The organism is Saccharomonospora xinjiangensis XJ-54 (genome assembly GCF_000258175.1).
GTDB lineage: Bacteria > Actinomycetota > Actinomycetes > Mycobacteriales > Pseudonocardiaceae > Saccharomonospora > Saccharomonospora xinjiangensis.
In genome coordinates this window covers 1,175,186-1,289,238 of sequence record NZ_JH636049.1, presented here as the reverse complement: position 1 = coordinate 1,289,238, position 114,053 = coordinate 1,175,186, and the positions used below count along the sequence as shown (strand labels likewise).

Below are 114,053 nucleotides of genomic sequence, written 5' to 3'. Positions count from 1 at the left end.
CGAGCATGTCGGTCCAGTCGGCGCAGCCACTGACACCGGGCTTGTCCTTCCAGGTCCAGGCAGGCACCGACAGTTCCTCGCCTGCCTGGACCCGGTACACGGCGTCGTGCTCCTTCGCCTGGTCGGTGACCCACAGCCGCGAGCCGTCCGCCGTCGAGCACAGGCCGCCGGGCGCGTGCAACCCGTGTGCGTAGACGGCCGAGTCCGTCGTGGGATTGCCCTTCGCCGGTTGCCCGGAGACGTCGATGCGCAGCACCTTGCCCGCGAGCGAACGCGGGTCTGCCGCAGCGTCCTGCCTTCCCGCGTCACCGGTGGCGACCAGGAGTGCCCCGTCGGCGCCGGGCAGGAGCGCGCCCCGGTTGTTCGACGCGCCCTTCGGGATGCCGGTGAGCACGGGTTTGGGTGCCTGCCCCTGCGCGAAGCGCACCACCCGGTTGTCCGAGTCGGTGGTGACGTAGGCGAAGACGAGGCCGTCCTCGGCGTATGTGGGTGACAGCGCGAGCCCCGTCAGACCCCCGTCACCGGCGGCGGTGGTGTCCAGCTTCGCGAACTCCTGCTTCTCACCGTCGGTGCCGACGAGGAAGACCCGCCCGCTGCGACGCTCACCGGCGAGGGCGGTGACCGCGGACCCGTCGGAGGGCAGTGGCGCGAGCGCCGACACCGTGTCGAGACAGGTGGCGATGACGGCATTGTCGTAGTCGGTGCAGCCCTCGGGCGGAGGAACGGGGGTTTCCGAGCTGGAGGGCCCTTGCGGAGTGGGCGAGTCCTCGATCTCGGGAAGCTGCGGTTGCGGCGCGGATTCGGCGCTCAGCTCGGGCGCGGCACGCCAGTCGGTGGCCGCGGTCGAGTCGTCGAACTCCGCACATCCCGCGGCCACCACGGCGACGGCGGCCAGCACCACTGCCGGCCACGAGCGTCTCGGACCCCTGCGCACAGTGGTCCAGCCTAGGCGGCGCCGGGTGAACCTCGGGTAAGCGGGTGGGGGCGCATCGGCCACGATGGTGGGGTGACCATCACCGTTCTGGTTCCCCACGACGACGGCGTGACGGCACTGTCTGCGGTGCCGGGTGTGCGGGCCGTCAGGTACGACGTCGAGGACCTCGCCGAGGGCGTGCCCGGCGCGGCGGCCGAGGCCGAGGTGCTGATACCGGGTGCGAAGCCTGCCGCGTTGCTGCCACTGCTCGGCGTGATGCCGAGGTTGCGTTTGATCCAGCTGCTGTCCGCCGGCGCCGAGGACTGGGCCGACGAGGTGCCGGACGGGGTGCTGCTGTCCACGTGCCGCGGTGCCCACGGTGGGAGTACGGCGGAGTGGGTCGTGGCGGTGCTGCTGTCCGCCTACCGGGGTCTTCCGGTGTTCGCCGAGGCACAGCGGGAGCGCGTGTGGCGGCCCGGTACGACGGGCACGTTGCAGGGCAGCAGGGTGCTGGTGGTGGGTGCGGGCGACGTCGGCAACCAGGTGCGGCGCAGACTCCTCCCTTTCGACGCGTGGGTGACGATGGTGGGCTTCACTCCGCGCGACGGTGTCCACGGCGCCGAGGAGCTGCCGCGACTCCTGCCCGGCGCGGACGCGGTGGTGCTGGTGACGCCGCTGACCTCCCGTACGCGGGGGATGGTGGACGCCGAGTTCCTTGCCGCGTTGCCGGACGGCGCGTTGCTCGTGAACGCGTCGAGAGGTCCGGTCGTGGACACCGGCGCGCTGCTGGCCGAACTCACCTCGGGCCGGTTGAGCGCGGCGCTGGACGTCACCGACCCGGAGCCGCTGCCGCCCGGCCACCCGTTGTGGACGGCACCGAATGTCGTCATCACTCCGCACGTCGCCGGCGCGGTACGGGGCGCGCGGCGCCGTTCGTACCGCGTGGCGGCGGCCGAGATCGAGCGCTACGTGCGAGGGGAGCTGCCCGACAACCTGGTGCAGGGGGAGTACTGAGCTTGGCAGGTCGAGTCATACCCGCATGTCGAGTACCTCTCGGCGATGACCATGTCGGTGGTCTTCGCTGGACCACCTCCGCGACGCCGGCCACTGTGGTCAGGGCCGAACCAGGCCACGGTGGCGAATGGGAGTGGATGGTTCAGCGGTCGTGCGCCGACGTCACGACGACCCAGTGTTCGTACTCCTCTTCGGACACCGCGACGACCGGGTGGCCAGCCGGTGAGACGGCGACGAACTCGACCGTTCCGGTTCGTTCCCGGATGATGGGAAGGAAGCATGCTCGCTCGGGGAGGCGGGCGTGAATCCAGGGCAGAGTCGAGGCACCGGGCCCGGTGATGCAGAGGTAACACGCCCCATGCTCGTCGAAAAGGCAGGCGTCGCGAGCCGTCTCCCGCCATGCGCGTTCGGTCCGCTCCACGTCGTCGTCGCCGAGTTCGATGCGGACACGGGGAACGACGCTCGCGCAGGCTGCGGCTCGGATCGCCGCCAACGGCGTCACTCCGGATGCGTCCTCGGCCTCGCCGAGGATTGTGAACCCCGCAGCCTCCAGGAGGGCGGTGCGGTCGGTCCGGGTCACCGTGCCAGCCACGCTGTCGCTCCCTGTCCGGTCAGAGACGGCGGTGTGACGCCGTGGACCGCGTGGTGGTTTCCGGCAAAGAATGTGACGCGCTGACCCTCGGTGACGGGCGAGGCGGCCTTACTCTACGCTGCGCGCGCATGACGGTTCACGAAAACGACGGATCCGACGCCCCGACCACGGCATTTCGCACCGATACCTTCGACAGCAGCGGCTTCTCGACGCCGGACCCCGACGACGGTGTCTCCTTCGACGACAGCGCTGACGACCCTGCCGACCGTCCTGCCGACCGGCTGCACGCGGGCATCGACTTCGGGCTGCTCGTCATCCGGCTCGCTGTCGGCGGCCTCGTGATCGCCCACGGTCTCCAGAAATTCGGACTGCTGGGCGGCCCTGGCATCGACGGCTTCGCGAAGGCGCTCACGGCGATGGGGTTCACCAGCCAGACGACGTTGCTGGCGTGGGTGACCGCACTGGCCGAGGTGGGCGGCGGCACACTGCTCGTGCTCGGCCTTTTCACGCCGCTGGGTGCCGCCGCCGTGCTCGGCGTGCTGGCCAATGCGGTCTACAGCAAGCTGGCTGCCGGGTTCTTCGCCTCGAACGGCGGTTTCGAGTTCGACCTGCTCATCGCACTCGTCGCCTTCGCGTTGCTGTTCACGGGCGCGGGACGCGCGTCGATCGACAAGAACACGCCGTGGCGGCGGAAGCCGTGGCCGCTCGGTCTCGTCTCGCTGGTACTGGCTGCCGGGCTGTCCGTTGCCGTGATCATGCTGTTCCGGTGAAGCACGATGGGGCGGGCGCGGCGGGTCTTCCGCGCTACCGCCCCACCGTCGCGGTCACTTCTCGGGATCGCGAACGGCGCCGGTGTCGGCCGAGGTGGCCATCCGCGCGTACGCGCGCAACGCGGCGGTGACCGGCCGCTGCCGGTTCACCGGCTGCCACGGCCGCTCCGATGCCTCCATCTTGGCCCTGCGCTCGGCGAGCACCCCGGCGTCCACGAGGAGTTCGAGTGTGCGCTCGTGCACGTCGATGAGAATCTCGTCGCCGTTCTCGACGAGGCCGATGGTTCCGCCTGCGGCGGCCTCCGGCGAGATGTGGCCCACCGAGATTCCCGACGAGCCTCCCGAGAAACGGCCGTCGGTGATCAGCGCGCACACCTTGCCGAGGCCCGCGCCCTTGAGGAATGCCGTCGGGTGCAGCATTTCCTGCATCCCGGGCCCGCCGGCGGGACCCTCGTAGCGGACCACGATCACCTCGCCCGGCTGGACCTCCTTGTTCAGGATCGCCGAGACAGCCTCCTCCTGGCTCTCCACAACACGCGCCGGGCCACGGAAACGCCACAGGTCCTCGTCGATGCCTGCCGACTTGATCACGGCGCCGTTCTCGGCGAGGTTGCCGCGCAGCACGGTGAGCCCGCCACTGGCGGTGTAGGCGTGTTCGACGTCGCGGATGCAGCCACCCTCGGCGTCGGTGTCGAGCGACGACCACCGGTTGGACGTCGAGAACGCCTCCGTGGTGCGCACGCCGCCAGGAGCGGCGTGGAAGAGTTCGAGCGCGCGTTCCGAGGGAGAGCCACCCCGGATGTCCCATGCGGACAGCCATTCCTCAAGGGTGGCGGCGTGCACGGCGTGGACGCCGGTGTTGAGGAATCCGCCCCGGTGCAACTCGCCGAGGATGGCGGGAATGCCGCCAGCCCTGTGCACGTCCTCCATGTGATAGTCGGAGTTCGGCGACACTTTGGACAGACAAGGAACCTCACGGCCGATGCGGTCGATGTCGTCGAGCGTGAAGTCGATCTCGCCTTCCCTCGCGGCGGCGAGGATGTGCAGCACGGTGTTGGTGGACCCGCCCATAGCCATGTCGAGTGCCATGGCGTTCTCGAACGCCTCCTTGGTGGCGATGGAGCGGGGCAGCGCCGACTCGTCGTCCTCGCCGTACCAGCGCAGGGCCAACTCCACGACAGTCCTGCCTGCCTCGGTGAACAGCTGCCTGCGGGCCGTGTGGGTGGCCAGTGTGGACCCGTTGCCGGGAAGTGAGAGCCCGAGAGCCTCGGTGAGGCAGTTCATGGAGTTGGCCGTGAACATGCCCGAGCACGATCCGCACGTCGGGCACGCGGACTGCTCCACGACGGAGAGACCGGCCTCGTCAACCGCCGAATTGGCCGATGCTGCGATGGCGGTGATGAGATCGGTCGGCGCGTGCGCCACGCCATCGACGACGACCGCCTTGCCTGCCTCCATGGGCCCGCCGGAGACGAACACCGTGGGGATATTCAGTCGCATGGCGGCGTTGAGCATGCCTGGCGTGATCTTGTCGCAGTTGGAGATGCACACCAGCGCGTCGGCCTGGTGTGCGTTGACCATGTACTCGACGGAGTCGGCGATGATCTCGCGTGAGGGCAGCGAGTACAGCATGCCGCTGTGGCCCATGGCGATGCCGTCGTCCACCGCGATGGTGTGGAACTCGCGGGGCACGCCACCTGCCTCGCGCACGGCCTCGGCGACGACCTCGCCGAGATCCTTGAGGTGTACGTGTCCCGGCACGAACTGGGTGTAGGAGTTGGCGATCGCGACGATCGGCTTGCCGAAGTCGGAGTCGGTCATGCCGGTCGCGCGCCACAGGGAGCGAGCTCCCGCGGCGTTACGGCCGTGGGTCGTGGTTCGGGAACGCAGAGCGGGCATGGAAAAAACTGTACGCCCGGACGCGTTGATCGGGGCGGCCGGTCGGCGACCGCTACCGGCCGCCCGCGTCCTTCGACCGTGCCTCGGAGTTCTCCGCACTGCCCGCCGCCTCGTCGGCCGCCGGGTTCTTCGCCTCGGACTCGTCGCTCTCGCCATCGGAGCCGGGGGGTCCTTCGGCCGGTTCGGCGAGCAGCCCGGAAGGATCGGGCACCCTTCCCTCACTCACCAGGGACAGCACGGGCAGGTGCCGGGTGCGCACGGAGGGCAGCGGCACGGCGGTGTCGTCGGTGAGCACGGCGGCGACGGTGGCCTTCGGGGAGATGCTGAAGCCCTTGATCGCGTCCCACGGCAGTTCCCTTGTACCCAGCATGGTGCGCACGGTGAGGCCGTCGCGCGTCGCCACGGTGCGGGTCCGCACGATCCACACCGCGACGGCGATGGGAACGACGAGGAGCACCAGCAGGTACGGCAGTGTCGCCGCGAACGGGAACGTGCACATGAACAGCATCAGCACACCGATCAGCGCGGTTCCGGGGACGCGGAACACGGCCCTGCTGCCCTTCCCCTGGGTGCCCTCCGCCGTGCCTGCGTCGTCGGTGTCGCGCTTGCGGGTCACCGTCATGGTCGTGTCCTGCTCTCGATCCGCCACTCCACGATGGTGCACCGCAGGTCGGATGCGGTGCCACCCGGGGGCGTCCGACGATCGGAGGGTCCAGTATCCGGGATCACCATCCCGCAGAGTTGACACTGCTGACCGTGGCCGATTAACGTCGTCGCCGTGACACCGCAGCTTGTTCTCGTAATTCCCTCGCGCGTCGGCGCGTAGGGATCCTCTCTGCGTCCGACGCGCGACCCTCGTGCGACCACTCACTGGTCGGCGGGGGTTTTTTATTGCGCGGACGACGTGGCGGATCTCTGCCGGCGAGCGGACCGACAACCCCGACCGAAGCCCGACCGAAACACCGGACAACCCCACGAGGCGAGAACCGATGACTAGCGCCACCTCGCGATCGGACGCGACCGCCGGGCCGACACCGAACCCGGCGTCGCCCGGCCACTCCGCACCCCGTCCCAAGCCGACCCCGCCCGCAGGAACGCCCGTTCGAGTGACTGGCGCGCAGTCGCTCGTGCGGTCCCTCGAAGCGGTCGGCGTCGAGGTGGTCTTCGGTATTCCCGGTGGCACGATTCTTCCCGCCTACGATCCGCTCCTCGATTCCACCAAGGTGCGCCACGTCCTCGTGCGCCACGAGCAGGGCGCGGGGCACGCGGCAACCGGTTACGCGCAGGCGACGGGCAAGGTGGGCGTGTGCATGGCCACGTCAGGCCCCGGCGCGACCAACCTGGTGACGCCGCTGGCCGACGCGCACATGGATTCCGTTCCCGTTGTCGCGATCACCGGTCAGCAGACCCGGGCGCTCATCGGCACCGACGCCTTCCAGGAAGCCGACATCTGCGGCATCACGATGCCGATCACCAAACACAACTTCCTCGTCACGGAGCCGTCCGACATCCCGAGGGTGATCGCCGAGGCGTTCCACCTCGCGAGCACGGGGCGTCCCGGTCCCGTGCTGGTGGACATCCCCAAGGACGTGCTGCAGGAGACGACGTCGTTCGCGTGGCCGCCCGAGATGCGTCTCCCCGGCTACCGGCCCACGCTGCGGCCTCACGGCAAGCAGGTCAGGGAGGCCGCACGGCTCATCGCGAGGGCGAAGCGGCCCGTGCTGTACGTCGGGGGTGGCGTGCTGAAGGCCGGGGCTTCCGAGCAGTTGCGCGAACTGGCGGAGCTCACCGGCATTCCCGTGGCGACGACCCTCATGGCCAGGGGAGCGTTCCCCGACTCGCACCGCCAGCACCTCGGTATGCCCGGCATGCACGGCTCGGTGGCCGCGGTCGCGGCCATGCAGCGCGCCGACCTGCTCGTGGCGCTCGGCGCTCGGTTCGACGACAGGGTGACGGGCAGGCTGGAGTCGTTCGCTCCCGACGCCACCGTCGTGCACGCCGACATCGACCCCGCCGAGATCTCCAAGAATCGCAAGGCCGACGTCCCCATCGTCGGTGACTGCGCCGAGATCATCACCGAGCTGATCGCCGCGGTGAAGGCGGAGACGGCGAACGACGGTCTGGCGGATCTGTCCGCCTGGTGGTTGCAGCTCGACTCGTGGCGCGACACGTTCCCCTCGGGATACGAGTGGCCCTCCGACGGGACGCTGGCCCCGCAGTACGTCATCGAGCGCATCGGCGAACTTGTCGGACCCGACGCCGTCTACGTGGCAGGGGTCGGCCAGCACCAGATGTGGGCGGCGCAGTTCATCTCCTACGAGCAGCCGAGGACGTGGATCAACTCGGGCGGGCTCGGCACGATGGGTTTCGCCGTCCCCGCCGCCATGGGCGCCAGCTTCGGGCGGCCGGACAAGCAGGTGTGGGCCATCGACGGCGACGGCTGCTTCCAGATGACCAACCAGGAACTCGCCACGTGTGCCATCGAGGGCGCCCCCATCAAGGTCGCCGTCATCAACAACGGCAACCTCGGCATGGTGCGGCAGTGGCAGAACCTCTTCTACTCCGAGCGGTACTCCAACACCGATCTCGGAACGCACAAACACCGTATCCCCGACTTCGCGTTGCTCGCCGAGGCGCTCGGCTGCGCGGGACTGCGCTGCGAGACGAAGGACGGTGTTGACGACACCATCCGGAGAGCCATGGAGATCAACGACCGGCCCGTCGTGATCGACTTCGTGGTCGGCAAGGACGCGCAGGTCTGGCCGATGGTCGCGGCCGGTACGAGCAACGACGAGATCATGGCGGCGCGGGGAATCCGGCCGCTGTTCGACGAGGACGAGGTGTCGCAGTGAGCTTGCCGCGGACCGAGCAGCGAAAGGAGCGGAAACGCTCATGAGCAACCACACACTGAGCGTTCTCGTCGAGAACGTGCCCGGCGCGCTCGCCAGGGTGTCCGGACTCTTCTCCCGCCGCGGTTTCAACATCGAATCTCTCGCAGTCGGGCCCACGGAGAACCCCGAGGTGTCCCGGATGACGATCGTGGTCGCCGTCGAGGAACAGCCACTCGAACAGGTGACCAAGCAGCTCAACAAGCTCGTCAACGTCATCAAGATCGTGGAACTCGACCCCGCCCACTCGGTGCAGCGCGAACTGCTGCTCGTGAAGGTCAGGGCCGATGCCACGGTGCGCAGTCAGGTGCTGGAGACCGTGCAACTGTTCCGCGCCAAGGTCGTCGATGTGTCGCCGGAGGCATTGACGATCGAGGCGACCGGCACCCACGACAAGATCAACGCGCTGCTGCGCATGCTGGAGCCCTACGGCGTGCGTGAGCTGGTGCAGTCGGGCATGGTCGCCGTGGGCAGGGGTGCCCGCTCGATCACGGCGACGGCGACCCGCTGACGCCCCCGACCGCCCTATCGAATCGAAAGGAAGTACCACCCCTCATGTCAGTCGAAATCTTCTACGACGCCGACGCCGACCTCGGCATCATCCAGGGGCGCAAGGTCGCTGTGATCGGCTACGGCAGCCAGGGCCACGCGCACGCGCTGAGCCTGCGCGACTCCGGCGTTGACGTCCGCATCGGGCTTGCCGAGGGGTCGAAGTCGTGGGCCAAGGCCGAGGACGAGGGCCTGAGGGTCGTCACGACGGCCGAGGCCGCCGCCGAAGCCGACCTGATCATGATCCTCACGCCGGACACGAAGCAGCGCGCGATCTACGAGCAGGACATCGCGCCGAACCTGAAGGACGGCGACGCGCTGTTCTTCGGCCATGGCTTCAACATCCGTTACGGTCTCGTCAAGCCGCCGTCCAATGTGGATGTCGCGATGGTGGCGCCGAAGGGACCGGGTCACCTGGTGCGCAGGCAGTTCGTTGACGGCAAGGGCGTGCCGTGCCTCATCGCGGTCGAGCAGGACGCGAGCGGCAACGCGCAGGCGCTCGCGCTGTCCTACGCTGCGGCCATCGGCGGTGCGAGGGCCGGTGTCATCAAGACGACGTTCACCGAGGAGACCGAGACCGATCTCTTCGGCGAGCAGGCCGTGCTGTGCGGTGGCGCGTCGGCTCTCGTGCAGACCGGTTTCGAGGTGCTCACCGAGGCGGGCTACGCGCCGGAGATCGCCTACTTCGAGGTGCTGCACGAGCTCAAGCTGATCGTGGACCTCATGTACGAGGGTGGTATCGCGCGGATGCGGTACTCGATCTCGGACACGGCCGAGTACGGCGATCTGACCCGGGGCCCCCGGGTGATCACGCCCGAGGTCAAGGAGAACATGAAGGCAATTCTTCGTGAAATCCAGGACGGCACGTTCGCCAGGGAATGGGTCGCCGAGGACGAGCGGGGCAGGGCCAACTTCGCCGCGTTGCAGAAGGCCGGTGAGGAACACCCGATCGAGGAAACCGGGCGCAAGCTGCGCGGTTTGATGTCGTGGGTGGACCGGCCGATCACCGAAACCGCCTGATCGCCACCGGTGCCGGGTCCGCAGGTCCCGGCACCGTTTCGGCTGTCCGAGGGGTGGCCGATGTCCTACTCTGGCCCCCCATGAAGAACGATTCTTCCGTTGTCGATGACAAGTTCCACGTTCGCGACGAACTGGACCTCTCCACCGCGCTGTGGCGGCGCCTCGGCGACGACCCTGAAGGAGCGAGCGGCACCGTGGAGTACGCATTCGTCGCTCACCGCGACGCGGCGACGTACGTGGTGCTGCGCGAAGCGGCCGATCCGGACGGCACCGTTCTCGTTTTCACGCCGTCCGAATGGGACGCCTTCCTCCTCGGCGCACGAGCAGGCGAGTTCGACCGTCCGCACTGACACCCCGCACCGTGTCCGCGGTCTGTGCACGCATGTTCGCGTCGGGCGACGTCGGCACAGGTGCCTGAACCGCGGACACACGCGATGCCGGGGCGATTCGTGTCGGCTACCGCATCGTGCTTCTCGGGAGGCGTTGCGGGACTACACTTCGGGCGTCGAGGACACAGTGTCGTGGCCCTGTCAGTGAGCGTCTGCGAACGGCCCCACACCTTTGAGACGAAAGGCGCATCGTGACCAATTCCAGCCAGCCCGTCGTTCTCCTCGCCGAGAAACTCGCCCCTTCCACCGTCGCGGTGTTCGGTGACGAGGTCGAGGTCCGCCACGTGGACGGCACCGACCGCCCGGCGCTGTTGCAGGCGGTGAGGGACGCCGACGCGCTTCTGGTGCGATCCGCCACCAAGGTGGACAAGGAGGTCCTCGGCGCCGCCCCGAAGCTGAAGGTCGTGGCGAGGGCAGGCGTCGGTCTCGACAACGTCGATGTACCCACGGCCACCGAGCGCGGTGTGCTCGTGGTGAACGCGCCGACGTCGAACATCGTGTCGGCGGCCGAGCACGCGGTCGCGTTGCTGCTGGCCGTGGCCCGCCGGGTTCCGGCCGCTGACCAGAGCCTGCGGGGCGGCGAGTGGAAGCGCAGCGCCTACTCGGGCGTGGAGGTCTCCGGCAAGACCGTCGGCGTCGTGGGGTTCGGCAAGATCGGACAGCTCGTGGCGGCCCGGCTCGCCGCGTTCGACACGAAGCTTCTCGCCTACGACCCCTATGTCTCGGCCGCGAGGGCGGCACAGCTCGGGGTCGAACTGGTATCCCTCGACGAATTGCTCGAGCGTGCCGACATCATCTCCATCCACCTTCCCAGGACCCCGGAGACCAAGGGCCTCATCGGCGCTACCGCGCTCGCGAAGGCCAAGCCCGGTGTGCTGATCGTCAACGCCGCCCGCGGCGGGCTCATCGACGAGAGCGCGCTCGCTGAGGCCCTGCGCGAGGGCCGGGTCGGTGGCGCGGGCATCGACGTGTTCGCCGAGGAACCCACCACGTCGAGCCCGCTGTTCGAGCTGCCGAACGTCGTCGTGACCCCCCACCTCGGTGCGTCCACACGGGAGGCGCAGGACCGCGCGGGTACCGACGTGGCGCGTTCGGTTTTGCTGGCGCTGCGCGGCGACTTCGTGCCGGATGCCGTCAACGTGGCGAGCGGAACGGTGGGCGAGGAGGTCCGGCCGTACCTGTCGCTGACCCAGAAACTCGGCACCGTGCTCTCGGCGTTCAGCACGAAGGCCCCCGCCTCGGTGTCCGTGACGGCGGCCGGTGAACTCGCCAGCGAGGACGTGAGCGTGCTTCAGCTCGCGGCGCTGCGCGGAGTGTTCTCCGGCGTCGTGGAGGACCAGGTGACGTTCGTGAACGCGCCGCGTCTCGCCGAGGAACTCGGCGTGCAGGTGAGCGTGTCCACCGAACCGGAGAGCCAGAACTACCGCAGCCAGGTCACCGTTCGCGTCGTGCACACCGACGGCAGTGCGCACTCCGTGTCCGGTGCGGTGACGGGCAAGGACGACGTCCCGAAGCTCATCGAGGTCAACGGCAGGCACTTCGACATTCGCGCCGAGGGGCACATGCTGCTGCTGGAATACCCCGACCGGCCAGGGATCATGGGCAGGGTGGGCACGCTGCTCGGCGAGGCCGGCATCAACATCGAGGCCGCGCAGATCAGCCAGACCACCGACCGATCCGATGCTGTCATGCTGCTCCGGGTTGACCGCGCCGTTGACAGCCACATGCTGGAGCCGATCGGTGCCACCGTTGACGCCAGGCTGATCCGGGCGTTGAACTTCGACTGACACCCCGACCCCTTCCGCCCCTCTGCGGAACCAGTTGCGCAGGTCACACGTCCTAGTACTGTCCGCGTGGGCGCGGGACCGGACCGACCGCGTCCACGGATTCCGACGAGACGCTGGGGGTCGGCACATGGGATTCGAGGTGGTCACCGCGTCCTTGCGGGAAGCCGCGGGCGCGGCGGAGGACGCCGCCGACCAGCTCCGCTCTGTGGATCTCTCCGTGGTGGGGGATCTGGCGAAGGCGCTGCCTGGGACCCGCGCATCGGGCAGCGCCACCAAGGTGGCGGAGCAGTGGGGCGACGAGACCTCGGGCTGGGCGAAGGCGATGGACGGCTATGCGAAGAAGCTGACGTCCGCCGCCGACGCCTACGACACCAATGACCGGGACGCCGGTGACACGGTCGGTGGAGGCAACTGATGGTCTCCTGGAACGACGCCGAGCAGTGGAACGCCGACGGTGTCGCCGCGGTCGGTGACGCTCTCGTGAAGGCCCGCAACGCGATCGTCGCGCTCGAGGACGAACTCACCGAGTCCGTCTCTCCCAAGGAATGGAGCGGCCCCAGCGCGGAGTCCGCGCGGCGGGACCTGGCCAAGCACCGGCAGGATCTGGAGACCCTCGCGGCCGAGGTGGCCTCGATGGCGACCACGGTCGATACCGTCGAGGACGCGGTCCGCGGGCTCCGGCGGGAGATCGACGAGGCGAAGAGCCTGGCGTCGAGCCACGGTCTCCGGATCGACAACGGCACCGTCGTCGCGCCGGAGGGCGTCACGACGCTGCCGGCGGAGCTGGCCAGGTCCGCGGTCGCCGAGCGGGTGAAGGCCATTCTCGACAAGGCCGCCGCTGTGGACACCGACCTCGCCGCCATGCTGGACAGGGTGCTCGCGAACAAGATCAGTGACGCCGGTGCCACCACGCTCGCCGAGGCTGCCGCAGCGGGGGAGGAGCGCGTCCGGCTCGATCAGATCCTCAAGAACTACCAGGTGAGCCCCGACCCTGACGGGACAGTGAACTTCTTCGGCCAAACGGTCACGAAGTCCGAGGCCGACCTGCTCGACGATCTCGGTCTGCTCGGGATCAAAGACATGTACGACATCCGCAACAAGGCGTTCGGGACGGCGGACGACCGCTTCCCCGGACAGGATGGCAACGACAGCCACAGGGACGCCTTCCGGCACGCGTACTGGAACGCGCTCATGACGCAGAAGTTCGGCGAGGAGTGGGCGCAGAAGTACGGAACGGCCCACGAGCGGCTTCCGGGCAACCCCGCCGACAGGGAGGCCATGGACCTCTACAACAACGAGGTCGGGCGCAAGATCGCCGCGGCGAACCCCGACGCGAGCCCCGAGGAGCTGGCGAACCTCGTGGAGAAGGCGGTGGAGGACGGCCGCACGGTGGTGATCGACAAGAACGGCGAACTCGCCTACAGCAACGACGTCGCCGGTGGACAGACAGGCCACGCCGACGATCCGGCTCCGGAGAAGGAGGGCGGTGAGCGAGGCAGTTCGCACACCAGCGGGGGCTCCGGCGACGGAAGTGGCGATTACGACTGGGGTAGCTGAGCACGATGCGCAAACTGGCGGTGTTGTTCGTTCTCGTCCTGGCGGTGTGCGCCGGGTGTGGCTGGGGAGGAGTGCGAGTGGAGCACGACGAGCGGTTGCAGGACAGGCTGAGGGAGCTGAGTGCGGCACGGGGCTCGGCTGCGCTGGCTGAGGTGGAGGGCGGCGAGTGGGACACCGTGTACGTGTTCGGCGAGGGAACCTCCGCGGAGCGGGTCGAGCGTGAGGTCGGCAGCGCGGTGCTGAGCGAGGAGTACTACTACGACGCGGGGAACCTTCTCGTTTTCGTCCTGGACGGCGAGGTAACGCGCGCCGTCACGGTGCTTCCCGACCTGCTGGCCACGGGCGGGAGGGCGAAATGGAGCCGCGACGTCCGGTTGGAGCCGCAGGGTCAGCGCGCGCCTGCGGTGCTGCGGTTGGTCGAGCCCGCTCGGTAGCGGCCTTCTACTGTGGATCGACTTGGCGCGGCGCGGTGCGGGCGTGGCCAACCGCACCGCGTTCGGATGCCCTTTTGGCCGATCCATATGACACGATTGAGTGACGAGTATCTGCTCGGCTGCGGCGGATGGGTGGTCGTGCTTCGACCGATCGGCGACCAACGGTAACCTGCCGTCGCTGGAGTTCGATCGCGGATGGGCTTCCGGGGCGCCGGGTGCCTGACTGACGGAGGTGTGTGGATGCGGCTTGCTGTGATCCCCGGCGACGGGATCGGCCCTGAGGTCGTGACCGAGGCGCTGAAGGTACTCGCCGAGGTCGTCCCGAGTGCCGAGATCACCAAGTACGACCTCGGAGCGTCCCGCTGGCACGCCACGGGCGAGCTGCTTCCCGAGTCGGTGTTGAGCGAGCTGCGCCAGCACGACGCCATTCTGCTCGGCGCCGTCGGCGACCCGAGCGTGCCGAGCGGCATCCTCGAACGCGGACTCCTGCTGCGCCTTCGGTTCGAACTCGACCACCACGTCAACCTCAGGCCGGGACGGCTCTACCCGGGTGTGCGGGGCCCGCTCGCCGATTCCGGCGAGATCGACCTGCTCGTGGTGCGGGAAGGCACAGAGGGGCCTTACGCGGGCAACGGCGGGCTGCTCCGCAAGGACACCGAGCAGGAGATCGCCACCGAGGTCAGCGTCAACACGGCCTTCGGCATCCGCAGGGTGGTGGCCGACGCTTTCGCCCGCGCCGAGCAGCGTCCACGCAAGCACCTCACGCTCGTCCACAAGACCAACGTCCTCGAACACGCCGGTTCGCTGTGGTCCCGGATCGTGGAGGAGGAGTCGCTCGCGCACCCCGACGTCACCGTGGCGTACTCGCACGTGGACGCCGCCACGATCCACCTCGTCACGGACCCCGGCCGGTTCGACGTGATCGTCACCGACAACCTGTTCGGCGACATCATCACCGACCTCGTCGCGGCGGTCACGGGCGGAATCGGGCTCGCGGCGAGCGGCAACCTCGACATCACGCGCCGCAACCCCAGCATGTTCGAACCCGTTCACGGCAGCGCGCCCGACATCGCGGGTCAGAACCTCGCCGACCCCACCGCGGCGGTGCTGTCCGTGGCGTTGCTGCTCGACCACCTCGGTGAACGGGAGTCCGCCCGCCGTATCGAGGCGTCCGTGGCGTTCGACCTCGCGACCCGCGACCAGAACTCACCCGGCAGCACCCAGGCCATCGGAGACCGCCTCGCCGCGCTCGTCTCCTCCAATGCCCGCAAGGCGAGCTGAGGCCGCCGTTTCCGTGCCGGGCGCCCGGGTATCCGGCGTCCATGCTCACCTGGTTCAAGAACCTGCTGGGACGTCGGCAACCGGCGTCCTCCAGTGCGTCCGAGGCCGACACCGCCGACGACCCCGCCACGTCGCGGGCGCGGCCGACGGGCGGCAGGAGTGGTGACAGGGGCGACGATCGCTCGACCACCGGCCCCGGGCACAGTGGCACGTTCGTCGGCCGGATCGAGGGTGACGACCTCGGTTACGCCGGGGAGACAGGAGCCGAACGGCGCAGCGACGACCGGTGAAGGGCGGGCGCGCGTGCGTCCACAGTCCGGACTCACCATCGTGCCCGCCCGGGTCTGTGGCAGTATGGGCGGCATGACCACCTCACACGTGATCATTATCGGCAGGCGCGCCGGGTAACGCTGAATTCTCAGCATCCGGCGCGCGGACCTCTCGCATCCTTGGCGGGGGGTCTTTTTTGTTGGCCGCTCATCGTCCCAAGGAGATCCCGTGAGCCGCACGGAGCCACAAGGCACCCCGCTCTCAGACCAGTTCCACCTGTACGACACGACATTGCGCGACGGAGCCCAGCGCGAGGGCATTTCCTATTCCATCGCGGACAAGCTGGCTGTGGCGAGATTGCTCGATGACCTCGGCGTCGGGTTCATCGAGGGAGGTTGGCCGGGAGCGCTGCCGAAGGACACGGAGTTCTTCGCGAGGGCGGCAGCGGGGGAACTCCCGTTGCGGCACGCGGTACTCGTCGCGTTCGGTTCCACCCGGAAAGCGGGGGTCGCCGTGGCCGACGATCCTCAGGTGCGTGCGCTGCTCGACTCTCAGGCGCCCGTCGTGACGCTCGTGGCCAAGTCGGACGTCCGCCACATCGAGCGGGCGTTGCGGGTGGACGTCGAAGAGGCGTGCGCGATGGTGCGTGACACCGTGTCGTTCCTTGTCGGTGAGGGGCGGCGGGTCTTCGTGGACGCCGAACACTTCTTCGACGGCTACGCGCACGACGCCGACACAGCGCTGCGGGTGCTCGACGCCGCGGGCCAGGCAGGCGCGGACGTCGTGGTGCTGTGCGACACCAACGGCGGGCAACTCCCGCTGGGAATCGCCGAGACGGTGAGTGAGGTCGCCGACCGCACGGGCTTGCGGCTGGGCATCCACTGCCAGGACGACACGGCGTGCGCCGTGGCCAACACCATCGCCGCGGTGCAGGCGGGGGCCACCCACGTGCAGTGCACCGCCAACGGCTACGGAGAGCGTGCGGGTAACGCGGACCTGTTCGCCGTGGTGGGCAATCTCGTGACGAAGCTGGGCATGCCGGTGCTGCCTCCGTCCCGGATGCCGGAGCTGACGCGAACGGCGCACGCGCTGGCTGAACTGGCCAACCTCGCTCCCGAGGAGCATCAGGCGTACGTGGGCTCGTCGGCGTTCGCGCACAAGGCGGGATTGCACGCGAGCGCCATCAAGGTCGATCCGTTGCTCTACAACCACATCGACCCGGCCGATGTGGGCAACGACATGCGTGTGCTCGTGACGGAAATGGCGGGAAGGGCGAGTCTCGAACTCAAGGGGCGGCAACTCGGTGTGGACCTGGCGGAGAAGCCGGAGGCACTCGCGGGCGCGTTGAAGAAGGTCAAGGCGCTGGAGGCCGAGGGCTGGTCCTTCGAGGCGGCCGACGCCTCACTGGAGTTGTTGCTGAGGGAGGAAGCCGAGGGCGCGCCGGCGCAGCCGCCGTTCCGGCTGGAGTCCTACCGTGTCGTGCTCGACCACCACGTCGGCGGTGACGTGGGCGCGGAGGCCACGGTCAAGATCCACGTCGGTGGTGAGCGGGTCATCGCGACAGCGGAGGGCAATGGGCCGGTGCACGCGCTCGACGCCGCGTTGCGCAAGGCATTGCGGGGGCACCTGTCCTGGTTGGACAGCGTGGAGTTGTCCGACTACAAGGTGCGCATCCTCGTCGGCAAGACCGGAACGGACGCCGTGACCCGCGTGCTGGTGGAATCGAGCGACGGCGACCGAACGTGGACGACCGTCGGCGTGCACGCGAACATCGTCGAGGCGAGCTGGCTCGCTCTGTGCGACGCGCTGGTGCACAAGGCGCTGGCGGTGTCCGGTGCCGCCGGGGAAATGCGTCCGTGAGGTGCCGACACCCGGAATCGTGTCCGCACCTCACGCACGCGAGTTTGCACCTCATGCACGCGAGTGTGCGTCGCAGGGCGCAAGCACACGTGCGGGAAGTGCAAACACACATGCGGGAGTGCGGGAAGTGCCGACACCCGTGCGTGAGGTGCCGACACGCGTACGGGAAGTGCAAGCATGCGTACGAGAGGTGCGGACACGGTGATTCCGGGCTGTGGACATGGCGGAGGGGTGGCTCGCGTTAGGATGGTGCCGTGCGTTTGGCTCGGATCGCTCATCCTGATGGCGTCGCGTTCGCTTCCATCGAGTCCGACGGTGGTGACGACGCCTCGGCTCAGGTCCTCGAGATCGCTGAACATCCGTTCGGGCAGCCGAACTTCACCGGAAGGCGATGGCCGCTCGCGGATGTGCGGTTGCTGGCTCCCATCCTGCCGACCAAGGTCATCGCGGTGGGCCGCAACTACGCCAAGCACGCCGAGGAGTTCGGCAACGAGGTTCCGGCCGATCCCATGATCTTCTTGAAGCCCTCGACAAGCGTCATCGGCCCCAACGCGGCCATCAAGCTGCCGCCCGCCTCGTCGCGGGTCGATTTCGAGGGAGAGCTTGCCGTGGTCATCGGCAGGCCGGTCAAGAACATCACGGCCGAGCAGGCTCCTGCGGCCATCCTCGGCTACACCGTCGCCAACGACGTGAGTGCGCGCGACCTCCAGGCGTCCGACGGCCAGTGGGGAAGGGCCAAGGGCTTCGACACGTTCTGTCCCGTCGGGCCGTGGATCGAGACGGCGATCGACCCGTCGGATCTGCGGATCACCTCCGAGATCGACGGCACCGTGAAGCAGGACGCGCGCACGTCGGCGATGGTGCACAAGGTGGCGGATATCGTGGCGTTCGTGTCGTCGGTGATGACGTTGCTGCCGGGCGACATGATCCTCACCGGCACACCGGAGGGCGTCGGCCGCATCGAGGACGGCCAGACAGTGTCGATCACCATCGAAGGCATCGGAACCCTGAGCAACCCGGTGCAGTCCACCTGACTCATCGTCGCCGCGCGAACGTCGGCGCACGCTCGGGCCGTGGCCCGACTCCGATGAGGAAGGCGGGCACGGCCGAAAGCCACGGGGCCGTTCGCAGGGTCTTCGTCAACGGCTTCGGTGGTCCGGAGCGCCTGCCCTCCATGACGGGGGCGACAATGACACGGTGCAGCAGTCGTTGCAGCCCCTGCACGACGATCGTCGGCATGGTGCGCCTTCGCTGAACCGCCGCGAGTGTCCGCTCGTCCACCTTGCCCCTGCGCAGCGGACGTGCCAGCAGGCGTGCGGCGGCGACCGCGTCCTGCACTGCGAGATTGATGCCCACACCGCCGATCGGCGACATCGCGTGGGCCGCGTCGCCGAGACACAGCAGGCCGTCCCTGTGCCACCGGTCGAGCCGGTTCAGCCGGACGTCGAGGTGTTTGATCTGCTCCATCGTAGTCAGTTCGCCGACCCGATCGGCAAGCTCCGGAACCAACTCGGCGATGTCGCGCCGGAAGGCGTCGATACCGCGTGCGCGTAACTCCGCGTCGAGGCCCTTCCGCGCGATGTAGGCCATCTGGTAGTAGCCGTGGCGCGGAACGGTGATGCACATCTTCGAGCCGCGCAGGTACGGCCTGAGCTGGTCAGGCCCCTCGCCGGGTTCGCGTTCCAGCCGGAACCACCACACGTCGATCGGCACGGACGATTCCTTGGGCCGCAGGCCCGCCTGCTCGCGTGCCAGTGACCAGCGGCCGTCGCAGGCCACCGTGAGGTCGGCGAGCAGGGTGTGCGTCGTCCCGTCCTCGGTGCGGTAGCGCACACCGTTCACTCGGCCCCGCTCCCTGATGAGTTCGGTGACCTGCGAGCGCATGCGCAGTGAGAACGTCGGCTCCTCTGAGGCTGCGTCGGCGAGCAGCGTCAGGAAGTCCCATTGCGGAGTGATGGCGATGTACGGGTACGGGTGGCCGAATCGGCGCAGGTGGTCGAGGTTCCCGACGACGGTCTGCCGTCCTTGCTCGTCGGGGAAGGCGATCTCGGTGATCTTCGTCTGGGGAAGCTCGGCGAACCTGGTGCCGAGGCCGAGGTCGTCGAGCAGCCGCAACGTTGACGGATGCACGGTGTCGCCACGGAAGTCGCGCAGGAAGTCTTTGTGCTTCTCCAGCACGGTGACCTCGACACCCGCCCTGGCCAGGAGAAGGCCGAGGACCATTCCGGCGGGGCCGCCGCCGATGACGGCACACGTCGTCCTCTCACTCATCGCCGCTCCCTTATTTCAATGTGTGTTGAATAAATTCACCATGCACGACGTCGCGGCCTCCGTCAAGGGCGTTACTCTGACAGGGCTATGAGTGAGACGAAGGCCGTACGTGCCCGCTTCTGTCCTTCGCCGACCGGAACCCCGCACGTGGGACTGATCCGGACGGCGCTGTTCAACTGGGCTTTCGCCCGCCACCACGGCGGCTCCCTCGTGTTCCGCATCGAGGACACCGACGCCGCGCGTGACAGCGAAGAGTCCTACGAGGCTCTGCTCGACGCGTTGCGCTGGCTCGGTCTTGACTGGGACGAAGGCCCCGAGGTCGGCGGCGACTACGGCCCCTACCGGCAGAGCCAGCGCGGTGACATCTACGCCGACGTCGCGCGGAAACTGCTCGACGCGGGCGAGCTGTACGAGTCGTTCTCCACAGGTGAGGAAGTCGAGCAGCGCCGTCGCGACGCGGGCCAGGACCCCAAACTCGGCTACGACAACTTCGACCGCGACCTCACCGGCGAACAGAAGCAGCGCTACCGCGACGAGGGCCGCGCCCCCGTGCTCCGCCTTCGCATGCCGGACGAGGACCTCGGCTGGAACGACCTCGTGCGCGGCGAGATCACGTTCAAGGCCGGAACCATTCCCGACCCCGTGCTCGTGCGGGCCAACGGGCAGCCCCTCTACACGCTGACCAACCCGGTCGATGACGCGCTGATGCGCATCACCCACGTGCTGCGCGGCGAGGACCTTCTGCCGTCAACGCCGCGGCAGATCGCCCTGTACTCCGCACTGCGGCGCATCGGGGTCACCGACTTCACGCCCGAGTTCGGACACCTGCCCTACGTCATGGGCGAGGGCAACAAGAAACTGTCCAAACGCGACCCCAAGTCGAACCTGTTCAACTACCGTGACCAGGGTTTCATCCCCGAGGGCCTGCTGAACTACCTCGCGCTGCTCGGCTGGTCGATCGCCGACGACAGGGATGTGTTCACCGTCGAGGAACTGGTCGCCGCCTTCCAGATCACGAAGGTCAGCGCCAACCCGGCCCGCTTCGATCCCAAGAAGGCCGAAGCCATCAACGGAACCCACGTGCGGGCGCTGCCCACCGAGGAATTCGTCCGGCGCACCGTGCCGTACCTCGTGGCGGCGGGCGTACTGCCCGAGCAGCCGACGGACGAGCAGAAGGAGAAGCTCCGCACCATCGGTCCACTCGTGCAGGAACGCGTCACCGTCCTGTCCGACGCCGTGAACCTCGTGCGCTTCCTCTTCGTCCCCGAGGACACCTTCGCACCAGAGGAAGCCGCGGCCACCAAGAATCTCGGCGCCGACGCCGAACCCGTACTCCGTGCCTCCGTTGAGGCACTGGAGAAACTCGAGGACTGGCGCACCGACGCCATCGAGGCCGCGCTGAAGAACGCCCTCGTTGACGGACTGGGTCTCAAACCCAGGAAAGCGTTCGCTCCCGTCCGCGTCGCTGTGACCGGGCGCACGGTGTCACCACCGCTGTACGAGTCCATGGAACTACTCGGCCGCGAGAATTCACTCGGGCGGTTGCGTCGCGCCATCCCGGGCCACTGAGCGTAGAGAACCTGGACCGAAACAGAGGTGGCTTCATCACCTACTCGGCAGAGTTGGTGGCACGGAATCTGCCCTAGCCTCGCGGGGTGGCTTCCCTGCTTGGCTCACCATCGGCATCGCACACTGCCTCCGAACTCGACGGTGCTCCTCCCTGGACTCCGCCCGAACTACGGTTGGTGTGCCTGGACATCGACGACACGCTGATCGACTTCACGGCGGCAGGCAGGAGCTCGCTCGAGCTCTTGATCGGCAGGACCGACATGTGGCCACTGTGGGAGCACATCACCGACGACCACGTCGCCCGGGTCGTGGCAGGCGAGCTGGCATACGCCGACATGCACGCCACCAGGACCCGGGCCTTCCTCGCCGAACTCGGCGTCGCCGTTGACACCGCACAGGCCAGGGAATTCGAACTGCGCCGCAAAGCATTCCTGCGGCACTCCTGGCGGTTGTTCGACGACGTCTTGCCCTGCCTGGAATGGCTCAAAGCCGCAGGCGTGAAACTCGCCGCTGTGACGAACGCATCAGGCGCCCACCAACGAGACAAACTCGCCGGACTCGGCCTCGGAACCTTTTTCGACCACATCGCCATCGCAGGCGAAATGGGAGTGGCCAAACCCGACCCTGTGATGTTCCACAAAGTCTGCTCCGCCATCGGCTGCGAGCCCACACATGCCGTCCACGTCGGCGACAAACTGATCACCGACGCCATCGGCGCCCGCGACGCGGGACTCGGCGGCGTATGGCTCGACCGGCACAGGCTCGACGTCGAGATACCCGACGGCGTCCACGTCCTCAACACCCTCGCAGACCTGCCTGAACTGCTCGTTTCCGAGTTCGCGCGGCTCGGCGTCCCCACACCACGTTGATGTTGGGACCCCCCGTGGCAGCCCGCTCCGCGGCATGCACTAGTATTTCTTCCCAGCGGAGCCGATCCGGAGAGATCCGGTGAAGAACCGCGATGGGGTATGGTGTAATTGGCAGCACGACTGATTCTGGTTCAGTTAGTCTAGGTTCGAGTCCTGGTACCCCAGCGCGAAGCGAAGAAAACCGATCTGGTAGACTTCACCTCGCACACAGCGACAAGCCCCCGTCGTCTAGCGGCCTAGGACGCCGGCCTCTCACGCCGGTAGCGTGGGTTCGAATCCCATCGGGGGTACGGAAAGAGCGGGAGAGCCCTCTCTGCGGAAAGCGCAGAGGGGGCTCTTTCTTATGTGTTTTGTGGGGGCCGAGCCCCCACACCCCAGCCGGGGGCAAGCCCCCGGACCCCCGGCCGGTCACCTTGATCACACAGGCTTGTGTGGGTGCTGTCCCGGCTTGGCCGCCGCCTTGCTGTCCGCTTCGCTTCGCTCGCTGCTATCGATCGTGTCCTCACTTGCTGTACGGGTGTTGGTACTTCTTGCGCGCGTGTCCGCGCTTCTTGCACGCGTGTCCTCACTTCCTGTACTTGGGTTCGCGGTTGTCGTACGCGGGTTCGTTGGTGGGTGGGGATTTTCGGGGGCGTGTGGTGACGGGCCATTGGCTTCGCTTCGCTCGCCTCGGCTCTTGGGGGCTTCGCTTCGCTCGGCCGGCTTTGGGGTTGCGTTGTTCGTGTTGGGTTGGGTCGCGGCGCCTGTGCTTGTGGTCGCTTGCCGTTGTGGTGCTTCGGCCCTTGGTTTTAGAGGCGTTCTTGCAGGGCTTCCGCGGCTTTCAAAAGATCGCTCGCCCACCTCGCGCCAGGACGACGGCCTATGCGGTCCACAGGACCCGACACCGAGACCGCGGCCACCACATTGCCCGACGCGTCACGCACCGGCGCCGACACACTCGCCACGCCCGGTTCCCGCTCAGCGACACTCTGCGCCCAGCCACGGCGCCGCACCTCCAGCAGCGTGCGCTCACCGAACACCGCATCCGCCAGCACCGCCTGGCGCGTGTGCGCATCCGCCCACGCCGCCAGCACCTTCGCCCCCGACCCCGCCGTCATCGGCAGCCTCGCACCCACCGGCACCGTGTCCCGCAAGCCACTCGGCGGCTCCGCCACCGCCACACACACCCTCACGACGCCGTCCCTGCGATACAACTGCACGCTCTCGCCCGTCAAATCACGCAACTTCGGCAGCACAACACCTGCCGCATCGAGCAGCGGATCCACCGAGCCGCCAGCCAGCTCCGCCAGCGCAGGCCCGGGCCGCCACCGGCCGTCAGGGCCGCGCCGCACCAAACGGTGAACCTCAAGGCCCACAGCGAGCCGGTGCGCCGTCGCACGAGGCAAGCCCGTCCGCGCGCACAACTCCGCCAGCCCGCACGGCTGCGCCGACACGGCGTGCAAGACGGAAACGGCCTTGTCCAGAACGCCGATCCCGCTCTGCTGGACCTGCTCGGAATCAGTGTTGCTAACATCGGGTTGTCCCACGAAGCGATACTATAATCTCGCGATGTGGGAAGTCCATCGTTGGTGAAGTGAGTCAGCTCGCTTTCCGACCGACCCACGCTCAATGGAGGAGCCCTGATGACCGAACGGCGGGGCCGCACACTGGCGGAAAAGGTGTGGGACGCACACACGGTGCGTCGAGGCGACGGTGCCGAACCGGACCTGCTCTACATCGATCTTCACCTCGTCCACGAGGTCACCAGCCCGCAGGCGTTCGACGGGCTCCGCCTCGCGGGCAGGACGGTGCGGCAGCCCGACCTCACGATCGCCACCGAGGACCACAACGTCCCCACTGTCGGCATCGATCTCCCCATCGCCGACCCGGTTTCGCGCACCCAGGTCGAGACGCTCCGGCGCAACTGCGAGGAGTTCGGCATCCGGCTGCATCCGATGGGCGACGTCGAGCAGGGCATCGTCCACGTCATCGGCCCGCAGCTCGGCCTCACACAACCGGGGATGACCGTCGTCTGCGGCGACAGCCACACCTCCACCCACGGTGCCTTCGGTGCGATGGCCTTCGGCATCGGCACGTCGGAGGTGGAACACGTGCTGGCCACGCAGACCCTGCCGTTGCGGCCCTTCAAGACCATGGCGATCAACGTCGAGGGGACGCTGCGGCCCGGCGTCACCGCCAAGGACATCATCCTCGCCGTCATCGCGAAGATCGGCACGGGCGGCGGCCAAGGTTACGTCCTCGAATACCGGGGCAGCGCCGTCGAAGCCCTCTCGATGGAAGCGCGCATGACCATCTGCAACATGTCCATCGAGGCGGGCGCCAGGGCAGGCATGATCGCTCCCGACGAGACGACCTTCGCCTACCTGAAGGACCGTCCGCACGCCCCGAAGGGCGCCGACTGGGACGCCGCCGTCGCCGAGTGGCGCGAGCTGCGCACCGACGACGACGCCGTCTTCGACGCCGAGGTGTACCTCGACGCCTCGGCGCTGACACCGTTCGTCACCTGGGGCACCAACCCCGGGCAGGGGCTGCCGCTGTCGGAGTCGGTGCCCGACCCCGAGCGGATCGCCGACGAGCACGAGCGCCTCGCCGCCGAGAAGGCCCTGTCCTATATGGATCTGAAGCCGGGAACGCCACTGAGGGAGATCTCCGTGGACACGGTCTTCCTCGGCTCGTGCACCAACGGCCGTCTCGAAGACCTGCGATCCGCTGCCGAGGTGCTGCGGGGCCGCAAGGTCGCCGACGGCGTGAGGATGCTCGTGGTGCCCGGTTCGATGCGCGTACGGAACGCCGCCGAGGCCGAGGGGCTGCACGAGGTCTTCACGGAGGCCGGCGCCGAATGGCGGGCCGCCGGGTGTTCGATGTGCCTCGGCATGAACCCCGACCAGCTGAAGCCGGGGGAGCGCAGCGCCTCGACCTCCAACCGCAACTTCGAGGGAAGGCAGGGCAAGGGCGGCAGGACCCACCTCGTCTCGCCGCTCGTGGCCGCCGCGACCGCCGTGCGGGGCACCCTGTCCTCGCCAGAGGACCTCGACTGACGTCACTGCCGAACCACCGACGAGGAGTTCACCGTCATGGAACCCTTCACAACCCACACCGGCGTCGGGGTGCCCCTTCGCAGGTCTAACGTGGACACTGACCAGATCATCCCGGCCGTCTACCTCAAGCGGGTGTCACGCACCGGCTTCGCGGACGGTCTTTTCGCGAGCTGGCGCTCCGACGAGGAGTTCGTCCTCAACCGGGAGCCCTGCAACCGGGGCTCCGTGCTCGTGGCAGGGCCCGACTTCGGCACAGGGTCCTCGCGCGAGCACGCGGTGTGGGCGCTGATGGACTACGGATTCCGGGTCGTCGTCTCGTCCCGTTTCGCCGACATCTTCAGGGGCAACGCCGGCAAGCAGGGTCTCGTCACGGCCCAGTGCGAGCAGGCCGACATCGAGCAGTTGTGGAAGCTGCTGGAGAACGAGCCCGGCACCGAGGTGTCGGTCGATCTGCGCGAGAAGACCGTGCGCGCAAAGGACTTCGTCGCTCGCTTCGACATCGACGACTACACCCGCTGGCGTCTGCTCGAAGGGCTCGACGACATCGCGCTGACTCTGCGGCACGCGGACGCCATCTCCGACTTCGAGAAGGGTCGTCCTCCCCACAAACCCGTCACCACCGTGAGGTAGCAAGGAGAACGACGGCCCCGCGAATCCTTCGTCGCCGCAAAGGGAATCCGGGGCCTCTACCCGGCCGCGGGATCACGGTCACACACCACACCGAACGGCACGCGAAACGAAGCCCTTGAGGGCTTGCGCCAGGCGTAACCGCGCACACGATAAGGAAAAAATCCGCGTGCCGTTTGGAATTTGTGCTGCGTTGGTAATACCGTGTGCGCATGTCGGCCGGTGTGGCCGGGTAACACGTAGTTCTTCTTGGAGGACTGGAATGGCCAACAAGGCCCAACTCATCGAAGCGCTCTCGGAGCGCTTGGGCGACAAGAAGGTCGCGGCGCAGGCTGTAGACAACTTGGTCGATATCATCATCCGGACGGTCAACAAGGGCGAGAAGGTCAACATCACCGGTTTCGGTGTCTTCGAGAAGCGTGCCCGCGCCGCCCGTACCGCAAGGAACCCGCGCACCGGTGAGACCGTGCGGGTGAAGAAGACCAACGTTCCCGCATTCCGTGCCGGCACAACGTTCAAGGACGTGGTGAGCGGAGCCAAGAAGCTGCCGAAAGCCACTCCCGCGAAGCGCACCGCGACGGCCACCTCGCGTGCGGCCGCCGGTACGTCGAAGGCGGCGGCGACCCGTCCGACCTCGACGCGCACCACCACCAGCCGCACCCGCGGGACCACGGGGACGACGACCCGCGCCACCTCCGCCCGTACGACGAAGACGACGGCGGCCAAGAGCACGGCGAGCAAGGCCGCCGCTCCGAAGACCACCGCTCCGAAGACTGCGGCGAAGGCGACGGCGAGGACCACGAAGGCGACCGCGGCCAAGGCCGCCCCGAAGACGGCGAAGTCCACCACGAAGGCGGCTTCCACCCGGTCCACCGCGAAGGCGAGCACGGCCAAGGCCACCACCAAGTCGGCGACACCGAAGACGAGCACCACGAAGGCGACCGCGACCAAGGCCGCCCCGAAGACCGCGACCAAGGCCGCGCCGAAGACCGCCGCCAAGTCGGCGACGACGCGGACGTCCACCCGCTCGACGGCGAAGAAGGCTCCGGCCAAGACCACGAAGGCTACCGCGAAGACGACCTCCAGGGCCACGGCGAGGGCCACGTCCCCGGTGAAGAAGACCACCGCGAAGAAGACGGCGAAGTAACACCGACCGCCGCGCCAGAAGCGGCGTTCGGTCTCTCGGCAGGGCTCCCGTGCACCACGTACGGGAGCCCTGCCGTGTCAGAAGGCCGTGTCGAAGGGCCGTGTCAGAGGTGGGCGGGCGCGGGCAGCGCGCTGGGCAGGTAGTGAGCTGCGACGAGCCTTGTCTCGGCCGCGCCGGTGTCGAAGGACAGCACCCACACGGAGCCCTTCTTGCTCGGCACCTCTCCCGTGAGTTTCCGGGTCAGGGTGATGCCGTCCCTGCTCGCCAGTGTGTCCAGCAGATCCGGGATGACACCGCCCTGGCTGCACACGACCGAGGTGGTGTGGGCGCGGGCCGTGGCCAGCAGCGCACGCGTCCCGGCCTCGGGGTCGTTCCAGTACGTCTCCTCCGACATCAGCGGTTCGAGGTGCACCTCGCGACGGATGTCGGACGCGAGTTCCCGCACCGTCTGCACACACCGCAGGCGGGGCGCCGAATACACGGCTTGCGGGCGGAACGCGCGCAGCATCGGCCGCAGCGCCGAAGCCTGTCGGCGTCCCGCGTCGGAAAGGGGACGCAGGTCGTCGTCGCCTTCCCAGTCCTGCCTGTTGCCCGCCTTCGCGTGGCGGACGAGGAGCACGGTCGCCGTATCGACAGGCAACTCCTCGGCGCGCGAACACACGTCGCGGTCGCCTTCGTAGGTCAGCAGCGACCGCGCCTCGTCCATCGGGAGCCAGCGGAGTTCATCGACTTCCTCATTGGGGGTGAACTCCCCGGCAACCGGCCGCGCGGTGAAGTAGTCCACCGTTTTGGCCGACCCGTTCACGCTGTATTCGACGGTGGTGAGAAAGCGTCCGAGAACGGCGTCGTAGCCGGTTTCCTCCGTCAGCTCCCTCACCGCGGCGACGGGGGAGGTCTCGCCGGGGTCGAGCTTGCCTTTCGGCAGCGACCAGTCGTCGTAGTGCGGCCGGTGTACGACCGCGATCTCGTTGCCCGCGGAGCCGGTGCGCCACAGCACCGCCCCCGCCGCTTTCACGAGCTTGCTCACCCTGTGGCTCCGTGCCTGCGCAGCATTTCCATCTGATGGTCGCGGACCTGGCCGCTCTCCGCGGGAGAGGGTACCCATTCCCCGCTGGGGCGCAGAATCCAGCACCGGGTCATCGGGTCGAGCGCGGAGTCCAGCATGTCGTCGAGCGAAGCCGTGAGACGCGGGTCGGACACGCGTACCAGCGCCTCGATCCTGCGGTCGAGGTTGCGGTGCATGATGTCGGCACTGCCGATCCAGTGGGTGTTCGCGCCTTTGAAGTGGAAAACCCTTGAGTGTTCGAGGAAGCGCCCGAGGATGGAGCGCACGTGGATGTTCTCGCTGAGCCCCGCGACGCCGGGCTTGAGCGAACAGATACCCCGCACCACCACGTCAACGGGAACTCCTGCCTGTGACGCGCGGTAGAGCCCGTCGATGACCTGCTCATCGACAAGCGAGTTGCACTTGATTCGCACGCCAGCCGGTTTTCCTGCCCTGGCGAAAGAGATCTCGTCCTCGATGAACTTCAGAAGTCCTCGCCGGATGCCGTTGGGCGAGGTGAGCAGGTTGCGGTAGGTCTGCTGGCGGGAGTAGCCGGTGAGGACGTTGAACAGGTCGGTCAGGTCGGCGCCGACGGACGGGTCGGCGGTGAACAGTCCGATGTCCTCGTACAACCGCGCGGTCTTGGAGTTGTAGTTGCCGCTGCCGACGTGACAGTAGCGCCGGATCGTGGACCCCTCCTGCCGCACAACGAGGGCGATCTTGCAGTGCGTCTTGAGCCCGACGAGGCCGTAGACCACGTGGACGCCCGCGCGTTCGAGGGTGCGCGCCCAGGTGATGTTGGCCTGTTCGTCGAATCGCGCCTTGATCTCGACCAGCGCCACGACCTGTTTCCCGCGCTCCGCCGCGTTGATGAGGGCCTCCACGATGGGCGACTCGCCCGAGGTGCCCGACGTGCGGTAGAGGGTCTGCTTGATGGCCAGCACGTTGTCGTCGGCGGCTGCCTGCTCGATGAACCGTTGCACACTCGTGGAGAACGAGTGGTACGGGTGTTGCACGAGGACGTCGCCTTCCCGCAGCGTGGCGAACACGCTCTTCGGCGTCTCGCGTTCCCCGAACGCGGGGTGTGTCGCGGGGACGAACGGCGGGTCCTTGAGTTCCTTGCGGTTGAGCGAATGGAGCTGGTGAAGGCAGCTCAGATCGAGGAGGCCGGGGACCTCCACGACGTCCTGCGGATCGACCTCCAACTCGCGCAGCAGCAGTTCCAGCACGTGTTCGCTCATGTCGCTGGCGACTTCGAGACGCACGGGAGGGCCGAACCGGCGTTGCGCGAGTTCGCGTTCCAGCGCCTGCAATAGGTCCTCGTCGCGGTCCTCCTCCACCTCGAAATCGGCGTTGCGGGTGACCCTGAACACGTGGTGTTCGCTCACCTGCATTCCGCTGAACAACTCGTCGAGGTGCGCGGCGATGAGTTCCTCAAGAGGCAGGAACGTGGCGATCCGGCTGTCGCGGCTGCGTTCGATACGGACGAGCCGGGGCACGTTGTTGGGGACCTTGACCCTCGCGAAGCGTTCGGTGCCGTCACCGGGGTCGCGGACCGTGACGGCGAGGTTGAGCGACAGACCCGAGATGTAGGGGAAGGGGTGCGCCGGATCGACGGCAAGTGGCGTCAGCACCGGGAAGATCTGCTTCGTGAAGTACTCGGAGAGCCGGGCGCGGTCGTCGGCGTCGAGGTCCGACCACGCGACGATGCGGATGCCGACCTCGGCGAGCGCGGGTCGCAGGTCGTTCTCGAAGGCGAGCGCGTGCTGCTCGACCAGTTCGGCGTTGCGCGTGGCGACGTAGGTGAGCTGTTCGCTGGGGGTGAGCCCGTCGGCGCTGCGTACCGAGAGGCCGGTCTGCTCCCGACGTTTCAGGCCCGCGACCCTGACCATGTAGAACTCGTCCAGATTGGACGCGAAGATGGCCAGGAACTTGGCCCGCTCCAGCAGCGGCTGCGACGGGTCCTCGGCGAGCGCGAGCACTCTGGCGTTGAAGTCCTGCCAGGAGAGTTCCCTGTTGAAGTATCGATCGTCGGGCAGCTCGTCAGGCATCCCGCCCCGGGTCGCGGCGGGCGGTGCCGATGGCACGCGGCGGAAGTCGCGGCTCTGCCTGTCGCCCGCACGGGGAGGCGGCGCGGTGGACGTGGGCCGGTGGCCGACCTCGGCCGTGCCCTCCGCTTGTGCCGGGGGCTGCGAGCCGCCTGGCACGTCGGAGGTGCCGGCCGCTGAGGTCCTGGTCTCGTCGCTCACGCGACCATTGTCCCCCATTCGGGGAGGTCATGACGTGTCGAGAGAACGCCGTCACGGCCGAACGAGGAGCGCTCCGGGCGGCCGTGTGACGCTGTTGCCAAGCCTTATGACAGCAGGCAGACGCGGTCGAGCACGGCCCTCGTGCGGTCGCCGAGTCCGAGCAGGCGAGCGTGGTCGAGATCACCGGAGGTGTCCACGTCACCGCGCAGTGACGGCAGCCCAGCGGCCAGCGGGTGCGCACCCGAGAGCGTGTGTGCGTGCGCGGAACCGGGCCCGAACCGGGGGCGGAGCGGCTCGCCTGGAGAGGACAGCAGGAGGGTGGTGCCGGTGCCGTGCCGATCGGCGACGAACGCCCGCCGTCCACGCGCCTCGTGGAGTGCCTCGGCGAGTTCGCCGGGGCGGAGTGCGGGCAGATCGGCCTGGAGCGCTCCGACGACACCGCCGGGGTCGTCCGCCCTCAGCAACCGCTCGCCGACGCGCAGCGCGGTGTTCAGGCCGTTCTCCGGCCCTTCGTCGTTCGAGCCGCCGGACATGCCGGACATGCCGGAGATGCCGGAGATGCCGGAGATGCCGTCGCCGACGACGTCCACGTCGAGTTCGCGCAGCGCCGCGAGCGCGACGGGGTCGGAGCCGACCACCAGAACCCTGCGGACGCCGGGGGCGGCCGTGGCGGCGCGCAGCGTGTCGAACGCGAGTGCCAGCACCAGTTCGGCGTGGGAGTACCGGCCCTCAGGGTGCCCGAGCGTCTCGCGCAACCGGGACTTGCCAAGGCTTGGCCTCTTGAGCGGCACGATCAGATCGACAGCCACCTCACCATCTTTACCTGAGAACACGTCGCGGCAGGTCACCGGTGGCCGACCCCGGCGCCGCGGCCGAGGGGCTGTGGCAGGATCAGGCGGAAACCCACGAGACCGGAACTCCTCGGGAAGGAATAGCCTTGGCGGATCGGGAGAAGGGCGGCTTCTGGGTCGGCGCTGCTGCGGCCCTGTTCTACCCACTGACCTGGATGGGCCGCAGCGTCTATCACAACGCGGACCGCATTCCGCGCAGCGGGCCCGCTCTCCTGGTGATGAATCACATCTCGCACCTCGACCCCGCCGTGGACGCCGTGTTCGTGCACCGCAACAAGCGGGTGCCCCGGTTCATGGCCAAGGACAGCCTCTTCCGGATCCCGATCTTCGGCAAGATTCTCGGCGGTTCCGGTGGGATTCCCGTGTACCGGGGCTCCGGCGACGCCGGTGACAGCCTGCGGGCCGCACACCAGGCCCTTCGTGAGGGCAAGGTCGTGCTCATCTACCCGGAGGGAACCATCACGAAGGACCCCGACGGCTGGCCGAAGCGTTCGTACACCGGTGTGGCGAGGCTCGCGCTCGAGAGCGACGTCCCGGTGATCCCCATCGCGCGGTGGGGCACCCACCAGATCTGGAACGGCTACACGAAGAAGTTCCGCCCGCTGCCGCGCAAGACGGTGGTGCATTCCGTTGGCGAGCCGGTCGATCTGTCGGCGTACCGGGAGAAGGAACGCAGCCAGGCGTTGCTGCGCGAGGTCACGGAACTCGTGATGGACCGGGTGCTGGAGCAGCTCGTCGAGATCAGGGGTGAGCAGCCGCCCTCGCGGTCCGGCGACGCGGAGGGGCGCGCCTGACGATGGCGGTGCAACGGGTGGCCGTGCTCGGCGCGGGGTCATGGGGAACGACGTTCGCGAAGATCCTCGCCGACGCGGGACGCGAGGTCACGATGTGGGCCCGCAGGAGCGAGGTCGCCGAGGAGATCCGGCTCCGGCACACCAACTCGGCGTACCTGCCGGGCGTCCGGCTTCCCCGCCGCGTGACCGCCACCGACGACGCAGCTGTGGCCCTTGCCGGAGCGCAGGCGGTGGTGCTCGCGGTGCCGAGCCAGAGCCTGCGCGAGAACCTGACGGAGTGGCGCGAGCTGCTGCCAGGGGACGCCATCCTCGTCAGCCTTGCCAAGGGCGTCGAGCTGGGCACCCTGAAACGCATGAGCGAGGTGGTCTCCGACGTGACGGGCGTGCGGCCCGGTGACGTGGTCGTCGTGTCGGGCCCCAACCTCGCGAGGGAGATCGCGCAGGAGCAGCCTGCCGCTGCGGTGCTGGCGTGTGCCGACCACGAGAAGGCCGTGGCGATCCAGGAGGCGAGTTTCAACCCGTACTTCCGCCCGTACACCAACACCGACGTCGTGGGGTGCGAACTGGGTGGTGCGTGCAAGAACGTGATCGCCCTGAGCTGTGGCATGGCGGCCGGGCTCGGCTTCGGCGCCAACACCATGGCGACGTTGATCACCCGAGGGCTCGCCGAGACGGCCCGGCTCGGTGCGGCGCTCGGTGCGGACCCGCTCACCTTCGCCGGTCTCGCGGGCGTCGGCGATCTCGTGGCGACGTGCTCGTCACCGCTGTCGCGCAACCGGACGTTCGGCGAGCGCATCGGGCGGGGCGAGTCGATGGAGGCGGCGAGGGCCGCGCAGGGCGGCCAGGTCGCGGAAGGTGTCAGTTCGTGCCGCTCGATCCGTGAGCTGGCTCACCGTCTCGGTGTGGACATGCCCATCACCGATGCCATGTTCCGGGTGTGTCATGAGGGTCTCGATCCCGGCACGGTGGGCGCGGAACTGCTGGGCCGCAAGCAGAAGCACGAATGGTCGTGACCTTCGGTCGCGTGTGGCCGGTCCGGTGTGCGAGCCGGTTTCGGGTTTGACGCGCACCGCTGCGGTCTGCTTGCCTGAACGCATGTCGGTCTTCGGTTTCGGTGCTTCGCGTTCCGCGCTCCCGGTGCGGTCGTGTTGCTCGCGCCGTGCCAGGCTGTTGTCGTCACCGTCGTCACCGTCGTCACCACTGCTGCCACTGTCACCACTGACGGTGCGCCACTGCTGCTGTTGTCGCCACTGACGGTGCGCCACTGACGCCGACCGCTGCTCGCCGCGTCGGATGCCGCGGTGTGGTCGTGCGGCGTTCGATGCCTTCACGCGATGTCCCGCGTGTTCGACGTTCCCTCCCACGCCTTCGGCCGTTCGAGCCGACGTATCCCTCCCGAGATTTCCGAGGTCACACCGTCCCATGTTCGCCGTGCCCGAGAACACGATCGCGCTTCCTCCCGCAGACTTGCTGTCGCGCCACCCGGTGCGGACGGCGCTGGAGTTCGCCGCCGACCGGAGCCGTTGGCGCAACCTGTTGCGCTACGACCCCGGCGAGCGCTGCGCCGTCCTGCTCGACACCGTCGGCGGCCACGAGGTGTGGCTGTGCAGCTGGCTTCCTGGTCAGCTCACCGGCCCGCACGACCACGGACACACGACGGGAGCTTTCACCGTGGTGAGCGGGCGGCTCGTCGAGAAGGTGCGCCGGGATCAGGGCCCACCGCCTCCTGCGCCTGGGATCTCGGTCGAAGCGGGACAGTCCCGGGTCTTCGGTCCGGGATACGTGCACGACGTGGCGAACCCCGGACCTGATCCGGCGATCAGCGTGCACGTCTACCTCGATGGAGGGCGAACCGTGCGGCCGGTGACCCTGGCGGAGACGTGTTCCGGCACCGCGACGTCGGCCGGTACGTAGTCCGCCGTGACAGGAGAGCCGAACGTGGTGTGCACGGGAAGCAGACCTGCCCACGTCGTGGTCGCGTCGCGGTCGGCGTCGCCGACTGGGGGATGGCCTGCGCGGATCTTCACCGACGCCTCGCCGAGATCGATCGCGAGTACGTGTGTCGCGGCCAGTTCCCTGCGGTTCGGGGTTCGGGCGTAGTCCCACGAACCGGGGCTGAGGTGCTCGCTGAGCACCCGCAGTGCCCGGATCTTGCGCTCGTCGCCGGTGACGAGGGTGGCGCGGCCGTGGATCACCGCACTGCGGTAGGTCATCGAGTGGTCGTTCAGCGACCGCGCGTAGACGATGCCGTCGAGAATCGAGACGGCGACGCACAACTGCGCACCCTCGGCGGCGGCGCGGATGTTGGCCGACCCCGTCGAGCCGTGGAGGTACAGCGTGTCGCCTTCCCTGCCGTACGCGGTGGGCAGCACGACGGGAGAACCGTCGAGGACGAGGCCGACGTGGCACAGCAGCGCGGCGTCGAGGACGTCGTACAGCGCGCCACGGTCGGTGGCGAAGTGCTGGTGTTTGCGGCTCGGCGTGGTGCGAGGGGTGGCGGACAGGGAGGACGGAGAGGACAGGGAAGGCCGCTCGGTGGAAGCAGTCATGGGACTCATCGTGAGGACACCCAGTGGCATGATGGAATAGCCACAATTCCGATAGTCCAAGATGCCACTTTTCGACATGGGAGGTCACGTGGCCGGCGTTGACACCACGCTCCTGCCGGTGACGCTCGATCGGGAGTCCGGCGTGCCGCTGGCGGTCCAGCTCGCCGACGCACTGCGCGAAGCCGCCTCGGGAGGCCACCTCAGGGGCGGCGACCGGCTGCCGTCCACCCGGGCGCTGGCGGCAGGTCTCGGGGTCAGCAGGACCGTGACCTCCGCCGCGTACGAGCAACTGCACGCCGAGGGCTGGATCGTGGGACGGCACGGTTCCGGCACCTTCGTCACGACCTCGCCCCCGACCCCCGTGTCCCATCACCGCGCGGTCGCAGGCCCCGACCAGCCCCCGCAGGGGGATCTCGTGCCGCTGATGCCGGGAATGCCGTGGGCCGACGGCCTCGACAGGGCGGCGTGGCGGCGAGCCTGGCGCGCGGCCGCGGACTCCCCGCCGCTGGTCGTGTCCGAACGAGCGGGACTCGTGGAGTACCGGGCCGCGATCGCCGAACATCTCCTGCGACATCGCGGGCTCGACGCGGCACCGAACTCCGTCCTCGCCACGGCTGGCACCACCGCCGCCGTCGTCGAACTGGCCGCCGCGCTGCTCGATCCCGGCGACCTCGTCGGCGTGGAGGAGCCGGGTTACCAGCGGGCCGTCGAGGCGTTTCGCCGCGCGGGTGCCCGGGTTGTGCCCGTCGAGGTAGACGAGCAGGGGCTGCGGCCCGATTCGATTCCCGCGGGCGTCAAGGCCGTCTACTGCTCACCTGCCCACCAGTACCCCCTCGGCAGCCGCATGAGCGCATCCCGCCGTGTCGAACTCGTCGAACGCGCCCGTGCCGACGGATTTCTCGTCGTGGAGGACGACTACGACGGCGAACTGCGCTACGACGTCGCTCCGCTGCCGGTGCTCGCCGCCCTCGCGCCCGACGTCGTCGTCCATCTCGGCACCACGAGCAAGATCCTGACACCCACGCTCGGCGCGGGGTGGATGGTCGCACCACCCGGCGTCACCGCCGCTGTTCTCGCCTACCGCGACGACGCGGGCACGCGGGCGTCCCCCGCGGGGCAGCGGGTGTTCGTGGAACTCGCCAGGCACGGCGATCTCGGACGCCACCTGCGGCGACTGCGCAGGGAGTTGTCCGAGCGGCGCTCCATGCTCGTCACCGCGTTGCGGGCCGAGAACGTGCCCGTTCTCGGTGACGACGCCGGTGCGCACCTGGTGGTACCGCTCGAATCGGAGGACGAGGAGCGGCGCAGGCTGGCGCTCGGCCGCGAGCGCGGATTGCTGCTCGACGGGTTGGCCCGGCACTTCGCGGGCACCCCCACCACGGCGGGCATCGCCGTCGGATACGCGGGTTGCTCGCGCGAGACGCTCCACGACGTCCTCGGGGTGCTCGTTGACGTGCTCCGTCCGACCCGAAGGTAGGGTGCCGCCCATGAACAGCCGCAAGACCCGAGTGGCCGTCGTCTTCGGCGGCCGGAGCACCGAGCACACCATTTCCTGTGTGTCGGCGGGCAGCATTCTGGCCAACCTCGACCCCGGCCGGTTCGAGGTCGTGCCCATCGGGGTCACTCGTGCCGGCGGGTGGGTGCTCGGTACGAGCGAGCCCGAGGCGCTGCGCATCAAGGGCGGGGAACTGCCTTCCGTCGCGGGCGGCGAGGCACTCGTGCTGGCGCCCGACCCCACGGCGGGCGGGGTCGTCCGGCTGGAGCCGGGGGAGCGCGCCGAGATCCTGTCCTCCGTGGACGTGGTGTTCCCCGTGCTGCACGGGGCTTTCGGCGAGGACGGCACCATCCAGGGGCTGCTGGAGCTGGCCGACCTGCCGTACGTGGGCGCGGGGGTGTTCGCGAGCGCGGCGGCGATGGACAAGGAGTACGCCAAGAAACTGCTCGCTGCCGAGGGCATCGAGGTCGGCCGCTACGCCGTCGTGCGGCGCGGGCAGCAGACCCTGCCCGAGGAGGAGCGTGACCGGCTCGGCCTTCCCGTTTTCGTCAAACCCGCTCGCGCCGGCTCGTCCATCGGGATCTCCCGCGTCACGGATTGGTCGCAACTGGACGCCGCCATCGCGCTCGCGCGCCAGACGGACCCGAAGGTGCTCGTGGAGGCCGAGACCGTCGGCCGCGAGGTGGAGTGCGGTGTGCTGGAGTTCCCCGACGGCCGGGTCGAGGCGTCGTTGCCTGCCGAGATCCGCGTGCTCTCCGACGATGCGGACGCGTGGTACGACTTCGAGACCAAGTACCTCGGTGAGGACGCCGAACTGGACATTCCCGCCAAGCTCGACGACACCGTCACCGAACGCCTCAGGCAGGTCGCCGTCCGCGCGTTTGGCGCGCTCGACTGCCAAGGGCTCGCCAGGGTGGACTTCTTCGTCGGAGCGGACGGCACGCTGACCGTCAACGAGGTCAACACGATGCCCGGCTTCACGGCGACGTCGGCCTACCCGAAGATGTGGGAGGTCACCGGCATCGACTATCCGGCACTGCTCACCACACTCGTCGAAACGGCTCTCGCCAGGGGAACCGGACTGCGCTGAGCTGCCCCGACGTTCCAGGGTCCGTTGCCGCACCGGCAGTCGGCGGCAGCCATCAGCAGTCGGCAGCAGACGTCAGCACAGCCGCGCCGCTCAGCCGAAGTCGAGCGGCGCGGCAGGCAGCACGTCGGCGATGGTCTCCGACAGCTGTTGCAGTGGGCCGGTTCCGGTCGTCTCCGGCACGGTCAGTGCCACGTAGACCTCGCGGTCCACGGTGTACCACGTCGTGGTGCCCTCGCCGGGCACCGGAAGCCAGCGGACCTCGTCGATCGAGCGCAGCACCGACGACCGGGTCAGCTCGGGCGGCCGGTCGAGGCCGCACCGCAACACCACAGGGTCGCCACCCCAGGCGACGGTGGCTGGCGGTGCGGGCTCGGCGAGTTCGCGGCGGGTCAGTTTCTCACCAGAGGACTCCAGTTCGCGGGGCACTGCCTCGATCAACGTCGTGCAGTGCGGCGAGTCGGCCTCGGGAGCGGGAACGGAGACGAGCGGCAGCGGCCCCGACGCCTTCCGCTGCCCGTCACCGGGGGCGTCGCGGCCCGAGCCGTCGGGTGCGAAGACCAGCCCCAGTACGGCGACCGTCACGGCCAGCGCCGAGGCGAGTACCGCGGCGAGCACGACGAGGGTCCGGGGTGGGGCACCGGTTTCGCTCACCGTCCCACTACATCACAGCTCAGAGATGCACCACGGGGCAGGTGAGGGTGCGCGTGATGCCCTCCACGTTCTGCACGCGGGCGACCACGAGCTGACCCAGCTCGTCCACACTGTTGGCTTCCGCGCGCACGATGACGTCGTAGGGCCCCGTGACGTCCTCCGATGTGGTGACTCCGGGAATTCCGGAGATCTCCGCCGCCACGGCGGCGGCCTTGCCGACCTCGGTCTGGATGAGGATGTATGCGTGGACCACGGCGCTGCTCCCCTTCATGTCCGGCGGTTCCGCGTAGCAGTAAGGAATGTAGGCAGCAACGTACCGCAGACCTGCGACGATCGGGCATCCGACAGTTGGGGGCGCGGGCTATGTGACAACCGGAGGTAGGTGTGGGAGAGAGTCCCGCGTCCGGGGCGGATACCGTCGCGGCGATCGGTGAATTCGGGTTGATCCGCCAGGTCACGGCGGGGAGAGCGCAGCCGTCAACGACGTTGCTCGGTCCCGGCGACGACGCCGCCGTGGTGGCCGCGCCCGACGGGCGTGTGGTCATCGCCACGGATGCGCTCGTGGAGGGTGTGCATTTCCGGTTGGACTGGTCCACTCCGGCTCAGGTGGGTCGCAAGGCGGTCGCCGTGAACCTCGCCGACATCGCCGCGATGGGCGCGGTGCCCACCTCGGTGGTCGTCGCGCTGGCGTGCCCGCCGGACACGCCCAGGGACGTGGCGGCCGAAATGCTCGACGGCGTGGCCACCGAGGCGAGGCGGGTGCACGTCGGTGTTGTCGGCGGTGACATGGTGAGCGCGGATCACATCATGATCAGTGTCACCGCGCTCGGCGACCTCGGTGGCCGCCCTCCCGTCACGCGCGCGGGCGCGCGGCCGGGAGACGTCGTCGCCGTGTGCGGTCGGCTCGGCTGGGCCGCGGCGGGGCTCGCGGTGCTGAGCAGGGGGTTCCGCTCGCCCGTGAGTGTGGTGAACGCCCAGCGCTGTCCCGACCCGCCGTACGCGGCCGGTCCCTCGGCGGCGCTGGCCGGAGCCACCGCGATGATCGACATCTCCGACGGGCTGCTGGCGGACCTCGCGCACCTCGCCGAAGCCTCGGGTGTGGGCATCGACGTGCGAAGCGACCGGCTCACCGTGGCCGAACGGCTGGTGGACGTCGGCTCGGCGCTGGGCGCGGACCCGATGCACTGGGTGCTCACCGGCGGCGAGGACCACGCGCTCGCCGCGACGTTCGGATCGCCGTCCGACCTGCCGGAGGGGTGGGAGGTGGTCGGTTCGGTGGTCGCGGACACCGGCGTCACCGTGGACGGCGATCCCTACGATCGCGAACCGGGCTGGCGGCACTGGATGTGAGGCGAGGCGGACGACCACGGCAGCCGAACCGCTGAGGTCAGGCGAGGCGTTGAGCGCGGCCGAGGTGCTGAGTGTGAACGGAGGTCGGCGATGCCGGGCGTGGTGGTGAGGTCGCGCGTGGCGATGAGTGAACGAGGTCGGTGAGGGCGTGGTCCGCCGAGGCCGGTGAGGTCGGCCCGGTCGCCGACGTCCACCGGAACCGGCAGAGCGGCCCGATGGCCGACGTCCGGCGAGTTTTGCCGGGAGCCGCCGTGGCCGATGGTACGTCGGAGGCGACGTAAAGCCGCCGTGGTCGCTGTGGTCGTTGTGGTCGCTGTGGTCGCTGGTAGGTCGAAGGTCACGAAAGATACGACGCCGTCGATGTCATCGACGTCACCGAGGCCGCTGGGGCCGGGGTTGTCCACGGCATACTTGCGGTGGCCGAGGAGTGTGGGAGGAGATCGGAGTGGAGATCCGGACGGTGGCGTTCGACCATCCCGACGCGGTCAAGCTCATCGACGCGGTGCAGCAGGAGTACGTGGCCCGATACGGAGATCCGGACCTCACGCCTGTCGATCCGGCGGAGTTCGCCCCACCTTCGGGATTGTTCCTCGTCGGCTACCTCGACGACGTCCCAGTCGCGTGCGGTGGGTGGCGTGCGCACGATGTCGCCGATCCGCCGCTCGTCCCCGGTGACGCGGAGATGAAGCGCCTGTACGTGGTGCCGTCCTTGCGAGGGCGCGGCCTGGCCAGGACGATGCTCGCCGAGGTGGAGCGCACGGCCGTCCAGGCGGGCCGTACCAGGCTGGTGCTGGAGACCGGGACGAAGCAGCCAGAGGCCATCGCCCTCTACCGCTCGTCCGGCTACGTGGACATGCCCGGTTTCGGGGTCTACGCGGACGACCCGCTGAGCGTGTGCCTGTCAAGACCCCTCTGACGCCGTGTCCGCACCTGACGCGCGCGTGTCCGCACTTGGTGCGCGCGTGCCTGCACTTGGTGCACGCGTGCGCGCGGCCCGCGTCCGCGCCTGTGATCGCGGTGTCATCCCGCTCGGCTAAGCTGCCGTGCCGTGACCGCACGACCACTGCACGAGATCATGGACCCCGGCTGGGCGAAGGCTTTGGAGCCGGTCGCCGACCGGATCGCGGCGATGGGGGAGTTCCTTCGCACCGAAGTCGCGGAGGGGCGGACATACCTGCCGTCCGGTGAGCACATCCTTCGGGCGTTCCGACAGCCCTTCGAGGAGGTGCGCGCGCTGATCGTCGGTCAGGACCCGTATCCGACGCCGGGCCACCCGATCGGGCTGTCCTTCGCCGTGGCGCCGGACGTCCGTCCTTTGCCGAAGAGCCTCGTCAACATCTACCGCGAGTACTGCGACGACCTCGGGCATCCTCAACCGTCCAACGGCGACCTGACACCGTGGACGGAGCAGGGTGTGCTGCTGCTCAACAGGGCGCTCACGGTGCGCCCCGGCAAGCCGAACTCGCATCAGGGCAAGGGCTGGGAGGAGATCACCGAGCGGGCGATCGTGGCGCTGGCCGAGCGGGAGAAGCCGCTCGTGGCGATCCTGTGGGGCAGCAACGCGCGCAAGCTCAAGCCGCTGCTCGGGTCGGTGCCGTGCGTGGAGTCCGTGCATCCGAGTCCGCTCTCCGCGCGCAACGGGTTCTTCGGCTCGCGCCCCTTCAGCAGGGCCAACGCGCTGCTCGAACAGCAGGGAGCGCAACCGATCGACTGGAAACTTCCTTAGCAACCCCCGATACGGCGAACGGCTCGGCGACCTGGTGGTCACCGAGCCGTTCGCTCGTTTCACAAGTTCTGTGTCAGCCCCGAACGACCTTGCCCGCCTTGAGGCAGGAGGTGCACACGTTCAGGCGCTTCCGCTGAGAAAGCCCGACCTTGGCGTGCACGGTCTGGATGTTCGGGTTCCACCGGCGGTTGGTACGCCGGTGAGAGTGCGAGACCGACTTGCCGAAGCCCGGCCCCTTGCCACAGACGTCGCACACGGCAGCCACGTCGAACACTCCTCGAAAAGATCGGTAAACGAACCACCCGGCGGTGCCGGGCAACTCGAACAGGGTAGCGGGTGCGGCCGCCCGAGACTCACCGGGGTCGCTACTCTCGCAGTCTGGCATGCCTCGATACCAGCTACGGAGGATACGCGGGTGCGGGCCTCGGGAGCTTCGGACGTTGCTCTGGACGCGGACGCCGTACGGCGGTGGATCGACGTCTGTCTGCGCGACCTGCGCGCGCTGCGGGCCGACATCGACGACATCAACGTCTTCCCTGTGGCCGACTCCGACACGGGCTCGAACCTGCTGCACACGATGATCGCGGCGCGGGACGGGCTGGACGGATTGACGGCGGACGCCGCGGGAAGCGCCGGCGCCGCGTTGACCGCGGTGGCCGACGCGGCGGTGCGGTCGGCGAAAGGCAATTCCGGCGTCATCCTGTCGCAGGTGCTGCGCGGCATGGCCTCCTCGGCCCTCGGTGCCCCGGAACTCGGAGGGGCGGCCCTCGCCAATGCGCTGAAGGCCGCCGACGTGGCGGCCACGCGAGCGGTGGCCCGGCCTGTGGCCGGAACGATGCTGAGCGTGTTGCACGCCACCTCCGCCGCGCTGGACGGCCATGCCGCCTCGGGCGGGGGTGCGTTCGCCTGCTCGGCGGCCGAGGTGGCCGAGCTGGCGGCCAAGACGGCTGCCGAGGCGCTCGCGAACACCCCGAACCAGCTCGCCGCCCTCGCCGTCGCCGGGGTGGTGGACGCGGGGGGCCGGGGTCTTGTGGTTGTGCTCGACGCGCTCGTCGAGGCGCTGACGGGTGTGCGCACCACCGTGCCGGTGTGTGCCGCCAGCCACGCGCATGCCGGTGACGACCGGCCTTCGCGGGCGTGGGAGGTGATGTACCTGCTCACCGTGTCAGGCCCCGCGACCGCCGCCGATGGGCTGCCGGAACTGCGCAGAGTGCTGTCGGCGCTCGGGGACAGCGTGACGGTGGCCGAGGCCGGTGACGGCGAGTACGCCATCCACGTCCACTGCGCCGACATCGGTGCCGTGCTGGAGGCAGGACTCGCCCACGGCAGGCCGCACGGGGTCCGCGTCGAACCTCTCCTGACGCCGAAACCCGTGGACCACCCGGTGACGGCGGCCGACCGCGCGGTGGTGGCCGTGGTGCACGGTGAGGCGCTGGCCCGGCTCGTCGAGGCGGAGGGAATCCCGGTGCTCGCGATCGGGGCCGGCGGTGAGCCGAGTACCGAGGACCTGCTCACGCTCGTGACCACGACGGCGGCCACGCACGTGACCGTGGTGCCGGGCGGGGTCCGCCTGACGGCCGCGGCCGAGCGGGTCACCGGGCATCCGATGCTGGAGGGCAGAGACGTTGTCGTGGTGCCGTGTGCCTCGCCGGTGCAGGTGCTGGCCGCGCTCGCGGTCCACGATCCGGAGCGCAGGGCGGGCGCCGACGTCGTCGCCATGGCGGAGGCGGCTGCCGCCACGCGAAGGGGCGAGGTGGTGGTCGCGGCCGAGGACGCCATCACGTGGGTCGGCAGGGCGGCCGCGGGCGACGTCGTGGGACTCATCGACGGCGAGGTGGTGCTCATCGAGCCCGGAGGTGCCGAGGGGAGTCTCGAACGCGCGGCCACGGGCGTTCTCGACCGCATGCTCGCCGTGGGAGGTGAGCTGGTCACGGTCCTGGCAGGCGAGGAAGCGCCCGGCACGATCACCGATGTCCTCGCCGGACACCTGCGCGCCGAACGGCCCGATGTCGAACTCGTGTGCTATCCCGGTGGGCAGACCGATGCGGTACTGCTGATGGGTGTGGAGTGACATGGCTGTACTGGCGGACCGGCTCACGGACGTCGTCGGCGCGCGGACGGCCGCCGCGCTGGCGTCCGCGCTCGACCTGCACACCGTCGGCGACCTGCTTCGGCACTACCCGCGCCGCTACGCGCAGCGTGGCGAGCTGACCGACATCGCGGGACTGGAGATCGGGGAGCACGTCACCGTGCTCGCGCGCGTCGAGAGCACCACGAAGAAACCGATGCGCTCCCGCAAGGGCTCGATCCTGGAGGTCACCATCACCGACGGCTCGCGCAGGCTGTCGTGTGCCTTCTTCGGCAACCAGACGTGGCGCGAACGCGAACTGCGGCCGGGAAGGACGGGACTGTTCGCGGGCAAGGTGACGGCGTTCCGGCGCTCGCTGCAACTGGCCAATCCCGAGTACGAGCTGATCGAGTCCGACGTGGACGACGGTGTGGCGACCGCCCACGACTTCCTCTCCCGCATCATTCCCGTGTACCCGGCGGCGCAGGGGTTGCCGTCGTGGCGCATCTCCAAGGCCGTGCACCAGACGCTGGAGATGCTCGATCGCGAACCCGATCCGCTTCCGGGGTGGCTGCGCCGCGAACACGGTCTCGTCACGTTGTTCGAGGCACTGCACGCGATCCACCGGCCCCGCAGCGACGCCGAACTGGAGGGCGCCCGCACGCGGCTCAAGTGGGACGAGGCGCTGGCCGTGCAGCTCGTGCTGGCGCGACGGCGGCACTCGACGGGCAGCGGGCTCGCGCCCGCATGCCCGCCGAAGTCCGGTGGCATCGCGGAGACCTTCGACGAGCGGCTGCCGTTCCGCCTCACCGAGGGGCAGCGCGAGATAGGGGAGGCACTCAGTGCCGACCTCGCCGGTGAGCACCCCATGAACCGCCTGTTGCAGGGCGAGGTCGGCAGCGGGAAGACCATCGTCGCGCTGAGAGCGATGTTGCAGGTAGTGGACGCGGGAAGGCAGGCGGCGCTGCTCGCGCCGACGGAGGTCCTCGCCGCCCAGCACGCGCGGTCGCTACGGGAGTTGCTGGGGGATCTCGCGCAGGCGGGCGAACTCGGCGGCGCGGAGCGAGCCACCCGTGTCACGCTGCTCACCGGCTCGCTCACGGCGCGGCAGCGCAAGCAGGCGTTGCTCGACGCGGCGAGCGGCGCGGCAGGCATCGTGGTGGGTACGCACGCTCTGCTCGGCGAGCACGTCTCCTTCGCCGACCTGGCTTTCGTGGTGATCGACGAGCAGCACCGGTTCGGCGTCGAGCAGCGGGACGCCCTGCGTTCGCGTGCGGGCGAGGACGTCAGCCCGCATGTTCTGGTGATGACGGCGACCCCCATTCCGAGGACCGTCGCCATGACCGTATACGGGGACCTCGAAACGTCGTCGCTGCGGCAGCTTCCCTCGGGACGCTCGCCGATCTCGACCACCGTGGTGCCCTCAGCCGAGAAACCCGCGTGGCTCGACAGGGCGTGGCAGCGGCTGCGCGAGGAGGTCGCCAAGGGCCACCAGGCGTACGTCGTGTGCCCGCGCATCGGTGACGAGCCGCCGTCGGACAAGACAGAGCGGCCGCCCATCGCCGTATTGGATCTCGTCCCTGAGTTGGAGAACGGGCCGCTGGCGGGTCTTCGCGTCGGAGTGCTCCACGGGAGGCTTCCCGGCGACGACAAGGACGCCGTGATGCGCGCCTTCGCCGCCGGTGAACTCGACGTGCTCGTCGCGACGACCGTGATCGAGGTCGGTGTCAACGTCCCCAACGCCACGCTGATGGTGATCATGGACGCCGATCGTTTCGGGGTGAGCCAGTTGCACCAGCTCAGGGGAAGGGTCGGGCGCGGCTCCGTTCCGGGCCTGTGCCTGCTGGTCACCGAAGCCCTCGACGGGACGTCCGCGCGCGCCCGCCTCGCCGCGGTGGAGTCCACCACCGACGGGTTCGAGTTGTCGAAGCTCGACCTCGAACTGCGCAGGGAGGGCGACATCCTCGGCGCGGCCCAGTCGGGCACGCGATCGGGACTGAAGTTGCTGTCGTTGCTGCGGGACGAGGACGTGATCGCGCGGTCGCGCCAGGTGGCACAGCAGGTGATCTCGGCCGACCCGGATCTTGCCGACCATCCCGGCCTCGCCGCGCTCGCCGCCGACACGATCGACGACGAACGCGCGGAGTACCTGGAGAAGACCTGACCCGTGTCCGCACTTGCTGCACGGGTGTCCGCACTTGCTGCACGGGTGTCCGCAGTTCGCGCACAGGTGTTCGCATGTCGCGCACGCGCGTGCCCGCGTCTCACGTCGTGGAAACGCCGCGTGTCCGATCTCCGGTGCCGGCAGGCGTGCGGGAAATGCGGACACCCGCGCGTGACGTGCGGACACGGCGTTCGGGGTACTCACCTGGCGAGTCCGGCACGGGGCGCATGAGACCCGTCACGGGCGGTTGATCTCCCTCCGAGCACGGCGAGCGAGGTAACGTGCTCGCGACCGATCCAAACGAGGAAGGACCGGGCATGTTCCGCAAGGTACTCGTCGCGAACCGTGGTGAGATCGCGATCAGGGCGTTCCGCGCAGCGTACGAACTCGGCGCGGGAACGGTCGCCGTGTTCCCCCACGAGGACCGAAACTCGCTCCACCGGTTGAAGGCTGACGAGGCCTACGAGATCGGGCAGCCGGGCCATCCGGTGCGGGCCTATCTCTCGGTTGACGAGATCGTGGCAGCCGCGCGGCGGGCCGGGGCCGACGCGGTCTACCCCGGATACGGCTTCCTCTCGGAGAACCCCGATCTCGCCCGCGCGTGCGCCGAGGCGGGGATCACCTTCATCGGCCCGAGCGCCGAGGTGCTGGAACTGACCGGCAACAAGGCGCGTGCCGTGGCAGCGGCGCGTGAGGCGGGCGTGCCCGTGCTCGGCTCGTCGGCCCCGTCCTCCGATGTGGACACGCTGGTCGAGGCTGCGGAGGAGCTGGGCTTCCCGGTGTTCGTGAAGGCGGTCGCCGGCGGCGGTGGCCGGGGGATGCGGCTGGTGAAGGATCGTGCCGCGCTGCGGGAGTCGATCGAGGCGGCGGCCCGCGAGGCCGAGTCGGCGTTCGGCGATCCCACCGTGTTCCTCGAAAAGGCCGTGGTGCAACCGCGTCACATCGAGGTGCAGATCCTCAGCGACGGCACGGGGAGCGAGAACGGTGTCATCCACCTGTACGAGCGGGACTGCTCGTTGCAGCGCAGGCACCAGAAGGTGATCGAACTCGCTCCCGCTCCCAACCTCGATCCCGCGCTGCGGGAACGGATCTGTGCCGACGCGGTCCGCTTCGCGAGGCAGATCGGCTACCGCAACGCGGGCACGGTGGAGTTCCTCGTCGATCGCGACGGCAACCACGTCTTCATCGAGATGAACCCGCGCATCCAGGTGGAGCACACGGTGACCGAGGAGGTCACCGACGTGGACCTCGTGCAGGCGCAGATGCGCATCGCGGCAGGCGAGACGCTGTCCGATCTGGGGCTCTCCCAGGACACGGTATATCTGCGCGGCGCCGCGTTGCAGTGCCGCATCACCACCGAGGACCCCGCCAACGGCTTCCGCCCCGACACCGGCATGATCAGCGCCTACCGGTCGCCGGGCGGCTCGGGTATCCGTCTCGACGGAGGAACCACGTTCGCGGGCACGGAGATCAGCGCCCACTTCGACTCCATGCTGGTGAAACTCACGTGTCGTGGCCGCACGTTCACCGCAGCCGTTGACAAGGCCAGGCGCGCGGTGGCGGAGTTCCGGATTCGCGGTGTGGCCACCAACATCCCGTTCCTCCAAGCCGTGCTCGACGATCCCGACTTCAGGGCGGGGCGGGTCACGACGGCGTTCATCGAGGAGCGTCCGCACCTGCTGACGGCGCGGCATTCCGCCGACAGGGGCACCAGGCTGCTCACCTACCTCGCGGACGTGACGGTCAACAAACCGCACGGCGAGCGTCCTCGCATGATCGACCCGGTGAGGAAGCTGCCGCCGGTGCCCGACGGCGAGCCGCCCGCGGGGTCGAAGCAGCGGCTCACCGAGCTGGGTCCGGAGGGCTTCGCGCGGTGGCTTCGCTCGTCGCCGACCCTCGGCGTCACCGACACGACGTTCCGCGACGCCCACCAGTCGCTGCTCGCCACACGGGTGCGCACCAAGGACCTCCTCGCCGTCGCCCCCGTGGTGGCGAGGACCGTGCCGCAACTGCTGTCGGTGGAGTGCTGGGGCGGTGCCACGTACGACGTCGCGTTGCGGTTCCTCGCGGAGGACCCGTGGGAGCGGCTGGCCGCGCTGCGTGAGGCCATGCCCAACATTTGCCTCCAGATGCTGTTGCGTGGCCGCAACACCGTGGGCTACACGCCGTATCCCACGGAGGTCACCGAGGCGTTCGTCGAGGAGGCCACCGCCACCGGCATCGACATCTTCCGCATCTTCGACGCACTCAACGACGTCGAGCAGATGCGTCCGGCGATCGACGCGGTGCGGGCCACGGGGACGGCGGTGGCGGAGGTGGCGCTCTGCTACACCTCTGATCTGTCGGACCCCGGCGAGACGATCTACACGCTCGACTACTACCTGAAGCTGGCCGAGCAGATCGTCGGAGCGGGAGCGCACGTCCTCGCGATCAAGGACATGGCCGGGCTGCTGCGGGCGCCTGCCGCGGCGCGACTCGTGAGCGCGCTGCGCAAGGAGTTCGACCTGCCCGTGCACATCCACACGCACGACACGGCAGGCGGCCAGCTCGCGACCTACCTCGCCGCCGTCAACGCGGGTGCGGACGCCGTGGACGGCGCCGTGGCGTCGATGGCGGGCACCACGTCGCAGCCGTCGCTCTCGGCCATCGTGGCCGCCACCGACCACTCGGAACGGCCGACCGGCCTCGACCTCGGCGCGGTGGGTGATCTCGAACCGTACTGGGAGATCGTGCGCAAGATCTACGCGCCGTTCGAGGCAGGGCTGGCGTCCCCAACCGGGCGTGTGTATCACCACGAGATTCCCGGCGGCCAGTTGTCCAACCTGCGTACCCAGGCTGTGGCGCTCGGTCTCGGTGATCGCTTCGAGGAGATCGAGGCGATGTACGCGGCGGCGGACCGCATCCTCGGTCACCTCGTGAAGGTGACGCCGTCGTCGAAGGTCGTCGGCGACCTCGCCCTGCACCTCGTCGGCGCGGGTGTGTCGCCGGACGACTTCGAGGCAGATCCCGGCACGTACGACATCCCCGACTCCGTGATCGGATTCCTGCGCGGCGAACTCGGCGACCCGCCCGGTGGCTGGCCCGAGCCGTTTCGCACCAAGGCGTTGCGGGGCAGGGCCGAGGCCAAGCGCACCGTGGAGCTGTCCGAGGACGACCGGAGCGCGCTGGCGAAGGACCGCAGGGCCACGTTGAACCGGCTGCTGTTCCCTGGGCCGACGAAGGAGTTCGAGACCCATCGGCAGGCGTTCGGCGACACGAGTGTGTTGCCGAGCAAGGACTTCTTCTACGGACTGCGTCCCGGCGAGGAGTACCCCGTCGATCTCGAACCCGGTGTCCGGCTGCTCATCGAACTCGAAGCCATCGGCGAGGCCGACGAGCGCGGTATCCGCGTCGTGATGGCGTCGCTGAACGGGCAGTTACGGCCCATCCAGGTGCGCGACCGGTCGGTGGCCAGCGATCTGCCTGCGAAGGAGAAGGCCGACAAGAACAACTCCAAGCACGTCGCGGCCCCGTTCGCCGGTGTGGTGACGGCGACGGTGTCCGAAGGCGACACCGTGGAGGCCGGCGACACGGTGGCCACCATCGAGGCGATGAAGATGGAGGCCGCCATCACCTCCCAGTCGGCAGGCAGGGTGGCGCGGCTGGCCATCAACTCGGTGCAGCAGGTCGAGGGTGGCGACCTGCTGGTGGTGCTGGAGTAGCGGACGCGGCAGGGCCACCAGCGGGGAGGTCCGCGAACGCCGGTGGCCCTTCCCGTGTTCCGCGCACTAGGTTGGCCGCCATGCTGGTTCACGCTGTGGCGCAGTGGCAGGGCTCGGGCTTGCAGGACGCGCCGTCCCGGCTCGGTGAGGGGGCCGAGGTACTCGCCTCGCTCGCCGAGGACGTCCTCGGCACTCCGGTGCTGAGGCTCCCGGTCGGTGAGGCGGGATCGCCGACCGAGCGCGGAATCCGCAACCGTGCCGCGCTACTCGGCAACCGGGGCGCGCAGCTCGCGGCGCTGGAGAACCCGGAGGGGCCGGTCCTGACACTCGGCGGTGACTGCGCGAGCGACCTCGTCCCGATCGGCGTGGCGCGGTACCGGTACGGCCCGAAGCTCGGCGTGCTGTGGTTCGACGCGCACGCCGACGCCAACACCCCGGACACATCGCCGTCCGGCGCGTTCAACGGCATGGTGCTGCGGGCACTGCTCGGTGAGGGCGACGACGAGTTCGCGGCGAATCCGGCCGTGTCGCCGGGGCGTGCCGTGCTGGCCGGAACGCGGTCGTTCGACCCGCAGGAGCTGGTCGCCGTGCGTGCTGGACTGCTCCGCCATGTGCCACCGCCCGCCGATCCCGCCGATGTGGTGGCCGCCGTGCGCGAGGCCGACGTGGACGCCCTGTACGTCCACGTGGACGCGGACGTGCTCGACCCCGGCGAGTTCCCCGGCAACCACGAGCACGAACCCGGTGGGCTCACCGTGGAACGTCTCGTCGCGTGCCTCGACGCGCTCGCCGGATTCGACGTCGTCGGCGCGGCGCTCACCGAGTGCGTGGCGCGCGACCACGCGGAGGCGTCGCCGTTGGTTCCCGTGGTGGAGGCGCTGTACCGCCGCTTGACGAGCTGAGCGCTTCCTCTTGTCACTCCCACGCAACGGGCAGGGGAGATTTCGTCGGATCGGCGCGAAGCACCTCCGCACACCCCGATCGCGGTGATACCTTTTCCCGATCATCGCCGACCGGGACGCGATGACAGGCATCCCTCGACGCTGTGGGAAGGAGCTTGCCGGTGTGACGGGAGGAGCAGCGGGCGAGACCGCCGATTCGGCGGTGCTCTCGGGACGACTCGCGCAGATTATGCGCCCGGAGTTGGAGAGTGTGGCCGACGAGATCGTCGCCGAGATCCGTGCGCTGATCCCGGAGTACCGCAGGCCGCTCGACGGCCCCTACGGCAAGAACATCAAGGCAGGGGTCCAGCACGCGGTGTCGCTGTTCGTGGCGCAAATCGCCGACCCGAGCGCGTCAACCCAGCACGCCCACGAGGTCCACCGCAGGCTCGGACAGTACGAGATGCGTGAAGGCCGCAGCCTCGACACTCTCCAGGCCGCCTACCGCGTTGGCGCACGCGTGGCGTGGCGGCGGATCATGGAGGTGGGGCGTCGCAGCGGTTTCTCGTCCACGGTGATGTCGCAGCTCGCCGACGCGATGCTCGGGTTCATGGACGAGCTGGCCTCCGTGGCGCTCGACGGGTTCCTCGAAGCGAAGGCGTGTTCGGCCGACGCCCTCGACACGTGGCGGCGCCGGTTGCTCCAGCTGATCCTCGAACGTCCCGCCGCGCCGCCCGAGGCCGTGGAGGAACTCGCCCAGCTCGTGGGGTGGACCACCCCGAAGACCGCGACACCGGTGGCGGTACGGCCGGCGTTCCCCCTCAAGGGAGCCCACCGGCCGTCTCTCGACGCGGACGTACTGGCCGAGTTGAGCGGGGTCGAACCGAGGCTGCTCGTGCCCGGCGCCGTGACGAGGGAGCGCCTCGCGGCGCTCGAACAGGCGCTGCCGCGCTGCCGTCTTGCGATCGGGCCGTGCGTTCCCATGGACGGTGTCGCCGATTCATTGCGCTGGGCGCGCAAGGCACTGGCCCTTGTGGACGAAGGAGTGCTGCCGCCGCGCAGGGTGGTGTTGGCGCAGGAGTGCCTTCCCGTGCTGCTGCTGCATTCCGACGAGGCACTGACGCTGCAACTGCGGCACAGGTTGCTCGCGTCGCTCGACGGGCTCACGCCACGGCAGCGGGAACGGATGCTGGAGACGTTGCGGGCGTGGCTGGACGCACAGGGACACGTCGTGGGCATGGCGGATCGGCTGTCGGTGCACCCGCAGACCGTGCGCTACCGGATGCGGCAACTGGAGGCGACGTTCGGCGATCGGCTGCGTGATCCGGACGCGCGCTTCGAACTGGAACTGGCACTGCGTGTTCTTCCGACGGCACCCCGGCAGAGCGGCGCCGCGTCGTACACCGGAGTGTCGAACACCCGCAGGTGAGCCCGGGACCGCAGCCCCGCCCGGCGTGTCCGCAGGTGGCGCGCGGGTGTTGGTATCGCACGATGCCAACACCCGCGCAGGAAGTGCGGACACGGTTGTGGGGTGCCAGCACGTGTGCAGGAGGTGCCAGCAAGCGTGCATGAAGTGCCAGCACCCGTGCAGGAGGTGCGGACACGCCCGGGCGGTCAGGTTTGGGTGAGGGTCGTCAGGAGCCAGCGGTCGTCGTGCCTCGTGGCTGTGACGAGCAGTTGCGCGGCGGCCGACGCCGGTTCGGCCGAGCTTTCCAGCGCGTCGCGGACGGAGGTCTGGTCCGTGAACACCAGGACCTCGGCGCGGTCACCGGTCATCGACAGCACGGCGGCGTCCACCACCCTGGTGGTGACGGTGAGCCGCTGCTCCTCAGCGCTGCCGACGATCCGGGAGAACAGCATGCGGTACTCCTCGCGCGCCTGCCCGCGCAGCAGGTCCTCCGCGGCGCGTTCGGTGGTCTCCAGATCGTCGTAGTGGTACGTGAACACCTTGTTCACCGCTTTGACGACCGCGGCCCTGACCTCCAGCGTGGCATCGGCATCGACGTGGGCGCCGTCGCGTGCCGACTCCGACGAGCGCAGCGATCTCTCCAGCACGACGCAGACGGCGCCTGCGCCTGCGAGCAGCACGGCCAGCACCAGAAGGAGTGCGGTGCGGCGCTTCATGCCGGACCTCCCACGGGGATCGTCTCGAACGCCTCCGCCTTCCAGCCCTCGTCGGTGTGCCGCAGCCGGACGCGGTAGCGGTTGCGGGTGTAGGTGGGTTCGGCTCCTTCGCGGGTGCTGGTGATCTCCACCGACGCCAGCAGCGTCGCCCTGCCCCGGCCGGCGTCGAACTCGCTCAAGGCCGCGTGCAGCACGGTTCCCGTGGCATTGACCGGTGCGGAACCCTGTCTCCCGTCCATCTGCGTCGCGGGGTCGGTCCGTTCTAGCTCCGCGTGGAGCGCCCCCGTCGTGGCGGACAGCCATCGGCGCATGCCCGCCGCACGGTCGTCGTGGTCCATCGTGGTCAGCTCGGCGACGCGTTCACGGCCCTGGCCGAGTGCCTCGTCGCGGGCTCGCGCGGTGTCGAGTCGCTCGTCGGTCATCGCCGAGATCAGCGACAAGGCCGCCACGCTCGCGAAAACGGCGGCGGCTGCGACGGCCAGGACGGCCACAATGCCCACGATCCTCGCAGTGCCCGCAGTGCCCGCAGTGCCCGCAGTGCCCGCAGTGCCCGTGCCGCGCACGGCACCGCTGTCACGCGCACCCCGCACGGCCGCGAGTACGGCTCCCAGCGCAACGGCCTTCGCGCGCCGGTTCACTCCTCGTCGAGCCACAGCAGATCCTTCAGGGATTCGCGGGTGTTGTCGTCGCCGCTGAGCACTCCGGGCAGCGCCACGAGCGGCAGCCCTGCCTCGGGGACGTGCTGCGACGTCCGCGCGGGCACGGTGCCGGAGGGCAGGCTGCAGGCGGCGGCCGTGTTGAACGGTGTGTCGCCGGTGTCCTCGCCGGAGCGGTACTCGGTGTCGCCGTAGCCCGCAAGACACGGCAGCGGGTCGAAGAACGTCAGCGCGACGGAGAACTCGTCGCCGTCGAGTGCCGCCGATGTCGCCGCGGTGGCCTTCGGCAGCATGACGAACAGGTGCTCAAGACCGTCCACTCTGGCCGAGAAAAGCCGGGAGGTCGTCAGTAGGTTCGCCAGCAGCACCGGCAACCCGGGGTCGGTGTCGTGAAGGAGTGTGCTCAGTTCGGTGGCAGCGCCCGGGGTGCGGGCGATGAGTTCGCGCAGGTCGCCGTCGGCCTCGGCGAGTTCGGCGGCGAACCGTGCCGCGTCGCCCGCGAAGGATCGCCAGGCGGCTGCGGACTCGGCCTGGGTGCGCAGTACCGTCGCGCCGTCGTCGATGAGTGAGGACGTCTGCGGCAGGTATTCGGTGGCGGTGTGGGTGAATTCGCGGGAGGAGTCCAGCAGTACCTGAAGGTCGTCGCCGGTGCCGTGGAAGGCCGTGTACAGCTCGTCCACCACCGTGTGCAGCGACTCCGTCGGCACCGACTCGGTGAACGCGGTGAGGTCGGCGAGCAGGGTGTGTACGCGGGGCGGCAGTGAGGTGGCGGCACGGGGGATCACCGAGCCGTCGGCGAGGTAAGGGCCCCGCCCCGTGCGGGGCTGAAGATCGACGTACTGCTCACCGACGGCCGACCGGTTGGCGACGACCGCCCTGGTGTTCGCGGGGATCGCTGGTGCGTCGTCGTCGAGCACGAGTTCGGCCTCCATGCCGTCCTCGGTGAGCCGCAGCGTGCGCACCTCGCCGACGGCCACGCCGCGGTAGGTGACCTCGCTTCCGCTGAACAGTCCGCCTCCGTCGGCGAGTTGCAGGCGCACCACGGCCCCGCCCGTGCCGAGCAGCCTGCCGAGGCCCGCGTGGTTGGCACCGACGAACGTGGTCGCCGTCAGCGCGACGACCACGAACGCGAGGAGCTGAACTCTGACCCGCCGGGTGAGCATCAGCGGTCGCCTCCTTCGGCGGGGGTGCCGGTGGTCGGCAACGGCAGCAGGGGAATCGGTGCGGTGTACCCGTCGGCGGGGACGACCTGGACGAAGGTGTTGAGGTAGTCGCCCTCGATGCCGTCGAGCACGGCGTCGGTGAAGGGGAAGGTCGCGAGGATCTCCAGCGAGCGGGGCAGCGATCCGCCCGCGTCGGCGAGGCCCTCCAGCGTGGGGGCGAGCGCTTCGAGGTCCGCCACGAGGTCGTCTTTCGTCTTGTGGACCACATCGACGGCCACGCCGGACAGCTCGTCGAGCGATTCCAGCATCGTCACGAGCAGTTCCCGCTGGTCGCGCAGCTCCGCGAGGCCCGGCGTGAGATCGTTGAGGGCGCCTCGGATGTCCTCCTCGCGTTCCGCCAGCGTGGCGGCCAGCCGGTCGAGACCGTCGAGCGCGGTGGTGATCTCGTCGCGGTGTCCGTCCAGTTCGGACACCAAATGTTCCACGTTGGAGAGGAACTCCTTGAGCTGGGCCTCGTTGCCGGTGAGCACCTCGTTCAGCTCGTGGTTGATCGTGCGCAACTGTGCGATGCCGCCGCCGTTGAGCAACAGGGACAGGGCGCCGAACACCTCCTCGACCTCGACGTGCCGGTTGGTGCGGGACACGGGGATGAGTGCTCCGTCGGTCAGCGGAGCCCGCTCACCGGCCTCGTCGGGCCGCCGGGGTGCCGCCAGTTCCACGAACTTCTCCCCGAGCAGACTCGACTGGCGGATGTTGGCGAGCGTGTCGGCAGGCAGTTCGACGTCGCCGTTGACGACGAGGACCACCTCGGCCTGCCAGTCGCCGGTCGCGGCCAGCTCGATGGACTCGACCCTGCCGACGGCCACGTCGTTGACCTTCACTGCGGCGTGCGGAACGAGGTCGAGTACGTCGTCGAAGCGGGCTGTGACGCGGTACGGGTCGTCGCCCAGCTCGGCACCTCCTGGCAGGGGAAGTTCGTGAACACCGGCGAAGTCCGGGGTCGCGCACCCTGCCGCGAGCAGGCACGCCGCCACGGCGACGGCGGGAAAGACGGCTCTCCTGCTCACCTCGGCCCTCCCTCCTGCGACGGGATGTACTCGAGTGGGTTGATGCGGCCCTGGAGGGTGCCGCTGTCCGGGTCGAACGTGTTGTAGGCGTTCTCCGCGGCCGTCGGGGCGACGTCGAGCGCCTCGGCCAGCGAGGCCCGCCGCTCGACGACGAGCTGGGTGAGGTCGGCGAGGTCGTCCACGTTCGACTTCAGAGCCTCGCGGTGGTCTGCGACGAACTCCTGAAGATCGGCGAGCGCGTCGCCGAGCGCGGCCAGCGCGGCCGAGAGTTCCTCCTTGTCCTCGGCGAGGAGGTCCGCGACGTCGGCGAGCCTGCCGGTCGCCTCCCTCACCTGAGCGTCGTTGCCCGCGAGCATCGCCGTGAATCGCGACAGCGAATCGATGGTGGCGAAGAGGTCGTCGTCGGAGTCGGCGAGCGTGCGGGCCAGGTCGGCGAAGTTGCGCACGGTTCGCGAGAACGCCTCGCCGTTGCCGTCGAGCACATCGGCTCCCGTGTCCAGCAGGTCGGACAGCGCGCCGTTGGCGTTGGCGCCGTCGGGGCCGAGTGCCGTGGCGAGGTCGCCGAGGCTTTCGTACAGCTCGTCGAGTTCCACCGGCACGGCCGTGCGCGACCGGGGAATGACGGCGCCGTCGGCGAGGCGGGGGCCGCCGTGGGCGAGGTCGGACAGCTGCACGTACCTGTCGGCGACCACGCTGGGCGAAACGACGAGCGCGCGGGTGTCGTGCGCGACGGGGGCTTCCTCGGCCACGGTCATCGTCAGCCGCACCCGGCTCGGCTCGGGGGTCACCGACACGACCTCGCCGACGCGCACGCCGAGCACCTTCACGTCCGAGCCGGGGTAGACGCCGACAGCGCGGTCGAAGTACGCCGTCACGGTCTTGTCGCCGCGGTCGCCGAACACCCACCACAGTGCTCCTGCCGTCACGAGAGCGGTCACGACGAGCACCGTGGCGATCCTGGCGAGCCGCCGGGTTCCAGTCGGCACGGGGGTCACCTCCGATCAGGGGGTTCGCAGGGAGCCCGGTTGTCCGGCACGAGCCCGCACAGGTACACGTCGAGCCAGCGGCCACTGCCGACGGCGTTGTTCACGACGCGGAAGTACGGCCCGGCGAGTTCGAGAGCCCGGTCGAGATCGTCGCGGTGACGTCGCAGGATGCCGGTCACCTCGTCCAGCGCGTCCAGGGTGGGGGCGAGCTGCTCGGTGTTGTCGGCGACGAGCCCGGAGATCTGCTCCGCGAGGTCGCGTGCCCCCGTGAGCAGCTCGTGGATCGCGTCGCGCCGCTGATGCAGTTCGGTGAGCAGCACACTCCCGTCGTCGATGAGCCGGTCGAACTCCTCGCCCGAGTCGGCGAGCGTGTCCGCCACGGTCCTCGCGTTGTCCAGGAGTTCGGCGAGTTCGGCGTCGCGGGACGCGATGGTCGTGGACAGTGCGGACAGACCGTCGAGCGCGCTGCGGACGTGCTCGTCCGCGCCGTCGAAGGTGTTGCTCAACGTGCGGAAACTCTCGGCAAGCCGCTCGGTGTCGATGGCTCCCGCCGTGGTCGCCAGGCGCTCGAACGCGGTCGTCACGTCGTACGGCGTCGTGGTCCTCGCGAGCGGGATGGGCTCGGCGGGGTCGAGCACGGCGTCGCCTGTCGGGTGCAGCGCGAGGTATTTCTGCCCCAGCAACGTCTTGATTTTGATTTCGGCTGTCGTGCGGTTGCCGACCCAGGCGTCGGACACGCGGAACGAGACGAGCACCCTGTCCTCGGCGAGTTCGACACCGGTCACCTCGCCGACCTTGATCCCGGCGACGCGAACCTCGCCGCCCGTCACCAGCCCTGCGGCCTCGGCGAACTCGGCCTGGTAGGTCGTGCCGCCCCCGATCAGCGGAAGGTGCTCGTAGTTGAACGTCGCCACGGTGACACCCGCGAGCAACACCGTGCCCACGACGCCGAGTGTCAGCGGATTGCGTTCGCGGAAGGATGTCATCTGTCGCACCTCGCGGGGAGGGGGCCGTCGGCGATGGTGGCCGGAGGGTCGGTCAGCAGCACCGCGTCGCAGAGATAGGTGTTGAGGAACGATCCGTAGGACGCGGTGCGGCCGATCTCGGTGAACTTCTCCGGTGTGGTGACGAGGAACCGTTCCAGCTCGTCCGAACCGGACACCAGAGTCTCCGACACCTCACGCAGCCCGGCGATGCTCTCCTTCAACGGCCTGCGCGACACCTCGAACAATTCCGACGTGGCCGTCGTGAGTGCCGCCATGCCCTCGACCGAGTCACCGATGGCCTCGCGGTCGGCGGCGAGGCCCGTCACGAGTTCCTGGAGCGTGGACACCAGTGAGGACAGTGCGTCGCCCTCGTCGCCGATCGTGCCGAGCACCGTGTTCAGGTTCGTGATGACATCGCCGATCACCTTGTCGCGGTCGGCGAGTGTGGCGGTGAGCGACCCGGTGTGGGCGAGCAGGCTCTCCACCGTGCCGCTCTCACCTTGGAGCACCTGGACGATCTCGCCGGAGAGCTGGTTGACCTCCTCGGGGTCCAGCGCGGAGAACAGTGGCTGGAAACCGTGGAACAACTCGGTGAGATCCAGCGCGGGCCGCGTCCGCTCCAGTGGGATCTCCGCACCGGGGCCGAGGTGGCCGGTGCCCGGCTGCTCACCGCGTTCGAGGGCGATATAGCGCTGCCCGAGCATGTTGCGGTAGCGGATGACCGCCGTGACGTCGGCAGGCAACCGCTGTCCCCTCTCGATCGAGAAACGCACGCGGGCGAGATGCGCATCGACGATCTCCAGCTCGTCAACCTGGCCGACGCGCACGCCCGCGATCCGCACGTCGTCACCGGGATTCAGGGAGGTCACGTCGGTGAATACGGCACTGTAGGACGTCCGGTCATCGACGCCGATGTTCGAGATGGACAGTGCGAGCACCACGGTCGCCAACGTGGTCACCAGCACGAACACGAGGCTCTTGACCAGAGGAGCGACGAGACTTCTCACCGCAGATGCACCTCCGTTCCCCGATAGACGCCTCCGACGAGGACACTGCTCCAGCCGGGCACCTCGGAGGCATCGACACCGAGGTCACCGGCGAGCAGGGTGGACAGCAGTTGCCGCTCCTGGGGGGAGTTCGGCAGGCCGAGGCCGGCCACGCCCGCGTCGTCGCCGGGGGCAGGCACGAGTGCGTCCATTCCCTCCTGTGGCGGTGCGGGCGACATGCCCTCCTGTGGGGTCACTCCGCTGGGATAGCAGCGAGGACCGGAGTCGGCGGTGTGGGCGGGATCATTCGCCCCCGGCCGGTACGCGCCGCGAGGTTCCGTGACGACGTGGCCCTGCATGCGCAGCCCCGGCCGGTTCGTGCCCGCGCCGAGTACCGCGTCCATGGCGGGTTTCAACTCGTCGAGCGCTCGCAGCGTGCACGCGAAGCCGGGCGAGTAGCGGGCCGCCGCCTCCAGCGGCTCACGGCTCTCGGCCGCAAGGAGGATGAGGTTCTCGGCATTGGCCCGCAGGAACGCGGTGACATCGCCCGATGTCGTGGTCACCTGCCCGTAGAGGTCCCGCAACTCGGGGCCCTTCTCGTCAACGGTGCCGAGCGTGACGGCGGTGTCGGTGAGCGCGTCGAGCAGATCGGGCGAGATGTCGCCGTAGAGCTGGGCCACCTCGCCGAGATCGCGGACGTTCTCGTGCAGTCGCGGCAGGTTCGGGTTGAACTCCTCCAGGTAGTTCGCCGCCAGCACGAGGGTGTCGCCCACCTGGTCGCCGCGCCCGTCCAGCGCCGTGGCCACGGCGCTGAGTGTGCTGGCGAGTTTGTGCGGCTGCACCGACTCCAGCACGGGCAGCAGCTCGTCGAAAGCCCGTTCCAGCTCGATGGCGTTGGCGGACCGGTCCTGCTCGATCACGTCGCCCTCCGCCAGCGGCATCGCCGTCGAGCCGTCTGGAATGGACAGTTGAACGTACCGTTCCCCGAACAGTGTCTTCGGCACGAGCAGTGCCGTGACGTCCTTCGGCAACAGCGACACGGTGTCAGGGTCGAGAGCGAGTTCGATCTCCGCTCCACCCTCGACGGCCTCGATCGCCCTCACCTCGCCGACGAGGACTCCCCGTGCCTTGACGTCGGAGTTCACGCGCAACTGGTTGCCCACCCTGTCGGTGCGCAACGTGACCGAAACGGACTCGGTGAACTCCTTGTCGTAGATCCGCACCGACAGGTCGGCGAGAAGCACGAGGACGAGGCAGAACGCCACCCCGGTGAGGCGGGTGGCGAGTCCGCGGAGCCGGGTGTTTCTCATCCCGCCACCCGCACCGTCGTCGTCGCGCCCCAGATCGCGAGGCTGGCGAAGAAGTCGAGCACGGCGACGGCCACGATCGCGGTGCGTACCCCGCGCCCCACGGCGACTCCGACCCCGGCAGGTCCTCCGCGCGCGTGGAAACCGTAGTAGCAGTGCGTCAACACCACCACCACGCTGAACAGCAGCACCTTCGCGAACGACCAGAGCACGTCCTCCGGCGGAAGGAACAGCGTGAAGTAGTGGTCGTAGGTGCCCTCGGACTGGCCGTACAACCACACGGTGATCTGCCGCGACGCGACGTACGACGTCAGCAGACCCACCGCGTAGAGCGGGACGATGGCGCAGAACCCGGCGATGATGCGGGTCGTCACCAGGTAGGGCACGCTCGGCACACCCATGACTTCCAGCGCATCGACCTCCTCGGAGATCCGCATCGCTCCGAGCTGGGCGGTGAAGCCGCAGCCGACCGTGGCCGACAGCGCGAGACCCGCGACGAGCGGCGCGATTTCGCGCGTGTTGAAGTAGGCGGAGATGAACCCGGCGAACGCTGCCGTGCCTACCTGGTTCATCGCCGTGTAGCCCTGAAGGCCGACGACGACGCCGGTGAACATCGTCATCCCCACCATCACGCCGACCGTGCCGCCGATCACCGCCAGCGCACCGCTGCCGAAGCTGACCTCCGCGAGCAGGCGCACGATCTCGCGCGGGTAGCGCCGCAGCGCGCGCGGAACCCACGCCAGCGCTCGCAGGCTGAACAACACCGACTCGCCGAGAGTGTCGAGGAACGACAGCCGTCTTTCGAGTGTCTCGGCGGCGCGTTGCCTGACCGGTGTGGTGGTCAAGGGCCTCACATTCCCTTCGGCGGCACCAGTTGGAGGTACACGGTCGTCAGCACGAAGTTCGCGAGGAACAGCAGCAGGAAGGTGATCACCACGGACTGGTTCACGGCGTCCCCGACGCCCTTGGGGCCAGCGGCGGGGTTGAGCCCCCGGTACGCGGCGACGACACCGGCGACGAACCCGAAGATCAGCGCCTTGATCTCGCTGATCCACAGGTCGGGAAGCTGCGCGAGCGCGGAGAAGCTCGCGAGGTACGCGCCGGGGGTGCCGTCCTGAAGCACGACGTTGAAGAAGTAGCCTCCGCACACTCCGACGACGCTCACCATGCCGTTGAGGAAGACAGCCACGCCCATCGCGGCGAGCACCCTCGGTACCACGAGCCGCTGCACGGGCGAGACGCCCAGCACCTCCATGGCGTCGATCTCCTCACGGATCGTGCGTGATCCGAGGTCCGCACACATGGCCGAGCCGCCGGCTCCCGCGATGAGTAGCGCCGTGACGATGGGGCTGGCCTGCTGGATGATCGCGAGCACGCTGGCGGCACCGGTGAACGACTGCGCGCCGATCTGAGTGGTCAGCGAGCCGACGTGCAGGGCGATCACCCCGCCGAACGGGATGGCCACGAGCGCGGTCGGCAGGATCGACACACTGGCGATGAACCAGAACTGCTGCACGAACTCACGGAACTGGAAGGGCCTGCGCGGAATGCAGCGCAGAACGTCGAGTGCCAGCGCGTAGAGCCTGCCGGTCTGGCGTAGCGCGGCGGCACCGGGAAACGAACGCCCGCCTTCGCGTTCGACGTCGATGGCCAACCCGACTCCTTCGATCCGAAAACCGTGTTTCACACTTCTTGGGAAACGTCGGTTTCATGTGTTGGTACGACGCTTCTTTGTTCGTGTGCTGACACTAACGCCGGTCGGTACGGCTGGTTACGCCCAATTTTTGGAGTGTTTCCCATAAATAAGTCATCGCGGTTCGTCGATTGCTGAGTGGTCCCGTACCCGCTGGTGGGGAGCGGAAGTTGGTTGGCTTGGCCGGACAAACGAGTCGGCGGGTTTTCTTCCGGTCATGACAACCGTTGCGCCGAATGAGCGAGTAGCGGAAGGAGAACCGTCGAGATTTCTTGTTCACGTCACATCCAACGGCTAACGTACTCGCTGGTAGGTTGGCTTCGGCCCCCACCGGCAAGCATCGTCGGCCGATGTTTTCTCGCGGGTCTGATCGATCGTCTCCGCGTCGCTTGCTTTCGCCCGTCCATCGGTTTTCGGAAAGGAATCGCTATGCGTAGACGCGCTATGAGCATCGTCGCCACCAGCGCCGCGGCGACGCTCGCACTCGGTCTCACCGCCCTGTCCGCCTCGGCCCAGCCGCAGGAGTGGGTCGTGAACCCCGGCGGCGACTACACCGCCTCGTCGGGAACGACCGTGCTGACCAACACCGCCAACGGTGTCACCCTCAACTGCGCGGGCTCCGACGCCTCGGGAAGCCTCGCCACCAACGCCAGCGGCTCGCCTGCTCAGATCGGCACCATCGCCGCGATCTCGTGGGAGCGGTGTTCGGGACCGCTCGGACTGACGTTCGACGTCGTTCCGCAGAACCTGCCGTGGTCCATCAACGGTGAGTCCTATGCGGACGGTGTCACGACCGGCTACATCGGTGGGATCGTGGCCAACCTCACCGGGCCCGGCTGCAATGCGACGGTCCAGGGGGCAGCGCCGGGAACCTACGACAACGCCACCGACACGCTGGCGCCGCACCCGATCGCCGGTTCGGCGCACACCTTGACGGTGACGTCGGTCGATCCACTCGCGAACTGCTTCGGACTGATCAACCAGGGCAACAAGGTCACGTTCGAGGGCGCGTACGTGGTAACTCCGGGACAGGACGTCACGCTCCAGTGACGACCGTCCCCCGCACCCGCTGACGAGCGGCCGGTCCGGCAGGGCGCGTCCCTGGCGGACCGGTCCTCCCACGCCGCACTCCGCCGCTACGGCGGCGCGGTGGTATCGGAAACGAGAAGAGAGGCCATGGGACGGAGAGGGAGTAGAAGCGCCTACGTCGTCGGCGCCGGTGTGGTGATGCTGGCCTGTGCGGTCGGCGCGCAGGCGGCCTCGGGCGGCCAGCCGTCCGGTGGCACACAGCAGGAGTTCTCCTCCGGCGAGCTGCTGTACCACTGCGACACCGGCGACGGCAGCAGCGAGTTGCGTGTCCGGTTTGGCCTGTCCCTGCCGGAGGCGGCCATGGGTGGGGTGATCGGTGTGACGGTCAACGCGACGCTGGACGAGCAGGTGGTGGCCGACCTCGCCGCCGAAGGCGCGCCCGAGGTAACTGGTGTGCTCTCGGCGACCACGCTGGTGAAGGACACCGCCGCCGCCGACGGCGACGAACAGGGCACTCCCGTTCTGCTGCCCGACCTGTCCGTCCCCTCGACCCCGCTGCCCTCCGAGGGCGCGCTGACGCTCACCGCAACCGGAGAGGCAGAGGAGCTCACCGGCGGCCCCGGCGAGTACGGCGTGTCGGCAGGCCGGTTCCGCCTCCTGCTCGGGTGGCAACCGCCGCCCTCCGATCCCGGCGACGGTGCGGGTGGAGGCGACACCCCCGACCCTGGCGAGCCGGGAGCCGGCGGCGAACCGAACTCCGAGACGCCGCCCGCGAGTACGGAGAACGGCGGAGGCGGGGCAGCCGCCGCCGCGAGGCAGTCGCCGCCTGTCCGCGCGTTCGACTGCGAGCCCGCCTCCGGTCAGAACACGCTGATCACCGTCCTGTCCGTGGCAGGCGACGGCAGTACCGAACCAGGAGGAGAACCGGGAGGACCCGGCCCCGGAGGGAGTTCCGGCGAACGGTCCGGCGAGAGCAGCGGGGACGGCGAGCGCATCGGCGCGAGCGCGCAACCGAAGGACGTTCCGCAGGACTGCATCGACTTCGCGGGACTGAACAACGCCTGGTGTGCCTACCTCGGCGGGTACACGAACATCGACCGCATGGGCGCCGCCGCGCGCATCGAGCCCGGAATCGTCAACCTGGGCCTTCCGTTCATCGGTCCCTGCAACGACGGTTCGGAGTGGTACTGGTTCTGCCAGACGGCTGTGGCCGAGCTGCGCCACGACGGGAAGAAGCAGCTCCCACCGACGAAGAACTCGTTCCACGCCTTCGGTTTCATGCCCAACGCGGCCACGATCGAGCTGACCCAGGTCGGTGACATGAGGATCGACGTGCGAACGCAGGTCGTGGCGCCCTACGACGGCTCGGTCGTCGCTCACGCCACGCTGTCCGTGCGGCTCGACGACGTCACCGTCAACGGCGTCGAATTGGACGTCGGCCCGGACTGCCGGACACAGGAGCCGATCACGGTCGCTCTGACCGCCGACTACCCGGGCGACTACACACCTGCCATGGGCGGCTTCCTCGACGGCTACACCGACATCCCGCCGTTCTCCGGCTGCGGTGTCGGCGAGGACCTCGACCCACTGCTGACCGGACTGATCTCAGGCAAGGACAACTACGTGAAGATGACGCAGGGGCGGATCTGTGACATCAGGACGGGGCAGTACTGCCCGCCGGTTCCTCCCGAACTCCAGCGCTGATCTTTCTCGTACCGAGAACCGACCCCGAAGGAGGAACGTGAGATGAGACGTGCGAGTACGCTCGGCGAGCAGCGCCGAGGAAGCAGAGCCAGCCGGAGCGGCCGTGGCGGAAAGGGCGGGCGGCTCGCCGCGGCGGCCGCGCTCGTGGCGGCGGGTCTGGCCGCCACGGCGGCACCCGCTGTCGCCGACGACGCGGGAGCGCTGTCCACACCGGCCGGACACTGGGCGCCGTTCGACCGGTGCCCCGTTGACGATCCCGCGATGCTCGCGGCCGACGGCGTCGAAAAGGCCGCGCTCTGCCTCGCTTCCTCCGCCGACTCGGGGACGATGGTCATCGGGGACAAGACCGTGCCCGTCGCGGGTACGAACCTCCAGATGGGACTCCTCGGCGACGGCGTCAACTACACCTCGGTGTCACCGGAGGGGGCCGGCATCGAGGCTGATCCCGTGACCGTGCCGGGCGGGCTGCTGAACCTCATGTGCCCCAGCGATATCCCCGTGCTCACCGCTCTCTGCGAGAAGGCCGCCGACAGCAGGCTCAACCGGGTCGTCGCGACGGTGGAGCCCGCGGGGACACCGAGGGATTTCAGCCTCGTCGCGGGACTCAGCGCCGGGCAGCCGATCGTGACCCTGCCGGTGAAGATCCGCCTCGACAACCCCCTGCTCGGCTCCTCGTGCCACCTCGGCTCGGAGAACGATCCGATCCTGTTGCGCCCCCGCAACGTCTCCCAGCCCACGCTGACCCTCACCCGGTACGCGCCAGACGGAACCACCCAGGCCGGTGGGCCGATGAGCAATATCGAACTCTCCGGCGCCGACCAGCTCGACGACTCCTTCACGGTGCCGAAGGCCAACGGGTGCGGCTTCCTCGGCGCGCTCGACTGGGCGGTCAACGCGCAGCTCGGCCTTCCCTCTCCCGCAGGCGCCAACAGCCTGGTGCGCACTGCCGCCGTCACCACGACGGGCGGCTTCTACACGCCGTCGGCGTTCGCTCCCGACCAGGGCCGCCTGCTCTCCGAGTACTGGCACGCCGCGACCCGGTGAGCACACCGGCCGCTCGCCCCGCCTGGCCGAGGACGTTCAGGCGGGGCGGCCCGTGGCGAACAGCATCGTCGGTATCTCGTTCTCCGGAAGCCCCAGCAGCGTCCCCACCGCGGCGTCGTCGAACCCGGCCACCGCACACCCCGCGAGTCCCAGAGCCGTGCCGACCAGGTACAGGTTCTGCACGGCGACGCCGGAGTCCACGTGCAGCGTCCGGTAGTGGCGCAGCGGGTACTTGTCGAACGCGACGTCCAGCCGCGCCGTGATGGCCACGGTGGCGGCGGGCTGCCACGCGAACTCCTCCTGGAGATAGGCCAGTTGGAGCCCCGGGCCGGGGTCGGTGTCGGTGAGCTGCACCAGCTCGTGCGACACCGGTTCGTAGCGGTACACGCCGTGGTCGAGACCTTCGACCCTGCGCACTACCGCGTAGGCACGGAGGATGTCGAGCCCGCCCGCGCTCGGCGCCATGCTCAGCGGGTACTGATCCACTCCGTAGGCCGCGACGAACCGTTGCACGCCCATCGAGAACCGCAGCAGCGCGCTCAGCGAGGGGAGTTCGAGGTGGCCGTCGGAAAAGTCGTACGACGAGTGGCGTCTCGCCAGCGTCGCCACGAGCCCCGCCTTCGGCGGGTGCACGTCAGGCAACGGGATGGGCCTGGCCAGCGGCAACGGCTCGGCCGGCACAGGCAGTTGCGCGTTCAGCAGGCGGTGAACCGCCAGCGCGCGTTCGGTGGTTTCCTGACCACTCACGACGGCTCCCGTCGCTTCCCCTCGTCACCGGCCACGGCGGCATCGTAACCCGTTCGAGTGGCTCAGTCCTCCTATTCGGGCAGCGAACACATGATCTGTGTCGAACCACCACCGTGTCCGCACTTCCTGTACGGGTGTTGGCACTTCATGCGCAGGTGTCGGCACTTCCCGCGCGCGTGTCCGCACTTCCCGCACAGGTGTTGGCACTTCGTGCTCGTGTCCGCACTTCCTGCACGGGTGTTGGCACTTCCTGCACGCGTGTCCCGGTCGCCCGGCGCGAAGGCACGTGCGCGAAATGCGGACACCCGTGCGCAGGGTGCGGACACGGCTCAGGCGGGGGCCAGCCAGGCTTCGTCGGAGGCGAGCACCGTGAGCTGCTGGGTCGCTCGCGTCAGCGCCACGTACAGCACCCGCCTGCCCGTGAGCGACTCCTCGATCAGCTCGGTGGGTTCCACCAGCACGACGGCGTCGTACTCGAGCCCCTTCGAGTCGAGGCTGCCGACGACCTTGAGCCGCTCGTCGCCCTGCCCCGCCACCCAGCGGCGGACCTCGTCCACCCTGTCCATGGCGCAGATCACCCCGACCGTGCCCTCCACAGCGTCGAGCAGTTCCTTGGCGGCCACCTGCGTTGCCGTCTCGAAAGCCCCCGCCTCGACGTGGCGGACCTGCGGGACGACGCCGGTGGTGCGCACGGCTCGGGGCAGCTCGTCCGACTTCGCGTGACCCGCTACGACACGGGCGGCGAGGTCGAAGATCTCGGCGGAATTCCGGTAGTTGGTGCGCAGCGTGTAGCGCCTGCGGGCCGTGCTTACTCCGAACGCCTGGTCGCGCGCGGACGCCGCTTCGGCGGGGTCGGGCCAGGAACTCTGCACGGGATCGCCCACGACGGTCCAGCTGGCGTACTTGCCCCTGCGTCCCACCATGCGCCACTGCATGGGGGAGAGGTCCTGCGACTCGTCCACGACGACGTGGGAGTACTCGTCGTAGTGGTCGGGCCTGCGGTTGCCGTCACGCGGCTGCTCGGCGGCACTCCGGCGTCCCCTCCTTCGCTTCGGAGGCGGGCCGAGCAACACGCGCAGCTCGTCGAGCAGCGCGACATCGGCCACCGTCCACTTGCGATCGCGGCCGCGGTCTCGGAGCGATGCGGCCAGCAGCGAGACCTCCTCGGCGGTGAGCACGCCCCGCCCCGCACGCGCGAGACGGCGTTCGTCGCCGAGCCAGCGCAGCACCTGCGCGGGGTACAGCACCGGCCACCACACGACGAGGAACCGGTGGAAGTCGATCCGCTCGCCGAGATCGGTGATCAGCTGGGCGCGGTCGATCTCCCTGCCGTCGGCCTTGGCGTACGACTCCGCCTTGTCCGCCAATGCTTCCAGCAGCGTCTCCGCGGCCCTGACCCGCGACCGGTTCGGCGGTGCGCCGTTGCCGTGCACCTTCCGCCTGACCTTGTCGAGTTCCTTCGCGTCGAGCCTCAGGACCTCGCCCCGGTAGACGATCTTCATGTCGGCCGGCGCGTCAGGGGGCGTGTCGCGCATCGCCTTGCCGAGCACCTTCCGCATGCGGAGCGATCCCTTGATCGCGGCCAGCGGTGCGGGGTCGTGCCGCGTCGCGTCGATGCCGTCGAGCACCTGGCCGAGCGACCGCAGTTCGACGTTCGTCTCACCCATCGACGGCAGCACGCGGGAGATGTAGTTGGTGAAGACCCCTGACGGCCCCACCACGAGCACGCCAGCGCCGCCGAGCTGACGCCGGTAGCGGTACAGCAGGTACGCCGCGCGGTGCAGAGCCACAGCCGTCTTGCCGGTGCCGGGACCGCCGGTGATCTCGGTCACTCCCCGCCACGGGGCGCGGATGACCTCGTCCTGCTCCTTCTGAATGGTGGCCACGATGTCGCGCATCGTGTCGCCACGGGAACGGCCGAGCGCCGCCATCAGCGCGCCCTCGCCGACCACGTTCATGCTGTCCGGCACCGACTCCGGCATGAGGACGTCGTCGTCGATGTCGAGCACCGACTGACCGGAGCAGCGGATCACCCTGCGCCGCACCACGTTCATCGGTTCCTCGGCCGTCGCCTGGTAGAACGCGGCGGCAGCGGGGGCCCGCCAGTCGGTGACCAGGTTGTTGAACTCCGCGTCGCGCACCCCGAGCCTGCCCACGTACACGGTCTCCGAGTCGGCGTGGTCCAGCCGCCCGAACACGAGGCCCTCGTACTCCGCGTCCAAGGTCTGGAGCGTCTGGTTGGCGTGGAAGACCATCATGTCGCGCTCGTACAGCATCGACGCCTGCTCGAACACGGCTTCGCGCTGCGCGCCGAGGCCGAGTTCGTAGCCACGGGCGCGCATGTCCTCCGCCTGCGCGCGCAACTCCGCGAGCCGGACGTAAACCCGGTTCACGTGAGTCTGTTCGATGGCGATCTCGGCCCGTCTGACCCGGGACTCCGACACTCGCGCTCCTCGCAGCTGTCGCCTCGGAAAGGGGAAGAACGACTTTACGCGATCGAGTTGGGGGCCCGACCGCGTCCCGGCTCCTCACCGGGGTGCGAGCATGGGGCTGTGACAAGGATCGTGGCGGGGCGAGCGGGCGGGCGCGTGCTGCGGGTTCCGCCGAAGGGGACGAGACCGACGACAGAGCTGGTGCGCGAGGCGTTGTTCAACGCACTCGAGGCGGCAGGCGAACTGGACGGGGTGCGGGTGCTCGACCTGTACTCGGGGTCGGGCGCACTGGGGCTGGAGGCGCTGTCGCGTGGCGCGCGCGAGGCCGTGTTCGTCGAGGCCGACCGCACCGCGGCCGAGATCCTCCGGCGCAACATCGCGACCGTCGGCCTCGGTGGTGTGGTGCGCCAGGGCAGGGCGGAGACCGTTGTCGCCGAGCCGGCGGGCGAGCCGTTCGAACTGGTCCTCGCCGACCCTCCCTACGCGGTGGACGCTGACACACTCGGGGTGGTGCTGGGCCGTCTCGTGGACAACGGCTGGCTCGCGCCGGGCGCGCTCGTGGTCGTCGAGCGCCGGATGCACGACGGGCCGCCGGTGTGGCCTGACGCACTGCGCGTGCTGCGCACCCGAACCTACGGTGACAACGCGCTGTTCCGAGCCGAGTACGAGCCGAGCTGATCATGGAGCCGTTCGTCACATCTCGCGCACCGTGCTTTCGTGCTTGGTAGCGTCCGCGCCATGCGGCGAGCGGTCTGTCCCGGCTCCTACGACCCAGCGACCAACGGGCACCTCGACATCATCGAACGTGCGTCCGCGTTGTTCGACGAGGTTGTCGTTGCCGTGCTCATCAACAAGAAGAAGCAGGGGCTTTTCACCATCGACGAGCGGCTCGACATGCTGCGCGAGGTGACCTCCGACCTGCCCAACGTGCGCGTGGACTCCTGGCACGGCCTGCTGGTGGACTACTGCCGCGACCACGGCATCGCCGCTGTCGCCAAGGGGCTGCGGTCGGTCAGCGACTTCGACTACGAGTTGCAGATGGCTCAGATGAACCGCGAGCTTTCGGGTGTCGAGACGCTGCTGATGTCGAACAACCCGGCGTACAGCTTCCTGTCCAGCTCGCTGGTGAAGGAGGTCGCGACCTACGGCGGTGACGTCAGCGAGATGGTGCCCCCCGCTGTCCACGAACGACTCGTCGCGAAGCTCGCCGAACAGCGCTGAGGCAGGCGGCAGCCGCCCCGGCCCGCCGTGTCCGCACCCTGCGCACGCGTGTCCGCACCCTGTGCACCTGAGTTGGCACTTCGCGCACGCGTGTCCGCACTTTGCTGGCAGTTCATGACGAACCCTCCAACAGGAAGTGCGGACACGGGTGCAGGAAGTGCGGACACGGGTGCAGGAAGTGCGGACACGGGTGCAGGAACTGCGGACACGGGTGCGGCTCGGCCGGTGGGACGACCGTCGGTAGTGGACGGGACACGCCTGGCACGGTGATTGCCACCGTTCGGGCGCGTAAGGCGGCAGACTAGTGACGTCGCGTGGAATCGATGCCGCGAGGGAGTTGGCCGTGTACCGGGTTTTCGAGGCGCTCGACGAGCTCGTCACCATCGTGGAGGAGGCCCGAGGGGTCCCCATGACGTCGAGTTGCGTCGTGCCGCGTGGAGACGTGCTCGAACTGCTCGACGACATCAGGGACGCGCTTCCCGCCGAGATGGACGACGCCCAGGATGTGCTCGACCGGCGTGACGAGATCATCCGGGTCGCTCGCGACCAGGCCGAGGAAACGGTCGGCTCCGCCAATGACGAGGCGGGGCGGCTGATGGCGGAGGCCCGCGCCGAGGCCGAGCGCATCATCGCCGAAGCGCGTGAGGAGGCCGACCGGACCATCGCCGCGGGCGAAGCGGAGTACGCCGACGTCACCGAGCGCGCCAGGGCGGAGGCCGACCGCATGGTGCAGGCAGGCAGGGACGCTTACGAGCGAGCGGTGGACGACGGCAAGCGCGAGCAGGCGAGGCTGGTGTCGCAGACCGAGGTCGTGCAGGCCGCTCACAACGAGGCCGCGCGCATCGTGGACGAGGCACACGAGGAGGCCGACCGCCAGCGCGCCGACTGCGACGCCTACGTGGACAACAAGCTGGCCGAGTTCTCCGACCTGCTCGCCACCACCCTGCGCACGGTGGACTCGGGCCGCAACCACCTGCGCGGACCGCTTCCCTCCGTATCGCGCACGCCGGTCTACGACTACCAGGCACAGTGAACTCGCCGCTCGCGTACGCTTGTGGGTGAGCCGGTCCGCCGTCGAGCGCGGGCCTGCCGGATGTCAGACCCGAGTCGTGAACCCATCGCGCGAGAAAGCTCTCGATGCCTGAAGAAGACCACCGGCGAAGTGCCGCCATCCAGCGTGCCGACGCGCGCAACCCGTGGTTGTTCGACACCCACGAGTTGAGCCGCCGACCCGGTTCGAGCCTGCCCCTACGGCGTGAACTGCCGGTTTCCACGGCGCTCGGTGTTCCCGACGTCGTCGAGGTGCCGTCGGGCTCGACGGTGACCGCCGACCTGCTCCTGGAATCCGTGGTGGAAGGCGTGCTCGTCAGCGGCACCGCCGTCGCGCGGACCGAGGGCCAGTGCTCGCGCTGCCTCGACCCCGTGTCCGGCGAGGTCGAGGTGAACCTCACCGAGCTGTTCGCCTACCCGGAGTCCACCACGGAGGAGACCACCGAGGAGGACGAGGTCAGCCGGATCATCGATGACTGGATCGACCTCGAACCGATGGTCCGTGACGCCGTCGTCCTCGCCCTTCCCCTCGTGCCGTTGTGCAGCGAGGATTGCGAGGGACTGTGCTCGGTGTGCGGCGTGAAGTGGGCCGATCTCGAGCCCGGGCACGGGCATGAGACCATAGACCCTCGGTGGGCCGCGCTGGTGCAGCGCCTGGAGGACACTCCGGGTGGCGACACGGCGAACGGCTCCGACCGCTGAGCTTGCCGGGGGTAACACCCGACAGCCACCGACGTGATTGCGAAGACCGCTCGCAGACCGCGAGCAGACCTGTGTGAGGAGACCCAGCCGTGGCCGTCCCCAAGCGGAAGATGTCGCGTTCCAACACCCGCTCGCGCCGTTCGCAGTGGAAGGCGAGCCCGGTGCAGCTGGTGGCCTGCCAGAACCGCGCGTGCAGGCAGCCGAAGCCCCAGCACGTCGCCTGCCCGAACTGTGGCCAGTACGCCGGCCGTCAGGTTGTCGAGCCGGCATAAGGTCGGTCGGAATGGGGGGTAAGTCGCCAAGCGGACCGGCAGCCGATCCCGCATCCCTGCTCCAGTCGCTCGGTGTCGATCTCGATAGCGAGTTGCTGACCCTTGCCCTGACCCACCGCTCGTACGCCTACGAGAACGGGGGACTCCCGCCCAACGAGCGGCTGGAGTTCCTCGGCGACGCGGTGCTCGGCCTCGTGGTCACTGACCACCTGTACCGGCAGCATCCCGACCTGCCCGAAGGGCAGCTGGCGAAGTTGCGGGCCAGTGTGGTCAACATGCACGCGCTGGCCGGCGTCGCGAGGGCTCTCGGCGAGGGCGGGCTCGGCGCGCATCTGCTGCTCGGTAAGGGGGAGGAACTCACCGGCGGCAGGGACAAGGCGAGCATCCTGGCCGACGGCCTCGAAGCCGTCATCGGCGCGGTCTATCTCGCGCACGGCATCGAGACCGCGCGGTCGCTGGTGCACCGGCTGTTCGGCACGCTGCTCGACGAGGCGCCACGCAGGGGAGCGGGGCTCGACTGGAAGACCAGCCTTCAGGAGCTGACGGCGTCGGCGGGTCTCGGCGTGCCCGAGTACAAGGTCGCCGATACCGGCCCCGACCATCGCAAGGAGTTCAGTGCGGTGGTCATGGTGAGCGGCCGGAACCTGGGACACGGTGACGGCACCACGAAGAAAGAGGCCGAGCAGAAGGCCGCCGAGGCCGCCTGGCGTGCGCTGAACGAGGAATTGACGGCGGAGGGTTCCGCGGGGAAGCCGGCCGGGGGCCAGGCGGGGTAGCGGTTCGTGCCGGAGTTACCCGAGGTCGAGGTCGTGCGGTCTGGTCTCGAAGCTCACGTCGTCGGGCGGACGGTGGCCTCCGTGGAGGTCCTGCACCCGAGAGCGATCCGCCGCCATGTACCGGGGGAGGCCGATTTCACGGGCCGTCTCATCGGTGCCGAGATCACGGCCGTCCGGCGGCGGGGCAAGTATCTGTGGCTCGACCTGTCCGACGGCACCGCCGTGCTCGCCCACCTCGGGATGAGTGGGCAGCTGCTCGTGCAACCACCTGGCACGGCGGACGAAAGACACCTGCGAGTGCGGTTCCGGTTCGCCGACGGCGGCCCGGAACTGCGGTTCGTCGATCAACGAACCTTCGGCGGCCTTTCGCTGTGGGAGGTGGTGGAGGCCGACGGTTCGGTGGTGCCGTCGGCCATCGCTCACATCGCGCGTGATCCGATGGACCCGCTGTTCGACGTCGTCGCCGTCTCCCGGGCTCTGAGGTCGCGGCGCACCGAGGTCAAACGCGCTCTGCTGGACCAGACTCTGGTGTCCGGCATCGGCAACATCTACGCGGACGAGGCGTTGTGGCGCGTGGGGCTTCACTGGTCACGCCCGACCGATCGGCTCACCGCGGCGCAGGCCCGTGGTGTGCTCACGGCGGCGGCCGACGTGATGGCGGAGGCGCTACTCGTGGGAGGCACGTCGTTCGACGCGCTCTACGTCAACGTCAACGGCGAGTCGGGGTACTTCGTCCGCTCGCTCGACGCCTACGGCAGGGAGGGCGAGCCGTGTCGTCGGTGCGGCACGCCGATCATCCGTGAGCCGTTCATGAACCGCTCGTCGTTCAGTTGCCCGCGCTGCCAGCCGAGGCCGCGAACGCGGCGTTGAAGCCGTCCTCGTCGTCGAAGTTCACCGCGGTGACGGTGCCGTTCGCCCAGTCGCCCCGCAGGATGGCGAAGCCGACACCTGTCGCAGAACACAGCCGACGGTGAGGCGGGGCTCGCTGTGATACGGCCACATCTCGCCGGACAGGAAGTCGGCCAGGTCCTCGGCCCGCGAGCGCTCGAATCGCCGTAACTCGATCGATTCCACCGCTGTCTTAGAACAATCGTATGCGCACTACTGCGCATTGCGTGGTACTGTCTGTCGCATAGGGAGGGCCGGTGGAGACGAGCCAATTACTGAAGGGCGTACTCGACCTCGCCGTTCTGGCTGTGTTGCGGCAGGGCGACGGTTACGGCTACGACGTGCTGCGGCGTCTGCGTCAGTCCGGGCTGGACGAGGTCGGCGACGCCTCGGTGTACGGCACGCTGCGACGCCTGTACAAGGCCGGGCTGCTCACCACGTACGTCGTGGCCAGCGAGGAAGGCCCTCACCGCAAGTACTACGGACTCAACGACCTCGGCCGCGCCCGGCTCACGGAGTCGGCGACGACCTGGCGTGGTTTCGCGGCCACGATGGAGCGCCTGTTGGGAGAGGACCCATGAGCACACACACTCACCCCGTCGTACGCGCGTACCTCGCCAGGGTGCGGACAGCGCTGGCGGACCTGCCGGGGGCGGAGATCGACGAGATTGTCGATGACGTGCGTCCCCATCTCGCCGAGATCGCCGAGCGGCTCGGTGAACGCGCTGATGTCGCCGGCATGATCGCCGAACTCGGCACACCGGAAAGCTACGCCGCCGAAGTGCGGTCCACGGGCGAGTACCCGCCTCCGCCGGCAGCGGAGGAGCCTGCCCGCTCCGGGACGCCCCGCCTTGCCCTCGCGCGGGTGGCGCTGTGGGGCCTTCTGGCGAGCGTGGCCTGCGCGGCGGTGGCGGGTGCGGTGCTGGCCTCCGGCGAGTTCGACGACGACAAAGCGTTGGTGTTGGTGTTGCTGGTCGGCGCGATGGTGGCTGTCTCCGGGGGCTACCTCGTGCTGCGCGGTACGGCCACGGTGCGGGAGCTTCCGGAGCTGCGCGGACTGCTCGACGCGGGCCGGGAGGGAAACGGCGTGCCGCGCGTTGCGCGCTGCTTGAGGGCGTTGAACCCGGTGTGGTGGGTGCTGTCCGCACTGGTGCTGGGGTTGCTGGCCGTGGTCGCGGTGGTCGGTCACGGCGGTGGTGTCCTCGGGCTGGTGACGATGCTGGCCCTTGCCGGACTGGCGCTGTGGGCGGGACCGAGGTCCGCGCGTGATTACCGGATGGTGGCGGTGACGTTACCGCTGTCGGCGTTCGTGGTGGGGGTCGGCGCGGGCCTCGCCGACTACGTGATCGGGACGGCGCGGTCGTCCGCCGCCCCGTACTCGGCCCCTCCCGTTGAATACCTCAACTACACCAACGGAGGCGAACCGCTGCTGTTCTACGGGTCGGAGGAGATCGGCAACATCTACGTCTTCGACGCGAAAGGCAACCCGCTCACCGATGTCTACCTCTACACCGAGCAGGGCTCCCCGATCCGGGTTCCCCGCTACGGGTGCGAAGAATTCACGGGGGGAACGATGAGAACGGGTACGGACAATCAATTCCCGCGTCCGCGTATCGATCAGGGCGGTGTGGACGATCACGGCATCGTGAACGGCTACAACGCCTACAAACCGTTCTGTGAGGAGATCGACGGGGTGCCGTTCACGGTGGCCGTGCCGAACGGGAAATGACGCGTGGATCGCTACCAGCGCTGGCCCGACATCGCGAGCTGGGCGAGCAGGTTTCGGCCGCTCTCGGCGTTGCGGGGCTGGCACAGTACGTCGTAGCGGCGTGCGACCAGTTGGCTGTGCGACACGAAGTCACGACGCCCTCGGGTAGCCGCGTAGCCTGCCGCAGCGAAAGCCATACCGAAGACCACGCCGGAGACCAGGCCGATCACGATAGGGGCGAGCCCTGCGCCGGGGGTGAAGAAACTGAGCAGCAGCCCGACGAACAAGCCGAACCAGGCGCCGGACATCGCGCCGCTGCTCAGCACCTTGCCCCAGGTCAGCCGTGCCGCCACCCGCTCCACCAGCAGTGGTTCGACGCCCACGATGGTGACCTCCTGAACGGGGAAGTCCTTGTCGGCGAGGTGATCGACGGCACGCTGCGCCTCCTCGTAGGAGTCGTAGGACCCGATGGGCCAGCCCGTCGGCATGGTCGGTAGCTGCGGCGCCTGGGGCGTCGGAGAGAACGCCGTCCGTGAGAATGCGTGGGTCATGCTGGCTTCACCTCTGAAATGACACCTGTGGAAAGCACCTTCGGCGAGAACACTGCTGTCAACGCGTCGCTGTCCTCGACACCAGTGTCAACGCGGGGAGGGGGCGATCGGTGCCCGATCCGGCCGGATTCACAGGTCGTTCTCAGTCGGGTGGACGTCACGCGGGGGTGAGCCCTGCTCGGAAGCCGTTGCTGCCGTGCATGGCGGGGACGCCGCTGGGTGAGCCCTCGTGCAGCCACTTGCCGAAGTGGCGGACGGAGAAGAGTTCGTCGAGCACCATGTAGGCGGCGCCGACGAGGCCGCCTTCCTCGCCGAGCCGGGCCTTCTCGATGCGCAGCTCCCGCGTGGACAGCGGGAGCGAACGGCGGTAGATGGTCTCGCGGATGGTGGCGAGGAACAGATCGCCTGCTTCGGCGATCTTGCCGCCGAGCAGGATGGTGGACGGGTTGTAGAAGTTCACCATCGTGGCGAGCATGGCGCCGATGCGCCTGCCCGCGCTGACCATCAGCTGCACGGCGTGGTGGTCGCCCGCGCTCGCCGCCGCGGTGACGTCGGCGGCGGTGACGGTGCCCTTCGCCGACAGGACGGCGGCGAGGGCGGGGCTTTCGCCGGAGCGGGCCAGCCGTTCGCCGTCCCTGGCGAGTGCCGCACCCCCGGCCACCGCTTCGAGGCACCCGGTCTTGCCGCACCGGCACACCACGGAGTTGTCGTCGGACACGGCGGCGTGGCCGATGTCGCCCGCGCATCCCTGCGCGCCGCGGTGGAGCTGCCCGCCGTGGCTGATACCCGCCCCGATACCGGTGCCGATCTTGACGTAGAGCAGGTCGCCTGGCTCTCCGGGGAGCCCTGGAGTGCGTAGTTCGCCGAGGCATAGAAGGTTGACCTCGTTATCGACCCAGACGGGCGCGTCGTAGCGGGCGACGAGTCGCTGCCTGACGGGGTAGTTGTTCCAACCCGGCATGATCGGGGGTTCCGAGGGGCGGGCGGTGGCGAACTCCACCGGCCCCGGCAGGCCGAGCCCGACACCCCACACGTCGGATCTGTCACCACCGAGATCGGCCAGCAGGGCGTCGAGGGCCGACTCGACCTCGGCCAGCACAGGATCGGGGCCCTGCGCGATGTCGCAGTCCTTGTGCGTCATGGCGAGCACCGTGCCCAGGAGATCGGTGACGCCTGCGGTGAAGCCGGTGGCCCCGAGCTCCGCGGTGAGGATGCGTCCCGCGTCCTTGCGGAACCGCAGGGTGCGCGCCTGGCGGCCACCCGTTGAGGGGTTGAGGTCGCCTTCCTCCAGCAGACCCGCGTCGAGGAGCGTGGTGGTGCGCTGGGTGATAGCGGTCCGTCCGAGTCCGGTTCGCTGGCTCAGCGCGGGCCGGGTGTCGGCCACGCCGCTGCGGACGAGGTCGAGCAGGCGTGTGTAGCTTTCCAGCAGCTCGGGACTGGGCTCATCCACCGCTGACCCCCTTTTGTCTGAGTTTCGCCATCATATCGTTGAAAGCGCAAAACTTCTGTTTGGTTCAGACGTTAGAGGGTGGATCAAAAGCCTAAGGCAGGGGTTGTGCCGCTCATCTGAGCGACGAAGGCCAGGACTGCGACCGTGACGAGGAGTTGACTGCGCCGTTCGGGTCGGTGCCGGGTGCCGCTGCGACTTCTCCTCTCAGGGAGTCGTCGTGGCGGTGCCGGTCTGTTCGAGCGAGGAACTCGTGGACCGGGGCTCGCTGGTGACGTCCGCGCCGTCCGACGTCGTCATGGAGGTGGGAGCGGCGGTGCCGGACGGTGAGGCTCCGCCACCACCGCCGTCTCCCTCCCCATCACCGGGGCCGTCATCCGTGGACGTCGTGGGTGACTGTGAGGAGGAAGGTGTCTCGGACGGGGACGAACTCGGTGGCGTGGAGGTCTTGGGCGGATCCGAGGGCTGCGGGCCTGGCTGGTTCGTGGGCTCCCTGCCACTGCCGTCGTCGTCCCCGCCGCCATTGCCCGAGGAGCTGCGGGTAGGCGGATCGGACGGCGTGTGGACCGAGGTGTGCCGGTTGCCGTTCTCGTCGGTGGTGACGATCGTGGTCGGTGTGCTGGACGACGTGGGCAGCTCGCCGGTGACGGCCACCCCGTCGATTACGACCGTGGTGTCGGCTGGCACGGCCTCTCCCGGCACGAGCTGCGTCGGTCCGCCCCCTCCGGTGGAGCGACCGGTCTGCGTTGTCTGCTGGTCGGAGGTGACCGGCTGGATGATCTGCGCGACCGCGGCGAACGCCGTGCACAGCGCGAGACCGCTGGCGGCGAGGGCGAGGTAACCGGTGCGGTGCAGCCGCCCTGCGAACTCGCGGGGCGGCGCGACCTCGTCGCGAGGCGGCTGCCCTGGCGAGGTGGTCATGCGGCTCCTTCGGACATGCTTCGTGGGCCCCCGAGTGTTCGCGCGGCACAGTATCACCGGCGCGAAAACGGTCGCGACCGCACTCACTCGTGCGAGGCGGTCGGCCGCACGCGGTCATGCTGCGGCACGATGGGGGCGTGGCTGACGAGGCTGACGCAACCGAGCTCGCCCGGTTGACGGCATGGGTGCACGGCATGGTGCAGGGCGTGGGTTTCCGCTGGTGGACGCGGAGCCGCGCACTGGAACTGGGACTCGTGGGCAGGGCGACGAACCTCGTGGACGGCAGGGTCGAGGTGGTCGCCGAGGGCCCGAAGGCGGCGTGTGACCGCCTGCTGACACTCCTGCGCTCCGGGGAGACGCCCGGCCGTGTGGATCACGTTGCGGAGCTGTGGTCACCGCCGCGCGGCGGGCTGTCCGGTTTCGTGGAACGCTGACCCGGCCCGGTCGTCCACCGCTCGGAGCGGGAGGCCAGCCACGCCGAAGCCCGCCTACCACGAGCAGGAGCAGCTCGCCGGTAGCATCAACCGACCGGGCAGTGTGACCGACGTGAACACTGCCAGGGGACACCGGACGAGGACGATCGGTACGGGAAGGGTCTACGCCGCGTGCACCTGAAAAGCTTGACGCTCAAAGGCTTCAAGTCCTTCGCGTCGGCGACCACCCTGCGCTTCGAACCGGGGATCACCTGCGTCGTCGGTCCCAACGGTTCCGGTAAGTCGAACGTGCTGGACGCGCTGCGGTGGGTCATGGGCACGCAGGGCGCCAAGGATCTGCGGGGCGGCAAGATGGAGGACGTCATCTTCGCCGGTACCTCGGGGCGCGCCCCGCTCGGCCGCGCCGAGGTCACGCTCACCATCGACAACGCTGACGGCGCGTTGCCCATCGAGTACACCGAGGTGTCGATCACGCGCCGCATGTTCCGCGACGGCGCCAGCGAGTACGAGATCAACGGCAGCACGTGCAGGCTGCTCGACATCCAGGAGCTGCTGTCCGACTCCGGCATCGGGCGCGAGATGCACGTGATCGTGGGGCAGGGCCAGCTCGCGGAGATACTCCAGGCCAAACCCGAGGAGCGTCGTGCCTTCATCGAGGAGGCCGCCGGTGTGCTGAAGCACCGCAAGCGCAAGGAGAAGGCGCTGCGCAAGCTCACCGCGATGCAGGCCAACCTCGACCGCCTGAACGACCTCACCGCCGAACTGCGCCGCCAGCTCAAGCCGCTCGGCAAGCAGGCCGAGATCGCCCGCCGCGCCCAGGTGGTGCAGTCGGAGCTGCGGGACGCGAAGCTGCGGCTCTACGCCGACGACCTCGTCACCATGCGCAACGAGATCGAGCGGGACGAGGCCGACGAGAGGGCGGCCCGCGCTCGCAGGGCCGAGGTGGAACAGACGTTGGAGCTGGCCGCCTCGGAGCAGGCGGAGCTAGAGGCCGCGCTCGCCGAGGACGCGCCGAAGCTGAAGGCCGCGCAGGACACCTGGTACACGCTGTCGGCGCTGGCCGAGCGGCTTCGCGGCACGGTGCGGCTGGCTGCCGAACGCAAGCGGCACCTCTCGGCCGACGTGGACACCGGTGGGAAGGGCAGGGACCCCGAGGAACTGCTCGCCGAGGCCGAGCGGGTGGCTGAGCGCGAGGAGGAACTCGCGGAGGCGGTGTCGCAGGCCCGTGCCGTGCTCGCCGAGGCGGTGGAACGCCGCGAGCATCTCGAACAGGTCGTGCAGGCCGCCGAGCGGGCTCACCTCGCCGCAGTGCGGGCCATCGCCGACCGCAGGGAGGGCATCGCGAAGCTGTCCGGCCAGGTCGAGGCGCTGCGCAGCAAGAGCACGGCCACGGCCGAGGAGATCGACCGGCTGAGCAGTGGCATCGACGACGCCGTCGCCCGCGCGGAGGCGGCCGTGGAGAGTCTGGAGGAGGCCCGCGCCGAGGGCGGCGTGGAGGACTCCGACGACGAAAGCCTGCGGCAGCGTCACGAGCGGGCGGTGGAGGCCGAGAAGTCCGCGAGGGTCCGCGTCGAGGAACTCGTGAAGGCCGAACGCGCCGCCGAGCGTGACATCGCCTCGGAGAAGGCTCGGGTCGATGCGCTGTCGATGGGCCTCGCGCGCAAGGACGGCGCGGGCGCGCTGCTCGGAGCTGCCGACGACATTCCAGGACTGCTGGGGTCGGTGGCCGCACTGCTCACCGTGGACGCCGGATACGAGGTGGCGCTGGCCGCCGCGCTCGGGCCCGTGGCCGATGCCGTCGCGGTGGCGCAGGGGGACAACGCCGTCGCCGCGCTCCGCTACCTCAAGGACAACGACGCGGGACGCGCGGGATTGCTCGTGGGAGGGCCTTCACGCGGCGGTGACCCCGAGGGCTGGCCTGCCCTGCCGGACGGGGCCCGCTGGGCTCGCGAGGTGGTCGCAGCACCCGAGGCCCTGCGACCGGCCGTGGAGAAGGCGCTGGAGCGCGTGGCCGTGGTGTCGTCGCTCGACGACGCCCGCGCGCTCGTGACGACCCACCCTGATGTCACGGCCGTCACCGGTGACGGCGACGTGCTGGGCGCACACTGGGCGACGGGTGGCTCCGCAAGGGACGAGAGCGTCATCGAGGTGCAGGCCGCCGTTGACGAGGCGCAGGATCGGCTCGTGGCAGCCGAACGCGCACTCCAGCGCACGGCGGCGGCGCTGGAAGGCGCCCGCGCCGAGCAGCGCGACCGCAGGGCCGAGCTCGAACAGGCCAAGGAGGCGGTCAACGAGGCGAGAGTGCGCAAGGCTCGCTCCACCGAACGCCTTTCGAGCCTGGAGAAGGCCGCCCGTTCCGCGCAGGCGGAGGTCGAGCGGTTGAGCGCCCAGCGCGCCAAGGTGGAGAGCACCCGCGACGACGTTCTCGCGCAGCTCGCCGAGCTGGAGGACCGGCTCGCCGCTGTCGCCGAGCAGCCGGTGGACGAGGACCTCGACACCACCGAGCGCGACGAGGCCGCCGAGGCGCTCGCGGAGGTGCGGCAGGAGGAGATGGAAGCCCGGCTCGCCCTGCGCACCGCCGAGGAGCGCGCCAGGAGCATCGCGGGCAAGGCCGACTCGCTACGTCGCGCGGCCGAGGTGGAGCGCCAGGCGCGGGAGCGGGCCGAGAGGGCGCGCGTCGCCCGCGAGCGCGGAGCGGCCATCGCCACCGCCGTCGTGGAGGGCGGCGAGGTCGCGCTCGACCGCATCGAGACGTCGTTGCAGCGCGCCGCAGCGGAGCGCGACGCCGTCGCTGCCCGCCGCGAACACACCGAGCAGGCGTTGAACCAGGTGCGCAACAGGGTGCGCGAGCTGACGGTGGAGCTGGAGAAACTCACCGACGCCGTGCACCGCGACGAGGTGCTCCGGGCCGAGCAGCGGCTGCGGCTGGAGCAGCTGGAGACCAGGATCACCGAGGAGTTCGGGATCGCGCTCGACGACCTGGTCGCCGAGTACGGGCCTGACGTGCCCGTGCCGCCGGGGCCTGGCGAGGTTGCCGAGTACGAAGCGGCCAAGGATCGCGGAGAGACGGTGATGGAACCCCAGCCCATCCCGTACGACCGCGAAACGCAGTCGCGGCGCGCCAAACGCGCAGAACGTGACCTCGCCCAGCTCGGCAAGGTCAATCCGCTGGCGCTGGAGGAGTTCGCCGCGCTGGAGGAACGCTACAAGTTCCTGTCAACGCAGCTCGAAGACCTCAAGGACACCCGCAAGGATCTGCTCACCGTCGTCAAGGAGGTCGATGACAAGATCCTGGAGGTCTTCACCGACGCCTACCACGACGTGGCGCGCGAGTTCGAGACGGTGTTCTCCGTGCTGTTCCCCGGCGGGGAGGGCCGCATGGTGCTCACCGAGCCCGGCGACATGCTCACCACGGGCGTCGATGTGGAGGCGCGGCCTCCCGGCAAGAAGGTCAAACGGCTGTCCCTGCTGTCCGGTGGCGAGAAGTCGCTCGTCGCGGTGGCGATGCTCGTGGCCATCTTCCGCGCGCGGCCCTCGCCGTTCTACGTCATGGACGAGGTCGAGGCCGCGCTCGACGACACCAACATGCGCAGGCTCATCGGACTACTCGAACAGCTGAGGGAGAGCTCCCAGCTGATCATCATCACGCACCAGAAGCCGACCATGGAGATCGCGGACGCGCTGTACGGCGTGAGCATGCAGGGCGACGGCATCACCAAGGTCATCTCGCAGCGGCTGCGCGCACCCGACGCCGTCGAGCAGCCCGCGTAGTGCGCACGGCGTGAGTGCTGTGAGCTGATCGGCTCGCCCGAAGGGGTTCGGCAGGGCGGGTTGGTCTGCGACGATGCCTCGCATGATCGAGCAGACCGAGCAGACCGAGCAGACCGAGCAGGCAGCGCACGGCTGGCCGACGGGTGACCCTCGCCGGTTCTTCGACGTCCCGATCGATGCGTCCCACCTGCGGGCCAGTACCCCGAACGGCTACCGGCGCGCGTGGCGGCTCGCGACCGGTTTCGTGGTCGGCGGTGGGCTGTTCGCGCTCGGACTCTGGGCCATCGCCTCCGGTATGAGAGCTGCGGGAACCTCGTGGGTTTCGCTGATCTCCGGTGTCGCCGGTGTTCTGGCGGGCCTTGGCCTTGTCCTGCGCGGCCTGCTCACCAGCGGCGCCGCCAAGCCGTACCGCGGCGGGCCGATCGTGCCCGGCATGGTGGTGGAGCACGCCGACGCCGACGTCGAACTGCTCGTACTGGCGGACACCTCGCGCGACCCCGCCGCGCCGCCAGCCTTCGCCTACCGGCTGGTGAGTTTCACCGCGAGGGAGGGCACCCGGTACGTCCCCGGCCGGCCTGTCCCGTGTGTGGCGCACAACTTCGTGGCGCCACCGTGGAGCGGGAGGTGGTGGAGTTTCGACGCCTCACCCGTCGAGTGGGCGTCACCGGATGCCGGTGTCGTTGACGCGGCAGGCCGGGCGATCCCTCGGGCGGAATGGGACCTGTTGCTGGCCGGTGCGCGGCGGGTCGCGGAGATCCGGCGTCGGGCAGGGCGAATCGGCAGGGTCGCCGACACCGACGTCGCGGAGTCGTTGCGCCGCCCGCCGACCCGGCTGGGAGTGCCTGTGGAGTGGCAGGACGACGGCAGGGCGAGGTTCGTCGGCTCGGTCGGTCACAGCAGGGACAGCGCCGCACCGTCGGGCGGCTGAACGCGCCGGAACGAGGGTGCCGTGCGTCGTCGCCTCTCAGGTTCAGTCGGGGAGATCGGCGATGCGGGTGGACAGGTGCCGAAGGGTGGTGAGTTCGGCAGGGGTGAGGTGATCGATGAAGCGCGCACGGACCGATTCGAGGTGGGCGGGGGCGGCGCGCTCCAGGACAGCGAAGCCCTCGTCGGTCAAATGCAGTACACACCCCCGCGCATCGCTCGGATCGGGCTCACGCTCGACGAGCCCTCGTTGTTCCATGCGGGCGGTGTGGTGGGAAAGACGGCTACGGGACCACGCCATTTTGGCCGCGAGGTCCTTCAGCGCCCATCGCCGGTTCGCCGCCTCTGACAGCGTGCTCAGCACCTCGTAGTCGGCCGGGGACAGACCTGAGTCCTCGGCGAGGTCCCGAGCTAGCCGGGCGGGCAGCAAGGTGAGCATCCGCCGGAAGGCCCGCCAGGCGTGCTCCTCGTTCTCGTTCAACCATCTCGTCGCCACACCGGCATCCTAGCAATCCATTGACATATCAATGAAATGATGTCAATGTCTGTGACATGTCAAAGACATTGGGTTCGGCCCGTATCCGGGTCATGGTCATCATCGCCAGTACCCGGCCTGGCCGTCTCGGTCCCGCGGTGGCGGACTGGTTCGTGGACGTCAGCCGCGAGTCCGCGGAACACGCGAATGCCGTCCTCGACGTCGCTGATCTCGCGGAGGTGGGCCTGCCGCTGCTCGACGAGCCCGAACATCCGTCGAGCGGCAGGTATGTTCACGAGCACACCAAAGCTTGGAGCAGGCGGGTGGCAGCGGCGGACGCTTTCGTCGTGGTCACGCCGGAGTACAACTACGCGATGCCCGCCGCTCTCAAGAACGCCATCGACTTCCTCTACCAGGAGTGGGCGTGGAAGCCCGTCGGGTTCGTCAGTTACGGCAACACGTCGGCCGGAACTCGCGGGGTGCAGATGACCAAGCAGGTCGTCACCACCCTCAAGATGGTTCCCATCGGCGCGACCGTCGCCCTGCGCATCGCCGACAGCGTCGAGAACGGGATCGTCCGAGCGAACGAGTCTGCCGTCGAATCAGCGCGTGATGTCATGCTGGAAGTGACCAGGGTGGCCGAAGCGCTGCGTCCGCTGCGAGAGCAGGGAACCGGGGCTGATCTGCCCGATCCCCAGCCTTCTTCGGACGTGCGAGCTTCCACGACGATCGGCGAACCGCCGGTCCCTGGGCTTGTTCTGGCCGCCATGCGCGACAGTGATTGGGCGGAGTTGCTCGTCCTCCAGCGATGCTGCTGGGTTCAGGAGGCCCTCTCGAACGACACCCTGGATCTCCCCGCGCTTCACGAAACCGTTGCGGATGTGGCCGCCTGGGACCGGACCTGGCAGGTGTGGTGTGTCCGCAGAGAAGGGCGACTCGTCGCGGCGGTCAGGGCACGGGCCGAGGGAACCGTGTGGGAGATCGGCAGGCTGATGGTGGCTCCCGATCTGGCTGGCCAAGGCATCGGACGGTGGCTTCTGGACTACGCGGAGCGGCAGGCGCCGCAGAGGACAACGACATGGTCTGTGTTCACCGGGCAGCGCAGCGATCGCAATATCGCCCTCTACAAGAGCGTCGGCTACACCGTCACGCGCGGACCGGCCCCGGAGGGAGCAGTCGCACTGACCAAGAGTGCGTGAGTGGGGCTGAGGGACGGAGCTGGGTGGTGTCCACGGTGAGCAGCGGGCTGCTTTCCATGGACACCACCCTTGACGTCAGGCCGTTTCCTTCACCCGCTCCAGCTCGTCGGGTCCGGCCGCCGCGGGGTGGCGCAGCGACAGCAGACCGCCCACCACGAGGGTCACGATGACGCCGAGCGGCACGTACCACGGGAAGGCCAGGCTCTTCTCCTCACCATCGACGGTGAACGTCACGCCGAGGATGAACACGGCGGCCACGACGATCGTGCAGGCGAACGCGATGATCGCGTCGGACTGGCGGGCCCGCTTGACGAGGATGCCGAGCGCGAACGCGCCGAGCAGCGCGCCGTAGGTGTAGCTGGCGATGCTCAGGCCGACCTCGACCACCGGCTGATCGGTGCTCGTGAACATCGACGCGAACACGACGAACACGCCTGCCCAGATGAGCGTCCACAGCTTCGCCTGCTTCAACACCACCGCGTCCGGCAGTTCCTTCTTCGTGATCCGCTGGTAGATGTCGCTGACCGTGGACGTCGAGAGCGAGTTCAGCGACGACGAGATGGTGCTCATCGCCGCGGCGAGGATGCCCGCGATCAGCAGACCCGACAGCCCGGAAGGCAGTTGCTCCACGATGAACTTCGGGAACAGCTCGTCGTTGGCCTGCAAGCCCATCGACGCCGGGTCGGCACCGTCGTAGAACGACCACAGCATGGCGCCGACGAGCAGGAACAGCGCGAACTGGAAGAACACCACCACACCGCTGGCGATCACGGCCTTCTGGCTGTCGCGCACGTTCTTGCACGCCAGCAGGCGCTGGACCATGAGCTGGTCGGAGCCGTGCGACGCCATCGCGAACAGCGCACCACCCACGACGGCGGTGATGAAGGCGTACGGGTTGGTGACGATGTTTGACGAGAAGTCGAAGAACTGGAGTTTGCCCTGGTCGCCGAGCGAGCCGAACCAGCCGTCGGGCAGCTTGCCCGCGAGCACGAACACCGCCGCGACGGCACCGAGGACATAGATGCTCATCTGCACGACATCGACCCAGATGACGGCCTTGATGCCGCCGAGATACGTGTAGACGACGGCCATGACGGCGATGGCCGCGATGATCATCCAGTAGGAGACGTCGAGTCCGAGCGCGTCGAGCACCATCTTGACCGGGATGGCGGTGGCGAACAGCCGCACACCGTCGGCGAGCAGCCGGGTGACGAGGAAGGTCACCGACGCGGTGCCCTGCATGCCCTTGCCGAACCGCTTGCCGAGGAAACCGTAGGCGCTGACGAGGTCACCCGCGTAGTAGCGGGGCAGCAGCACGAACGCCACCAGGATGCGGCCGATGAGGTAACCGATCGCGAGCTGGAGGTAGGTGATGTTGCCGAGGTAGGCGACCGTCGGCACGCTGATCACCGTCAGCGTCGAGGTCTCCGTGGCGACGACGGAGAACGTCACCGCCCACCACGGCACCTGCCTGCTGCCGACGAAGTAGTCGGACGAGGATTTCTGTTTGCCGCCGAGCAGAACGCCCAGCAGCGGCGACCCGATCAGAAATATCGCGATGATCGCGAGATCCAGTGCGCGCATGGCTGTCTCCTACGGTGTTTCGAGGGGTGTGACCCGCAGTCGGGTCACGGGCTGCGGGTGCGGTGCCGACAGTGTCATCGGACCTGCTCCGGGCGTGATGGCGCCGAGGATGCGCGGTCCTGCCGAGCCTGTCGCGCTCGGCACGTTGGCGGGGATTCCGTTCCAGGTCAGCCAACCGATCAGCGCGGTGAGATACGCCTCTTTGGCGTCGGAGGGCAGACCGTTCTCGTCGCTGGGCACCACGGTCATTCTGGTGCGCAGCGCGGCCACGAGAGCGGGGTTACGCAGCCCTCCTCCTGACGCCACAACGCGGGTCACACCGTGGCGCAGGCACTCGGCGGCCACCGTGGCCGCGGTCAGTTCGGTGAGCGTGGCGAGCAGGTCGGGGCCGTCGATCGGCGGCAGACCCTCGGTGGCCTGCCGGAGGTAGGCGGCGTGGAAATACTCCTTGCCGGTTGACTTCGGGGGGTCTGCGGCATAGTACGGATCGGCCAGCAGCCGGGACAGCAGGTCCTGCCTCACCGTTCCCCGCGAGGCGAGTGCCCCGTCGAGGTCGCTGTGCTGGGCTCCGGCCGTCACCTCGGCTGCGGCGATGTCGAGCAGTGCGTTGCCGGGACCGGTGTCGTAGGCGAGGACGGAGCCGTCAGGGTGGACCACGGTGAGGTTCGCGATCCCGCCGATGTTGAGGGCACCGACGGGCTTGCTCTCACGTTCGGCTGTCGAGCGCAACCACAGCGCGTCGAGCGTGCTGGCCAGCGGTGCGCCGTGACCGCCTGCCGCGACGTCGCGCACCCGAAGGTCGGCCACGACGGGAAGCCCGGTGCGTTCGGCGATCCACGCGGGCTGCCCGATCTGCAGTGTGCCTTCGGCTCTGCCCTGTTCGATCCAGTGGAACACGGTCTGGCCGAGCGAGGCGACGAGGTCGGCCCGGCCGCCCGCGACCTCGGCGACGGCCGTGGCCGCCGCGTCGGCGAACGCCTGGCCGACACGGGTGTCGAGCTTGGTGAGTTCCTCGGCGCTGCACCCCGAGGGAGGCAGCGCGGCGAGGATGTCGCGCCGCAGCCGCTCCGGGTAAGGCACTTCGCGGTGGCCGAGCGGGGTCAGGGTGAGTTCGTCGCCGACGGCGCGAAGGGAGGCGACGGCGACGTCGATGCCGTCCACCGACGTTCCGGAGAGGAGCCCGACGACGCGGAGCTCGGACGTGCTTACTACCACGGTGGTGGTCTAGTCCACGGGAGGCCAGGAAGCAAGACGTCCCGTGAAGGATTGTCCAAAAAGATGCCACAAAGGTTGTGTTCTGACCAACAGTCGGTGGTAGGACGGCGAAATGATGAGCCTTGCGCCATCGAGTGGCAACGCTGAGTGGCGCTGCGCCGACGCGACTTTCGCTCGTTCGAGGCGTCCGGCCTCACCCTGCGATGGCGGTCTGTGACGGTCGAGGTGCCGGTGGCAGCGGCGCGGGGGTGTCCTGCTCCCGGGCTCGCAGGGTGGGAGGATGGCAGTCGTGCCGAATACCTGGTTGTGGATCATCGTCATCGCGGCCGTCGTGCTCGTGGTCGCACTGGTGGCCGGGCTGACGATCGCGCGAAAGCGCAGGATCAGCCTGGAGCGCCGCAGGGAAGAGGAACGCCCCAAGGGGGGCGGCTATCAGGCAGGCGGTGGCATCGCGCTGGCGCCGGGTGGCGAGAAGAAACCCGCGCCTCCCGTGCACCCGGTCTCCGAGCGGACCGAGACCGACGGTGAACCCGGCGTGGGTGAGGACGCTGCCGTCCCCAGGGACGCGCCACGACGGGACATCGTCGATGTGCGCCTTCCCGAGGAGACGCGCCAGACGCGCGAGGAGGTGCCACACCCCCGGCCGGAACCCGGTCTCCCCGTAGCCGAGCCGGAGACGGACACGACGGCACCGGCGACGACCGAGCCCGAGGTCGCCGAGCCCGAGGCTCCTGTCACGCCACCGGAGGCCGAACCGGCCGAACCGGCCGCCCCGGCGGAACCAGCGGAATCGGTCGCGTCTGCCGCCGAGCCGAAGGAAGAGGTCGCGCCTGCGGCGGGGCGCATCGAGCGCCTCCGAGGAAGGCTGTCGAAGTCGCGGTCCGCGCTCGGCCAGAGCCTGCTCGGCCTGCTCGGCGCAGGGGACCTGGACGAGGACTCGTGGCAGGACGTCGAGGACACGTTGCTGATCGCCGACCTCGGTGCCGCGACCACCACGGAGATCGTGGAGACCCTGCGGTCGGAGCTGTCGGCACGTGGAGTGCGCACGCCGGAGCAGGCTCGCGCGCTGCTGCGGGAAGTGCTTGTGAACGCGCTCGGCCCCGACTCGGACCGCGCCGTGCGTGCCTTGCCGCACACCGTTGACGGCGCGAAGCAGCCCGCGGTCGTTCTCGTGGCAGGGGTCAACGGCACCGGCAAGACCACCACCACGGGCAAACTCGCGCGCGTGCTCGTCGCCCAGGACCACAAGGTGGTACTCGGCGCGGCCGACACGTTCCGCGCCGCTGCCGCCGAGCAGCTTCAGACCTGGTCGGAGCGCGTTGGCGCCGAGGTGGTGCGAGGCAAGGAGGGCGCCGATCCCGCGTCGGTGGCGTTCGACGCGGTCAAGCGAGGCATCGACAGCGGCGTTGACGCCGTGCTCATCGACACCGCGGGCAGGCTGCACACCAAGACCGGGCTGATGGATGAACTCGGCAAGGTCAAGCGCGTGGTCGAGAAGCAGGCCAAGGTGGACGAGGTCCTCCTCGTCCTCGACGCCACGACGGGGCAGAACGGCCTCGCGCAGGCCAGGGTGTTCTCCGAGGTCGTCGAGGTCACCGGCATCGTGCTCACCAAGCTGGACGGCACGGCCAAGGGCGGCATCGTGTTCCAGGTGCAGCGCGAACTCGGTGTGCCCGTGAAGCTGGTCGGCCTCGGTGAGGGGCCTGACGACCTCGCCCCGTTCGAGCCTGAGGCGTTCGTGGACGCCCTGCTGGCATAACCGGGAACAGCGCAAACGCAAGGCCACCGTCCCGCGAGTTGCCTTCGGGGCGGTGGCCTCGTCGTCTCAGTTCATCCAGCGTCTCAGTTCATCCAGCGTGGCTCCGCGCCAGGAGTTCGCGCTCTGACGTTGCCGGTGGACCTGCCCGACAGGTCAGGGCCGTGGCGTGGCGCAGTAGACGATCGAGTCGCCCTGTGGGGTTTTCCTCACTCGTCGGCTTGTCTCGCGGCGAGTTGCTCCGACAGCCGCTTCGCGGTGCGCTGCACGGCGGGGGCGATGACCCGCATCGCCTCGTCGGTCAGCCTGCCCTCCGGACCCGACACCGACACGGCGGTGGGCACGGGGGCGCAGGGCACGGCCACCGCGACACAACGCACGCCCAGCTCCTGCTCGCTGGAGTCGAGCGAGTAACCCTGTTCCGTGATCTCTCCGAGGTGCTGGAGGAAGCCCTCGACGTCGGTGTGCGTGTGCTCGGTGTAGGCGGGCATACCGGTGCGGTCTAGTAGCGCCCTCACCTCGCCGGTGTCGAGGGTGGCCAGCATGGCTTTGCCGACGCCGGTGCCGTGGGGCAGGAGCCTGCGCCCGACCTCGGTGAACATGCGCATCGAGTGCCTGCGGGAAGCGACCTGCGACACGTAGACGACCTCGTCGCGTTCGAGCACGGCGAGGTTGGCTGTCTCGCCGACCTCGTCAACGAGTTCGGCGAGCAGCGGCCTCGCCCACGTGCCGAACTGGAGGCTCGCGTTCTCGCCGAGCCGGATGAGCCGCGCGCCGAGGGCGTAGCGGCGGTTGGCGTTCTGCCGCACGTACCCGAGCGTGACCAGCGTGCGGATCAACCGGTGGATCGTGGGCATCGGCAGTCCCGACGAGGCCGCCAGCTCCGAGAGGCTCGCCTCCCCTCCGGTGTCGGCGAGCCTCTCCAGCAGCTCGAACGCACGCTGGAGCGACTGAACGCCCCCGTTGCTCGCTCTGGCTGTCGCCACCGGGGTGACTCCTCTCGCGTTGAGGTTCCGCAATGTAGAAACTATAGTCCGAGATACAGAAGATCTTGACCGTGGTGACTGTTCTGCAGTTCGCGTGTCCTCCGGGTATGGATGTTTGGGGTGTTTCGATGTCTGATGTGCGCGTGCTCGGCGCCGCTGTCGAGCGTGGCGAGGAAATCCTGACGGACGAGGCGCTGGAGTTCGTCGCCGGGCTCCACTCCGCTTTCGCGGCCACGCGGGACGAGTTGCTCGCGGCGCGAGTGCGGCGTCGCGAGGAGGCCAAGCGAACGGGCAGGCTCGACTTCCTTCCCGAGACCCGCGAGGTCCGCGAGTCCGAGTGGAAGGTCGCGGAGGCTCCGCCCGCGCTGCGTGACCGCAGGGTGGAGATCACCGGTCCCACCGACCGCAAGATGACCATCAACGCGCTGAACTCGGGCGCGAAGGTGTGGTTGGCCGACCTGGAGGACGCCAACACGCCCCACTGGGCCAATGTCGTGTCGGGCCAGGTCAACCTGTACGACGCCGTTCGGAAGACCATCGAGCTGGACACGGGCACGAAGCAGTATCGGCTGCGCGACGATGTCGAGCACGCCACGATCGTCGTGCGGCCCCGGGGCTGGCACCTCGACGAGCGCAACATCACCTTCGACGGCCGCAAGGGCGTGGGCGCGCTCGTGGACTTCGGGCTGTACTTCTTCCACAACGCGAAGGAACTGCTGGCCCGGGGCGCGGGCCCCTACTTCTACCTGCCGAAGATGGAGAGCCACCTCGAGGCGAGGCTGTGGAACGACGTCTTCACCCACGCCGAGAAGACGCTCGGCATCGAGCACGGCACCGTCCGCGCCACGGTGCTGATCGAGACGATCCCTGCCGCCTTCGAGATGGAGGAGATCCTCTACGAGCTGCGTGAGCACGCCTCCGGCCTCAACGCGGGGCGCTGGGACTACCTGTTCAGCGTCATCAAGTACTTCCGCGACGCGGGTGAGAAGTTCACGCTGCCCGACCGCAACAGCGTCACCATGACCGCGCCGTTCATGAGGGCCTACACGGAACTGCTCGTGAGCACCTGCCACCGGCGTGGCGCGTTCGCGATCGGCGGGATGGCCGCGTTTATCCCGAGCAAGGACCCCGAGGTGAACGAGAAGGCGTTCGCCAAGGTCCGTGACGACAAGGCTCGCGAGGCCAGGGACGGGTTCGACGGCTCATGGGTGGCCCACCCCGGCATGGTGGCCCTGTGCAAGGAGGAGTTCGACAAGGTCCTCGGCGACAAGCCCAACCAGCTCGACCGCCTGCGCGACGACGTCTCCGTGACGGCCGACGAGCTTCTTGACGTCGCCGCCACCGAGGGCCGTGCCACCAAGGAGGGCCTGCGGCAGGCCGTGGACGTCGGCGTGCGCTACATCGCCTCCTGGCTCGGCGGCAACGGCGCGGCGGCCATCCACAACCTCATGGAGGACGCGGCGACAGCCGAGATCTCGCGCTCGCAGGTGTGGCAGTGGGTTCGCAACGAAGTGGAACTCGACACCGGCGAGAAGGTCACGGCCGGCCTCGTGCGCTCGGTGCTCGGTGAGGTGCGCGGCGAACTCACCGACGTCATCCCCGCTGATTTGCTCGCCCCTTCGGTCGAGCTGTTCGAGCAGGTGGCGCTCGCCGAGCAGTTCGCCGACTTCCTGACCCTGCCCGCGTACGAGCGCATCAGCTGAGGCGATCCCGTGCCCCGGTCGCGCCGGTTCCGGTGCAGGCCGGGGCACCGCCGTGTGACGGGCCTCGCGGCGCGGGTGGTCCGGCCGTTGTGGCCGGTGACGACCACGGCCCCAACGATCGGTTACCCACCGAAGTCGTGTCGCCGACGCCGCCGGTTGTATCCGGAATTCGGTGGCGACGGGTCGAACACGGTGAGGCTCGTCGGGCGGCGGCGGTCAAATACCTCGAGCACGTAGCGGAGACCGGTGCGGACCTCGCGGGCCTCGGCGGTCTGGTCGGACGCCGTCCTCGACACTCTGTCCTCATTGTCTAACGAAATCGCGGCCGAGGTCACCGTCTTAACCGTCCACAAGGCCAAAGGCCGCCAGTGGCCCAGCGTCCGCATCGCCGACGATTTCCCCGAGCCAACATCACCTCGGCCTCGGCGGACTCTCCTGGATCAACCGCCACTCCGACGGCAATCCCTCCAACTACGCGAGACCGTATGGCGGCCGGGGTAGAACGAAGGCCAAGGCGGCACCGACGGACACGCCGACGCGTTCCGGCACGCCTACTGGAACGCCCGCATGGCCCAGCGTTATGGCGAGGATTGGGCGGCGGAGTTCGCCACCGCGCACGAGGGCAACCCGGCCAGCCACCCCACGCCGGTGGCCATGGATTTGCACAACCATGAGGTCGGCAGGCGCATCGCGATGGAGAACCCCGACGCGAGCCCTGACGAGTTGGCTTCGCTCGTCGAGCAAGCCGTACGCGACGGGGAGATGGTCGTCATCAGTCAAGACGACAAGCTGGTGCGCAGTGATCAGCTCGATTTCGGCCAGACCAGGGACACCGGCCCCGGAAAAGAATGGCCCACCGACAATCCGGAGCGCAGAGGGCACACCACACCGGAGGACCCCTCGGCCTACCCGGAACGTGGTTACTGAATGGGATCTTTGATGCGAGTCGTTGGATTGGTGTTCGTTCTGCTTGCCACGCTCATCGGATGTGGCTCGGGAGAAGAAGGTGGGTCGATGGAGTACGACGAGAAGTTCGCCGAGCAAGTACGCGAGCTGCGCAGTAGCCAGAAGAGCACACCACTCAAGGATCTGGTGCCAGGGGAGTGGACCACCGTGCACATCATCATCGGCCCACACACCGAGGAGTGGGTCGAGCGCGAGGTCGGCGCGCCGCTACCAGAATCCGAGTACGGGTTCGACACCGAGGGCAACATCCTGGTGTTCATGCGCGACCGGGAGGTCGTCCAGATGAAGGGCACCACCGGGCGGTTGATGGGAGAGGGGCACTTCTCCTCGGAAGTCGTGCTGCGGGGCACAGGCAGCACTATCGAGATCGACGACCCGACCCCGCCCCAGCCGAACTGAGAAGTGGTCGGGCAGCGGTCACGGCAAGCCGATGCTCCTAGGGCCTGTCCTCAAAGCCAGAGGGTGAGGGTGGCGAGGTCGATCATTGCTTGGTAGGACAGGGCTGTTTTGTCGTAGCGGGTGGCGATGGCGCGGAACTGTTTGAGGCGTTGGAAGCAGCGTTCGACGGTGTTGCGGCGGCGGTAGGTGGCCCGGTCGAAGGCTGGTGGGCGGCCGCCGGTGCGGCCCCGGCGCCGACGATGGGTCTGCTGGTCTCGTCGTTCGGGAATCGTCGCGGGAATGTGCCGGCGGCGCAGATAGGCGCGGATGGCGCGGGAGCTGTAGCCCTTGTCCGCGATCACCCGCGCTGGCCGGGTGCTGGGTCGGCCCGGCCCGCTACGGCCGAACCTGACACCTGCCATGACCTGGGTGAACACCGTGCAGTCATTGACGTTACCGCCGGTGAGAACGACCGAGATCGGCCTGCCATGGCCGTCGCAGGCCAGATGAATCTTGGTGGTGGGCCCGCCCCGAGAGCGGCCGATAGCATGATCATCTGGCTCGGTCTGTCCGCCGCAGAATCCGCTCGCCCCCTGTGTGGACACGGTGCCTGCGGCGGGCGCCCCCTGACCCCCGAAACCGGCAACAACGGCTCCACCACGGCCCACTGCTCATCCGTCAACTCATGCCTACGCACCACAAAACAAGATCAAACCAGACCACCAACACACCCTTTGAGGACAGGCACTAGGGCATGACTGGTGGATCTTGTGGTCGCTGGTTTGGTGAGTTGCCGGATGAGGAGTGGACGGACGTCGTCGCGCCGTCGGAGTAGTCGTCGGCCTCGACGGCTGGGTCGTTGCCGCTCTGCGCTGTCGCTGAATCACGGTGTCGAACCGCTAGAAAAGAAACGGCATGGCAGAGCCGATTTGCCCGACGTGGGCCATCCACGGTGATCCCGAACGCGACTACCCTGTCGGACGTGGACGTGGTGATCGACCTCAACAGTGATCTCGGTGAAGGCTTCGGCGCCTGGCCTCTCGGCGACGACGAGGCGCTTCTCGATGTCGTGACCAGCGCCAACATCGCGTGCGGCTTTCACGCGGGTGACCCGAGCGTACTGCGCAGGGTCACCGAACACGCGGCCGAGCGCGGCGTCACGATCGGGGCGCAGGTCGGCTACCGGGACCTTGCCGGGTTCGGCCGCCGGTTCATCGACATGGACCCGCACGACCTGGCCAACGACGTCATCTACCAGATCGGTGCCCTCGACGGCTTCGCCCGCGTCGCGGGCTCGTCCGTGCGCTACGTGAAGCCACACGGCGCCCTCTACAACGCCGTGGTCTCCCACGTCGAGCAGGCCGCCGCCGTGGTCGAGGCGGTCCGCCGCTACAACCCCGAGCTTCCCCTCCTCGGTCTGCCGGGGTCTGAGCTGGTGAAACAGGCTGAGGCCGCGGGACTGTCCGTGGTGCTGGAATCGTTCGCCGATCGCGCCTACACCCCGGACGGCAGGCTGGTCTCTCGTCGCGAGCCGCACGCCGTGGTGCGTGATCCCGACCTCGTCGTCGAGCGCAGCGTGCGCATGGCGGTCGAGGGTGCCGTGCATGCCGTGGACGGCAGCGCGCTGTCCCTGCGACCCCGGTCGCTGTGCGTCCACGGTGACACGCCCGGTGCCGTGGACCTGGCCCGCCGGGTTCGCAAGGCGCTCACCGAGGCGGGCGTGTCGGTCCAGTCGTTCGTCTGAGCGGAGTTCACATGGCGGAGTTCAGGCGGGCAGCAGCGACAACCGCCGCCCGGTGAGCCTGCCCGCCCGGATGCGCAGGAAACGGTCGCGGTGCCCGGGTGCCCACGGTCTGCTGTGGAAGTCCGAAACCCTGACCAGCGTGTCAACATCGGTGATGATCGTCGCGGTGCCGAGCAGCACGACGCTCCACCCCGTGTGACTCGCGCCGTCGATGCGGTCAACCTCGAACGCCACGACCGCGCCCGCGACCCGGCTCGCCCAGGAGTCCCCCGTCGCCCTGATGATGACGTCGCGCCCGTCGAGCACGTAATTCACCGGGCGGATGGCAGGCAGCGCCTTCTCGGTGAAGACGAGCCGCCCGATGGGTTCGGTTCTCAGCAGATCGAGGCATTCGACCTCGCTCAGCTCCCGCATCTCGACGGGAGCGGTCATCGCCTTCGCGGACCGTGGGTGTGTCACCGGCTCGTATCCCTTGCGTTGTCGCCTTTCCTCGGAGTCACCGCGATGCGTGCCGAGGCTTCGACATCGACAATGCGTCACGAAGGGCGGCTCCGAGCAGGGCACAAAGACCTGTCTACGGCCACCGATCGGCAGGCTCGGTGGCGATCAGGGGCCGAGGAGCAGACGCAACCGTTGTTCTCGCTGGGCAGGGGTTTGTCGAGGGCAGCTCGCGCACTTGTCCGCCTGTGAGGTGGGGGCCTCGTAGAGCAGGCAGCACGACGAACGTCGCACCACCAGCCGATCACCTACCGTGACGAACCTCGGGAGCGGCGAGCCGTTCCAGACGCAGCCGGGCAGGCCACCGGCGGCGTGTTTCATGTGGTCGGCCAGCTCGTCGGCCAGCAGGGGTGCCGAGTCCGGCTTGCCTGCGGTGGCCGCCGTCCAGAGCAGCCGGTTCGCGATCGAGTCCACGGCCACGGCCCACAACGCTCGCGGCGACGCGCCACCGGCGTGTGCGAACGCGGTGACCGCGGCGTTCACCGTGACCGCCAGCGCAGTGCCGAGATCGGCGACGCCGCCCCGCAGGGTTCTCGCTGAGTGGGCGTCGAGGAACCGGCCGTCAGCGGTCACGTCCAACGTCACGGCCTCCAGGGCCGGGTCACGCGCCACACCGATGTGCACCCAGGGTTCGAGGGCGGGAGCTACGAGCACCGACGACGCCGAGTACCACCGGATGGTGCTCAGCACGGTGGGGGAGGCGCTGCCGTGCAGGTGTCGTGCCCTGCGCAGGTCCTCGGCCACCCATGCGGGGTCCGCGAGCGCGGTGGCAGGCAGTTCCACCGGTGGCTCACCCCCTCTTCTCGAAGACGGACACGACGAACGAAGTGGTGATGCGCATCGGTTTCGTGACGGCGGCGAGCCGCTCGCCGAGACCGTCGCGATGCAGGTGGTGGGCATTGGGGCCCATCAGAACGGCACGCCGGACGTCCTCGGCGGGTAGGGACACCGTGTCCGAAAGGGTTGCGCGTTCCACGAGCGTGAACGTGCCGTCCAGCGCGCTGTCGAGGCGCTCGGACTTGTCGGCGCCGACGTCGAGCAACCCGAGTTCTTCGACCAGTTCGGCGAGGTGTCCTCGCCCCGGCCCCGCCACCACCAACCGTCCACCGGGGACGAGCACGCGGTGGAATTCGGCCGCGTTGCGGGGAGCGAAGACGTTGATCACGAGGTCGGCCACGGCGGTGCGCACCGGCCACGGCTGCCACAGGTTCCACACCGCCGCGCCGAGCCTCGGATGGGCGCGGGCCGCCCTTTTCAGCGCGGGCGCGGACACGTCGAGCGCGAGTCCGTCCGCGTGGGGCAGCGCGTTGAGGACGCGGGCGAGGTAGTAACCCGTGCCGGCGCCCGCGTCGATCACGAGGCGGCCCGACGCCCTCTCCGCGAGCGCGTCGGCCAGTGGAGCGTAGAAACCGGCGTGCAGGAATTCCTCCCTGGCAGCCACCATCTCCGCCGTGTCGGCTGTGCCCTTCGTGCCCTTCGGAACCTTGGCGTGCAAAAGGTTCACGTAGCCCTGGCGAGCCAGATCGAACGTGTGCCCCCGCGCGCAGCGCAGGATGCGGTGATCCCGAGCCAGCGCGTCGCCACACACCGAACACCGCAGCGCGGCCACGACCTCGTCGGGTGGAGCGGGGAGCGCGGGAGAAGGGGTCGGGGGCATGGGCCTATTCGACCACGCCGCAGGCGCGGGGCGAGAAGCCCCGGTGGGAAACGTGGCCGTTACGCGCGGCACGGCCGGGTTCACACCGCCGCAACACCGGAAGCGTTCCGGCGCAACGTGCCGCTTCCATGCTCGTGCCCGAACCGCGATCCGCGGGCGTCCCCCCGGGGCTCACCACTGACCGAGCCTCAGTGAGAGCGGTGGGACGCGCGGAACGTCGCGGAGGACGCACGGCAGCGAGGAGGCGACGTGATGACGGTGGAGGGGAACACGGCCTGGTTACTGACCAGCGCCGCACTGGTGTTGCTGATGACACCGGGACTGGCGTTCTTCTACGGAGGCATGGTGCGCGCGAAGAGCGTGCTCAACATGCTGATGATGTGTTTCGGGGCCATGGGGCTCGTCGGGGTGCTGTGGATGGTCTACGGCTACTCCACCGCGTACGGAACCGACATCGCGGGACTGGTCGGCAACCCACTCGACCACCTCGGGCTCTCAGGGCTGATGACATCAGAGGGCGACCCGACGGCAGGCACGGTGGATGTCGCCTTCCAGGCGATGTTCGCGATCATCACGACCGCGCTGATCGCGGGCGCGGTGGCCGACCGCATGAGGTTCGGCTCCTGGCTGTTGTTCGCGGGGCTGTGGGCGACACTCGGTTACTTCCCCGTGGCGCACTGGGTGTGGGGCGACGGCGGCTGGATCGGCGAACTCGGCGCGCTCGACTTCGCGGGCGGCACCGCCGTGCACATCAACGCGGGAGCCGCCGCGTTCGGACTGGTCCTCGTGCTCGGCAAGCGGGTCGGCTGGCCCTCGGAGCCGATGAAGCCGCACAACCTGCCGTTCGTGATGCTGGGCGCGGGCCTGCTGTGGTTCGGCTGGTTCGGGTTCAACGCCGGGTCCGCGTACGCGGCCGACGGTGTCGCCGGTGTCGCCTTCGTGAACACGGTGACCGCGACGTGCGCCGCCATGCTGGCGTGGTTGCTCGCCGAACGTCTCAGGGACGGGAAGGCGACGAGTCTCGGCGCCGCTTCCGGCGTGGTGGCCGGTCTCGTCGCGATCACTCCGGCCTGCGCCTACGTGGACACATGGGGTGCGTTGGTCATCGGCGCGGTCGCGGGTGCGCTGTGCGCGCTGGCTGTCGGATTGAAGTACCGGTTCGGTTTCGACGACTCGCTCGACGTCGTCGGCGTCCACCTCGTCGGCGGTCTTGCGGGCACGGTGCTGCTGGGGTTCATGGCGACGACGTCCGTGACAGCGGGCGACGGTCGAGACGGCCTGTTCTACGGAGGCGGTGCCGGCCTGCTGGGTGCCCAGGTGGTCAGCGCCGTGGCGGTGATGGCCTACTCCGCCGTTGTGGCGATGGTGCTCGGTCTCGCGGTCAGGGCGATCACGGGCGGCAGGGTCGGCACCGACGCGGAGATCTCCGGCATCGACGAGGCGGAGCACGCCGAGGCCGCGTACGACTTCACCGGTGCGCGGGGTGACCGGACGGCCCCTGCCGCGACGGCCGTACCCGCGCCGAGCGGGACGGACGCGGTGCGGGTGAGGACATTCGAGGAGAGCGCGTCATGAAGCTGATCACCGCGGTCGTGAAGCCGTACACCCTCGACGAGGTCCGCTCGGCGCTGGAACGGCTCGGCGTGCTGGGCATGACGGTCGCCGAGGTTCAGGGATACGGTCGTCAGAAGGGCCACACCGAGGTTTACCGGGGCTCGGAGTACACAGTGGACTTCGTGGCCAAGACCCGCATCGAGATCGTCACCGGCGACGACACGGCGGACAAGGTGGTGGAGGCCGTCGTCGCCGCAGCCCGCACCGGCAACATCGGTGACGGCAAGGTGTGGGTCACCCCGGTCGAGACGGTGGTCAGGGTCCGCACCGGTGAACGTGACACCGAGGCGTTGTGACGCGAGGGATGGTCGTGCCGAGGGCGAGTCTCCGCCGTTCGCCCCGGCCTTCCCCGCGACGCGGGCGGGTGGGTCAACGAGGCATGGGGGATACCCCCGAGAAGGATTGCGTAGGACTACTCACCGGTTACTCAGTGTCTTCACGCTGCCGGTGCGGCGCCGTGACGGGCAAGCTGTAGTCACCTCGGTGAGACGCTCGACCGACCCGGGCGGTCGCCAGTTCTGGGGGTCTGGCGAACGTCGCGACGTCGCTGGACCCGGCGAGCGCTCACCGAGCAGGCACGTCCGGCCGGTAGGGGGGCGCAATGGGGGGAGCGTCCGGCCGGGCGGGCCGACCGTCGTGGTGCCGGAGTCGTCTACCCTTGGGAGTCGCGGTCGGGCCCCGGTACACCTGGCCCGGTCCGGATAACCACGACCTGCTGGAGCGTGCACCTCGTGTTCGACACACTCTCCGACCGGCTCACGTCGGTCCTGCAGAACTTGCGCGGCAAGGGCAAGCTCTCCGAAGCCGACATCGACGCGACAGCCCGGGAGATCCGGATCGCGTTGCTGGAGGCCGACGTCGCTCTGCCCGTGGTCAGGGAGTTCATCAAGCAGGTCAAGGACAGAGCCAAGGGCGCGGAGGTCTCGCAGGCGCTCAACCCCGCCCAGCAGGTCATCAAGATCGTCAATGAGGAGCTCGTCGCCATCCTCGGTGGCGAGACCCGCAGGATCAACCTCGCCAAGAACCCGCCCTCGGTGATCATGCTGGCGGGTCTTCAGGGTTCGGGTAAGACGACGCTGGCCGGAAAGCTCGCGCTGTGGCTGAGGAAGCAGGGGCACGCCCCGCTGCTCGTGGCGTGCGACCTTCAGCGGCCCAACGCCGTCACCCAGCTCCAGGTGGTGGGCGAACGCGCAGGCGTCACCACGTTCGCGCCCGAGCCCGGCAACGGCGTCGGCGACCCCGTGGAGGTGGCGCGGCGGTCGATCGACGAGGCACGCAGGGCCCAGCACGACGTGGTGATCGTTGACACGGCAGGCCGACTCGGTGTCGATGAGGAACTGATGCGGCAGGCCGCCGACATCCGCGACGCGATCACGCCCGACGAGACGCTGTTCGTCGTCGATGCCATGATCGGTCAGGACGCGGTCACCACGGCGGAGGCGTTCCGCGACGGTGTCGGCTTCTCCGGCGTCGTGCTCACGAAGCTCGACGGCGATGCACGCGGTGGTGCCGCACTGTCCGTCCGGCACGTCACCGGCCAGCCCATCCTGTTCGCCTCCAACGGCGAGAAGCTCGAGGACTTCGACGTCTTCCATCCCGACAGGATGGCCAGCCGCATCCTCGGGATGGGCGACATGCTCACGCTGATCGAGCAGGCCGAGCAGGCGTTCGATCAGGAGAAGGCGGAGCAGGCCGCAGCGAAGCTCGGTACCGGCGAGCTGACGCTGGAGGACTTCCTCGAACAGATGCAGGCCGTGCGGCGCATGGGCCCCATCGGCAATCTGCTTGGCATGCTTCCCGGCGCGGGGCAAATGAAGGACCAGCTCGCGCAGGTGGACGACGCGCACCTCGACCGCCTCCAGGCGATCATCCGGGGCATGACCCCCGCAGAGCGGGCCAACCCGAAGATGATCAATGCGTCGCGCAGGCAGCGCATCGCGCGAGGTTCGGGTGTCACGGTGCGCGACGTCAACGACCTGGTGAACCGGTTCTTCGAGGCCCGCAAGATGATGCAGCAGATGGCGGGCCGGTTCGGCTTCGGCATGGGCGCGAGCGCCACGAAGAAGCGCAAGGGCAAGAAGGGCAAGAAGGGCAAGAAGGGCAAGAGCAAGGGACCGACGCAGCCCAGGATGCAGGGCGGCTTCCCCGCAGGCTTCCCCGGTGGCTTCCCTCAGGGCGGCGCCGGTGGCGGTATGCCCGACCTCTCTCAGCTCGGAGGGGGCCTGAACGAGCTTCCGCCGGGCTTCGACCCTTCGAAGCTCAAGCTGCCGAAGAAGAAGTAGGCGGGGGCCGTGTACCACATTCGCGGGGTCGTGCTGCCTGACGGCGAGGAGCGCGATGTCTGGATCAGCGAGGGCCGGATCACCTTCGACCCCGTCGAGGGCGCCCGCACGCTCGATGGGGCGTTCGTGCTTCCCGGACTTGTCGATGCGCATTGTCACCCCGGCATCGGCCCCGATGGCCCGACCACTCTCGACGAGGCACGCGCACAGGCGTTGCGGGACAGGGACGCGGGCACGCTGCTGATCAGGGACTGCGGGTTGCCGCTCGACGTGCGCCCGCTCCAGCGCCAGGACGATCTGCCGCGCATCATCCGCAGCGGGCGTCACCTCGCACTGCCGAAGCGCTACCTGCCCGGCTTCGCCATCGAACTGGCTCACCCCGACGAGTTGCCCGCCGCCGTGGCCGGGCAGGCCGCCGACGGTGACGGATGGGTGAAGCTCGTCGGTGACTGGATCGACCGCTCGGTGGGCGATCTCGCACCGCTGTGGCCCGACGACGTGCTCGCCGAGGCGATCCAGGTCGCACACGATGCCGGGGCACGTGTGACGGCCCACGTGTTCGGTGAGGATGCCCTCCCCGGTCTGATCGAGGCGGGCATCGACTGCCTCGAACACGGCACGGGACTGTCCCACGACCAGCTCACGGAACTGGCCGACAGGGGCGTCGCCCTCGTGCCGACACTCATCAACATCGACAACTTCCCCGCCATCGCCGACAGCGCGGTGCGGTACCCGACCTACGCCGCCCACATGCGGTCACTGCACGCCGGCGTCAACGACCTGGTCGGCGCCGCCGTTGATGCCGGTGTCGCCGTGTACGCGGGGTCGGACGCCGGTGGCATGGTCGAGCACGGCAGGCTCGTTGACGAGGTCGAGGCCTTGCACAAGGCAGGCATGACCAAGGAGCAGGCACTCGCCTCGGCATCATGGGCCGCGAGGGAATGGCTCGGCGCCGACGGCATCGGCGAAGGTGCCTCCGCCGATCTGCTCGTGTTCGACGAGGATCCGCGCGAGGACCTTTCGGTGCTGCGCAGACCGCGCCACATCGTCCTGCGCGGGAATCTGATCGACTGACGGCCCCGGCCGCTCCACCGTAATGTTGGCCTCGACGTGACTGTGACGACGTCCGCGGCGTTGGAGGTGTGGTGGAGGACGAGGGGTCGATGTCGGCCCGCGACGGGCTGGTGTTCGGAGCGCATTGGGCGCTGCTCGCCTTCATCGCCTCGCTCGGCGCGTACTACGCGCTCTCGCTGCTGCTGTCCGGGCTCGCGTTCCACGGCAGCATCGGTCTTTCCGACCTCGGACCGCTCGTCCTGCTGGCCTTCGTCCCTAACCTCCTGCTCGGCCTCGGCCCGGTGCTCGCGTCCCGCAGGTGGGGCAGGGGCGTGCGGGCCGAGTTCGGACTCCGCCCCACAGGGAGGGACGTGCGGGTGGGACTGGCGTGCGGCGGGTTCTCCCTGCTGGCCGCCTACGTCCTGAACCTCGTCCTGCTCCAGGTCTACGGCGACGACTATCTCTCCGACGACTCCACAACGGATGTACTCCGGGACATGACCTCCGACCTCGCGTGGCTCGTGCTGGCTGCGCTCGTGGTCGTCGTCGCGGCACCGCTGACCGAGGAACTGCTGTTCAGGGGGGCGTTGTGGACCGGCCTGGAACACTACCGGGTGCCGCCCTGGGCGATCCTCGTGCTGACAGCTCTGCTCTTCGCGCAGGTGCACGGCGAGCCGGAACGCACACTCGCCCTGCTGGGCCAGGGCATCGCCATCGGGGCGGCGAGATTGATCACCGGCAGGGTGAGTGCCAGCATGATCGCGCACGCCACCAACAACCTTCCACCCGCGTTGCTCCTGTTCGGCGCCGCCTGACCGGAAGCCCACCCAGTAGGCTCGATCGGGAAGATCATCTGAAACGGTGGAGGCATCGCGTGAGGTCATCGGACGCGCAGGACCCTGCCGGGGACGCGGTGGACTCCGGTGTGCCTGCACGGCAGGAACAGGATGCGAGCGGGCAACCGGGTCTTCACCGGCCGACCCACCGATGGGGCTTCGGCGCGTTCCTGTTCGTCGAGGGGGTGCTACTGGCCACGGCGGCGTTCGTCGGGGCGTTCCTCGGCAGGACGACACCGGAGTCGATCCCCGTGCGCGACGTGCTCATCGGCACGATGACGCCCACCGTGCTGGCCGCGCTCGCCGCGCTCGCCGTCACCAAGATCCGGGGCAACGGCCCACTCGCCGACCTGTGCCTGGCCTGGCGGTGGGACGACGTGAAGGTCGGCCTCAAGTTCGGCGCGCTCGGTCTGGTGTTCACGGTCGTCGGCGTGCTGGTCTGGACCCGTGTGGTGGGGGAGCACAACGCCACCTCGGCCATCGGCGCGCTGGTGGAGGACAAACCGATGTCGGTGTCCGCAGCCGTGACGATGTTCGTGTACCTGTGGCTGCTCGGGCCGATCTGCGAGGAGATCATCTATCGGGGCCTGCTGTGGGGAGCGGCCGAACGGCTGGGCTGGGGCACCGAGCGATGGGGCAGGTTCGCGGCGTTCGTGCTGTCAACGGCCGTGTTCGCGATGAGCCACCTCGAACCTCTGCGTACGTCGCTGCTGATCGTGATCGCCATACCGATCGGGCTGGCGAGGCTCGTCACCGGCCGCCTGCTCGGCAGCATCGTCGCCCACCAGATGAACAACTTCCTTCCCGCGCTGGCGATACTGCTGACCTCACTCGGGGTCATCGCGGCCTGACGGGCCTCTCCGGATTCCCCTCCCCCTGGGTGTCACGGACCCCTTTTTCCCGCGGCCGATCCCCGCGCGGGGCCGGGCCGGGTGCCGTGCCGACGGAGTGCTCGCGCTCCCCGGCACGCACCGAGTTCGCCCACTCTGGCAAAATGGGAGCTTGCCCGCTCCGGTCCGGGCCCTCTCACCGTGCCGGGGCGACCACCCATACCTACGGGCACCTGGATCCGGCTCCCCACTCGGATCGTGTCCCGACCCGAGTACGAGAAGACGACAGGAGTACCCACACCCGTGGCTGTCAAGATCAAGCTGCAGCGCCTCGGCAAGATTCGCGCGCCCTACTACCGCATCGTGGTCGCGGACGCCCGCACCCGTCGTGACGGCAGGGCCATCGAGACCATCGGCAAGTACCACCCGAAGCGGGAGCCGAGCTTCATCGAGGTCGATTCCGAGCGTGCTCAGTACTGGCTGAAGGTCGGCGCCCAGCCCACGGAGCCGGTGCAGCGCATCCTGGAGATCACCGGCGACTGGCAGAAGTTCAAGGGCCTTCCCGGCGCCGAGGGCACGCTCCGCGTGGCCGAGCCGAAGCCCTCGAAGCAGGACCTGTTCAACGCGGCGCTGGCCGCGGCCAACGAGGAGCCCAGCGTCGAGGCCACCACGCCGAAGAAGAAGGGTGGCAAGAAGGCGGACAAGGCCGAGTCGTCCGACGCTGCCGCCGCCGAGTCGTCCGAGTCCGGTGACTCGGCCGAGAAGAAGGCCGACGAGGCGTGAGCTTCCTCGCCGACTCGCTCGAACACCTGGTGCGCGGCATCGTCGATAACCCCGACGACGTACAGGTGGAGCTGATCACCACTCGTCGTGGCAGGACACTGGAGGTCCACGTCCACCCCGACGACCTCGGCAAGGTGATCGGCCGCGGCGGTCGTACGGCCACCGCGCTGCGCACCGTGATGGGCTCGGTCGGTGGTCGCGGCGTCCGCGTTGACGTCATCGACACCGACCGCTGACCGGAAGGCTCCGGGAGTGCAGGTCGTTGTGGGGCGGGTGGTGAAGCCGCACGGCATTCGCGGTGAACTCACCGTTGACGTGCGCACCGACTCGCCCGAACAGCGTTTCGCACCCGGTGCGGTGCTCGCCGCCCGCGCGCGGGACGGCAGCACCCGCAGGCTCACCGTGGCAGCCGTCCGTCCTCACGGCGGACGGCTGCTCGTGCGGTTCACCGAGGTGCCCGACAGAAACGCCGCGGAAGAAGCCAGGGGGCTGACTCTTCTCGCCGATGCCGAGGATCTGCCCCCGATCGAGGACCCCGACGAGTTCTACGACCACGAGCTGGAGGGTCTGCGTGCCGAGCTGGCCGACGGCACAGTCGTCGGAACGGTTCGCGAGATCATCCACTCGCCAGGAGGGGAGCTGCTCTCCGTCGAGGTCGGGGAGCCCGGCGCGGGCCGCGAGGTCCTCGTGCCGTTCGTGACCGCGATCGTGCCTCGCGTCGATGTCACCGAGGGCCGGATCGTGCTCGATCCGCCTGAGGGCCTGCTCGACGGCTGAGCCTGTCGTGCCTGCCCATGCCATCGTTCACGGCGCACGAGGATTGAGAAGGAACAGGTGAGCGAGTCGAGTTCCGCCACGCCGCCACTCCGCATCGACGTGGTCACGATCTTCCCGGAGTACCTCGAACCGCTGCGTGCCGCGTTGCTCGGCAGGGCCGTCGAACGCGGCCTGCTGGGGATCGGTGTGCACGATCTGCGCGACTGGACGCACGACGTCCACAGAGCGGTGGACGACGCTCCCTACGGCGGCGGGCCCGGAATGGTGATGAAACCCCAGGTGTGGGGCGAGGCGCTGGACGACGTGTGCGGTGAGCACACCCGGCTCGTCGTGCCCACACCGGCTGGTCGTCCTTTCACACAGCAGACGGCGCGCGAATATGCCACCGAGCGGCATCTGGTGTTCGCGTGCGGTCGTTACGAGGGCATCGACCAGAGGGTGCTGACCGACGCGGCGAGGCGGATGCCCGTGGACGAGGTGTCCATCGGGGATTTCGTGCTGGTCGGGGGTGAGGTCGCCGTGCTCGCGATGGTCGAGGCGGTCGCACGGCTGCTGCCGGGTGTTCTGGGTAATCCCGTCTCCGCCGAACAGGACTCGTTCTCCGACGGGCTCCTGGAAGGCCCGAGTTACACGCGACCGGAGGTGTGGCGAGATCTCGCCGTGCCGCCCGTGCTCCGCTCGGGCAATCACGCGCGGATCGACAGGTGGCGGCGCGACGAGTCGTTGACGAGGACGTTCCACCGTCGGCCCGACCTGCTCGAACGGCTACCGGAAGGTAGCCTGGACAAGCACGATCGCGAGGTGCTCGACCGGCTCCGGCGGGAGGCCGGTGAGTGACGCCCTCGCACGTCTGCAATACTTGCGAGGTTGGCGCGACCGGTTCACGCGCCGAAGATCCTGGGCCGTCCGCCGCCACGACATCGGCTGAAACCGGCTGACACCGGCTGGTCGGCGCGCGCCCCGATCAAGAAGCTACATGCCACACAAGGACGAGGACGGACACCGATGAACACCCTGGACGCGTTGGACGCTCAGTCGCTGCGTTCTGACATCCCCTATTTCCGCCCGGGCGACACGCTGAAGGTTCACGTCCGCGTCATCGAGGGCAACCGCGAGCGCAACCAGGTTTTCGAGGGCGTGGTCATCCGCCGCCAGGGCGGCGGCATCCGCGAGACCTTCACCGTGCGCAAGGTCTCCTTCGGTGTCGGCGTCGAGCGGACCTTCCCCGTTCACTCGCCCAACATCGCCAAGATCGAGATCGCCCGTCGTGGCGATGTCCGTCGCGCCAAGCTCTACTACCTGCGCGACCTTCGCGGCAAGGCCGCCAAGATCAAGGAACGCCGGGAAACCCCCTCTGCTTCCTGAGTAGTCGGCCGACTACCGTAGTCTGACGACGTGGTGGAGTCAGTGCCCTCGAACGCTGCGGAAGGCGAGCCGGATCGCCCTGAGGACGACAACGAGGTGAGAGCGTCTTCGGACGCTTCCTCTTCGGGGTCCGGTCAGGGCGATCGGCCGGCTTCCGGGGCCGACGACGGTGAGGAGCGATCAGCGGAGCGGAAGAAGCAGCGTTCCTTCTGGAAAGAACTGCCTATTCTGATCGTCGTCGCACTCGTGCTGGCATTTCTCATCCAGCAGTTCGTCGCCCGCGTCTACATGATCCCGTCGGGCTCGATGGAGCAGACGCTGCACGGCTGTCCAGGATGCACTCCCGATCGCATCCTCGTTGACAAGGTCACCTACAACTTCGCCGATCCCGAGCCCGGCGACGTCGTCGTCTTTCGCGGTCCTGACGCGTGGGTTGAGGACGATCCGCCGAGCGACTCCTCCGGTAACCCGATCGCGAGCTTTTTCCAGAAACTGGGAGCCGCGTTCGGGCTCGCGCCGCCGGACGAACGCGACTTCGTCAAGCGCATCATCGCCACCGGAGGCCAGACGGTCGAGTGCTGTGACGACCAGAACCGTGTCACTGTGGACGGTCGTCCGTTGGACGAGCCCTACATCTACTGGCAGGGCGGCAACGCCGAGCAGCGCGACTTCGGGCCGGTGACGGTGCCTGAGGGCTCCGTGTGGGTGATGGGCGACAACCGCAACAACTCGTCCGACTCGCGATACCAGGGCGGTGGTGGCGAGCGCGGTGCCGTCCCCGTGGAGAACATCATCGGCAAGGCCAGGCTCATCGTGCTCCCGCCGTCCCGCTGGGACGTGGTGAGCGATCACAACCCGCAGGCTTCCGTGGAACTGCCCTCGGCGATGAGTGCTCCGGAGTGGCAGCAGGGACTGCCCCTCGTCGCGGGAGCGCTGGCCGCCTGGCCCACACTGGTGGTGGGCCGGAAAGCCGGTGCGGGAGTGCGCCGGTTGGCGAGCCGCTTCAGACGGGAGCGATAGCGCAGTGAGCGCTCACAGCGTGAGTGTGCTCCGCCCACCTCGCGCCGTCATCCGTGGCGACACGGCGTGGGCGTTGCAGTCCGCACTCGATCGGCGAGGGCTCGGCCCCGTCTCCGGTGTGGACGAGGCCGGTCGCGGAGCGTGCGCGGGCCCGCTCGTGGTGGCCGCCTGCGTTCTGCGCCCCGGCGATGCTTCCCGGTTCGCCGAACTCACGGACTCCAAGCTGCTCACCCCGCTTGCCCGTGACCGCGTGTACGAGCAGGTCGTCAGGAGGGCGCTGGACTACTCGATCGTCGTCGTCCCCGTGGCCGAGGTGGACGCACACGGCATCCACGTCACGAACATCGAGGGAATGCGCAGAGCCGTGGCAGGGCTCTCGATCCGCCCCGGCTACGTGCTCATCGACGGTTTCCGTGTCCCCGGCCTTCCCGCTCCGAGCGTGCCAGTGGTGAAGGGTGACCGCGCGGTCGCGTGTGTGGCCGCGGCGTCCGTGCTGGCGAAGGTGACGAGGGACCGGATCATGTCGGGCCTGCATGCCGAGTATCCGGTGTACGGTTTCGACGTCCACAAGGGCTACACGACCGCCGAGCATGGCGCGGCGCTCGCCGAGCACGGTCCGTGCGAGGCACACCGCTGGTCGTTCACCAACGTGGCTTCTGCCGGGGCCGCGCACGGTATGCGACCGCCGCGAAGGGTGCTGTTGAGTTTCGCCGCGTTGCAGGCGGGTGTGGTGGCTGGTACGCATGCCGTCGCGGCGGGTGCCGACACGGCGGTGGTGAGCGAGAATGGAGCTTCTGCCGACGACGGGTTGCAGGGCGCGCGAGAAGGGGCTCGGGTTTCATGAGCGCAGAGGATCTCGAGAAATACGAGACCGAGATGGAGCTGTCGCTGTACAGGGAGTACCGCGACATCGTCGGCCAGTTCTCGTACGTCGTGGAGACGGAACGGCGCTTCTACCTGGCCAACGCCGTGGACGTGCAGGTACGTGACGGTGGCGGCGACGTGTATTTCGAAGTGCGGATGTCCGATGCGTGGGTGTGGGACATGTACCGTCCGGCGCGCTTCGTCAAGAACGTTCGAGTGATCACGTTCAAGGACGTCAACGTCGAGGAGCTCGACAAGCCGGAATTGCGGTTGCCTGAGGACGGGCCCTTCGGGGGCTGACGTGCTCGCCCCGGCGCCTAGCACATCCAGGCGTGTTGGGAGCGCTGTCCCGGGAGTTGTCCACAAGGGCCGGGTTGTCCACAGGGGCGCGATGGTGAGCTGGGTGTCCCGGTGGTCGTGCTGGCAGCGTTGGTGCTGACCAGCAGTAGCGATCATCGGGGGTGACGAGCGTGAGCACGGTGCGTGCGGCGCGGGTGGCAAAACGAGCATCGGAGGCGACCGGACAGGGTGGCACCCGGCTAGGAGAGGGCCGAGCGGCGACGCTCCTGGGTCGTCGAGGGGAAGAGCTCGCCGTCGAGCACATACGTCGGCAGGGACTGGCCGTCCTGGAGCGCAACTGGCGTTGCAGGGAGGGCGAACTCGACATCCTCGCCACCGACGGCCGCACGTTGATCGTCTGCGAGGTGAAGACCCGGTCGGGTCGGCGATACGGCAGCCCTGCCGAATCGGTCACGCCAGACAAGCGCCGTCGCATCCGTGGCCTCGCGTTGCGCTGGCTCGCCGCGAGACAGGTGGCGTGGTGCCCCCTGCGTTTCGACGTGATCGCCATCGACTGTCCGCCGCGCGGAACACCGGTGCTGCGGCACATCGTGGGGGCGTTCTGAATGGCGCTCGCGCGAAGCTGGTCCATCGCCCTGCTCGGTATCGAGGGACGGTTGGTGGAGATCGAAGCGGACATCGGTGCGGGGATGCCGGGCACGAAACTGGTGGGGCTTCCCGACCCGGGTCTGCGGGAGGCCAAGGACAGGGTGCGGGCCGCGATCCGCAACAGCCGCCACAGCTGGCCCGACACCCATGTCACGCTGGGACTCTCGCCCGCGAATCTGCCCAAGGTCGGTTCGTCCTACGACCTGGGTATCGCCGTCGCGGTTCTCGCGGCGTCGGGTGTGGTGCCCGGTGTCGAGTTGAGCGGCACCGTCATGCTGGGTGAGTTGGCGCTCGACGGCAGAGTGCGGCCGGTCCCTGGTGTGCTGCCCGCCTTGCTGGCGGCTCGTCGGCTCGGCCACCGGCGGGCGGTGGTCCCCGCGGGCTGTGTTTCGGAGGCGGCGCTCGTCGAGGGCCTGGAGGTATTGGGTGCGCCAGGGCTCGCCGATGTCGTCGCGTGGCTTCGGCAGGAGGGCGAGCTGGTGCGCCCTGACCCTGTCGAGACAGGCCCCGCTCCGCACGCTCCGGATCTCACCGATGTGGTGGGACAGCCGGAGGCCCGGTGGGCTCTGGAGGTGGCGGCAGCGGGCGGGCACCATGTCCTGCTCACGGGGCCACCCGGTGTCGGCAAGACCATGCTCGCCACTCGCCTTCCCGGCTTGCTGCCCCCTCTTTCCACCGAGGAGGCTCTGGAGGTGGCGGCGGTCCGCTCCGTTGACGGATCGCTGAGCCGGTCCTCGCCGCTGGTTCTCGTGCCGCCGTTCGTCGCGCCGCACCACTCGATCTCTGTTTCGGCGCTCGTGGGAGGCGGCAACGGCCTTGCCACACCGGGAGCCATCAGCAAGGCACACGGCGGGGTGCTGTTCCTCGACGAAGCCGCGGAGTTCGGCGCGGAACGGCTGGAATCCCTCCGCACCGTACTGGAGGAGGGCGAAATCCGCATCGCCCGCAGCCGAGGTGTCGTGCGGTACCCGGCGTCGTTCCAGCTCGTGCTCGCAAGCAATCCCTGCCCCTGCGCTCCTCCGCGCGAGATCGACTGCACCTGCAGTCCGTCAGCGCGTCGGCGGTATCTCGGCCGCTTGTCAGGCCCGTTGCTCGACCGCGTGGACCTAAGGGTCCGGATGCGCCCGGTCACGGCTATGCGCTCGTCCGAAGCACACCCGCCCGAATCCACCGAGGTGGTCCGCAAAAGGGTTCTCGTTGCACGGGATCGTGCGACAGCGCGCTGGGCCGATCGTGGCTGGCGTACCAACGCGGCGGTGCCCGGTCCCGTGCTGTGGAGGGAGTTCGCGCTGCCTCGAAGCGCCACGGCACTGGTGGAACGTGCGCTCCAACACGGCGCCATCACCGCGCGCGGCGCCGATCGCTGCCTGCGTGTCGCGTGGACCCTGGCCGATCTGGACGGAGCGGCCTGCCCCGACGGCGACCACGTCGCCTCGGCACTGGAGTTTCGTGATCGGAGGGCGGCATGAGTTCCGAAGCGGTCAGGTCCGCACGGGCTTACCTCCTCCGTGTCGCCGAACCTCCCGCCCCGGCTCTCTGGCACTTCGTCTCCGAACACGGGCCGGTGGAGGCCGCGCGGCGAGTGGCCGCCGGCGATGTGCCCGACGGGGTGGCCGCCGAGACAACCGCACGGCGGCGGCTCGACCTGGCCGAACGGGATCTGGACCTCGCGGCCGCGCAGGGCGCCCGGCTGGTGATTCCCGAGGACGACGAGTGGCCTGCTTGGCCGTTGCTGTCCCTGGAAGTCGCCATGGGGCGCGGCGTCGAGGGGGTGGCACCTCCGTTGGCGCTCTGGGTGCGCGGCAAGGCGATGCTGGCCGAGGTGCTCGCCTCCGCTGTGGCCATCGTCGGAGCGCGCGCGGCGACCGACTACGGCGAGAGCACGGCGGCGGAGTTCGCCTACGAGCTGACGGGCGCGGACATCACCGTCGTCTCAGGCGCGGCTTACGGCATCGACGGCGCGGCTCATCGCGGTGCGCTCGCGGCAGGGGGAGTCACCGCCGCGGTGCTGGGCTGCGCGCTCGACGCCGGATACCCCGCCGGTCATGTCGGGTTACTGAACCGCGTGACACAGCAGGGCGCCGTCGTCTCGGAGTACCCGCCGGGCACGCAGCCCGCGCGTCACCGCTTCCTTGTGCGCAACCGGCTGATCGCCGCTCTGACCTCCGGCACCGTCGTCGTCGAGGCCGGTCGCCGCAGTGGGGCGCGTAACACGGCGACCACGGCCGGTGCCCTCGGCAAGGTGGTCATGGCGGTGCCCGGGCCGATCACGTCGGCGCTCTCCGTGGGTTGTCATCAGCTCGTCAGGGACGCGCAGGCCACACTCGTGGCCTCGGTGGCCGACGTCGTGGACACCGTCGGCAGATTGGGCAGCGGTCTCATTCATCGCGGCGACGGTCCCCGGCGACACACCGACGGCCTTGGTCCGGAGTCGCTGCGGGTATACGAGGCGCTGCCCTCCCGCGGCGGCCGTTCACCGGAGGAGATCGCCACGGAATCGGGTGTTGGTCTGCAACGTGTTCGAGCTGTGTTGCCTGCGCTGGAACTCGACGGGTTCGCCCAGCACTGCGACGCGGGCTGGAGGCAGCGAGCCGGTCGAGGCACGCGGGCGGGGAGGGAGACACGATGAAGGGCGATGTTCCAAAGACGTAGTCGCGGATCTCACGATGACTATGGGAATGGGTGCGACGTCAGCATGCGCCTGCTCGCTCCAGGGTCACCCCGGTTTCTCCGAGCAATTGCCGATCAGGGTGCCGCCGACGCTTGCCAGACTCAGCGGCCCAGCAGGGATGCACTGGCTCCGCAGGATCGAGCGGTTCAGCGGGGTCCAGCGGTTCAGCGGGATTGGGGGGCCAGCAGGGATGCGCTGGCTCCGCGGGGATCGGGCGGCCCAGCCGGGTCCTCCCCGCTCACAGCGGGGATCGGGCGCCTCAGCGGGGTCCAGCGGTTCAGTGGGGATGCACCGGCGCAGCGGGATCACGACGAGCAGGGCCAAGGGGCGGTGTCGCCTCTTTGAACGTCCTGTGACCGCTGGTCGCCGGACGCGATTTCGGCATGAGAGAGGGGAGGGGTGTTCTTGTCGCTGTCTTGTGAGGAATGTCAGGCCGTGTCTGCGCGTCAGGCGTGGCACTCCACACGTTGCCTGACGAGGCGCCGGTAGCTCGGCTGTGGTGTCACTGCCGGCGCAGCTCTTGGTGACGTGGCCGGGCCCGCTCGACCACACCCGGGTTCGAACGGCGATTGCCACCCAGCGGCCGCGGCCGGTGTCCCGCCGCCGCTCGGCCCCTGGCGTGCGAGGTACGGCAAAAGAGGGTGGTCGAGAAGGCGATGGCGGGATAACGGGTTGGGGTTGAGGCGGGTAGACGGTGCGTGGAACGGCCGGATGTTCGGTGTTGACGAGAAGGGACGGCGATCACGATCCGCGCTTGCGGCGTGGCGATGCTTGACTACACCGTGATCGGCAGCGCAGCGTCAGGGCATGACGACGAAGCGTCCCCATCGCCGTGGTGGCCGGTGCAGCATGGCACGCTTGCGATCCCTTCTGCCGGCTCGGTCGGCCGTGATCGTGGACGACTACGAGGACCACTTGCGGGACGAGCGCGGTCTTTCCGGGCACACCGTGCGCGCGTACCTCGGGGATGTCGTGTCGTTGTTGGCCTTCTTCCACGGTGTCACCGATAAGGGTGAGCCGGAGACATCTCCGAATCCTCCGGGCACGTCCCTCGACGGGCCGTCGCAGGGCTGCGAGGAGCCGCCCGGGGAACGGGTCGGGGAACGGCTCGATGCCCTCGATGTCGGCGTGCTCCGCGCCTGGCTGGCGCGGCAGCACGAGCAGGGACGCAGTCGCACCACGTTGGCGAGGCGGGCGGCGTCGGCGAGGACGTTCACCGCGTGGGCGCACCAGCGTGGATTGGTGGCCTCCGATCCGGGGGCACGGTTGGCGTCGCCGCGTCCGCATCGGAGGCTCCCCGGGGTGCTTCGGCAGGACGAGGCGGGCGAACTCATGCGGGTCAGCGCGACGGGGGCCGAGGATGGCCACCCGCTGGCACTTCGCGATCACGCCCTGATCGAGTTGCTGTACGCCACAGGTGTGCGAATCTCGGAACTGTGCGGACTCGACATCGATGACGTCGATTTCGAACGTCGAATCGTGTGCGTCCTGGGAAAGGGGAGGAAGCAACGGATGGTGCCGTTCGGCCTGCCTGCGGAGCGTTCGCTCCGGTCGTGGCTGAGGCGGGGACGCCCCGAGGTGGCGACCCGTGACTCCGGTCCCGCCCTCTTTCTCGGGGCCAGGGGCAGGCGCGTGGATCCGCGAACCGTGCGCCGGGTGGTGCACGAAACCGTGGCCGCTGTCCCCGGTGCGGTCGATATCGGTCCGCATGGTCTGCGGCACTCAGCAGCCACCCACATGCTCGACGGCGGAGCTGACCTTCGCAGCGTTCAGGAACTGCTCGGTCACGCTACGCTGGCCACGACGCAGCTCTACACTCACGTGACAGTCGAGCGGCTGAAGGCGATCCATGACCAGACCCACCCCCGCGCCCGGTGAGGCCGCCGCTGCCGATGCGGGCTCCCCAGCCCGTTCGCGGCACAGGCAGACAGGCGGGAAGGTCATGACCGCGGCCCCCACCGAGGACATCGAGCCCGATTTCCGTGCGGCTGATCGGTTATCCGACTCGATCGCCGATACGGCTTCCCGTTCGAGAACGGAGTCGAGTTCAGACGGCGGGGCCGACTCGACAGCGCACCCGCTCCCACCGGACGGCCATCCCACTCTCTCCGCTCCCGGCGACGAGTCGCCAACACCCGCGAGGGACAGACCGGCAGCGCCGTCTACGTGTGAGTCCGCACCACGCCCCACGGCCGAACCCGCCGCCGTGCCCGCCGAGCGGCGATCCACGAATTCGCCCGAACCCGGTACGAGGCCGGGCTCCGAACGCGCCGGCTCTGCCGAGCATGCCCCTGCGGAAGTCTCCGGCGCTGAGCAGGCCGCTGCGGAGGTGCCCTCCACCAGACATTGCGGCGCTGGGCAGCCCGTCGTGGAGGTTTCGCTGGTGGAACACGGTCCCGCTGAGCGGCCCGGCTCGGGGTATTCGCTCGCGGATCGCGGTGGTGCCGAAGCGTCGGCCGCCGGGCAGACGGCTCGTCCCGGCGATGAGCGGCGCGTTGTGGCGGCTTCGTCGGCGGATCGTTGCGAGGTTCAGCGGACTGGTGCAAAACGTCCGCTCACGGAGTGCTCCGGCCTTGATCAGCCTGGTGCTGAGTGTTCGACAGTGGATCGGTGTGGTGCGCAGCTGGTCGCTGCGCAGCGTCCGCCCGCAAAAAATGATCACCCGGAGCAGCCCGGCGTGCGGTGTTCGTCCACGGATCGTTCCGGCAGTGAACGGTTCGCTGCTGAACATGCGCCGCTGGCTTGTTCCGGCGTGGAGCGGCGCGCTGCGGACCGCAGCGGTGTTCAGCTGCCCACGGCGGAGCGTGCGCCGCTTGTTCGTTCTGGCGCCGAGCTTTCTGGGCGTTCGCTGGTGGGGCACGAACATGCTGAGTGGCCCGGGACCTGGCGTTCGGCTGCGGAT

General features: G+C 69.0%; 106 protein-coding genes, 2 tRNA genes and 2 pseudogenes (1 of these 110 cut by a window edge). 74 read left to right on the top strand and 36 right to left on the bottom strand.

Features of this window, described 5'->3' with window-relative positions:
- Nucleotides 1-934 carry the 5' portion of a PQQ-dependent sugar dehydrogenase gene (locus tag SACXIDRAFT_RS05350; RefSeq protein WP_006237474.1) on the bottom strand. 254 nt of this gene lie to the left of the window's left edge, so only the first 934 of its 1,188 coding nucleotides appear in the window; it begins with the start codon at nt 932-934; the stop codon falls past the left edge of the window.
- Nucleotides 935-1,006: 72 nt separating this feature from the next.
- On the opposite strand from SACXIDRAFT_RS05350, the gene SACXIDRAFT_RS05345 reads away from it, so the two are divergent.
- Entirely contained in the window at nt 1,007-1,927 is a 921-nt protein-coding gene (locus SACXIDRAFT_RS05345; RefSeq protein WP_006237473.1) for a 2-hydroxyacid dehydrogenase, read from the top strand.
- A gap of 142 nt (nt 1,928-2,069) precedes the next feature.
- Here SACXIDRAFT_RS05345 and SACXIDRAFT_RS05340 read toward each other — a convergent pair whose 3' ends face one another.
- Complete coding sequence (locus SACXIDRAFT_RS05340; RefSeq protein ID WP_006237472.1) at nt 2,070-2,519, bottom strand: hypothetical protein; 450 nt, start codon at nt 2,517-2,519, stop codon at nt 2,070-2,072.
- A gap of 128 nt (nt 2,520-2,647) precedes the next feature.
- Here SACXIDRAFT_RS05340 and SACXIDRAFT_RS05335 point away from each other — a divergent pair, with 128 nt between their 5' ends.
- Nucleotides 2,648-3,289, top strand: coding sequence for a DoxX family protein (locus SACXIDRAFT_RS05335; RefSeq protein ID WP_040922051.1), 642 nt, complete (start codon nt 2,648-2,650; stop codon nt 3,287-3,289).
- A 54-nt stretch (nt 3,290-3,343) separates the two neighbouring features.
- Here the strand turns inward: SACXIDRAFT_RS05335 and ilvD are convergent, their stop codons facing one another.
- Nucleotides 3,344-5,188, bottom strand: a complete 1,845-nt coding sequence (gene ilvD, locus SACXIDRAFT_RS05330) for a dihydroxy-acid dehydratase (protein WP_006237470.1) — start codon at nt 5,186-5,188, stop codon at nt 3,344-3,346.
- Between the two features lie 52 nt (nt 5,189-5,240).
- A complete protein-coding gene (locus SACXIDRAFT_RS05325) occupies nt 5,241-5,837 on the bottom strand; it encodes a PH domain-containing protein (RefSeq protein ID WP_408640373.1) in 597 nt (198 codons plus the stop codon).
- A 340-nt stretch (nt 5,838-6,177) separates the two neighbouring features.
- Between SACXIDRAFT_RS05325 and SACXIDRAFT_RS05320 the strand changes: the two genes are divergently transcribed.
- From SACXIDRAFT_RS05320 to SACXIDRAFT_RS05265, 12 genes are all read left to right on the top strand, one after another.
- Nucleotides 6,178-8,040, top strand: coding sequence for an acetolactate synthase large subunit (locus tag SACXIDRAFT_RS05320; RefSeq protein WP_006237468.1), 1,863 nt, complete (start codon nt 6,178-6,180; stop codon nt 8,038-8,040).
- A 40-nt stretch (nt 8,041-8,080) separates the two neighbouring features.
- Entirely contained in the window at nt 8,081-8,587 is a 507-nt protein-coding gene (gene ilvN, locus SACXIDRAFT_RS05315; RefSeq protein ID WP_006237467.1) for an acetolactate synthase small subunit, read from the top strand.
- 44 nt (nt 8,588-8,631) lie between these two features.
- The gene (ilvC, locus tag SACXIDRAFT_RS05310; RefSeq protein WP_006237466.1) at nt 8,632-9,645 is read left to right on the top strand and encodes a ketol-acid reductoisomerase; all 1,014 of its coding nucleotides are present in this window, start codon (nt 8,632-8,634) and stop codon (nt 9,643-9,645) included.
- 80 nt (nt 9,646-9,725) lie between these two features.
- Nucleotides 9,726-9,995, top strand: a complete 270-nt coding sequence (locus SACXIDRAFT_RS05305; RefSeq protein WP_006237465.1) for a DUF397 domain-containing protein — start codon at nt 9,726-9,728, stop codon at nt 9,993-9,995.
- Nucleotides 9,996-10,225: 230 nt separating this feature from the next.
- A complete protein-coding gene (gene serA, locus SACXIDRAFT_RS05300; protein ID WP_006237464.1) occupies nt 10,226-11,821 on the top strand; it encodes a phosphoglycerate dehydrogenase in 1,596 nt (531 codons plus the stop codon).
- 127 nt (nt 11,822-11,948) lie between these two features.
- The gene (locus SACXIDRAFT_RS05295; protein WP_006237463.1) at nt 11,949-12,236 is read left to right on the top strand and encodes a type VII secretion target; all 288 of its coding nucleotides are present in this window, start codon (nt 11,949-11,951) and stop codon (nt 12,234-12,236) included.
- Nucleotides 12,236-13,378, top strand: a complete 1,143-nt coding sequence (locus SACXIDRAFT_RS22235; RefSeq protein ID WP_006237462.1) for a DUF6973 domain-containing protein — start codon at nt 12,236-12,238, stop codon at nt 13,376-13,378. Before SACXIDRAFT_RS05295 ends, SACXIDRAFT_RS22235 begins: the two co-directional genes overlap by 1 nt.
- Nucleotides 13,379-13,383: 5 nt before the next feature.
- The gene (locus SACXIDRAFT_RS05285) at nt 13,384-13,812 is read left to right on the top strand and encodes a hypothetical protein (protein WP_006237461.1); all 429 of its coding nucleotides are present in this window, start codon (nt 13,384-13,386) and stop codon (nt 13,810-13,812) included.
- A 240-nt stretch (nt 13,813-14,052) separates the two neighbouring features.
- Entirely contained in the window at nt 14,053-15,093 is a 1,041-nt protein-coding gene (locus SACXIDRAFT_RS05280) for a 3-isopropylmalate dehydrogenase (RefSeq protein ID WP_006237460.1), read from the top strand.
- 41 nt (nt 15,094-15,134) lie between these two features.
- Nucleotides 15,135-15,383: a hypothetical protein gene (locus SACXIDRAFT_RS05275; RefSeq protein WP_006237459.1), complete on the top strand. Its 249-nt coding sequence runs from the start codon at nt 15,135-15,137 to the stop codon at nt 15,381-15,383.
- Nucleotides 15,384-15,591: 208 nt separating this feature from the next.
- The gene (gene cimA / locus SACXIDRAFT_RS05270) at nt 15,592-17,223 is read left to right on the top strand and encodes a citramalate synthase (protein WP_006237458.1); all 1,632 of its coding nucleotides are present in this window, start codon (nt 15,592-15,594) and stop codon (nt 17,221-17,223) included.
- 254 nt (nt 17,224-17,477) lie between these two features.
- On the top strand, nt 17,478-18,257 hold the full coding sequence (locus tag SACXIDRAFT_RS05265; RefSeq protein ID WP_006237457.1) for a fumarylacetoacetate hydrolase family protein: 780 nt from the start codon (nt 17,478-17,480) through the stop codon (nt 18,255-18,257).
- A gap of 1 nt (nt 18,258) precedes the next feature.
- On the opposite strand, the gene SACXIDRAFT_RS05260 is transcribed toward SACXIDRAFT_RS05265, so the two are convergent.
- Nucleotides 18,259-19,494 (bottom strand): FAD-dependent oxidoreductase, encoded by a 1,236-nt coding sequence (locus SACXIDRAFT_RS05260; protein WP_006237456.1) that lies wholly within the window; start codon nt 19,492-19,494, stop codon nt 18,259-18,261.
- A gap of 87 nt (nt 19,495-19,581) precedes the next feature.
- On the opposite strand from SACXIDRAFT_RS05260, the gene gltX reads away from it, so the two are divergent.
- The 4 genes from gltX (at nt 19,582) to SACXIDRAFT_RS05240 (ending at nt 22,222) form a co-directional block, all read left to right on the top strand.
- Nucleotides 19,582-21,063: a glutamate--tRNA ligase gene (gene gltX / locus SACXIDRAFT_RS05255; protein WP_006237455.1), complete on the top strand. Its 1,482-nt coding sequence runs from the start codon at nt 19,582-19,584 to the stop codon at nt 21,061-21,063.
- Nucleotides 21,064-21,239: 176 nt separating this feature from the next.
- A complete protein-coding gene (locus SACXIDRAFT_RS05250) occupies nt 21,240-21,932 on the top strand; it encodes an HAD family hydrolase (protein ID WP_006237454.1) in 693 nt (230 codons plus the stop codon).
- Between the two features lie 93 nt (nt 21,933-22,025).
- Nucleotides 22,026-22,097: transfer RNA gene (locus SACXIDRAFT_RS05245), tRNA-Gln, on the top strand.
- A 52-nt stretch (nt 22,098-22,149) separates the two neighbouring features.
- Nucleotides 22,150-22,222, top strand: a tRNA-Glu gene (locus tag SACXIDRAFT_RS05240).
- A gap of 498 nt (nt 22,223-22,720) precedes the next feature.
- Here SACXIDRAFT_RS05240 and SACXIDRAFT_RS05235 read toward each other — a convergent pair.
- On the bottom strand, nt 22,721-23,458 hold the full coding sequence (locus SACXIDRAFT_RS05235; RefSeq protein ID WP_006237453.1) for an IclR family transcriptional regulator: 738 nt from the start codon (nt 23,456-23,458) through the stop codon (nt 22,721-22,723).
- A gap of 96 nt (nt 23,459-23,554) precedes the next feature.
- On the opposite strand from SACXIDRAFT_RS05235, the gene leuC reads away from it, so the two are divergent.
- The 3 genes from leuC (at nt 23,555) to SACXIDRAFT_RS05220 (ending at nt 26,744) form a co-directional block, all read left to right on the top strand.
- On the top strand, nt 23,555-24,970 hold the full coding sequence (gene leuC / locus SACXIDRAFT_RS05230) for a 3-isopropylmalate dehydratase large subunit (protein WP_006237452.1): 1,416 nt from the start codon (nt 23,555-23,557) through the stop codon (nt 24,968-24,970).
- Nucleotides 24,971-25,006: 36 nt separating this feature from the next.
- Nucleotides 25,007-25,600 carry a 3-isopropylmalate dehydratase small subunit gene (leuD, locus tag SACXIDRAFT_RS05225; RefSeq protein ID WP_006237451.1) on the top strand — a complete coding sequence of 198 codons (594 nt, stop codon included), beginning with the start codon at nt 25,007-25,009 and terminating at the stop codon, nt 25,598-25,600.
- A gap of 259 nt (nt 25,601-25,859) precedes the next feature.
- Nucleotides 25,860-26,744 (top strand): HU family DNA-binding protein, encoded by an 885-nt coding sequence (locus SACXIDRAFT_RS05220; protein ID WP_006237450.1) that lies wholly within the window; start codon nt 25,860-25,862, stop codon nt 26,742-26,744.
- A gap of 103 nt (nt 26,745-26,847) precedes the next feature.
- Here the strand turns inward: SACXIDRAFT_RS05220 and SACXIDRAFT_RS05215 are convergent, their stop codons facing one another.
- From SACXIDRAFT_RS05215 to SACXIDRAFT_RS05205, 3 genes are all read right to left on the bottom strand, one after another.
- Nucleotides 26,848-27,771 carry an NUDIX hydrolase gene (locus tag SACXIDRAFT_RS05215; RefSeq protein ID WP_006237449.1) on the bottom strand — a complete coding sequence of 308 codons (924 nt, stop codon included), beginning with the start codon at nt 27,769-27,771 and terminating at the stop codon, nt 26,848-26,850.
- Entirely contained in the window at nt 27,768-30,056 is a 2,289-nt protein-coding gene (locus SACXIDRAFT_RS05210) for an RNA degradosome polyphosphate kinase (protein WP_006237448.1), read from the bottom strand. Before SACXIDRAFT_RS05210 ends, SACXIDRAFT_RS05215 begins: the two co-directional genes overlap by 4 nt.
- An 86-nt stretch (nt 30,057-30,142) precedes the next feature.
- Nucleotides 30,143-30,847: a CofC family guanylyltransferase gene (locus tag SACXIDRAFT_RS05205; protein ID WP_040922050.1), complete on the bottom strand. Its 705-nt coding sequence runs from the start codon at nt 30,845-30,847 to the stop codon at nt 30,143-30,145.
- 128 nt (nt 30,848-30,975) lie between these two features.
- On the opposite strand from SACXIDRAFT_RS05205, the gene SACXIDRAFT_RS05200 reads away from it, so the two are divergent.
- The 4 genes from SACXIDRAFT_RS05200 to SACXIDRAFT_RS05190 all read left to right on the top strand — a co-directional run bounded on the left by SACXIDRAFT_RS05200 (nt 30,976) and on the right by SACXIDRAFT_RS05190 (nt 33,597).
- Nucleotides 30,976-31,683 carry a lysophospholipid acyltransferase family protein gene (locus SACXIDRAFT_RS05200; RefSeq protein ID WP_006237446.1) on the top strand — a complete coding sequence of 236 codons (708 nt, stop codon included), beginning with the start codon at nt 30,976-30,978 and terminating at the stop codon, nt 31,681-31,683.
- A 2-nt stretch (nt 31,684-31,685) separates the two neighbouring features.
- Complete coding sequence (locus SACXIDRAFT_RS05195) at nt 31,686-32,696, top strand: NAD(P)H-dependent glycerol-3-phosphate dehydrogenase (RefSeq protein WP_006237445.1); 1,011 nt, start codon at nt 31,686-31,688, stop codon at nt 32,694-32,696.
- Between the two features lie 132 nt (nt 32,697-32,828).
- Nucleotides 32,829-32,951 (top strand): hypothetical protein, encoded by a 123-nt coding sequence (locus tag SACXIDRAFT_RS23690; RefSeq protein ID WP_269730182.1) that lies wholly within the window; start codon nt 32,829-32,831, stop codon nt 32,949-32,951.
- Between the two features lie 154 nt (nt 32,952-33,105).
- Nucleotides 33,106-33,597: a cysteine dioxygenase gene (locus SACXIDRAFT_RS05190; protein ID WP_006237444.1), complete on the top strand. Its 492-nt coding sequence runs from the start codon at nt 33,106-33,108 to the stop codon at nt 33,595-33,597.
- Here the strand turns inward: SACXIDRAFT_RS05190 and SACXIDRAFT_RS05185 are convergent.
- Nucleotides 33,516-34,232 carry a pyridoxamine 5'-phosphate oxidase family protein gene (locus SACXIDRAFT_RS05185; protein WP_040922049.1) on the bottom strand — a complete coding sequence of 239 codons (717 nt, stop codon included), beginning with the start codon at nt 34,230-34,232 and terminating at the stop codon, nt 33,516-33,518. The two genes, SACXIDRAFT_RS05190 and SACXIDRAFT_RS05185, sit on opposite strands and share 82 nt — an antisense overlap.
- 61 nt (nt 34,233-34,293) lie before the next feature.
- Here SACXIDRAFT_RS05185 and pdxR point away from each other — a divergent pair, with 61 nt between their 5' ends.
- Together pdxR and SACXIDRAFT_RS05175 are read left to right on the top strand one after the other, a co-directional pair.
- A complete protein-coding gene (pdxR, locus tag SACXIDRAFT_RS05180) occupies nt 34,294-35,709 on the top strand; it encodes a MocR-like pyridoxine biosynthesis transcription factor PdxR (RefSeq protein ID WP_232285253.1) in 1,416 nt (471 codons plus the stop codon).
- Between the two features lie 10 nt (nt 35,710-35,719).
- Complete coding sequence (locus SACXIDRAFT_RS05175) at nt 35,720-36,817, top strand: D-alanine--D-alanine ligase family protein (protein WP_006237441.1); 1,098 nt, start codon at nt 35,720-35,722, stop codon at nt 36,815-36,817.
- Nucleotides 36,818-36,907: 90 nt separating this feature from the next.
- Here SACXIDRAFT_RS05175 and SACXIDRAFT_RS05170 read toward each other — a convergent pair whose 3' ends face one another.
- Both SACXIDRAFT_RS05170 and SACXIDRAFT_RS05165 read right to left on the bottom strand, forming a co-directional pair.
- Complete coding sequence (locus SACXIDRAFT_RS05170) at nt 36,908-37,468, bottom strand: DUF3515 domain-containing protein (RefSeq protein ID WP_040922048.1); 561 nt, start codon at nt 37,466-37,468, stop codon at nt 36,908-36,910.
- 19 nt (nt 37,469-37,487) lie between these two features.
- Nucleotides 37,488-37,721 (bottom strand): Lrp/AsnC family transcriptional regulator, encoded by a 234-nt coding sequence (locus tag SACXIDRAFT_RS05165; RefSeq protein WP_040922476.1) that lies wholly within the window; start codon nt 37,719-37,721, stop codon nt 37,488-37,490.
- A gap of 131 nt (nt 37,722-37,852) precedes the next feature.
- Between SACXIDRAFT_RS05165 and SACXIDRAFT_RS05160 the strand changes: the two genes are divergently transcribed.
- The 3 genes from SACXIDRAFT_RS05160 (at nt 37,853) to SACXIDRAFT_RS05150 (ending at nt 40,544) form a co-directional block, all read left to right on the top strand.
- Nucleotides 37,853-38,818, top strand: coding sequence for a thiamine-phosphate kinase (locus tag SACXIDRAFT_RS05160; RefSeq protein ID WP_006237438.1), 966 nt, complete (start codon nt 37,853-37,855; stop codon nt 38,816-38,818).
- Nucleotides 38,819-39,263: 445 nt separating this feature from the next.
- Entirely contained in the window at nt 39,264-39,734 is a 471-nt protein-coding gene (locus SACXIDRAFT_RS05155) for a GNAT family N-acetyltransferase (protein ID WP_006237437.1), read from the top strand.
- Between the two features lie 132 nt (nt 39,735-39,866).
- Nucleotides 39,867-40,544: a uracil-DNA glycosylase gene (locus SACXIDRAFT_RS05150; RefSeq protein WP_006237436.1), complete on the top strand. Its 678-nt coding sequence runs from the start codon at nt 39,867-39,869 to the stop codon at nt 40,542-40,544.
- Between the two features lie 73 nt (nt 40,545-40,617).
- Here the strand turns inward: SACXIDRAFT_RS05150 and rpmB are convergent, their stop codons facing one another.
- A complete protein-coding gene (gene rpmB / locus SACXIDRAFT_RS05145; RefSeq protein WP_006237435.1) occupies nt 40,618-40,809 on the bottom strand; it encodes a 50S ribosomal protein L28 in 192 nt (63 codons plus the stop codon).
- Between the two features lie 150 nt (nt 40,810-40,959).
- On the opposite strand from rpmB, the gene SACXIDRAFT_RS05140 reads away from it, so the two are divergent.
- The 5 genes from SACXIDRAFT_RS05140 to SACXIDRAFT_RS05120 all read left to right on the top strand — a co-directional run bounded on the left by SACXIDRAFT_RS05140 (nt 40,960) and on the right by SACXIDRAFT_RS05120 (nt 50,787).
- The gene (locus tag SACXIDRAFT_RS05140; protein ID WP_006237434.1) at nt 40,960-42,615 is read left to right on the top strand and encodes a DAK2 domain-containing protein; all 1,656 of its coding nucleotides are present in this window, start codon (nt 40,960-40,962) and stop codon (nt 42,613-42,615) included.
- A 1-nt stretch (nt 42,616) separates the two neighbouring features.
- A complete protein-coding gene (gene recG / locus SACXIDRAFT_RS05135; protein ID WP_006237433.1) occupies nt 42,617-44,776 on the top strand; it encodes an ATP-dependent DNA helicase RecG in 2,160 nt (719 codons plus the stop codon).
- Between the two features lie 317 nt (nt 44,777-45,093).
- Nucleotides 45,094-48,477 (top strand): pyruvate carboxylase, encoded by a 3,384-nt coding sequence (locus tag SACXIDRAFT_RS05130; protein WP_006237432.1) that lies wholly within the window; start codon nt 45,094-45,096, stop codon nt 48,475-48,477.
- An 80-nt stretch (nt 48,478-48,557) separates the two neighbouring features.
- Nucleotides 48,558-49,379, top strand: a complete 822-nt coding sequence (locus SACXIDRAFT_RS05125) for an arginase family protein (protein WP_006237431.1) — start codon at nt 48,558-48,560, stop codon at nt 49,377-49,379.
- A gap of 163 nt (nt 49,380-49,542) precedes the next feature.
- Nucleotides 49,543-50,787: a PucR family transcriptional regulator gene (locus SACXIDRAFT_RS05120; RefSeq protein WP_006237430.1), complete on the top strand. Its 1,245-nt coding sequence runs from the start codon at nt 49,543-49,545 to the stop codon at nt 50,785-50,787.
- Nucleotides 50,788-50,972: 185 nt separating this feature from the next.
- Here SACXIDRAFT_RS05120 and SACXIDRAFT_RS05115 read toward each other — a convergent pair whose 3' ends face one another.
- The 10 genes from SACXIDRAFT_RS05115 to SACXIDRAFT_RS05070 are packed head-to-tail and all read right to left on the bottom strand — an operon-like array spanning nt 50,973 to nt 60,287.
- Nucleotides 50,973-51,482 (bottom strand): hypothetical protein, encoded by a 510-nt coding sequence (locus tag SACXIDRAFT_RS05115; protein WP_006237429.1) that lies wholly within the window; start codon nt 51,480-51,482, stop codon nt 50,973-50,975.
- Nucleotides 51,479-52,135 carry a hypothetical protein gene (locus SACXIDRAFT_RS05110; protein WP_006237428.1) on the bottom strand — a complete coding sequence of 219 codons (657 nt, stop codon included), beginning with the start codon at nt 52,133-52,135 and terminating at the stop codon, nt 51,479-51,481. Before SACXIDRAFT_RS05110 ends, SACXIDRAFT_RS05115 begins: the two co-directional genes overlap by 4 nt.
- On the bottom strand, nt 52,117-53,301 hold the full coding sequence (locus SACXIDRAFT_RS05105) for an MCE family protein (protein WP_006237427.1): 1,185 nt from the start codon (nt 53,299-53,301) through the stop codon (nt 52,117-52,119). The genes SACXIDRAFT_RS05110 and SACXIDRAFT_RS05105 overlap by 19 nt, the downstream gene beginning before the upstream one ends.
- A complete protein-coding gene (locus tag SACXIDRAFT_RS05100; protein ID WP_006237426.1) occupies nt 53,301-54,368 on the bottom strand; it encodes an MCE family protein in 1,068 nt (355 codons plus the stop codon). Before SACXIDRAFT_RS05100 ends, SACXIDRAFT_RS05105 begins: the two co-directional genes overlap by 1 nt.
- Nucleotides 54,365-55,354 carry an MCE family protein gene (locus tag SACXIDRAFT_RS05095; RefSeq protein ID WP_006237425.1) on the bottom strand — a complete coding sequence of 330 codons (990 nt, stop codon included), beginning with the start codon at nt 55,352-55,354 and terminating at the stop codon, nt 54,365-54,367. The genes SACXIDRAFT_RS05100 and SACXIDRAFT_RS05095 overlap by 4 nt, the downstream gene beginning before the upstream one ends.
- Nucleotides 55,355-55,359: 5 nt before the next feature.
- Entirely contained in the window at nt 55,360-56,340 is a 981-nt protein-coding gene (locus tag SACXIDRAFT_RS05090) for an MCE family protein (RefSeq protein WP_006237424.1), read from the bottom strand.
- Complete coding sequence (locus SACXIDRAFT_RS05085) at nt 56,337-57,347, bottom strand: MCE family protein (RefSeq protein WP_006237423.1); 1,011 nt, start codon at nt 57,345-57,347, stop codon at nt 56,337-56,339. The genes SACXIDRAFT_RS05090 and SACXIDRAFT_RS05085 overlap by 4 nt, the downstream gene beginning before the upstream one ends.
- Nucleotides 57,344-58,636 carry an MCE family protein gene (locus SACXIDRAFT_RS05080; protein WP_006237422.1) on the bottom strand — a complete coding sequence of 431 codons (1,293 nt, stop codon included), beginning with the start codon at nt 58,634-58,636 and terminating at the stop codon, nt 57,344-57,346. Before SACXIDRAFT_RS05080 ends, SACXIDRAFT_RS05085 begins: the two co-directional genes overlap by 4 nt.
- Nucleotides 58,633-59,478: an MlaE family ABC transporter permease gene (locus SACXIDRAFT_RS05075; protein WP_040922473.1), complete on the bottom strand. Its 846-nt coding sequence runs from the start codon at nt 59,476-59,478 to the stop codon at nt 58,633-58,635. Before SACXIDRAFT_RS05075 ends, SACXIDRAFT_RS05080 begins: the two co-directional genes overlap by 4 nt.
- Nucleotides 59,479-59,483: 5 nt before the next feature.
- Entirely contained in the window at nt 59,484-60,287 is an 804-nt protein-coding gene (locus SACXIDRAFT_RS05070; RefSeq protein ID WP_006237420.1) for an MlaE family ABC transporter permease, read from the bottom strand.
- A 468-nt stretch (nt 60,288-60,755) separates the two neighbouring features.
- On the opposite strand from SACXIDRAFT_RS05070, the gene SACXIDRAFT_RS05065 reads away from it, so the two are divergent.
- The 3 genes from SACXIDRAFT_RS05065 to SACXIDRAFT_RS05055 all read left to right on the top strand — a co-directional run bounded on the left by SACXIDRAFT_RS05065 (nt 60,756) and on the right by SACXIDRAFT_RS05055 (nt 64,103).
- Nucleotides 60,756-61,376: a hypothetical protein gene (locus tag SACXIDRAFT_RS05065; protein WP_006237419.1), complete on the top strand. Its 621-nt coding sequence runs from the start codon at nt 60,756-60,758 to the stop codon at nt 61,374-61,376.
- Nucleotides 61,377-61,502: 126 nt separating this feature from the next.
- On the top strand, nt 61,503-63,059 hold the full coding sequence (locus tag SACXIDRAFT_RS05060; protein WP_006237418.1) for a DUF6801 domain-containing protein: 1,557 nt from the start codon (nt 61,503-61,505) through the stop codon (nt 63,057-63,059).
- Between the two features lie 42 nt (nt 63,060-63,101).
- A complete protein-coding gene (locus tag SACXIDRAFT_RS05055) occupies nt 63,102-64,103 on the top strand; it encodes a hypothetical protein (RefSeq protein WP_006237416.1) in 1,002 nt (333 codons plus the stop codon).
- Nucleotides 64,104-64,139: 36 nt separating this feature from the next.
- Here SACXIDRAFT_RS05055 and SACXIDRAFT_RS05050 read toward each other — a convergent pair whose 3' ends face one another.
- Both SACXIDRAFT_RS05050 and SACXIDRAFT_RS05045 read right to left on the bottom strand, forming a co-directional pair.
- Nucleotides 64,140-64,850 (bottom strand): SagB/ThcOx family dehydrogenase, encoded by a 711-nt coding sequence (locus tag SACXIDRAFT_RS05050; protein WP_006237415.1) that lies wholly within the window; start codon nt 64,848-64,850, stop codon nt 64,140-64,142.
- Between the two features lie 329 nt (nt 64,851-65,179).
- A complete protein-coding gene (locus SACXIDRAFT_RS05045) occupies nt 65,180-67,294 on the bottom strand; it encodes a HelD family protein (protein WP_006237414.1) in 2,115 nt (704 codons plus the stop codon).
- 108 nt (nt 67,295-67,402) lie between these two features.
- On the opposite strand from SACXIDRAFT_RS05045, the gene rsmD reads away from it, so the two are divergent.
- From rsmD to SACXIDRAFT_RS05005, 9 genes are all read left to right on the top strand, one after another.
- Nucleotides 67,403-67,960, top strand: coding sequence for a 16S rRNA (guanine(966)-N(2))-methyltransferase RsmD (gene rsmD / locus SACXIDRAFT_RS05040; protein WP_006237413.1), 558 nt, complete (start codon nt 67,403-67,405; stop codon nt 67,958-67,960).
- Nucleotides 67,961-68,020: 60 nt separating this feature from the next.
- The gene (coaD, locus tag SACXIDRAFT_RS05035; protein ID WP_006237412.1) at nt 68,021-68,503 is read left to right on the top strand and encodes a pantetheine-phosphate adenylyltransferase; all 483 of its coding nucleotides are present in this window, start codon (nt 68,021-68,023) and stop codon (nt 68,501-68,503) included.
- A 343-nt stretch (nt 68,504-68,846) separates the two neighbouring features.
- A complete protein-coding gene (locus SACXIDRAFT_RS05030) occupies nt 68,847-69,536 on the top strand; it encodes a F0F1 ATP synthase subunit B (RefSeq protein WP_040922472.1) in 690 nt (229 codons plus the stop codon).
- A 104-nt stretch (nt 69,537-69,640) separates the two neighbouring features.
- Nucleotides 69,641-70,255: a YceD family protein gene (locus SACXIDRAFT_RS05025; protein WP_006237410.1), complete on the top strand. Its 615-nt coding sequence runs from the start codon at nt 69,641-69,643 to the stop codon at nt 70,253-70,255.
- Nucleotides 70,256-70,344: 89 nt separating this feature from the next.
- Nucleotides 70,345-70,527, top strand: a complete 183-nt coding sequence (gene rpmF / locus SACXIDRAFT_RS22230) for a 50S ribosomal protein L32 (protein ID WP_006237408.1) — start codon at nt 70,345-70,347, stop codon at nt 70,525-70,527.
- An 11-nt stretch (nt 70,528-70,538) separates the two neighbouring features.
- On the top strand, nt 70,539-71,303 hold the full coding sequence (gene rnc / locus SACXIDRAFT_RS05020; RefSeq protein WP_006237407.1) for a ribonuclease III: 765 nt from the start codon (nt 70,539-70,541) through the stop codon (nt 71,301-71,303).
- Between the two features lie 6 nt (nt 71,304-71,309).
- Nucleotides 71,310-72,173, top strand: a complete 864-nt coding sequence (mutM, locus tag SACXIDRAFT_RS05015; RefSeq protein WP_006237406.1) for a bifunctional DNA-formamidopyrimidine glycosylase/DNA-(apurinic or apyrimidinic site) lyase — start codon at nt 71,310-71,312, stop codon at nt 72,171-72,173.
- A gap of 275 nt (nt 72,174-72,448) precedes the next feature.
- Complete coding sequence (locus tag SACXIDRAFT_RS05010) at nt 72,449-72,772, top strand: PadR family transcriptional regulator (RefSeq protein WP_006237405.1); 324 nt, start codon at nt 72,449-72,451, stop codon at nt 72,770-72,772.
- Nucleotides 72,769-73,920 (top strand): HAAS signaling domain-containing protein, encoded by a 1,152-nt coding sequence (locus tag SACXIDRAFT_RS05005; RefSeq protein WP_006237404.1) that lies wholly within the window; start codon nt 72,769-72,771, stop codon nt 73,918-73,920. The genes SACXIDRAFT_RS05010 and SACXIDRAFT_RS05005 overlap by 4 nt, the downstream gene beginning before the upstream one ends.
- A gap of 11 nt (nt 73,921-73,931) precedes the next feature.
- On the opposite strand, the gene SACXIDRAFT_RS05000 is transcribed toward SACXIDRAFT_RS05005, so the two are convergent.
- From SACXIDRAFT_RS05000 to SACXIDRAFT_RS04990, 3 genes are all read right to left on the bottom strand, one after another.
- Nucleotides 73,932-74,450: a general stress protein gene (locus tag SACXIDRAFT_RS05000; RefSeq protein ID WP_006237403.1), complete on the bottom strand. Its 519-nt coding sequence runs from the start codon at nt 74,448-74,450 to the stop codon at nt 73,932-73,934.
- A gap of 157 nt (nt 74,451-74,607) precedes the next feature.
- Complete coding sequence (locus SACXIDRAFT_RS04995) at nt 74,608-75,900, bottom strand: ROK family protein (RefSeq protein ID WP_006237402.1); 1,293 nt, start codon at nt 75,898-75,900, stop codon at nt 74,608-74,610.
- 204 nt (nt 75,901-76,104) lie between these two features.
- Nucleotides 76,105-76,818: a hypothetical protein gene (locus tag SACXIDRAFT_RS04990; protein ID WP_006237401.1), complete on the bottom strand. Its 714-nt coding sequence runs from the start codon at nt 76,816-76,818 to the stop codon at nt 76,105-76,107.
- Nucleotides 76,819-76,934: 116 nt separating this feature from the next.
- Here SACXIDRAFT_RS04990 and SACXIDRAFT_RS04985 point away from each other — a divergent pair, with 116 nt between their 5' ends.
- From SACXIDRAFT_RS04985 to SACXIDRAFT_RS04975, 3 genes are all read left to right on the top strand, one after another.
- The gene (locus SACXIDRAFT_RS04985; protein ID WP_006237400.1) at nt 76,935-77,252 is read left to right on the top strand and encodes an acylphosphatase; all 318 of its coding nucleotides are present in this window, start codon (nt 76,935-76,937) and stop codon (nt 77,250-77,252) included.
- 171 nt (nt 77,253-77,423) lie between these two features.
- The gene (smc, locus tag SACXIDRAFT_RS04980) at nt 77,424-81,023 is read left to right on the top strand and encodes a chromosome segregation protein SMC (RefSeq protein ID WP_006237399.1); all 3,600 of its coding nucleotides are present in this window, start codon (nt 77,424-77,426) and stop codon (nt 81,021-81,023) included.
- Between the two features lie 73 nt (nt 81,024-81,096).
- On the top strand, nt 81,097-81,951 hold the full coding sequence (locus SACXIDRAFT_RS04975) for a DUF3239 domain-containing protein (RefSeq protein ID WP_006237398.1): 855 nt from the start codon (nt 81,097-81,099) through the stop codon (nt 81,949-81,951).
- A 42-nt stretch (nt 81,952-81,993) separates the two neighbouring features.
- Here the strand turns inward: SACXIDRAFT_RS04975 and SACXIDRAFT_RS04970 are convergent, their stop codons facing one another.
- Nucleotides 81,994-82,443: a MarR family winged helix-turn-helix transcriptional regulator gene (locus tag SACXIDRAFT_RS04970; protein ID WP_006237397.1), complete on the bottom strand. Its 450-nt coding sequence runs from the start codon at nt 82,441-82,443 to the stop codon at nt 81,994-81,996.
- A 56-nt stretch (nt 82,444-82,499) separates the two neighbouring features.
- On the opposite strand from SACXIDRAFT_RS04970, the gene SACXIDRAFT_RS04965 reads away from it, so the two are divergent.
- A complete protein-coding gene (locus tag SACXIDRAFT_RS04965) occupies nt 82,500-83,621 on the top strand; it encodes a GNAT family N-acetyltransferase (RefSeq protein ID WP_006237396.1) in 1,122 nt (373 codons plus the stop codon).
- A 75-nt stretch (nt 83,622-83,696) separates the two neighbouring features.
- On the opposite strand, the gene SACXIDRAFT_RS04960 is transcribed toward SACXIDRAFT_RS04965, so the two are convergent.
- Nucleotides 83,697-85,205, bottom strand: a complete 1,509-nt coding sequence (locus tag SACXIDRAFT_RS04960) for a sodium:solute symporter (RefSeq protein ID WP_006237395.1) — start codon at nt 85,203-85,205, stop codon at nt 83,697-83,699.
- Between the two features lie 9 nt (nt 85,206-85,214).
- Nucleotides 85,215-86,420 (bottom strand): anhydro-N-acetylmuramic acid kinase, encoded by a 1,206-nt coding sequence (locus tag SACXIDRAFT_RS04955; RefSeq protein WP_006237394.1) that lies wholly within the window; start codon nt 86,418-86,420, stop codon nt 85,215-85,217.
- A gap of 280 nt (nt 86,421-86,700) precedes the next feature.
- Here SACXIDRAFT_RS04955 and ftsY point away from each other — a divergent pair, with 280 nt between their 5' ends.
- Nucleotides 86,701-88,179, top strand: a complete 1,479-nt coding sequence (gene ftsY, locus SACXIDRAFT_RS04950) for a signal recognition particle-docking protein FtsY (protein ID WP_040922046.1) — start codon at nt 86,701-86,703, stop codon at nt 88,177-88,179.
- A 206-nt stretch (nt 88,180-88,385) separates the two neighbouring features.
- On the opposite strand, the gene SACXIDRAFT_RS04945 is transcribed toward ftsY, so the two are convergent.
- Nucleotides 88,386-89,162 (bottom strand): IclR family transcriptional regulator, encoded by a 777-nt coding sequence (locus SACXIDRAFT_RS04945; RefSeq protein ID WP_006237392.1) that lies wholly within the window; start codon nt 89,160-89,162, stop codon nt 88,386-88,388.
- Nucleotides 89,163-89,290: 128 nt separating this feature from the next.
- Between SACXIDRAFT_RS04945 and aceB the strand changes: the two genes are divergently transcribed.
- From aceB to SACXIDRAFT_RS04930, 3 genes and pseudogenes are all read left to right on the top strand, one after another.
- Nucleotides 89,291-90,865 carry a malate synthase A gene (aceB, locus tag SACXIDRAFT_RS04940; protein ID WP_006237391.1) on the top strand — a complete coding sequence of 525 codons (1,575 nt, stop codon included), beginning with the start codon at nt 89,291-89,293 and terminating at the stop codon, nt 90,863-90,865.
- A 528-nt stretch (nt 90,866-91,393) separates the two neighbouring features.
- Nucleotides 91,394-91,792, top strand: a pseudogene (locus tag SACXIDRAFT_RS22985) (DUF6973 domain-containing protein); the annotation flags it as partial.
- 87 nt (nt 91,793-91,879) lie between these two features.
- On the top strand, nt 91,880-92,230 hold the full coding sequence (locus SACXIDRAFT_RS04930) for a hypothetical protein (protein WP_232285251.1): 351 nt from the start codon (nt 91,880-91,882) through the stop codon (nt 92,228-92,230).
- 50 nt (nt 92,231-92,280) lie between these two features.
- On the opposite strand, the pseudogene SACXIDRAFT_RS22220 reads toward SACXIDRAFT_RS04930, so the two are convergent.
- A pseudogene (locus tag SACXIDRAFT_RS22220) lies at nt 92,281-92,781 on the bottom strand (IS5 family transposase); the annotation flags it as partial.
- Nucleotides 92,782-93,191: 410 nt separating this feature from the next.
- Between SACXIDRAFT_RS22220 and SACXIDRAFT_RS04920 the strand changes: the two are divergent.
- Nucleotides 93,192-93,953 (top strand): LamB/YcsF family protein, encoded by a 762-nt coding sequence (locus tag SACXIDRAFT_RS04920; protein WP_040922467.1) that lies wholly within the window; start codon nt 93,192-93,194, stop codon nt 93,951-93,953.
- Between the two features lie 21 nt (nt 93,954-93,974).
- On the opposite strand, the gene SACXIDRAFT_RS04915 is transcribed toward SACXIDRAFT_RS04920, so the two are convergent.
- From SACXIDRAFT_RS04915 to SACXIDRAFT_RS04905, 3 genes are all read right to left on the bottom strand, one after another.
- Complete coding sequence (locus SACXIDRAFT_RS04915) at nt 93,975-94,385, bottom strand: pyridoxamine 5'-phosphate oxidase family protein (RefSeq protein ID WP_006237387.1); 411 nt, start codon at nt 94,383-94,385, stop codon at nt 93,975-93,977.
- 174 nt (nt 94,386-94,559) lie between these two features.
- Nucleotides 94,560-95,234: a hypothetical protein gene (locus SACXIDRAFT_RS04910; RefSeq protein ID WP_006237386.1), complete on the bottom strand. Its 675-nt coding sequence runs from the start codon at nt 95,232-95,234 to the stop codon at nt 94,560-94,562.
- A 7-nt stretch (nt 95,235-95,241) separates the two neighbouring features.
- The gene (locus SACXIDRAFT_RS04905) at nt 95,242-96,108 is read right to left on the bottom strand and encodes a putative RNA methyltransferase (RefSeq protein ID WP_006237384.1); all 867 of its coding nucleotides are present in this window, start codon (nt 96,106-96,108) and stop codon (nt 95,242-95,244) included.
- 252 nt (nt 96,109-96,360) lie between these two features.
- Between SACXIDRAFT_RS04905 and SACXIDRAFT_RS04900 the strand changes: the two genes are divergently transcribed.
- The 18 genes from SACXIDRAFT_RS04900 (at nt 96,361) to SACXIDRAFT_RS04815 (ending at nt 113,029) form a co-directional block, all read left to right on the top strand.
- Complete coding sequence (locus SACXIDRAFT_RS04900; protein ID WP_006237383.1) at nt 96,361-97,683, top strand: ammonium transporter; 1,323 nt, start codon at nt 96,361-96,363, stop codon at nt 97,681-97,683.
- Nucleotides 97,680-98,018, top strand: a complete 339-nt coding sequence (locus SACXIDRAFT_RS04895; protein ID WP_006237382.1) for a P-II family nitrogen regulator — start codon at nt 97,680-97,682, stop codon at nt 98,016-98,018. The genes SACXIDRAFT_RS04900 and SACXIDRAFT_RS04895 overlap by 4 nt, the downstream gene beginning before the upstream one ends.
- A gap of 435 nt (nt 98,019-98,453) precedes the next feature.
- Nucleotides 98,454-100,004 carry a signal recognition particle protein gene (ffh, locus tag SACXIDRAFT_RS04890; protein WP_006237381.1) on the top strand — a complete coding sequence of 517 codons (1,551 nt, stop codon included), beginning with the start codon at nt 98,454-98,456 and terminating at the stop codon, nt 100,002-100,004.
- A gap of 9 nt (nt 100,005-100,013) precedes the next feature.
- Nucleotides 100,014-101,078 carry an amidohydrolase family protein gene (locus tag SACXIDRAFT_RS04885; RefSeq protein WP_006237380.1) on the top strand — a complete coding sequence of 355 codons (1,065 nt, stop codon included), beginning with the start codon at nt 100,014-100,016 and terminating at the stop codon, nt 101,076-101,078.
- Nucleotides 101,079-101,149: 71 nt separating this feature from the next.
- Nucleotides 101,150-101,872 (top strand): CPBP family intramembrane glutamic endopeptidase, encoded by a 723-nt coding sequence (locus SACXIDRAFT_RS04880; protein WP_006237379.1) that lies wholly within the window; start codon nt 101,150-101,152, stop codon nt 101,870-101,872.
- Nucleotides 101,873-101,931: 59 nt separating this feature from the next.
- Complete coding sequence (locus SACXIDRAFT_RS04875) at nt 101,932-102,744, top strand: CPBP family intramembrane glutamic endopeptidase (RefSeq protein ID WP_006237378.1); 813 nt, start codon at nt 101,932-101,934, stop codon at nt 102,742-102,744.
- A 282-nt stretch (nt 102,745-103,026) separates the two neighbouring features.
- Entirely contained in the window at nt 103,027-103,506 is a 480-nt protein-coding gene (gene rpsP / locus SACXIDRAFT_RS04870) for a 30S ribosomal protein S16 (RefSeq protein WP_006237377.1), read from the top strand.
- Nucleotides 103,503-103,742, top strand: coding sequence for an RNA-binding protein (locus SACXIDRAFT_RS04865; protein ID WP_005444189.1), 240 nt, complete (start codon nt 103,503-103,505; stop codon nt 103,740-103,742). Before rpsP ends, SACXIDRAFT_RS04865 begins: the two co-directional genes overlap by 4 nt.
- Nucleotides 103,743-103,758: 16 nt before the next feature.
- Nucleotides 103,759-104,283, top strand: coding sequence for a ribosome maturation factor RimM (rimM, locus tag SACXIDRAFT_RS04860; RefSeq protein WP_006237375.1), 525 nt, complete (start codon nt 103,759-103,761; stop codon nt 104,281-104,283).
- Nucleotides 104,284-104,340: 57 nt separating this feature from the next.
- Nucleotides 104,341-105,120, top strand: a complete 780-nt coding sequence (trmD, locus tag SACXIDRAFT_RS04855) for a tRNA (guanosine(37)-N1)-methyltransferase TrmD (RefSeq protein WP_006237374.1) — start codon at nt 104,341-104,343, stop codon at nt 105,118-105,120.
- A 168-nt stretch (nt 105,121-105,288) separates the two neighbouring features.
- Nucleotides 105,289-105,648, top strand: coding sequence for a 50S ribosomal protein L19 (gene rplS / locus SACXIDRAFT_RS04850; RefSeq protein ID WP_006237373.1), 360 nt, complete (start codon nt 105,289-105,291; stop codon nt 105,646-105,648).
- A 42-nt stretch (nt 105,649-105,690) separates the two neighbouring features.
- A complete protein-coding gene (lepB, locus tag SACXIDRAFT_RS04845; RefSeq protein WP_040922464.1) occupies nt 105,691-106,668 on the top strand; it encodes a signal peptidase I in 978 nt (325 codons plus the stop codon).
- A 4-nt stretch (nt 106,669-106,672) separates the two neighbouring features.
- Complete coding sequence (locus SACXIDRAFT_RS04840; protein WP_006237371.1) at nt 106,673-107,512, top strand: ribonuclease HII; 840 nt, start codon at nt 106,673-106,675, stop codon at nt 107,510-107,512.
- Nucleotides 107,509-107,832, top strand: a complete 324-nt coding sequence (locus SACXIDRAFT_RS04835) for a DUF2469 domain-containing protein (RefSeq protein ID WP_006237370.1) — start codon at nt 107,509-107,511, stop codon at nt 107,830-107,832. Before SACXIDRAFT_RS04840 ends, SACXIDRAFT_RS04835 begins: the two co-directional genes overlap by 4 nt.
- 179 nt (nt 107,833-108,011) lie before the next feature.
- A complete protein-coding gene (locus tag SACXIDRAFT_RS04830; protein WP_006237369.1) occupies nt 108,012-108,437 on the top strand; it encodes a YraN family protein in 426 nt (141 codons plus the stop codon).
- Nucleotides 108,438-109,949, top strand: coding sequence for a YifB family Mg chelatase-like AAA ATPase (locus tag SACXIDRAFT_RS04825; protein WP_006237368.1), 1,512 nt, complete (start codon nt 108,438-108,440; stop codon nt 109,947-109,949).
- The gene (gene dprA / locus SACXIDRAFT_RS04820; protein ID WP_006237367.1) at nt 109,946-111,109 is read left to right on the top strand and encodes a DNA-processing protein DprA; all 1,164 of its coding nucleotides are present in this window, start codon (nt 109,946-109,948) and stop codon (nt 111,107-111,109) included. Before SACXIDRAFT_RS04825 ends, dprA begins: the two co-directional genes overlap by 4 nt.
- 891 nt (nt 111,110-112,000) lie before the next feature.
- On the top strand, nt 112,001-113,029 hold the full coding sequence (locus SACXIDRAFT_RS04815; RefSeq protein WP_006237366.1) for a tyrosine recombinase XerC: 1,029 nt from the start codon (nt 112,001-112,003) through the stop codon (nt 113,027-113,029).
- Nucleotides 113,030-114,053 lie beyond the last annotated feature (1,024 nt).

Coding starts and splice junctions, on each gene's coding strand:
- SACXIDRAFT_RS05335 (WP_040922051.1), top strand. CDS start 2,648: ATGACGGTTCACGAAAACGACGGATCCGACGCCCCGACCACGGCATTT.
- ilvD (WP_006237470.1), bottom strand. CDS start 5,188: ATGCCCGCTCTGCGTTCCCGAACCACGACCCACGGCCGTAACGCCGCG.
- SACXIDRAFT_RS05320 (WP_006237468.1), top strand. CDS start 6,178: ATGACTAGCGCCACCTCGCGATCGGACGCGACCGCCGGGCCGACACCG.
- ilvN (WP_006237467.1), top strand. CDS start 8,081: ATGAGCAACCACACACTGAGCGTTCTCGTCGAGAACGTGCCCGGCGCG.
- ilvC (WP_006237466.1), top strand. CDS start 8,632: ATGTCAGTCGAAATCTTCTACGACGCCGACGCCGACCTCGGCATCATC.
- SACXIDRAFT_RS05305 (WP_006237465.1), top strand. CDS start 9,726: ATGAAGAACGATTCTTCCGTTGTCGATGACAAGTTCCACGTTCGCGAC.
- SACXIDRAFT_RS05295 (WP_006237463.1), top strand. CDS start 11,949: ATGGGATTCGAGGTGGTCACCGCGTCCTTGCGGGAAGCCGCGGGCGCG.
- SACXIDRAFT_RS22235 (WP_006237462.1), top strand. CDS start 12,236: ATGGTCTCCTGGAACGACGCCGAGCAGTGGAACGCCGACGGTGTCGCC.
- SACXIDRAFT_RS05285 (WP_006237461.1), top strand. CDS start 13,384: ATGCGCAAACTGGCGGTGTTGTTCGTTCTCGTCCTGGCGGTGTGCGCC.
- SACXIDRAFT_RS05280 (WP_006237460.1), top strand. CDS start 14,053: ATGCGGCTTGCTGTGATCCCCGGCGACGGGATCGGCCCTGAGGTCGTG.
- SACXIDRAFT_RS05275 (WP_006237459.1), top strand. CDS start 15,135: ATGCTCACCTGGTTCAAGAACCTGCTGGGACGTCGGCAACCGGCGTCC.
- SACXIDRAFT_RS05260 (WP_006237456.1), bottom strand. CDS start 19,494: ATGAGTGAGAGGACGACGTGTGCCGTCATCGGCGGCGGCCCCGCCGGA.
- gltX (WP_006237455.1), top strand. CDS start 19,582: ATGAGTGAGACGAAGGCCGTACGTGCCCGCTTCTGTCCTTCGCCGACC.
- leuC (WP_006237452.1), top strand. CDS start 23,555: ATGACCGAACGGCGGGGCCGCACACTGGCGGAAAAGGTGTGGGACGCA.
- leuD (WP_006237451.1), top strand. CDS start 25,007: ATGGAACCCTTCACAACCCACACCGGCGTCGGGGTGCCCCTTCGCAGG.
- SACXIDRAFT_RS05220 (WP_006237450.1), top strand. CDS start 25,860: ATGGCCAACAAGGCCCAACTCATCGAAGCGCTCTCGGAGCGCTTGGGC.
- SACXIDRAFT_RS05210 (WP_006237448.1), bottom strand. CDS start 30,056: ATGGGGGACAATGGTCGCGTGAGCGACGAGACCAGGACCTCAGCGGCC.
- SACXIDRAFT_RS05195 (WP_006237445.1), top strand. CDS start 31,686: ATGGCGGTGCAACGGGTGGCCGTGCTCGGCGCGGGGTCATGGGGAACG.
- SACXIDRAFT_RS05190 (WP_006237444.1), top strand. CDS start 33,106: ATGTTCGCCGTGCCCGAGAACACGATCGCGCTTCCTCCCGCAGACTTG.
- SACXIDRAFT_RS05185 (WP_040922049.1), bottom strand. CDS start 34,232: ATGACTGCTTCCACCGAGCGGCCTTCCCTGTCCTCTCCGTCCTCCCTG.
- pdxR (WP_232285253.1), top strand. CDS start 34,294: ATGCCACTTTTCGACATGGGAGGTCACGTGGCCGGCGTTGACACCACG.
- SACXIDRAFT_RS05175 (WP_006237441.1), top strand. CDS start 35,720: ATGAACAGCCGCAAGACCCGAGTGGCCGTCGTCTTCGGCGGCCGGAGC.
- recG (WP_006237433.1), top strand. CDS start 42,617: ATGGCTGTACTGGCGGACCGGCTCACGGACGTCGTCGGCGCGCGGACG.
- SACXIDRAFT_RS05130 (WP_006237432.1), top strand. CDS start 45,094: ATGTTCCGCAAGGTACTCGTCGCGAACCGTGGTGAGATCGCGATCAGG.
- SACXIDRAFT_RS05125 (WP_006237431.1), top strand. CDS start 48,558: ATGCTGGTTCACGCTGTGGCGCAGTGGCAGGGCTCGGGCTTGCAGGAC.
- SACXIDRAFT_RS05115 (WP_006237429.1), bottom strand. CDS start 51,482: ATGAAGCGCCGCACCGCACTCCTTCTGGTGCTGGCCGTGCTGCTCGCA.
- SACXIDRAFT_RS05105 (WP_006237427.1), bottom strand. CDS start 53,301: ATGCTCACCCGGCGGGTCAGAGTTCAGCTCCTCGCGTTCGTGGTCGTC.
- SACXIDRAFT_RS05090 (WP_006237424.1), bottom strand. CDS start 56,340: ATGACATCCTTCCGCGAACGCAATCCGCTGACACTCGGCGTCGTGGGC.
- SACXIDRAFT_RS05080 (WP_006237422.1), bottom strand. CDS start 58,636: ATGAGAAACACCCGGCTCCGCGGACTCGCCACCCGCCTCACCGGGGTG.
- SACXIDRAFT_RS05065 (WP_006237419.1), top strand. CDS start 60,756: ATGCGTAGACGCGCTATGAGCATCGTCGCCACCAGCGCCGCGGCGACG.
- SACXIDRAFT_RS05060 (WP_006237418.1), top strand. CDS start 61,503: ATGGGACGGAGAGGGAGTAGAAGCGCCTACGTCGTCGGCGCCGGTGTG.
- SACXIDRAFT_RS05055 (WP_006237416.1), top strand. CDS start 63,102: ATGAGACGTGCGAGTACGCTCGGCGAGCAGCGCCGAGGAAGCAGAGCC.
- coaD (WP_006237412.1), top strand. CDS start 68,021: ATGCGGCGAGCGGTCTGTCCCGGCTCCTACGACCCAGCGACCAACGGG.
- SACXIDRAFT_RS05025 (WP_006237410.1), top strand. CDS start 69,641: ATGCCTGAAGAAGACCACCGGCGAAGTGCCGCCATCCAGCGTGCCGAC.
- rnc (WP_006237407.1), top strand. CDS start 70,539: ATGGGGGGTAAGTCGCCAAGCGGACCGGCAGCCGATCCCGCATCCCTG.
- SACXIDRAFT_RS05005 (WP_006237404.1), top strand. CDS start 72,769: ATGAGCACACACACTCACCCCGTCGTACGCGCGTACCTCGCCAGGGTG.
- SACXIDRAFT_RS05000 (WP_006237403.1), bottom strand. CDS start 74,450: ATGACCCACGCATTCTCACGGACGGCGTTCTCTCCGACGCCCCAGGCG.
- SACXIDRAFT_RS04990 (WP_006237401.1), bottom strand. CDS start 76,818: ATGACCACCTCGCCAGGGCAGCCGCCTCGCGACGAGGTCGCGCCGCCC.
- SACXIDRAFT_RS04985 (WP_006237400.1), top strand. CDS start 76,935: ATGCTGCGGCACGATGGGGGCGTGGCTGACGAGGCTGACGCAACCGAG.
- SACXIDRAFT_RS04975 (WP_006237398.1), top strand. CDS start 81,097: ATGCCTCGCATGATCGAGCAGACCGAGCAGACCGAGCAGACCGAGCAG.
- SACXIDRAFT_RS04965 (WP_006237396.1), top strand. CDS start 82,500: ATGTCAAAGACATTGGGTTCGGCCCGTATCCGGGTCATGGTCATCATC.
- SACXIDRAFT_RS04960 (WP_006237395.1), bottom strand. CDS start 85,205: ATGCGCGCACTGGATCTCGCGATCATCGCGATATTTCTGATCGGGTCG.
- ftsY (WP_040922046.1), top strand. CDS start 86,701: ATGGCAGTCGTGCCGAATACCTGGTTGTGGATCATCGTCATCGCGGCC.
- aceB (WP_006237391.1), top strand. CDS start 89,291: ATGTCTGATGTGCGCGTGCTCGGCGCCGCTGTCGAGCGTGGCGAGGAA.
- SACXIDRAFT_RS04930 (WP_232285251.1), top strand. CDS start 91,880: ATGGAGTACGACGAGAAGTTCGCCGAGCAAGTACGCGAGCTGCGCAGT.
- SACXIDRAFT_RS04915 (WP_006237387.1), bottom strand. CDS start 94,385: ATGACCGCTCCCGTCGAGATGCGGGAGCTGAGCGAGGTCGAATGCCTC.
- SACXIDRAFT_RS04905 (WP_006237384.1), bottom strand. CDS start 96,108: ATGCCCCCGACCCCTTCTCCCGCGCTCCCCGCTCCACCCGACGAGGTC.
- SACXIDRAFT_RS04900 (WP_006237383.1), top strand. CDS start 96,361: ATGACGGTGGAGGGGAACACGGCCTGGTTACTGACCAGCGCCGCACTG.
- SACXIDRAFT_RS04895 (WP_006237382.1), top strand. CDS start 97,680: ATGAAGCTGATCACCGCGGTCGTGAAGCCGTACACCCTCGACGAGGTC.
- rplS (WP_006237373.1), top strand. CDS start 105,289: ATGAACACCCTGGACGCGTTGGACGCTCAGTCGCTGCGTTCTGACATC.
- SACXIDRAFT_RS04835 (WP_006237370.1), top strand. CDS start 107,509: ATGAGCGCAGAGGATCTCGAGAAATACGAGACCGAGATGGAGCTGTCG.
- SACXIDRAFT_RS04825 (WP_006237368.1), top strand. CDS start 108,438: ATGGCGCTCGCGCGAAGCTGGTCCATCGCCCTGCTCGGTATCGAGGGA.
- dprA (WP_006237367.1), top strand. CDS start 109,946: ATGAGTTCCGAAGCGGTCAGGTCCGCACGGGCTTACCTCCTCCGTGTC.
- SACXIDRAFT_RS04815 (WP_006237366.1), top strand. CDS start 112,001: ATGGCACGCTTGCGATCCCTTCTGCCGGCTCGGTCGGCCGTGATCGTG.